Here is a 115,343-nt window from a genome sequence, read left to right as displayed (position 1 = left end):
GTGTGCCGCAAATTTTTGATTGCCTAATAAATATAACAGCATTAACCTGCTGATGATCCGGAGGAAATTATGAAAAACGGCCAAATTATTTTTTTGGATTACCCGGTAAAACCACAACCGCGATATGGTTACGGCAAGCCGCCCCATCCTGAGCTGACAACCGTCATCAGCCGGTCTGAGCCGGTCTACCGGCAGTATTTAAAGAGTTTTTTGCCCTATCAGGAGGCTTTCAGCCGCATTCCTCAAATCCCGCCCGGACCCGGCAATCCAGAACCGGCCTGGATCAACGGCTGGCTGCCCGGGTTGGATGCGTTGGCGCTTTACGGCATGTTAGCCCTGCATAACCCCCGCCGTTATATTGAAATAGGTTCAGGTAATTCCACTAAATTTGCCCGCCGGGCCATTAAAGACCAGGGGCTGCGAACCAGCATTACTTCAGTGGACCCGCAGCCCAGGGCAGAAATTGATGCTATCTGCGATCAGGTGGTCCGGCAACCGGTGGAGGATACAGATTTAACCCTTTTTCAGGACCTGGCGGCAGGCGATGTATTGTTTGTGGATCATTCTCACCGGGCGTTCACCAACACCGATGCCACAGTGGTTTTCTTAGAAATTTTACCCCGGCTGAAGCCCGGAGTTTTGGTGGAATTTCATGATATTTTGCTGCCCTTTGACTATCCGCCGGTATGGGGCCAGCGGTTTTACAACGAGCAATATCTGCTGGCCTGCTATTTATTGGCGGAGGGCGGCAAGTTTGAAATCATCCTGCCCAATTATTATATTTCTTGTCAACCGGAACTAAATGATATTTTAGCTCCCATATGGCAAGATACTGCCATGAACGGTGTGGAAACCCACGGCAGCTCCTTCTGGATCAAGATAAAATAGGGGCCAAAAGTTTTCCCTGTTTTGCAACCAAAGCAAGCATCCCGTCCCACTTAGCCAGTGAAACGGGATGTTTTTTTTTCGGTATAGGAAGACCCTTTAAGACAGCCAAAACTAGGCCAGATGAAATTTCGTCCAGCTCCGGTCAATGAAGGCTGTCCGTCTTAATCCCAACAATCCTTTTAAGTTGCTTAAGGGTTCCTCATAATCTGGTTTTAATTGTAAAGCCTTAAGAAAATGTTTCTGGGCTTCCTTAGTATTTCCGGTCAGGGCTAAACACTCGCCAAGATAGTTTAACACCACCGGATCTCCTGCATCACCCTGGCAGAGGATTTGGGCGGCTTGCAAATAGTCGCCCTTGATGATAAAACCGATGGCATCAACCAATAATTCGCCGTTCTGTTTAGCCAGCGATTGTGCCTTATTATACCAGCTCAGGCAATCCGGCAGCATGCCCCGGCGCAACAGAAATAAAGCAATAATGGCACAAGCCCGGGCCCGGTTAACGGCGTCATCCGCTGCCTGCCAATTCAACTCGGGAATTAATTCTTCCAGGGAACAACTGTTAAGAAATTTGTGTACATGAGCAAACAAAACATGATAGTCTTTCGTATTGGTAAGATTGGTTGTATGACGACGGTACAGCAACAGGGGTTCGGGAACATGGACGGCTTCCCAATGCCTGGCTACCTGCCAAATCATGTCGGTGTCTTCACTTAAAGGCAGGGAGACATCCTGCCTGATGCCCTGCAGGGCCTCCCGGCGTATCATCAGGCTGTTATTATTAAAAGGGGTGCCCACCTTTAAAAAAAACCGCAGGATGCGTTTTTTCTCAATATTGCCGGCTGCCCAATAGCCCAGCGGCCTGTTATATTCATTAATTAATAAAACATCAGAGTGGACAATGCCGACAGTGGGGGAGGTAAAATGACGCAGCAGGGTTGCAAAGCGCATGGGCAGTGAAATATCATCAGCATCCTGCATTACCGCGAAATCCCCTTTCATATTGTCCAGGCCTTTATTTCTGGCGGCTGCCGGGCCGCTGTTGGCTTGTTTAAAGTAGCGAATACGGGGGTCCTTAAAAGACAGGATAATTTCTTCGCTGCGGTCGGTGGAGCCATCGTTGATAATGATAAATTCAAAATCCGGCATGGTTTGCTGCAGTACGCTCTGTATGGTTTCTTCTAAAAAAGCCTCGCCGTTATAGACCGGCATAATCACACTGATCATTTGGCAGTCTCCTTTTCCCAGGCGCTAAAGAGTCAGGGCGGCAATGTCTTTAATGTATTCCGGATAGCCCGCACCATCCCCCAGCACCCGCAAGGTATTTTGCATGGTCTGCAACTCCGCCGCAAAGCCCCGGTGCCGGAAAAACAAAGCATATAAGTAATAAAAGTCGGCAAAGTCCGGGTAAAGCTGCATGCCCTTGTGCATCAGGCGGTGGGCATCGCTATAACGTTCTAATTTAAGCAAACACCAGGCCAGCCACCTGATAAGAACCGCGGCCTCCCGGTGGTTATTGGTTTTATCCAGGTAACTTTTAAATCTTGCCAGCGCTTGGCGATGGTTTTGCAACTGTATTTGTTCCAGGGCCAAGCTGTAAGGGTGTTCGGCCAGGGAACCGGCTTTAAATAAGCCATAAAGAAATTCGGCCCGGCCGCTGCTGCCTTTTTTTCGGTAAAAAACCGGCTGCCAGCGAACCACGGTAAATTCCGGCAATTTATAGACAAAAGGCAGATAAACCTGATCCGCTGTAGTGCCACCCAGCGCTTGGGCCACTGCTTGCTGTTCAGCGGCGGTCAATTCTGACGGCCGGAGTTCCTCCCATTCAGAAGGCTGATTTATAAGCACCGGTTGATAACCGGCAACCTTGGCATAATAAGCCTTAAGCTGGGGGATAACCTGCTGCCAACTGAACTGTTTGGCAGTTTGATAACCCCCGGCCTGTAATTTGTTATATAAGTCGGGCTGTTCCAGCAGGCGGATGATGGTGGCTGCCAATTGCCGGGTATTGCCGGTTTCATAAAACAGGCAGTTTTCGCCCTCCACGGCATAGGCTTTGACCCCGTCGTTCGGGGTGGTGATTACCGGAGTGCCGCAGGCCATGGCTTCCAGCGGCGGTAAGGGGAAGGTTTCATACTCGGAGGCACAAACATAGACCCAGGCTTGCCGGTAAACATTGCCCAGTTCTGCCTGGCTGGGATTAAGCACAATGGTGCCCACGGGTCGCACAGGCGGGTAGGGAGTGACCCATCTGAACTCAACCGGGTAACCCTGCTCCTGAACCAGCCGGCAGGCTTCCCCAATATCCGGCAGCCGCTTGAAGGGAGTGGTGTCCCGGCCCACGCCCAGGACAATGCGGTCAGCGGGCGGTTGGGATTTTGGGAAGAAAACCTCGCTGTTCAGTGCATTGTAAAAGACTGTCGCTTCCCGTCCAAATACTTCTTTAATTTTACGGGCACCGGTGACCGAACAGGTTATGATATGAGCCGGCAGCCGGTAAAAATGATGGATAATTTCCTGCAGCTCAGGGTTAACCTTTGGCCAATCCCATAAATGGAAATCTCCCTGTTCAAAATAAACCACCGGGGCAACACAGGCTTCCACACAGGCACCCAACTGATCCCAGTAAGTGGCCACCACCACATCACAGTCAAAGGGAATCCCCCGGGCCAGGTCAAGGCCAAAGGGAACCCGGCGATAATCCGCCCTTAACTCAAACCAGTCCGGCCTGGGGAAGTGGGACAGCAGCGTTACCCGCACACCGTGCTGCACCAGCCGGTTGGCATGTTCCAGGATGATTTTTACCCCGCCGCAGACACTGACATGACCCAGCAAGTAAACCACATGCAGCTTATCTGCCCTGACCGCGCCGGCTTTCTTGACCAACGTTTGCCCCGGTATGAGTTTAAGACGCTCCAACCGGCTTAGATATTCGCTGCTCCTCAGCTGATCAACCAAATACATGCTTTATCCTCCGCTCTTAGAAAGAAAGAGGAGCCGCCTAAGCAAGATCATCTTTCTTTCGTTGGGTTTATAATGTTGCTAACATAATTTCTATCATCTTATGGAACCCTTCTTCGTAAGGTGTTTTGGTTAGCTGCTCCAAGACTGTGTTGAGTGTTAAGAAGACCTGGGAGCATTCGCCCCGAGCCAAAGAGGCGGCTGCCTGGTGCAGCAATTTTTCGGTTAAATCTTTTATCACAGCCAGGGGTTTTTCCCGGCCGATGCCATGGCTGGAAAAAAGATGGCCGGGCGGCGGACCCATAGCCAGGCAGCGGTTCATACAGGCCAGAGCCGCCGGGATATTTTCCTGCGCTGCATACATGGCCCCCTTTAAAAACACCAGGTCGGTGTAATCGGGATAAACCTGCAAAAAGTGATCTATCAAATCAATACCCGCCTGGTATTGTTTAAGGCTTAACAAGCAAAAGGCCATGCCCCGGACCAGGGCGGGCGCATAGGATTCTGTCAGGGGAGTTCTGGGCAGGGAAATTTGATAGTAGGCCAACGCCTTTTGGTAATCCCCCAGTTTTTGGTACTCAACCCCCAGGTAAAAGGGTAAAAATCCTGTCTGGCCGTAATCCCGCATGGCTTTGTGCAAAATTCTTAAATTGCGCTGAATTTTATTGCGGTGGGCTTCTTGATCATTTTCATAGCCGTAATGATAAATGGTGATGTCGGACTGGCCGATTTTTTCCGGCGATGAATTGCGAATCACTGCCGGCAGTATTTGCTCGTGAATGGGTATTTCAAAACGGTGCCGGGGGCTGTTGCGAAACAACCGAAAACCGATAAAGCTGGTGCTGGGCCGGTTATCGTAAAAGTTTACAATTTTTACCCAGTACCCCTGATAATAGTCATCCTGAATAACTTGCCGCAGTAACGGCGCAGTTGCGGGAGCCAGCTCTTCATCACAGTCCAGAAAAATTATCCAGTCACCGGTGGCGTATGACAGGGACTGGTTGCGGGCCAGGGCAAAGTCATCCTGCCAGATATGGTGGTATACTTCCGCTCCCAGGCTTTCAGCTATTTCGGCTGTGTGATCAGTGGAACCGGTATCAACCACCACAATTTGATCTACAAAGGGTTTGGCGCTGTTAATGCAACGGGCAATATGTTTTTCTTCGTTTTTGGCAATTAGACACAGGCTGACGGTTTTGGCCATTTAATGCACCCCCTTTAATCCGGCATCCAAATTTAAAAATTCATGCAGCTCAATTAACCGGCGGGTGAACTGCGGGTTAGCAGGGTAATGCCGGAGAGCGGTTTGTACCATTTGCAGGGTTTGCCGGCCGTAGATAAATATTAACAGTTGCTGGTAGCGGCCGTTGCGGGGGTGCAGCCGCAGGGCCTGCTGTAAAGCGGCCTGGGCGGTAGCCAGCCGGTTGTTGTGATAAAAATATTTGCCCCAGGCAAACAGCCAGTCCGGCTGCACGGAACCCATTTTAACAGCGGCCAGGGCCAGGCGGGCGGCCATTTCCACCCGGCAGGGATTGCTGTCATCTTGCATTAAATAGTTGATTTTATCTGCTGCAGCGGTCAAACCGCCCTGGTTTAAAATTTTATCCACGGCGCTAAAGGCTTTTTGGGCCAGCAGTTGATTTACAATCTGGTTGACGTAGTAGTTATGCAGGTTGATTTCTGAGGCGGCCGGCCGGTCTAACAACAGGTGGTTTATATTCAGTATAATGCTGCGGTGTTCCGGGGCTGGCCACGCCTCATGTTCCAGGTAAGGCAGCACATCCTCCGGGGGAGCGGCGGTCCAGCAGGCCGGCAACAATTCTGCCAGCACACTTTCATATAAATGAGACTGCCGGATGTAAGCCATGCTTTGCCGGGCGGCTGCCCGGCGGCCGCTCTTAATGCAGGTTAATGCTTTATAATAAGCGGTTTCCTGCCGGTCGTCCGGCAGTTCGTTGAATAATTCAAGGGCCTGTTCATATTCGCCAATTTCGTAAAAAATACGGGCCAGCAGCAGTCGCCGGGCAACCTGATCCTTATGTTTGATATTTTCCTTTAATATTTCATAAAGCTGCTGCCTGCTGCTTGCCGCTTGCTGCAGCAAGCGGGCCAGTGCAATATACTGGTTGATGTCGGCGGGCTGATACTTTAAACCGGCAATTTGATAGGCCAGGGCTTCTTTTAGACGGCCTTCCTGTTGATAAATCTCCGCCAGCTTAAAACAGGGGAGGAAGCTGCCCACCCCGGTACGGGAAGTATATTTGCCCGCCAGTTGTTCTCCCAACTGCAGGCATTTTTCATAGCAGGCCACAGCCCGTTGAAGATGGCCTAGGCGGTGGTAAAACTCTCCTTCAACAAAATGAATATCCACATAGTCAGGGTAGTGTGTTTTGCCCTGTTCTATATACTCTGCCGCCTCCACCAGCCGGCCGGTTTTGGACAGGCAGGAAATAAGGGAAATAAAAATGCTGGGGGCATACATGGCCCGCAGGTTGACGTGCTGCAGGGCTTTGCGGTAATGGGTGATGGCGCCGGTCAGGTCGTTCAAATTTACACAAGAGCCGCCCAGACTGTACAGATAAAAGGGGTTATCAGGTTCCTCCTCCACCAGGCGCTGGTTGATGCGGTGATTGCGCACCGCTTTGTTTTTGATCAAAAATTCCCTGGCCAGGTAGCCGTAGTGGATAATGCAAAGGCCGGAGTTAACCACCGGCGGCCGGCCGCTGCGGGGGGGGATGGCGCTGATAATTTGTTCGTGCAGTTTTCCGGTGAAGCGGTACCGGGGCTTATTGCGAAACATCCGCACATTAATATGTTTTAAAGGAGCATTATTATCTGTAAGGTTAATGATTTGGAAAAAATATGCTTCATAAAGGGGGTCAGCGGCCAGGGCCCGCAGGCGCTCACAGCTATTAGGTTCCAGTTCTTCATCAGCGTCCAGATAAAGAATCCACTCCCCGCCGGCCTGTTCCAGGCTGTAATTGCGGGCGGCGGCAAAGTCTTCATCCCACTGATAATGATAAATTTTGGCGCCATACTGCCGGGCAATTGTCAGGGTGCCGTCGGTTGAACCGGTATCCACGATAATTATTTCATCAACACAGTTTTTAACACTGTTGAGACACCTGGCCAGGTTGTGTTCCTCATTTTTGACAATCATGCATAAAGAAATCATGGCTTTCCTCCGTGTTTTTTCTAAGCCAGTATATGCTGCCGGGAGAAAAGCTGTGCAATAAAAGGTCGGCAGCCGCAGCTGCCGACCCGGGTTTAGGAACAGAAAGTGGCTACAGGCACCCATTCCGCATGCTTAAATTCATTTACTTTGCTCCCTGCGCTGAAGGGCATGCCGGTTTTGGTGGCCAGGTAGACCAGCACACCGTCGGCCGAGCTGCGGCTGGCCCTGACCTCAATGTTTCTTTGGCCGCTGCCGGGGATGGCTACTTCAGTATCTTCGCTGCAGCAGGCGGGTACCGCCAGCCCCACCTCACTTACCGCCACCGTCGGGCAGTTGGTCAGGTTGCGTATCACAAAAGTAACGCTCTGGGGTGTAGCGGTGTTGTTTAAAGCCTTCAGCAGCATGGTCAGTTCGTTGCAGTCTACGGTAAAAGGACCGGTGGTGAGCAGGGGGCTTTCACTCTGGTTGGCCAGGATCTGGCTGACTTCGGCTTTAATTTCCGGCAGGCCGTAGGTTGGGCTGAAGACCGCTGCTTCAATGGCGGAAACTTCTGATTTAATGTCAGATAAGAGAGTGACGGGGAAGTCCAGGTTAAGGTTGCTGACAATGGCCAGAATATCAGATACTTCCGCCTTAATTTCCGGCAGCCCGAAAGTGGGATTATCCAGCATATCCATAATGCCGCCCACAATGGTTTGCACGGTGGAAACTTCGGCTTTAATTTCCGGCAGGCCGAAGGTGGGGCTGAAAACGCCCCGTTCAATATTGCGCACTTCCCGTTTGATTTCTTTCAGGCCAAACTTGGGGTTGCATAAAATTTCTTCGCACTTGGCAATTTCCCGCTTTAGTATGCACAGGGCTTTAATAATTTTGTGCAGCAGCAGGGCCGTTTGGTCAAAATCGCATGTATCTTCGCTGTCAAAGCCATCTTCGCCGGGCTCCTCGCCACAGCCGGGGTCATAACATTTTTTGCCCCATTTGCCCCAAGGGTTGTCGTCGTCCCAGTTATGCACAGGCAAGACCTCCTCTAAAAGATTTCTTTTACATAATATGACAAAGTTTGATAAATGTTACTTGGTTGCCAGCGGTAATTAGTGTGCCGGCAACCACGGTTGCCGGCACAAAGACTGCTTAAACGCAGAAGGTACCCAGGGGCAGAAAGTCTGAGGAATGGAATTGGCTGACCTTGCCGCCGCCGCCCGTTATGGATACGGCATACAGGAAGAGGCCGAAAGTAGAGCTGGTTTGGGCTTTCAATATGATGCTGCGCAGGGGTCCGGCGATATTGAGAGAAGCCCGGGCGCCGCAGCAGGGGGTGATGTTGGTGAAGGCCACCGAGTCAAGCAGGGAAGCCGGGCAGGTTTCTAAGGAAAACACCTGGAAGGTAACGCTCTGGAAGGTGCCGGTGGCGTTAAAGGCTTCTACTTCCATATTGTATTCCTGGGTTGTGGCCAGGAAGGGGCCGGTGGTTAAATTGGCGGCAGGGCCTTTGCACAGCATAAGCTGGTCAAATTCAGCCAGTATAGCTGAAACTTCAGATTTTATTTCCTGCAGGCCGAAGGTTTCACTGAAGACGGCGGTTTCAATAGCCGACACCTCAGCCTTGATTTCGCTCAGGCCGAAGGTTTCACTGAAGACGGCCGCTTCGATGGCGGACACTTCGGACTTAATATCAGAGAACAGGGCAAAGTCCAGATTGGATACGATAGCCAGGATATCGGATACCTCCGCCTTGATTTCACTGAGTCCGAAGGTTTCGCTAAAGAGAGCGGATTCAATGGCTGAGACTTCGGTTTTTATCTCAGGCAGGCTAAAGTCAGAATCCAACAGGAGAACTAAGATAGATATAAGTAAGGCGGTAATGCCGTCTACATCATTTTGAATGGCTGACACTTCAGCCTTGATTTCACTCAAGCCGAAGGTTTCGCTGAAGACGGCGGCTTCAATAGCCGACACCTCGGCTTTGATTTCACTCAAGCCGAAGGTTTGGCTGAAGACTGCGGCTTCAATGGCGGACACTTCGGACTTAATATCAGAGAACAGGGCAAAGTCCAGATTGGATACAATGGCCAGGATGTCGGACACTTCAGCCTTGATTTCACTCAAGCCGAAGGTTTCGCTGAAGACGGCGGCTTCAATAGCCGACACTTCGGACTTAATATCAGAGAACAGGGCAAAGTCCAGATTGGATACAATGGCCAGGATGTCGGACACTTCAGCCTTGATTTCGCTCAAGCCGAAGGTTTCGCTGAAGACGGCGGCTTCAATAGCCGACACCTCAGCTTTGATTTCACTAAGACCAAAGGTCTGGCTGCTAATCTCATCCATGATACCTGCCACTGCAGATTCCAGTGCCGACACCTCGGCCTTAATTTCGCTAATGCCAAATACAGGGTTGAGAACAATATCTGTCACAATGGCCAGGATATCGGACACCTCGGCTTTGATTTCGCTGAGGCCGAAGGTTTGGCTGAAGACCGCCGACTCAATAGCGGACACTTCGGACTTAATATCCGACAACAGGGCTAAATCCAGGTTGCTGACCAAAGCCAGGATATCGGACACCTCGGCTTTGATTTCGCTGAGGCCGAAGGTTTGGCTGAAGACCGCCGACTCAATAGCGGACACTTCGGACTTAATATCCGACAACAGGGCTAAATCCAGGTTGCTGACCAAAGCCAGGATATCGGACACCTCGGCTTTGATTTCGCTGAGGCCGAAGGTTTGGCTGAAGACGGCCGACTCAATAGCGGACACTTCGGACTTAATATCCGACAACAGGGCTAAATCCAGGTTGCTGACCAAAGCCAGGATATCGGACACCTCGGCTTTGATTTCGCTGAGGCCGAAGGTTTGGCTGAAGACGGCCGACTCAATAGCGGACACTTCGGACTTAATATCCGACAACAGGGCTAAATCCAGGTTGCTGACCAAAGCCAGGATATCGGACACCTCAGCCTTGATTTCGCTGAGGCCGAAGGTTTGGCTGAAGACCGCCGACTCAATGGCGGACACTTCAGACTTAATATCCGACAACAGGGCTAAATCCAGGTTGCTGACCAAAGCCAGGATATCGGACACCTCAGCCTTGATTTCGCTCAGGCCGAAGGTTTCACTGAAGACAGCGGCTTCAATAGCCGACACCTCGGCTTTGATTTCCGGCAAACCGAAGGTAGGGTTAAAGATGCCGCATTCCAGACGGCGAATTTCTTTTTTAATTTCCTTTAATCCAAAGGTAGGGCTAAAGACAGCATTTTCAATGAGCTTAATTTCCCGCTTTATTTCCTGTAACCCGAACCGGGGGTTTTTAAGCAGACAGAGAATCAGTTTTAGTTTAAGACAGGTTAAGATAAAGCATTTCAACCACTTGTCATCCGAGCAGTGCTTTTTAAACGGCGGCTTGAATTTTGGTTTTGACGGGGGGCATGGGTTATCCCAGGCAGATTCATCGCAAAAATCACAGCTGTCATCACTGCTGCAGTAACCGCCACTTTCTTTAAAACCTGCCCAGTCAAGCAGCTCGCTCCACTGGTATATGTTATCCCAGTCGCCGTCATCGGCAAAACCGCCACTTGCTTGCAGCTTGGTGTATAGTTCTTCGATCAGTTCATCAGGGATGTCATCAGGGTATTCCTGAAAAATACCGGCCAGATCTTCTTCCGAAGCGTCGTAATCCGGTATTTTCTCCAGCATGGAATCAACCATTGCCTGGATATACTGTTTAAATTCCTTCTTATTCATAGGCAACCTCCTTGCATATATTTAATGTTAATTTATTCCTGTGCAGGCAATTCGGTTACTTTAACCATAAAAAAACACTCGAAAGGGTTTCGAGTGTTTTTGGCTGCATTTTAACCGGGACCCAAGGGGGGGATGGCCACTTGTTGATTTTGCAGAATTTTAAGGGTAAGATAAAGCACCATTTTTTCTTCCACTTGCCTGAATTCTTTTTCCTCAAAGGGCAAAGCACAGGTCTTAGGACGCCGGCGGTTGAGATATTCGTCAAACTCAACAATACGGGCACTGATTAACTCACAGAAAGGCAGCTCGTTGAAAAATTCCTGGCTTACCTGGTTAAACTCGGAAAGATCGCCTGACAGCAAGCGGTCTTTTTCGGCGAAACCATGGCCTTTGAGTGGTTGACTGCGGAAAAACTCAAATTCTTCGGTTGTATTTACCAGAATGGAAGCGGGTGTGGCGCCGTTAAAGACAACCTGCGTCATGCAGCTAAAGGGTACGTCAACCGTACAGTGCCGGATATCGCCGCAAACCCCTTCTAAATTGGCGCAAAGGCGAGTGGCATAATCAATGTTCTTGCGTACAAAGCCTTTAATCGAAAGGGTAGCGGGCCCGCCGGGGGCTGCCGGGTCTTGCAGCAGCAAGCATTGAGTTACCTTAACGCGTTTTTTAATGTCCTTAATTTCCAAAGCCGGTTCCGGCAGGGTTACAATTGAATTGATATTTACCTGGATCGTCAATTCAGCCAGCACTACCGGTATTTTAACTGTGGCGCCGCTTGACAGTCCGGTAATGGGAACCGTAACACTGGCACATTCGGGCTGCACGCCGCCGGTGACCACTTTGCCACAGGGTTTGTGGGGTGGGAAGCATCCAGACATGGTGGCAATCCTCCTTTAATTATTTTACTGCATGTTATTCAGGGAAAATATTTTATGTTACTTTTTATGGAAAAAAAACCAGATAGAAGAATTGCCGGCGGTGGTTTTATGAACCGTCCCCACTGTAGATAAAGGATGTGGAAAACCAGAGTTGGTGCACTTCGGCCAAAGAATTGGCAAACACTGATAGTTGGGTGAGCAAAGAAGGATTTAGCTAATTCTATAAAAACAAAAAATGCGTGGCACAGTAGCAAAAAGAAAAAGACTGCATACATTGAAAGTAAAATAATGGAAACAAAGGAAATGGCATGATAATGGGGTTGCTATAAGAAGGTAAGAAGGGAAGCAACCTGGCAGCGGCTTGCTGTGGTTACTTCCCACAAATAACTTAAGTGCTTTGTGAAGGCACTATTACCTGTTGGTTTTGTAAGATCTTCAGGGTAATAAAAAGCACCATTTTTTCTTCAATTTGTTTGAACTCTTTTTCTTCAAAGGGCAGTTTGGTATGGGCGGGCCGTATACGGTTGATTAGCTCATCATACTCCACAATGCGGGCGCTGATTAGTTCACAGAAGGGCAGTTCATTGAAATATTCCTGGCTGATCTGGTTAAACTCTGACATGTCACCGGACAGCAAGAAGTCTTTTTCAGCAAACTCCCGGTCTGACAGATCCTGGGTACGGAAAAATTCAAACTCTTCCCGTGTATTTAAATTAAGTGTGGCCGGTGTAGCCCCGTTAAAAGTGACAGGTGTTGAGCAACTGAAGGGTACGTCAACAGTGCAGTGACGGATGTCACCGCAAACGCCTTCGGCGTTTGCACAGCTGCGGGTAGCATATTCAATGTTTTTACGAACAAAACCCTTGAGGAACAGTACATTGGTATCCTGCAGCAGCAAACACTGGGTTACCTTTAAACGTTTTTTAATTCTTTTAATTTCCAGGGCAGGTTCAGGCAGGGTAATCATAGAATTCAAGTTCACTTGTACCGTTAGTTCAGCCAGTACAACGGGTATTTTTACAGTTACCGGACCTCTGATATAAGTTATGGGAGCGGTGGTGCTTACACATTCCGGTTGGGTCCCGCCGGATACATTGACGCAAGCGGCTGTGGCGTAACTCTTGCTTTTTCCCCGGTCATCCTGGGGCAGATCGAGCAAGTCATTTTTGGACATTCATGAAATCCCCCTTTATAGTTTTATAGTGCATGATATTCAGGTGTCTCGAAGCGGGTTACATTTTTTAAACTGTACCGCCAAAATATGTCGGTATTACTTGGTTTTTCCGTCAACTTGATTTTATGTGGCAGTCGCAGGTTTGTCTTGATCGCCGGTTGCCGGTTCGGAAGTTTCCGATTCATCCACGGGCGGCAGACCACTGTCCAGGTCGCTGTTCGGAGAGGGTGCCGGTGCGCTAGGGGTAGGGGGAATGTAAACCTGTTGTTTTTGTAAAATTTTAATGGTTAACAGCAGCACCATTTTTTGCTCTAAAGCAAAAAACTCCTGCTCGCCCGGGGGCAGCTGGGCGGCTTTGGCGTCGCCCTTGATAAATTCGTCATATTCTACAATACGGGCGCTGACTAATTCACCATAAGGCAGTTCATTATAGAATTCCTGGGTAACCTGATTAAACTCGGATAAATCTCCTGACAATAATTCATCCTTTTCAGAGAACCGGCTGTTAGGTAAATCTTCCCGCCGAAAATACTGAAACTCTGATACCGTATTGACCAGTGGGACAACCGGCGGGGTGCCGTTAAATACTACCGGCGTGGTACAGCTAAAAGGCACATCCACAGTGCAGTGGCGTATATCGCCGCAGGTACCGGCCTGGTGGGAACAATCCTTTGCAGCATAATTAATGTTCTTGCGGATAAATCCCTTAAGAAAGAGCAGGGGTGGGATGGTTTCTTCCGGATCTTGTAATACCAGGCATTGGGTAAGTTTAACAGATTTGTTGATTTCTTTGATTTCCAGTGCCTGTTCCGGCAGGTCAACCTTGGCATCCACATTGACCCGGATACTTAGTTCCGCCAGCACCACGGGCAGTTTAGCAACAACATCCCCCGGCAGGCCCGTAACAGGCACCGGTGTATTATCGCAACTGAGCAAATTGGCTCCGGCGGTATCGATACATCCCGGGTGATAAAAAACTCTGGTTTCTGTTACGGTGGACTCGGGCGGTTCAGTTAATGCATCAGGCAATTCCGGCCATGCTGTTAATTCCTGGTAGACGGCATCAACCGCATCCCTTGCCGGATTCGCTTGTTCTGCCGCTTCACTTTGTGCCGACAGCGGCAACTCAGCTGATTCAGGCAGTTCCGCTATTGTCGTTGCTTGCATGTCGCTTTCTTGGTTTGTTTCTATGATCTGTCCAACTTTAGGTTGACTGAAAAAATCAGTCTTAAAATTGAACACGACTTATCCCTCCTTCAAAAAAATGTTTATTACATGCTATTCAACTACAGCCAATCCGGTTATTAATTATCTCTATAAAATGAAAAATGCTGTTTTCTCAGGGAAAACAGCACCGCTATAAACAAACATCATAAAAAACAAACTTAATTATCTGACCCTGCCGACTTGGCAACGGCAGCATAATGCTGCTGTACATAACTTTGGGAGACGCCGCTGCCGTGGGGGCGGCTGTTATGCAGGTAAAGATCAAAATGCCCCTCAACACCGTTGTCCGGTGTGGTATCGATGCTGTGTGGCATACCGGAAAGAGAACCGGCAATGCGGCGGCCGTTAATTTGGATCACCACCGGACGGGGTGACCAGGTCCACTGGCCAAACAGCCTCAGCATGGCATTTGTATCTGCCTGTGATGCCGGTTCAATATCGCAATGATTACCGGCACTCAAAACCTTTAATTGAAGTTGGGCACCGGTGGCGCAGTCAGCCACCGAAAAAATTACGCCGCTTTGCAATAACTTTTTTCCTTCAGTAAACCAGTCAACCAGTTCGACAGTTGGCTGTTGATCCTGGGACACTTGGCTTGCCTGGTCGGCGGCAGGCACAGCGGAGGTAACTGCCAACCAGTCAGGTAACGGCGATTTTGCTGGGCCACGGGAAGTTAAAACCGGATAAGAAATAAGCAACCGCTGGCCAATGGATAAATTATCGCCGGTTAAGCGGTTGGCTCTTTTTAGTTCTTCCACTGTAGTGCCGTATGCTTGAGAAATACTCCAAAGGCTATCGCCTTTTTTTACGGTATAAAAGTTACCGGCAAAGGCTGTATTGTTAAAAAACAAAAGCCCCGCCAGGATGAAACTGCAGACAATTTTTTTATTAAATATCATAACTGTCTCCTTTTTTTACATAATGTGTCATAAAAAACCGTTATTTTTATTGTATCTCAAGCAGGACAAGCATATCAATGAGAAAAAAGCAACAGACAAATTAGAAATATTTACCAATATATTATGTAAAATTTTACAAATTGCTACATGTTGAACAAATTAAGAGTTGCTGTTATCATCTGGCAGGATGTTTTATTTTCTTTTATAATGGTGAGTAAAAAACTACGGGTGAGGATAATGGGGAAAATCAAAATAAGAAAAAACCTTAGTGATGAAGAAATGCTGGCTAACTACAAAGAAGAAATCACTTTTGAGAATGCTTGGCAGGATACAGAGGTGAGCCGGCCGGCAGCTAAGCCGCAATCCAAAGGGCCGGCCAGGGAAGGCATTCATTCATTTTTTACCCCTGAGTTACAGGAGCAGGTGGGAAAAGCGCTGCTGGAGCTAAAGGTTCAGTTGTATAAAGAAGGAATAATCGATTATCGGATCGAAGTTAGCAGAGAGGGGCGACAGGTTATTTTAACTGCGGTCAATGCAGTGGGCAAGAAAAAAACTGCCGCCAAAACGGCGGGGAAAAAATAAGACAGGTCTAATATGCCCGGCAAGTCATACCGGCTGTCTCATAACGGGAGGTATGAACATGAATTCAATGATTGGCGGCGCGTTATATCTATCGCTGGCCGCTGCGATCTGGGGGGGTATGTATGTAGTAAGCAAGTTTGCCCTGGCTACCGTTCCCCCTTTTACTTTATTGTTTTTGCGCTACCTGGTTGCTGCCCTGCTGCTGGTCGGGATCTTATGGCGGAAACAAGAAAAACTGCTGCCTGACACAGCCAGAGGGTTAATCTTGCAAGTGGGTTTGGTAGGTTATTTTTTTTCAATTGCTGCCCAGTTTATCGGTACCAAGCTGTCTTCCGCCCATATGGGTGCGGTGATAACCACCCTGTCACCGGTGTTTTTGTCCGCCTTTGCGGTTGTTATTTTAAAGGAGAGGCTGACTGTTAAGCAGGCGGTTGCTATGGCGGTGGCTCTGGCCGGTGTGCTGGTGGTGGTAGGGGTACCGGGGCGGCAGGGAGAACCATCAGCCCTGGCAGGCAACTTGTTTTTGTTGGGCGCTGCCCTTTGCTGGGGTTATTACTCGGTTATCTCGCGCAAGGTATCAACTGTTTACTCACCGCTGCAAATAACCACCTGGGGTATTTTGATAGCCACCTTGTTTACTTTTCCCTGCCTTTATTTTGAGTACGGGCAATGGTCACCGGCGGATTTGCTTCAACTGCCGATTGTCTTGAGTGTACTTTACATAGGTATTATTTCAACCGCCCTGGCTTTTTTTAGCTGGAATAAGGGTTTAGCTCTGGTGCCTTCCCACCAGGCGGGGTTATTTTTTTTCCTGCAGCCGGTGGTAGGGACGCTGCTGGGCTGGTTTTTCCTGGACGAACATCTTAGCGGTTCGTTTTTCATTGGCAGCCTGTTAATTATGGCCGGTGTTTACTATAACATGAAACAAACTGCCGGCAGTGAGTAACCCGTATATTTGAAGCGACTCGGATTACGAGTGGACGAATCATAGCGCTGTCGGTGCGAAAGACCGGAGCTAAAGGAGATCATAAACCACCGGCAAGGTTTGTCAACACTCCGGCCCCGGCCTGTTGCCGGGGTTTTTTAGTTGGCTGGAAAGGGTTTGTTTTTGTGAGGCGAAATGTTATTCAGTTGCGGTAAGGAGGGAATGCGGTGAGCCTTCGTTTTATTATTGGCAGGGCAGGCAGCGGCAAAAGCCATGTTTGTCTGGAGGAAATACGCAGCCGGCTGCGGCAAAGCCAGGATGGCCCGCCTATTATTTTGCTGGTGCCGGAACAGGCCACTTTTCAATACGAATACTTGCTGGTATCCACACCGGGGTTGCGGGGAATTGTGCGGGCTCAGGTTTTAAGCTTTCGCCGCCTGGCCTGGCGGGTGCTGCAGGAAGCAGGGGGAGCAGCCAGGGCTCATCTGGGGGAACTGGGCAAGCGCATGTTGCTGCGGCATATTCTGGAACAAAAAAAATCCGAGCTCAAGGTTTTTCACCGGGCAGCCCGGCAGCCCGGCTTTGCTGACAGCCTGGCCGGCGCCCTCACGGAATTGAAAATGTACCGGGTTAAACCGGATGACCTGGTTGAGGGTATCCGGCGCCTGGAGAAGCAAGGCAGCAGCCCCATGCTGGATAAGCTGCAGGATTTAAGTTTGCTATATGCCCAAATGGAACAGCTGCTGGCCGGCAGGTTTACCGATCCGGACGATTACCTCAACCTGCTGGCGGAACGGTTGGGCAGCGCTCCTTTGCTGCATAATGCCGACCTTTATTTAGACGGCTTTACGGGTTTTACACCCCAGGAATTCGGGGTTATAGAACAATTGTTATTAACTGCTAACCGGGTTAATGTCACCCTGTGTTTTGATCCGGTTTACATAAATAAAAAATGCCATACAGCGGAGTTTTTTTATCCTACCGTAGAAACCTATCATACCCTGTGCGAAACGGCAGCCAAATTAAAGGTAATGGTGGAACCGCCGGTTTTGCTGCAGGCGGCAACGCCGCCCCGTTTTCAACACAGTGAAGGTATTGCCTACCTGGAAAAAAATTTTTTTCGCTACACTGCCCTTCCCGGCCGGCAGGCTACGGGAGTAAGTTTGACGGCCTGTGCCAACCGCCGGGCGGAAGTGGAGGCGGCTGCCCGGGAAATCATCAGGCTGTGCCGGGATGAAGGCTTGCGCTGGCGTGATATAGTGGTTGTTTTACGGGATTTGGATAATTACAGTCATTTAATCAACACCGTTTTTACAGATCATAGAATACCGCATTTTATTGACCAGAAAAGAAATGTCCTGCACCATCCGCTGGTAGAGCTGTTGCGCAGTGTCCTGGAAGTGGTCATCCAGCAATGGGCTTATGGGCCGGTATTTCGCTGTTTAAAGACCGATCTGATGCCGGTGGCGCGGGATGAGGTGGATAAGCTGGAAAACTATGTGTTGGCACACGGTATCCGGGGATCCCGCTGGACGGACGGGCGGGATTGGACTTACCGCCGGCGCTACACCCTGGATGAAGAAGCCGCCTGCAGTGAGTGGGAAGCAGAGGAATTAGCCTTAATCAACCGGGTGCGCTACCAGGCTGTTGGCTGGCTTTTAAACTTCAGCCAACAGGTGCAGCAAGCTGCCAACGTACGGGAAATTACCGCTGCTTTGTTTGAACTGCTGGAATCGTTAAGAGTGGCGGAACAGTTGGAAAACTGGGCTAAAACGGCCGAGCAGCAGGGCCGCCTGGTGGAGGCCAGGGAACACGCCCAGCTCTGGCAAAACGTTATTCAGTTGTTGGATGAAATTGTCGGAGCCATGGGTGATGAGCAGCTTACTTTGGAAGAATACGCCCAGGTGCTGGAAGCCGGACTGGCCGGATTAAAACTGGGTTTAATTCCGCCCGGGTTGGACCAGATGGTGGTGGGAACCCTGGAGCGTTCTCGCAACCCTGATGTAAAAGCGGCCCTGGTACTGGGAATTAATGACGGTGTATTGCCGGCCCGTCCGCCTGAAGACGGCTTGTTCAGCGATACGGAACGCCAGGTCTTAAGGAATGCCGGTATTGCCCTGGCACCCGATTCCCGGCGACAGGTTCTGGATGAACAGTATCTGGTCTATGTGGCTCTTACCAGAGCCAGCCAGACCTTGTGGTTAAGTTATCCCCAGGCGGATGATGAAGGAAAGCCCTTGGTTGCTTCTCAGGTTGTCACCCGGGTGAAGGAGCTGCTGCCGGGCCTTGAGGAAAGGCTGGCCCCGGTGGAACCGCCCTGTCCCACCGGCGACCTGGCATTTATAGCTGCACCGGAACGCGCTTTATCTTATTTGGCGGCCATGTTGCGGGAAGTTAAAGCAGGGCGCCGGGTGGCACCGGTTTGGCAGGATGTTTATGCCTGGTTTGCAGAGCAGCCGTCCTACCGGGAAACCTGCCGGCGGGTACTGGCGGGGCTGTTTCATGTTAACCGGGAACCCCGCTTATCTTCCGGACTGGGGCGGCGGCTGTACGGCAGCTGCCTGAAAGCCAGCGTATCAAGACTGGAACGCTTTGCAGCCTGTCCCTTTGCTCATTTTTTGTGGCATGGTTTGAAGCTTAAGGAGCGGCGTCAATTTAAACTGGCGGCGCCGGATCTGGGGCAGTTTTATCACGCCGCCCTGAAAGAATTTGCGTTGCGTCTTAAGGAGCAGGCTGCCGACTGGGGCCGGCTAACCAGACAGCAGGCAGCAGAACTGGTGGGTGAGGTTGTTGATGAGCTGGCACCCCGGCTGCAAAACGAGATTCTTCTCAGTACCGCCCGTTACCGGTATCTTACCGGAAAATTAAAGAAAACCTTAGAAAGGGCAGTGCTGACTTTAAGGGAGCATGCCCGGCGCGGTACTTTCCGCCCGGTGGCGGTGGAAATAGGTTTTGGCGAGAATGCAGAGTTGCCGCCGGTTAGTTTCGATCTGGACAACCGGTGCAGCATGGAAATGAACGGCCGCATCGACCGCATTGACTGTGCCGCTGCAGGCGGCCGGCTGTATTTAACGGTGATTGATTATAAGTCAGGCCAAGCTGTGCTTGATCTGGCAGGTATTGTACACGGCTTGCAACTACAGCTGCTTACCTATTTGCATGTGGCCCTGCTGCATGCCGAACGCCTGGTGCAGCAGTCCGCCTTACCGGCAGGCATGCTGTACTTCAGTATCCGGAACCCCTTTGTTTCCAGTAACGGCCCGCTGTCTGAAGAGGAAGCGGCCAAAAGCTTATTGAAGCAGTTAAAAATGAAGGGGTTACTGTTGGCGGATCCGCTGGTGATCGCTCACATGGACAGTCAATTAAACGGGCAGTCGGATTTGCTGCCGGTGGGGCTGAAAAAAAACGGTGAGTTCTTCAGCAAGTCCAAAGTAATTGACCCGGAGCAGTTCAACCTGCTGCGCAGCTACCTGGAACAAACTTTACAATCCGCCGGCCGCCGGATAATGCAAGGGGAAATTGCTGTCAGTCCCTACCGGCGGGGCCGGGAAACAGCCTGTGCCTTCTGTATCTTTAAAGCCGTCTGCCAGTTCGACCCTTTGCTGGAGGATAATACATATCGGCTGTTATTTGATGAGGAAGAACCGCAGCTGTGGTTGTTGATTAAAGAAAGTGTGGGTGATAACCATGCGTGACGCAAAATGGACGGATGAACAATGGTCTGCCATTACTACCCGGGATAAAGCGCTGTTGGTGGCGGCAGCAGCCGGAGCCGGCAAAACAGCGGTGCTGGTGGAGCGGATTATCCGGCTGATTACTGACCGGGAGCGACCGGTGGAGGTGGATAGCCTGCTGGTTGTTACCTTCACCAACGCTGCTGCGGCAGAGATGCGGGAACGCATTGCCGCTGCGCTGCACCAAGCTCTTAAAGAAAATCCCCATGACAGGCGGCTGGCCAAGCAGCTGGCCATGCTTAACCGGGCTGCCGTCACCACCCTGCATTCCTTTTGCCTTGACCTGCTGCGGCGTTACTATTACCTGCTGGATTTAGACCCGGGTTTCCGGGTGGCAGATGAAACAGAAGCGGAATTGCTGCGGTTGGAGGTGCTGGAAGAAGTATTTGAAGAACGCTATGCCCGGCAGGACAATGCAGCCTTTATACGCCTGGTGGATGCTTACGGCGGCCTGCGGGACGACAGCCGGCTGCAGGATTTAGTGCTGACTTTGTATCGTTTTGCCGGCAGTCACCCCTGGCCCGGCCACTGGCTGACGGCAGCGGCAGACAGTTTTGCCCTGGCTGAGGATGCTTCCCTGGATCAACTGCCATGGCTGGAACAAGTTAAAAAAGAAATTAGTAATCATATACGGGCAGCACTGCGCTTGTTAAAACAAGCCGCCTGGTGGGCCGGGCAGCCCGGCGGCCCGTTGCCCTACTGCCGGCAGCTGGCGGAGGATATCCGGCAGTTGGAGCCGCTGGTTTGCTGTAACGACATGAGTTGGGATAAATTATACCGTTCTTTTACCAACCTGCACTGGGGCAGGTTGGCGGCCTGTCGAGGCGAGGTGGATGAAGCTCTCAAGACCAAGGTTCAGGACCTGAGAAACAAGGCCAAAGACATGGTTAAGGAAGTTACCGCTGTTTATTTTGCTGCCCCTCCCGAGGAACTGTTGCAGGACCTGCGCTTACTGCACCCCCTGATGAAGGAACTGGCCCACCTGACAGAGGAGTTTAGGCAGTGTTATCAAAGAAAAAAACAAACAAAAGGGCTGGTGGATTTTAACGACCTGGAGCATTACTGTTTGGCTGTCCTGCTGGATCAGTCCGGCGGTCCCGGTCAGGTAATTCCTTCCCCGGTGGCCCGGGAACTGCAGGAACAGTTTGCTGAGGTGCTGGTGGATGAGTACCAGGATATAAATGAGGTTCAGGAAACCATCCTGCAGTTAGTGGCCCGGGATAACAACCGTTTTATGGTGGGGGATGTAAAGCAGAGTATTTACCGTTTTCGCCTGGCGGAACCCGGTCTTTTTTTAGACAAATACCGGCAGTACGGTGAACCGGGCAATGCTGCCGGCTGTCGTATAGACCTGCGTAAAAATTTTCGCAGCCGGTTGAGTGTGATTAATGCTGTAAACTTTATTTTCCGGCAAATTATGACCGGCGCTGCTGCCGAAGTGGACTACGATGAGGCTTCTGAACTCCGTTATGGGGCCGATTTCCCAGACAGTGAGGGGGTGCTGACAGCTGAGGGGCCGGTGGAACTGCATTTAATAGACCGCCGGGAATTGCCCCCTGACAACGGCGATCAGGCGGCCGCAGGCCAGGAAGACTTGCCGGATTGGCAGCCCGACGGGGCGGCGGAAACGGCAGAACTTGACATTGACCAGGCCGAGGCCAGGCTGGTGGGGCGACGTATCCTGGAGATGGTTAAGGGTGTCGGAGAGTCTCCGGAATCCCGGTTTATGGTATGGGATAAAGGAATGGGACAGTACCGGCCGGTAACCTACCGCGATATTGTTATTTTATTGCGGGCCACGGCCGGCCGGGCCAATACTTTTCTGGAAGAACTGCGGGCCATGGGGATTCCTGTGTCGGCGGAGCTGGGCAGTGGTTATTTTGCAGCGGTGGAGGTGGAAACCTTTATATCACTGCTGAAGATTATCGACAACCCAAGGCAGGATGTACCGCTGGCTGGTGTCTTGCGGTCTCCCATGGTGGGTTTGCGGGGGGAGGACCTGGCGCAAATCAGGCTGTGCTGCCGGGAGGGCGATTTTTACGATGCCGTGCTGGCCGCCGCCCGGGCTGATCTAGGGGAAGTATCCAGCCGATTGGCGGCTTTTCTGGCCAAGCTGGAGCAGTGGCGGTGGCAGGCCCGGCAGGGATCCCTGGCTGATTTAATCTGGCTGTTGCTGCGGGAAACCGGCTATTATGACTATGTGGGCGGCATGACAGGCGGCGCCCAACGGCAGGCCAACCTGCGGGTTCTTTATCACCGGGCTAAGCAATTTGAAGCAACCTCTTTCCGTGGTCTGTTTAGTTTTCTGCGTTTTGTGGAGCGCATGCAAGATGCCGGAGGCGATCTTGGCTCTGCCAGGACCTTGGGTGAACAGGAAAACGTGGTGCGCATCATGAGTATTCATAAAAGCAAGGGCCTGGAATTTCCGGTGGTCTTTGTGGCTAACCTGGGCAAAAAATTTAACCTGCTGGACTTAAACAAAAACCTATTGATGCACAAAAAGCTCGGTTGGGGGCCCCAAATAATCAATCTGACTACCCGGGTTGCCTATGCCAGCTTGCCTAAGCTGCTAATAAAGCAGCAGATCAGACGGGAAGCGGTGGCAGAAGAAATGAGGATTCTTTATGTGGCCCTGACCAGAGCCAGGGAGAAGTTAATTCTGGTGGGTTCGGTGCGCCATTTAAGCAAGTCTTTGGAGAAATGGTGCGCCGCCATAGACCAGCCGGGCTGGCGGTTGCCGGACAGTGAGCTGACGACTGCCGGATGTTACCTGGATTGGCTTTGTCCCGCCCTGGCCCGTCACCGGGACGGGCAGGTTTTGCGCCGGCAGGCAGGGGATACAGCACTACCGCCCGCCGAGGTGGCAGCGGATGTATCAAGCTGGAGCATTTTTGTCTATAACATGGAGCAGGTGCAAAACCAGCCGGCTGTTGATCAACCGCAAGCATCAGAGTGGCTGGCAAAAGTAAAAAAGCTGGAACCTCTGGCAGACAGCGGATACAAGCAGGAGGTTGCCCGGCGGCTCAGTTGGGTTTACCCTCTGGCGGAACTAACCACCAAACCGGCTAAGGTGTCGGTAACAGAAATCAAAGGACGGTTGACTGACTACGAGGAAGCCTTTATGCCTCACCGCCCGCCGGTCACCGGGCGCCCCGGATTTTTGCAGCAAGCCGGGGGACTGACAGCGGCGGAAAGGGGTTCGGCCGTCCACCTGGTGATGCAGCACATCAGCCTGCAAAGTTTTCCCACCGAGCAAGATGTTAAAATTTTGTTGGACCGCCTGGTGGAGCGGGAAATCCTGCGGCCGGAACAAGCGGCGGTAATTCAGCCGGCACAAATTAGCCGTTTTTTTGCCGGCCCGCTGGGGCAGCGGGTGCTCCGGGCGGTGCGGGTACAGCGGGAATTGCCGTTCACGCTGGCTTTACCGGCTGACGAGATTTATCCTGAATTATCAACTGCGGCCGGAGAGATTGTTCTGGTGCAGGGGGTGATTGACTGCCTGGCAGATGAGGGGGACGGGTTGCTGCTGATTGACTATAAAACCGATACGGTGACGCCGGGTCAAAGTGTTCCGGCAGAGCGTTACCGGGGGCAAATAAATCTATATACCCGGGCGGTACTGGATATCTTTAACAGGCCGGTTAAAGAAAGAGCCGTTTATCTGCTGCAAAGCGGGGAAACTATTTATTTTGGGCCTGGCCAATAAAAATTAAACAGGACGGTATTATGGATAAAAAGTTGTTATTAAAAGCCGCCTTGCTTTCCCAAACCGTGATTTTATCTGTGGGCCTGGCGCTGCTGTGGTTGTTTAATGTACGTCATGGGGTCGGTTGGGCTGATATATTCAGGCTTGGCGAGGCATCCTTGGTTTTTGGCTGGGGCAGCCTGCTGGCCGCCGGGTTGGTACTGTTGCAAATACTGCTGTTTTTTATGGTACCTCATAATCTGCTGCTGGATGACGGTACGAATAAAACCTTTTATTCTTTTTCTTACTTTACGCTGGTATTGCTGATGGGTTTGGGTGCCATATCCGAAGAACTGTTATTCCGGGCAGCCCTGCAGCCTGTTTTAGGTATTGTCATGACCAGCGCCCTGTTTGCTGTCATCCATGTTCGCTATTTGAAAAAATGGGTGCTCTTGTTAGGAACCTTTGCCATGAGTGTGGCCCTGGGCTGGCTGTATCAGATGACCCAGGTCATCTGGGCACCTGTTTGGGCGCATTTTCTGGTAAACTTCGTGATGATTTGCTGCGGCAAAAACGGTCTGTTTGTACCGGAGGAACCATCCGGGTTACCGCCGGCAGAAAATTCATAAAAGTGTCGCAGCGGCGACAGGAATTTAAATCACTTTGCCGAATATATAATTTCAGAACTTTTCCGGTGTTGCCGGCCCCGCGTTATGTGTCTTAAACAGGGGCTGGCCTTTTTTTGCTTTGGCAGGAGAACTAGGTCTGTCTGTCAGCACAGACGGCTGCCGCAATGGCAGCGCCGATGCCGGAACCGTTGCCGGTAAGAACCGGCAAAATACTTTGGGCTTTATCGTTGAATACTTCCCGCAGCACTGCCCGTACTTTTGACAGGTAGCCGGGCATTTTCTCAAACAGTGAACCGTCCAGCCCGATCACATGACGGCGCTGCAGGCCCGGGTCTATTTGCTGTAAGATGCCGATGTAAGTGGCGCCGACCAACCGGGCAGAACGCGAAATAACCGTTAAAGCAATCTTTTTTAATACTTGCCGGTCAGTCAAGGTGGTGGGATGTATGTTTTGCCTGGCGGCCAGCCAGCGGTCAATATGAAGCAGTGAGGGGGAATTATCCGCTGCCAGGAGAGCCAGCTCAGAAGTGTCAATGGTTTGCTGCTGCCTGACTAAAGCCGGTATGCTGCCACGAAAAAGCAGGCCCTGTTCAACCATATCCAGCAGGATGAGGCGGCAAATTTCTCCCAAATAACGGCCCGCAACAGCCTTTTCCAGCAGTTGGGTACCCGGCCGGCGGCTGTTGCTGTCCAGCAGCCGGTCGTATGCTGTAAGGGCAAATTGCTTAAAGTTGCCGGCTTCCATGTTAATAATCATGGCCGGTTCTTTTGTTTTAAAATAACAAGTATTGTGTCCGGTGCCGCAAATGGAGCCGATATCGGCGTGGGGGTTGCTGTAGGCGGCTGTAAGCAAGGTGCCGGTGGTGTCATTTATGAGGGCAGCCGGCTGCAGATGGGCTAAACCCCTGTCAGCCAGTGCTCCGGCCAAAAGCCCCATGATTTCCCGGCCTACCACTGCCGAGGTTTGAAACTCTTTCGTCCAATGCAGCAACACGGCTTTGTTGGCTGCCAGCTGACGGCAGGGGAAAGAAAAGGTAAGGCCCAGTGAAGTGGCGAAAGTACCCTCCATAAAAGAGGCAATCTGGCCGGCCAGAAAGTCAAACAGAGCTTCGCCGGTGGTTTCCCGGGCGGTGAAATCATACCGGCCGGAGGGGTCTTTCAACCGGAAGGAATGTTGTTTTTTAATGGCATACTGCCCCCGGCCCAGCAATTCCACCAACTGTAAACGAACGTTAGTGCCGCCGAAATCAACCGCCAGAAAAGTGCCGGTTTCGCTGCCGGCAGGCAGCTGCATAAATGTGGGCAGCATTTGTAATGAGCCTTGGCCGGGCAAACCTGTCATTTCTGTTTGCAGCTTCTTTGCTAATTCTCTGACCTGGACGGATGACAGGTAAAATGCATTTTCAATCTGTTCCAGTTTTTGGATTAATAATTTAGTCATACCAATGTTTCTCCAAAGGAGTTTTAATTAAATTATTACTGATAATTATACTGAGCAAGCTGTGGTCAGCACAATTAAAAAGACGCCGCCTTTTGTTTAGGCATGACGTCTTTCTGTCTTAGATCGGTCATATTTTACCACCGTGTTGATGAACAATGGCAAAGGCTTGCTGCAGCTTGTCCGCAGGCGGTTGTATAAAAGGAACGGCATAATTATAGTCCAGGTCAGACAGGGTACCCCCGCTGAGATCCGGGTGGATCGACTGGTTAAAAACATCAGTGGGGTAATTGGCCGCCAGGGAGTTAATATAGGGAAGCCGGAAGCCTGCTTCGGTTAAATCTTGGGCTGCCCGGGCTGCTGCATTTACCGAGGCAAAATAACTCATCAGGAATTTTTCGTCAGGGGGTAAGGACATGGATAAACACCTCTGGTTTTTGTTATATTATACCCCTTCGGAAAAAAGTATATGAAAAACCAAACCCGGCAGCTGTCTGCCGGGTTGCTAAATTATTCCGGCCAGGCAGCCTGGGGGGATTTGCTGAATTTAACATCCCATAACACATGCATGCGCAAACTGTCGTCCTGCTCAATATCGCCGGCTATTTTTTTATTGGAGATCATAATATCAAAGGGATTTTTAACATATTCGTCAAACAGCAGTTTGCCGGCTGCCTCCTTATGAAAGGCAATGGGCAGGCGGACGCCGTTTTGCCATTTCACCAACAGTAAGTACATGTCTGATTCAGGGTCATAGGCCCAACTGGGCGGCGAGTATTCCCCGGCAGCCATTTCCAGGGGTTCGGTCCAGGCAGGGTGAACCAAAACCATGGTGGTACGGGAAAATTCCCGGCCGTTTTCTTCATAATTGAGATCTGCCCAGGCGCCGAAATCCGGGCTATAGGCAGTGCTGCCGTACTCCTGGATAACATCAAACTTTGCTTCTTGGGTCATGATAAAATTCCTCCTAAATGTAACTTGGCTTATATTAGTCCCTTTGGACATTATTCCCTGTTGTAAAAATAATTTGCATCTTGTCCGACCCGTCCAGGTTAAAATTAAAACAGCTCAACCTGTTCCTGCTTGTTCTTAATCCTTTGGTCCAACAGGCTTTTCAGATTCGGACAACCTTCCTCAACCCACATCTGATAACCCTGGGACTGCAGTACGGTTTCCGGGCGTTTGCCTGCCGTCATACCCACATAAGTGCCGTCCAACTGCCAGATGTAAAGATATACTTTATCTGCGACGGGGCTCATTTGCACCTTGGCGATGCACCACCGGCCTTTATATTTCCAATAAATATACTTCTGATGAAGAAAATGGTCAGTCACCTTAGGAACCCCCGTTAACCCGTTACTTTAACTAAGTTCGCCGTTGGCATGGAAAATCCTGTTTTATTGGAAATTCTCCTGTATTTCTTGCATTTTTCTAACAATAGAGGGTATGTAAGAAAACTTGTAGAAGTATGATATATCACACAAACATGGGGGTTGTATTATGACAGAGCAATGGGGAAAAAATGTGGAAAGTTTGCCTGATTTTTGGGTTGATCCTGAAAAATTGTCTGTAATACAGGATTTAATGTTTTCCGGCATTAATGTTATGCTTACCGGCGATCCCGGTACGGGTAAAACAGAACTTACCAAGCGGCTGGCCCGGGCGCATAACCTGCCTTTTCACCGGGTTAATGTGGGTGCCGTCCGGACGCCCAGGGATTGGTTCGGGCATTGGGAATTTATTGGCGGGCAAACGGTTTTTGTTCAGTCCCAGTTTGTTGCAGCCATTCAGCAGCCGGGTATCGTGGCACTGGATGAATTTAACCGGGTAACTCCCGATATTCATAACTCTATTTACACCATTTTAGACCACAACCGGGAAGTTTATATTGAAGAAACCAAACAATACATTACGGTGCATCCCCGTTGTATTTTTATTGCTACCGAAAACCGGGGCCGCAGCCATACCGGTACCTTTATGGAAGATACGGCGGTGGAAGACCGATTTGAAACAATTCAGCTTACCCTGCCACCGGTGGAAGTGATGGCTGATCTGCTGGACAAGGTCTATGGTGCCACGCCGCAGCATGCCTTGCTGCTGGCCAGGATTACTCATAAACTTAACAGCCTGTACCATGAAGAAAGCCTTAGCCGTCCCACCGGATTCCGTCCCGCCATTGCTGCTTCGGCATTGATAAGCAGGGGACAACCGCTGCAGACTGCCCTCAAATACACCTTTGTTAACCGTTTCTCGCCGGAAGGCGGTGTGGATAGCGAACAAACTACAGTGTTGCAGGTAATCCAGGCCTATTTAAAATAAGCCGGTTGGCAACAGCCTGAGAAGCTGGGAGGGAAAAGAGTGAGCACAGCAGATCAGTCTGCGATAACTGCTTGGCAAAACAAAAGCTTGTCTGATTTTTGGTTAAGCGGCCGGGGGTTGGACCATAATTCAAAGACCCAAGGGCAGCCCTACGCTCTGTTCAGCCATAAACTACTGGCCTCGGAAGATACGGATGCCCAGGCCATGGCCCTGACTGCAATATTAGGGGCGGTGGCCCGGGTGGTGGATATTGTACATGGACGAAACAAATTTACAGTTAATTTCAGTTCCCAGGAAACCCGCACCGACTTTGCCGCTAAACAAATTGCTCTCAGCGCGGAACCTTTGTTTAATCCGCCCAGGGGTTATTTATTGCCGGATATTGTAGATGTGTTAACCGGTATGGCCCTGCACGAAGCTGCCCATGCCCAGTTCAGCTCGCCGGAGTATTATACTGAAATGCCCGGCAATCCGTTTATGGCCGTAATCCGTAATGTGGTGGAAGACACCTATGTGGAACACTTGACCGGTTTGTATTATCCAGGTTATGCCGGTTATTTTTGGAAGTACCGCCGCTATGAATTTGACCTGCAACCTGAAAAATGGGCCCATCAACCAAAACAAAATTTGATGGAAAATGAACTGAATTTGCGTGCTACAGAATTTTTGCTGGTTATGAGGTCTACCAAAAACTATGTTGCGAAGGTAGGACGGGTAAACCAGGTGGCGGCCATGCTGCAAAAAATGATATTTATTGATAATCCGGAGCGACTAAGAAAACTTAATACCCGGTCAGTGGCCAGGAAAATATATGAGGAGCTTTTTGGCAATCTGATCCAGCACGATATTGCTTATTCACTGCCCAGTTCTTTGCTTGATTACAATAAACGGGGAAAGCACCAGGGGGAGCCTGGCACTGCAAATAACAATAATAAGACCAATATTCCCAGCCAGCTGCAAAACTTGATTCAAAACATGCGGCAGGAACAATTGCAGGTTGCTAATCTCAGCGAACTAATGGAGGCGGGCCTGGACCCGGATTACCCGCCGCCCCCGCCGCCAATGGTGGTTTTTCGCCGCCCGTTAACAGATGAAGCAGCCGCTGCCAGGTATGAGCAAGCGCGCAGCGTGGTTAAGCCTTTTGTTATCAGGTTAAGAAACCGTTTAAGCTGGGCCAATACCCGCCAGGTGATCAACCGGTACCACCTCCCCAGCGGCGAACTGGACCAGGATGCTCTTTACCAGGCCAGGTTCTCCAATAAAATATTTCACCGCACAGAAATTATTGATACCCGTACCCGCAAACTGGATATCGGCCTGCTGGTGGATACCAGCGCTTCCATGGTATATCCCGCCGGGGAAGGTCTGTCCAGGATGCAGTTGGCCCGCAACCTGGCGGCGCTGTTTGTGGAGGCCCTGGAGCCGCTTGATTCGGTACAAACCTGGGTATTTGGTTTTAATTTGAAGGGGGCGGTGAACATGTATGAGTTATATACCCCTGCTTCCACCAACAAGTCCCGCATCGGCATGACCGGCGCAGAGGGCACCACGCCGGAAGGAACTGCTTTAAAATATGCTGCTTTGCGTCTGATGGCGGAAGGCAGGCCTTTGGTGCAAAAAGTGTTAATTGTCATCGCGGACGGCAACCCTAATCCCGGCCCGGAAACCAGGATGGTGAAGGAACAAGTGAAACGATTAAAAAACCTGGGTTGCCAAACCATTAATATATTATTGGGCGACCGTCCCCGGGTATACGGTTATGATCACGTAATCCCCTGGACGGACTATTATACTGTTACCACGGATTTTGGCAGGTTACTGAAGAAACTGGTGGAGGATAACAGATAAAAGTATGGCCAAAACAAGCAAACCTGCTGTCGGAGAGCCTCACGACGGCAGGTTTGCTTTATGTTAGATAAAAATAAAAAATTATGTCAAGACCCAAGGGCTTATTTGGCAAATTAACATTGCATTAATAAAGAACAACAATTTATTGCCAGAAAAACAATTTCTCCAATATATTTTTTACAATAAAAAGTATTCCTTTTTATTGTAAAATCAGTAATGACAACAAAATAATGTCACTGCTTGCATAACAAGACTTTTTAAGGTTTTAGTAATGATAAAACCTTACCAACAAAAAATATTTTTTATTTTGGAGTAAAAAATCTCTTGCAATAAAAAAAACCTTTTGGTAGCATAACCGCAAACGGTAAATGACAAAGCTATTATGTTAATTAATTGAAAACATATTTATTGTCATAAAAGAATGTTTTTTCTGTTAAGGTTTAATAGTTAATCAATTGCCAATTCTTTGGTCTGGGGGGTGAAGGTTGTGTTTTTTCGCAAGATAACCACCAAGAAAAACGGCAAAGAATATGTATATGTAAAATTAATTGAGAACTACCGCCAGGACGGTAAAGTTAAACAGCGGGTTATTGCTAATTTCGGCAGCGTGGATAACTTGTCCGCTGAAAGGATTAAATATTTAATTGCCAGCTTGAGAAAATTACACAATGAAATTGAGACCCAGGCAAAAGAACCCGGGCTGTCTCTTTCTCTCAACATAACTTCTCAGATCCATGAAGTTAAAAAACAAATCAATAATTCACCCCTCAAAGAAGCGCTGTTCCGGCTTTTTGGCGAGGCAAACTACGGGTTGGCGGAAGCGCTGATTGTAAAAGCCATTACAGCGGCAGAAATTGACAAACCGGTTCAAGAGGTTTGCCAAAATTTGGGCCTGACTGCTGCGACCAGCCTGCAATTTTATAACGCGATGAAACTTTTGGGTCAAGACAGGACTAAAGGAGTCTTGTTGTCAACCAGGCTTTTTGATGCCGGTGGTAATGATAACATTCACAAAGTAGGAGTCATCCACTTATTTAAAGCTGTTTTTGAAGGCAACTCCTTTGAAGTTGATATGACCGGAAATATTTTTATGCCCCAGAATTACCGCAAGGAAATATTTGCGCTGATAGCCTGTGATTGCTGCGGCGTGCCGGTTGATTTTGAATACGCTGATGAGTGGCGTGATGTTCCGGCGCAACTGCAAACATTGGTGAAAAGGCTGCGCAATAAAACGGCTGCTCGGTTTATTGTTTTGGATGAAACAAATATGCTTGCTGACACTTCCTTACCGGTAGCAAAAGTTGCGGCGGAAGTGCCGGGGGAAATACAAAACGCCTTAAAAAAGGGAAGTGTAAAACACGGTAACCGCCTGTTTTTTCAAGTTACCCGCTTCAGCCAGTTGAGCGAAGGGAAAATTAAAGAATTACAGGCCAAACTGGCAAGAGTGTCGGCCGGTTTAGAAACTATTAAGGCTGATGTCTTGCTGGGTAAATTAACCAGAGAAACACAAATTCGCAAAAAAGCAGATAATGTTATTAAATCCAACCAGTGTGAGGATTTGGTTACTTACAGCTACAATGACAATGATCAGGTTTTTAATTACTACATTAATGAGGAAAACCTCAAGCAAAAGAAACAGACAAAACATACCACCGCTTGGGTAATTGACAGATGGCCGGAACCAGGTTTGGATTACGGGCTGACTGTCAATACCGATCGTTTTCGCAACTTAACTGACCAGCTTAAAATACCGCCAATTAATTTATATGTAGATTACCATTACTCGCCGGAAATAATCTCAGGCCATTTACAGCTTGAGATGATTAAAACACAAATTCTCAACGCAATGAACACACCGTATCAAGGGGGTGAGATGTAAAAAAGTAATTTTGTCAACACAATTTACCTGCTTTTCATTTTGATCTTAGCACTTTTAAAATCAACATTCAATACATTCAGGCAAATAATTTAGAAAATTTTTGTCATTACCGCAGAGAAAAAATTTTAAAAAAAATGCTTTACAGACTTGTTTAAAGGGGGTTGCCCAGATGCGCGGATTGTATGAAGCCTTAATGTCCGCCTCCAGGGCCCATGCCAAATGGGAACTGGAAATGTCCAATAATATTATCAGAAACAGGAAACATTTATTAATTTTAGCAATTATGATGCTTCCTTTGATTATTCCTGCCATTGGTCAGGCGGCCAACTTACCTGCTTTTATCGGCGGTAAGAGTGCCTTCGGGCCTTCCCACTATAACCCCACCATGTTTTACGGATCAATGGCGGTTGGTGTTTGTGCCGGCCTGATTACCGGATGTATCGGGGCCGGCGGCGGCTTTGTGATTACCCCTGCTTTGATGAGCCTGGGTGTTAAGGGTATTTTGGCGGTAGGTACCGACCAGTTCCATATTTTTGCCAAGGCTATCATGGGTACGGTTATTCACAAGAAACTGGGTAACGTTAACGTTCCTCTGGCCATTGCCTTCCTGGTGGGTTCCGGTTTAGGTGTGACCGCCGGCGGGACTTTAAACCGGGCGCTGTTTAATGCCAACCCGGTGTTGAGTGATTTTGTCATCAGTCTGGTTTATGTAGTGATGCTAGGTTTTCTGGGTTTCTACTCTCTTTACGATTTCATTAAAACCAGGCATCAAAAGGGCGGCGATGCCCACGGCGGACCGGTGGGCATGACCAAGCTGGCTGTCAAACTGCAAAGTATTAATCTGGCTCCCATGGTTAAGTTTGATGAAGACATCACTCCTGGCGGCCGTAAAATTTCCGGCTGGTTCGTGGCTGTTTGCGGTGCCATTGTTGGTTTTGCGGCAGCCATTATGGGCGTGGGCGGCGGCTTCCTGACCTTCCCCATGTTTGTATACGGTCTTGGAGTATCTTCTTTCACTACCGTTGGTACTGATATTCTGCAGATCATCTTCACTGCCGGGTACAGCTCCATTGCTCAGTATGCCATCTATGGCTACATTTTCTACACTCTGGCTATGGGTATGCTGGTGGGTTCACTGCTGGGCATTCAAATCGGTGCCGCCACCACCAAAGTGGTTTCCGGCATCTACATCCGTGCTTTTTACGCTATAGCCATTCTGGCCGGTTTTGTCAACAGGGCCTTTGCTTTGCCGGAAAAATTGGTGCAGATGGGATATATCCAGATGGACGCAGCCACAGGCAAATTGCTGGCTGATATCGGCGCCTGGATCTTCTTCGGCTTGGTAATTTTGTTTGCCGGTTGGATTACTCTGAGCTTTATTAAGGGTATTCCCACCCTGCGGGCCGAGACTGCAAAGGGTGCCATGGCTTCCGGCGGGAAAGGAGTGAGCCATTAATGATAAGAGACAGTAAAGCCTTTTTTATCGGGCTGCTGATGATGCTTTCCTTCCTGGGAATATACGCATATATGATGAGCCCTTCATTTGGTAATGGCAGAAACGGTTTGGAGTTTGCCGATGACATGTTTAACTCAATCTCTAAGGGTTCCGTTAATGATGTAATCCAAGGAGAAGTTAAAAAAATTGACAAGTGGCACGGAACGGAAATTGATGTTACTTTGCCGTGCAAAGATGAAGCACAGGCTGACAGATGGTCGGCCGCCCTGCAAAAGGTAGACGGTGCACAGGTGAGTGTTGACGGCATCAAGGTGAAAGTGAAAACCGACCTGGGCAACTTATTAGCCAATATTGCTGAAGACTGTGCCAATATGTTTGATAATAACGGTGAGGCCGTGCAACAGAAATACGGCACTGACCCCAGGGATGCCACCAACCGCTGGTACAGCATTACAAAAGCGGTTATTAAAGACTTAGAAAAACAGGAGCGGTTTAAAGAGTCGGTTGCGATTACCCAATTCCAGAAAAAAGTCATTGAGCCTTCCTATAATTACTATGGTGTGGAAGCTAAACAAGTAAGAGATAACACCGGCGTCATGACTTTTATGATGGTATTCTATCTCATCTACACCTTGTGGTACGGTTTTGCCATTTACTACCTGTGTCAAGGACTGGGTATTACCATGAGCAAAGCAGCTAAAAAGCAAGAAGCATAATCGAAAAACACCCCTGCGGGGGTGTTTTTGTTTTGAACTGCTGCGATATAAGTGCCGGACCGGCCCTTTGGTTCATAAATCAAAATGACAAAGAGTAAATGTCAAAAGTGAAATTTTGCTGATTAATAAACATTCTTTAGTGAGAAACTTGCACGATCAAAAATTTTTGCTTTTGTGCAAAAAAGCACTTGCATAAATAAAACCACTTTGCTAATATTTGCACAAAATATAGAAGGCAAAATAAAGGCAACTTAAAGTTTGATTACCGGAAAACATTAATGCAAATGTTTAAGTTAGCTAAATAAATGACCAGGTTTTTGTTTTAAAAAGTCAGTCAAGTAGTCAGCATTTAAAAAAGAAAGAGTTTATACCCATTAATATACCTGTGTACTTTCATTATACAGGGGCAATAATGTTCATGGGGAATTAATCTTCGGGCAGTTATGCCAGGGGTTATAAAAACAAATAGCCGTGGCAGCCCATATACCACAGCAAGGGGGTGATACCCAAAAATAAAGTAATTTTGTCAACACAAATTTATTTGCACAAACTTATTTTATCATCGTATTAAGAACTAATCAATAGTTTTAGAACAGAAAAAACATTGTTTTGTCATTACTGAGAGTTATTTAAAAGCACCTTTTTTAACTAAAACAGATTGAAGGGGGTTGCCCGCATGAGAGGATTGTATGAAGCACTGATGAGTGCCTCCCGTGCTCACGCCAGGTGGGAAATAGAAATGTGCAACAATATTGTCAGAAGCAGAAAACACCTGCTGATTTTGTTTATCATGCTGCTGCCTTTGCTTATTCCGGCCATCGGCCATGCTGCTGACCTGCCGTCTTTCCTGGGCGGTAAAAGCAGTTTTGGTCCCTCCCACTATACACCGTTTATGTTTTACGGATCAATGGCAGTCGGTGTTTGTGCCGGCTTAATAACCGGTTGTATCGGGGCCGGCGGCGGCTTTGTGATTACCCCTGCCCTGATGAGCCTGGGCGTTAAGGGTATTTTGGCTGTGGGTACCGACCAGTTTCATATTTTTGCCAAGGCTATTATGGGAACCGTTATTCATAAAAAGCTGGGTAACGTTAACGTATCTCTGGCCATTGCTTTCTTAATTGGCTCCGGTATCGGTGTAACCGGCGGCGGTTCATTAAACCGTGCGTTGTTCAACGCTAACCCGGTCTTAAGCGACTTTGTGATCAGTACCGTTTATGTGGTGATTTTAGGCTTCCTGGGCTTCTACTCTCTGTACGACTTTATCACTACCCGGGGCAAGGCGGCCAAGGCAGCTAAAGGAGATGCCCACGGCGGTCCGGTAGGCATGACCAAGTTGGCGGTTAAGCTGCAGAGCATTAACCTGGCTCCTATGATTAAGTTTGACGAAGATATTACACCCGGCGGGCGTAAGATTTCTGCCTGGTTTGTGGCTGTCTGCGGTTGTGTTACCGGTTTCCTGGCGGCCATCATGGGTGTGGGCGGCGGTTTTGTAACCTTCCCGATGTTTGTTTACGGCTTGGGTGTTTCTTCCTTTACCACTGTGGGTACCGATATCCTGCAGATTATCTTTACTGCCGGTTATAGTTCCATAGCCCAGTACGCCATCTATGGCTATATTTTCTACACCCTGGCCATGGGTATGCTGGTAGGCTCGCTGTTGGGCATCCAGATAGGTGCAGCTACCACTAAAGTGGTACCGGGCATTTATATCCGAGCCTTTTATGCCATCGCCATCCTGGCTGGTTTTGTCAACCGGGCGTTTGCTTTGCCGGAAAAAATGGGTCAAATGGGATATATTAAGATGACTCCCAACACCGGTAAATTACTGGCCGACATCGGCGCCTGGATCTTCTTTGGTCTGGTAATTATCTTCGCCGGTTGGATCATTATCAGCTTTATCCGCGGTATTCCTACCCTGCGGGCGGAAACCGCCGGCAAGGCTGTAACAGAAGGGAAAGGAGTGAGCCATTAATGATCAGAGATAGCAAAGCCTTTTGGATTGGCATCTTGATGTTGTTGTCCTTCTGCGGTATCTACATTTATATGATGAGTCCTTCCTTTGGTAACGGCAGAAACGGCCTGGAGTTTGCCGATGATATGTTTAACTCCATCTCCAAAGGTTCAGCCCAGGCGGTTGTATTTAGTGAAATAAACAAGGCAGAGAAATGGCGCGGCACAACTGTTGAAGTTAACCTGACATGCAAGGATGAAGCCCAGGCCGGCCGATGGGCGGCTGCCCTGCAAAAAGCAGAGGGAGCGGAAGTTAAGGTTGATAAAGCTAAAATTGCTCTTAAAAGCGACCTGGGTAAGTTACTGGCCAACATTTCGGAGGATTGCAAAGCTATGTACGAGAACAAGGGGGATATTGTGCAGGCCAAGTACAATACAGACCCCAGGGATGCTACCAACCGCTGGTACAGCATAACCAAAGCCATTGCCAAAGATTTAGAAAAGAAGCAGCAATTTAAGGAATCCATCTACCTGCAAACCTATCAAAAGAAGGTTATTGAACCGGCTTATAATTACTACGGCGTGGAAACCAAGTTTGTTAAAGACAACAAAGGCATTATGACCTTCATGCTGGTATTCTACTTGTTCTATACACTTTGGTACGGTTTCGCCATTTACTACATCTGTATAGGTTTGGGTATTACCATGACCAAAGCAGCAAAAAAATCAGAGGCATAAAAACTACTCAACACCCCTCTGCCGGGGTGTTTTTTTGTGAACTGATATGGCAGCTCTGGTTTACTGTTTGCGAGGCAATTGAGACCATAACGTCTGGATGCGATGGGACAGCTTGTAATAAGAGGCCATAAATATCACCTGCACCAGGGGCATAATGGCTACCACTACCACCGTAAGAGGTGAAAAGAACAGCACCGCAATGGCCAGCGAAATGGCCAGGTTTTTGCCGGCAATGCTAAAAGAAACAGCTGCCATATCCTGATAATCCAGGCTGAGCAGACGAGACAGTCCTGCTGAGAGGGTAAAAAGCAACGGGTAAAAAAATAGTGCCGGTATAACTAACTTCAAAAGATAATCCGGGTGCTTAATTAGTTGCTGTGCCTGAGCGGATAACGAGATGAAAAATAAAACGTACATGCCAAGGGAAGCCAGGGCCGGGAAATTTGGTTTAATTTGCCTAAATAAATCCCAACCGTATTTTTTAAGAAGAAAAAACCTGGTTATTGTTCCCAACACCATGGGAAGAACAATGATGGTAATCACTGTTTGCATCATTTGCAGCGGGTCAATGGGCACATATTTTCCTGCCAGCAGTGTCATCCACAAAGGAATTAAAAAAATTCCTATCAACTATCTAAATGTGGTAACTAATAAGGCCACCGGAATACTGCCCCGGGACATGCCGGTCCAGGTGATAACCATGCCGGCACAGGGAACCGTGCCAATTAAAATAAGCCCTACGGCAAAATCGGGGTAAGCATTTAAAAAGGTCTTGGCCAGAAAATATGCCAGCAGGGGTGAGATGGTAAAATTAACACCGATGGCCAGGGTAATTACCTTTAATTTTGCTAAAGCCTGTCTCAGCTCCCCAAATTCTAAGCCAATCATCATAGGATAAAGCATGACAAACAAACAGGCCGGCGAGAAGGGCTGCAGCCTTTGCCCGACCCCTGGATAATAATACCCAAACCAGGCAGAAAAACAGATTACCCCAACCAGCAGTTTAATCACATGGCGGTTAATAAAACCTGTACAAGTAAAAAAAACATTCAACATTTTTAACACCGGCTTTATTTAGTATCCTAAATTATATTTTACGTTACCCAATGGTACTTGTATAGGGTATATCCTGGCTGCGTCTGTGTAACAAAGGAAGCAGCAATAAAATTTACAGCTTTAGCATTATTTGATAAGATATATCTTAATTTTGTTAAGAATTATATTAGTTTTTGAGGTGAGGGACGTGGACTTATTCAGTTCATCCGGCATTAACCGGCAGGTGGCGCCCCTGGCAGAGAGGATGCGGCCACGGACCCTGGATGAATTTATCGGCCAGGAACATATCGTGGGCAGAGGCAAGCTGTTGCGGCGGGCCATTGAAGCAGACAAGTTGGGATCGGTTATACTTTATGGCCCGCCGGGAACCGGGCAAAACAACTCTGGCAACCGTTATTTCAGAAATGACGGCAGCCAATTTTGTTAAAGTAAATGCTGTGGCAGCCGGGGTGGCAGAGATCAGAACAGAAATTCAGAGGGCCAGGGATAATCTGAACTACTATGGCAAAAAAACTATGTTTTTTATAGATGAGATACATGCCTTAAAACGAGGGGCCCAGCAGGATTGCTTGCTGGAAGCGGTGGAGAAAGGTGAAGTTATCCTGGTCGGTGCCACCACAGAAAACCCTTATTTTGCGCTAAACGGCGCTCTGTTGAGTCGTTCCCGCATTTTTCAGCTGCAAGAGCTGACGGAGGATGATTTGCGCCGGTTGTTGCAGCGCGCGCTGACTGATGAAATAAAGGGGCTGGGGATGTACAAAGTAAAACTGGCTGAGGAAGCTGCCCGGCACTTTATTAATATGTCCGGGGGCGATGCCCGCAACCTTTTGAATGCCCTGGAGCTGGCAGTTTTATCAACGGCGCCGGCTGAAGACGGCTTCCGCCATATTACCCTGGAGGTGGCAGAGGACTCTGCCCAGCAAAGATACATCCGTTATGATAAAACAGGCGATAACCACTACGATGTTATATCCGCTTTTATCAAAAGTATCCGTGGCTCAGACCCGGATGCGGCACTGCATTATTATGCCCGCATGACTGTGGCGGGTGAGGATCAGCGTTTTATCGTGCGCCGCTTAATGGTGCATGCGGCGGAAGATATCGGTATGGCTGACCCACAAGCTATGCTTATAGCCCAGGCGGCCTGGCACGCCCTGGAAACCGTGGGCATGCCGGAAGCCCGTATCCCCATTGCCCAGTGCATTATCTACCTGGCCACGGCGCCCAAAAGCAACAGTGTTCTCTGTGCCGTTGACAGTGCCCTGGCGGATGTAAAAAACAAGAAAATCGGCAGGGTACCGCCTCATCTGAGAGATACCCACTATCAGGGTGCTAAATCATTAGGGCATACAGGGTACCGATATCCCCATGACTTTCCGGGCCATTATGTGGCACAGCAGTATATGCCCGATGAGCTGCAGGGAACCGTATACTACCGGCCCGGTGACCAGGGAAAAGAGAGGCTGATAAAAAACAGTCCGGATAAATTTTTAAAGGAATAACAGGTAAAACGGAGAATTATTGCCATAATATTAATTACAACCTGAAGGGGGATGCGGGTTGAACCAATTGACCAACCAAGCTGTCAAGCTGGCAAAACGGCAGGCTCAACTGGCCTATCTGGATATCACCGAACGGGAAGAACAAATTATGGCTGCTCATAAGGATTTGTTCACCAGAGAAGCAGACCGGACAGTAGATAATTTTTACCGGCATGTGCTAAAGTTTCCTTATTTAAAGGAACTGATTGCCAAATACAGTACGGTAGAGCGGTTAAAGGAGACCCAGAAGCAATATTTTATTTCTTTGTGTGATCCGGTTGATGAAAATTACATTAACAGAAGACTGGCCATCGGCAAGAAGCATCAGCAAATAGGTTTATACCCCAAATGGTATTTAGGGTCATATCAAATTTATAACGCTGAAATCCAGCGCATCCTGACTGATCATCACGGCAGTTGCACAGAAGCTTATGCCGAGGCGTTGACGGCCTTTTTAAAAAGGCTTAACTTGGATATGCAGCTGGCCATTGAAAACTACATTTTAGACCAACTGCAGCAGTTAATTGCTTTCCAGCAAGACATTGGTTCGGTGGCTGAGATTATAGATGATATTGCTGAGCAAACCAACATGCTGTCCCTTAATGCCTCTATTGAAGCGGCCAGGGCGGGAGATCACGGCCGCACCTTTGCGGTGGTAGCCCAGGAAGTAAGAAAACTGGCTGAACGGTCCTCCCAATCGGCCAAAGACATTGCCAAGATGGTTATTTCTAACCAGCAGGCCATAGAAAAAATGAAAAAATCGGCCGAAGAATAAGGGACAGGTTTTCCTGTCCCTCAGACTGTAGACAAAGGGGATCATAAACCACCGATAATGTTTGGCGACACTCTAGGGACAGGTTTTCCTGTCCCTTCAGACTGCCGATATACCTTGGCTGCCAGGCAGACCAACAGAAAAGGGATGTGAAATTGATGGGTCATGTTTTTGATACCAGGAAAATGGCAAAATTAGATAATCCACGCCGTAAAGAGCTGATACCTCCCGATCAAGTATTGCAGCTGTTACAGGTGAGGGAAGGGGAAGTGATGCTGGATGTGGGCTGTGGCATTGGTTACCTGACTTTGCCGGCAGCCCGGCGAGTAGGTCCCGGAGGCTTTGTTTACGGGTTGGATATTCAGGAGACCATGCTGGTAGAGGCATTAGCGCGCAGTAAACAACTTGCTCTGAAGAATATTGCCTGGGTTTTAACTGCCCCGGATTATATCAGTTTGCCGGATGCCAGTGTGGATTGTGTAACTATGGTGATGGTGGCCCACGAAGTACCCGATCTGGCGGCAATGCTCAAGGAATGCCGGCGGGTTATGCGGCCGGGGGCCCGGATCGGCATAGTGGAATGGAACAACACCTTTACAGAAATGGGGCCGCCCCTGGAAGAAAGGTTAAAGGCGGATGATTTGTTGTCCGCCATGCAGCAGCAGGGATTCAGTTGCCGGCAAAGGGTGGAACTAAGCCCGGCAGCCTGTTTATATATGGCAGTTTGGCAGCCGAAATAAACCAAAACCAGGGCCGGTCCGATAAGTGCCATGGCCCTGGTTTTATTAGAAGGAAAGATGCAGGCGGTTATTTTTTATCTTTTATTAAGTATTCTTGCTGAGGGCAAGCGCCTTTACATTTCCGGTAAAAGTTGTAACAGGTAAAGAACAACCACCCAACTTGTTTTTGACCTGTTTCATAGTCCATCTTAGGTTCGATAGTAATTTCCTCATTGATTTTCTCGCAGAATTTTTGCATAGACGGCACCTCCTTTTATTAACTAACTATATATGAATTATATTCCAAAAATACCTACAATTCAACACAGCCAATTAACAATTAAAAATATTTATATTAAACATTATTTTTGAAATAACTAACCTAAATAATTAATTGCAACCAATATTAAATATGTATTTGGTGCAGATAAACCGGCCGCCATCAGAAAAAGTATGCTATGTCTGTTGGTATAGGAATTATTGCTTTAATATTCGTGTAAAATTACAGATAGATACAACAGGAAAGGAAATGGCGCATGATAAGAGTTTCCGGCATTAAATTAACCTTGGATCAGGACGAAACAGAAATCCGGAAAAGTTTACTTAATAAATTAAAAATAAAGGAAAAGGAATTAATTAAATACACTATTTTCAAAAGATCGGTGGATGCCAGAAAAAAGGACAGGATTTTTTTTGTATATACGGTAGATGCTGAAGTGGTCGGTGAGGATAAAGTTTTAAGCAGGTTGGCCGGTGATAAAGATGTGTTGCGCACGCCTAATTTAAAATATGAATATGTCAAACCAGGTACATTGCCCCTGCAAAACCGGCCTGTCATTATTGGCACCGGCCCGGCGGGTTTGTTTGCCGGTCTGATTTTGGCTGCTATGGGTTACCGCCCTCTGCTGCTGGAACGGGGAGCTGACGTGGATCGGCGCACCGAGGCGGTAAAAAACTTTTGGTCCGGCGGCAAACTGGACACCGAGTGCAATGTGCAGTTTGGGGAAGGTGGTGCCGGTACTTTTTCGGATGGTAAACTAACCACCCTGATCAGGGATTTGCGCTGCCGCAAAGTGCTGGAGGAAATGGTGGCGGCCGGTGCACCGCCTGAAATCATGTATTCCCACAAGCCCCATGTGGGAACAGATATTTTGCGAGTGGTAGTTAAAAACATCCGGCAGCGCATCATCAGTCTGGGTGGTGAGGTGCGTTTTCAAGCCAAGGTAACTGATTTATTGGTGCAACAGGGGACGGTTACCGGGGTGGTGGTTAATGAGCGGGAAGTAATTGACTCGCAAGCAGTAATTTTAGCCATCGGACACAGCGCCCGGGATACCTTTGCCATGCTTTATAATAAGGGAGTTAAGATATCTCCCAAAGCCTTTTCTATTGGCGTAAGAATTGAGCATCCCCAGGAGTTGATTGACCGGGCCCAGTATAAGCAGTTTGCCCGCCATCCCAGGCTGGGGCCGGCGGAATATAAATTAGCCTATCATTCGTCCAACGGGCGTTCGGCTTACACCTTTTGCATGTGTCCGGGCGGCCTGGTGGTAGCAGCTGCTTCGGAAGAAGGCGGCGTGGTTACCAATGGCATGAGTGAACATGCCAGAAATGCTCCCAATGCCAACAGTGCCCTGCTGGTGGGGGTGACACCGGAGGATTTTGGCAGTGATCACCCGCTGGCCGGTGTGGAGTTTCAACGGCGTTGGGAAAGACAAGCATTTGTACTGGCAGGCAGCAACTATAACGCACCGGCCCAGCTGGTAGGTGACTTTCTGCATGACAGGCCATCCCGCACTATCGGTCAAGTGGTGCCCTCTTATCGTCAAGCTGTTACCCTGGCCGAGTTAAAGCATTGCCTGCCCCATTATGTGGTGGAAACCCTAAAAGAAGCCATTGTGGAGTTTGATAAAAAGTTAAAGGGTTTTGCTTTACCGGACGCGATACTCACCGGGGTTGAAACCAGGAGTTCTTCACCGGTTCGCATTGAGAGAAATGAACACCGGCAAGCCAATATTGCCGGCTTGTATCCGGCGGGCGAAGGGGCCGGCTATGCCGGCGGAATTGTTTCAGCGGCAGTGGATGGCATTCGGGTGGCTGAGGCTGTGGCAGCTAAATATAAACCTCTGGGAGACGGCAATCATGAACAATAAAACTACCCTGCAAATTATTATTGTGGGCGGTGGAGCAGCCGGTCTGCTGGCGGCTGTTGCAGCCGCCCGGCATGGCGGCAAGGTAACCGTTTTAGAAAAGAACAACCGGGTGGGCAAAAAGATTTTGGCTACCGGTAACGGCAGATGCAATTTCACCAATATGGATATGCATATATCCCATTTTCATGGCAGTTACCCTAAATTTGCTTTGGCTGCTTTGCGGCAGTTTAATAATTTACAAACCATTGCATTTTTTGAACAGTTAGGCATATATCATAAGGTTGAAGAAAAAGGTAAGGTGTTTCCCTTTTCCAACCAAGCTTCCAGTATTTTAGATGTGTTGCGGTACGAACTGGCAGAGCTGGGGGTAAACACGGCGGTTGAGTCAGAAGTTCAGGCAATCAATAAATCAGACAAGGGTTTTGAAGTGGTGGTAAAAGGGGGACAACGTTATTTTGGACACAGGGTTATTCTAGCCACCGGAGGAAAAGCTGCCCCCCAGCTGGGTTCCACGGGCAGTGCTTACCAACTGGCTGTAAGACTGGGGCATCGCCTGGTGGAACCGCTGCCCTCTTTGGTCCAGTTAAAGCTGGCTGAGCCCTGGCTTAAGCAAATTAAAGGAATTAAAATTAACGGTGAAGCCGAGGTAATTGTTCAAGACAAAACTATGGCCAGGGCTGAAGGAGAGATTCTGTTTACCGAATATGGCATATCCGGCCCGCCTATCTTTGATCTCAGCCGTACGGCAGCCCGGTGGCTGCAAAAAGGGCACCGGGTACACCTTAAAGTATGTATGCTTAATCATTTGTCAAGGGAGCAGCTGGCAGAGTTTCTTAGCCGGCGGTTTCAGGCAAACCCCGGTAAACCCCTGGCTTTTAGTTTTGTAGGCTTTATCAACAAACAACTGGCTCCGGTTATGTTAAAACAGGCCGGTATTCAAGATGTCCAAAAAAAAGTGTCAGAAGTAACTGCCGCTGAACGGGAAAAAATCTTAAATATTTTACAGGATTGGCGCTTTGCAGTGACAGGTACTAACACCTGGACGGCCGCTCAGGTTACAGCCGGCGGTATTGACGTGAGGGATATTAACCCGCGTACCATGGAGTCGCATATCATGCCGGGACTGTTTTTTGCAGGTGAAATTATGGATATTGACGGTGATTGCGGCGGTTATAATCTGCAGTGGGCCTGGTCATCGGGTTATGTAGCAGGTGTAAGTGCAGCCACCATAGCCATGTCCTGGTAAACAATTTTGATCAAAGGGGATGCTGATGGGTAGGTTAAAAAAGTTGAGATTGAAGATGCCCTTCGGAGCCAGAATGATTAAGACAGCCATAGCTGTATCGCTGTCTTTCTTTTTGGCTCATCAATGGAACCTGAATGCGGTAGTGGCTGCGGTAACTGCCATTGTTAATGTACAGCCCTCTCTCCGCAGGTCGTTTAGAAATGCCATAGAACAAATAGCAGTGCACATTCTCGGGCTGGCCGTGGGACTGGTGTTGGGTTATTTGTGGGCACCGGGGCCCTTGGCCATGGGAATGGCTACGCCGCTGGTAATTTGGCTGACCTTAAAACTGGGCTTTAGTGATGTAGTAATGGCCTTGATCCCGATGGTTATTATCTTAAGTTCGCCGGAGGAAGCTTTTATCAGCGAAGCCCTCTACCGCAGTCTGGTAATTTTTATCGGCCTGGGCGTAGGTATGGTGGTTAACGGTTTAGTGGCACCGCCCCACTACCGGGATCGGTTGCTTTGCAGCTTGCAAAGACTTAATGAAGTTACGGCAGACTTTTTCTGCACACTGGCAGAAGGGTTTATCCAAATAAAGTTAATGCCCGAGGCAGAGTACATGCAGAGACGGCAGGAAGTAAAAAGCCTGCTCAGTGAAAGCCGTTTATACCTGGAATTATGGAAAGAGCAATTAGGTCAGGATAAAACCCCCTATCCCTGGCAAGATCAACTGATTGAAAAATATATTGATTTTAATGCTAACCTTTACCATAAAAGCAAGGATATTTATAACACCACCATCGATCGTATTAACTGGCGGCAGCAAATGGGTAACCCGGACATCAGCCCGGAGTTTGCAGCAATTTTAGCCATGCTGCAACATGGCAACAAAGATTTTGCCAGGTTAAACAGAGAGCTGCGCCAGGCCTTGTTTGAAGGCAAGCCGGCTCGCCATTATCCGGTGGACGATGCCTTTTGGCAGGAATTAAGCGACTTTGTAGATAAATGGCACGAAAAACTTACCGGGGCTTACTACATGCATGCATTATTGTTCCTTGCCGTGGTGGCCAACAACCTCAAATTTGCCAACCGGACAGCCAAGGAGTTCCTTAACCTGATTCACGAAAACCAGGATTTATCCGGCTGTGAAGTGAGGGGGAAATTGGATACAGGTTTGGGTAATCCTTAGAAGATATATCCAGTAGGCCGATTGTGTGCTATAATGGTAAAAAACTCGAAGTTGGAGTGAGCTTTTAAGATGAATGAGCTGGCCAGGGACATCAGAAACAAACGTTTAACTTTTACCATAATATTTATTGTGCTTACATTGTTGTTTGGCCTGGTGCAGTGGCAGTGGGAACAAGGCAACTTGGCAGAAGATCAACTGAAATGGATGCTCCTGGCCTGGCGGTTGGCTATCGGCGTTTTATGCCTGTGGTTTGGCTATGCCATAGGTTTGCCCAGTCAAACCACCTGGTTTATGACCATGTTGGCGGTGCTGCATCAGGTAACTTCCTGGATGGCTTTGCTGTATTTTCTATACAGAAGCGGTGTTATGCTGATAAATGCCAAAAAAGGTTTGCTTGAGCAACCACCCAAGCAAGCCAAACCTGTACCGGAAAAAGCAGCAGGCAGCAGAGCAAAACCAAGCAGCCGTAAGGCTAAAAAATAATTCAAGTGGGGGACGGCAGCAAACTTAAATAAGGATCATTAAACCACCTTGACTTTCCTTTGTCTACAGTCTGGCTATGACATACCAGTCATAGTCTTTTTGGTTTGCGGGGAAAATAGAAAAAAATATAAATTCAGGAGGCTGCAGTGACAAAGTTAACATATGATCAAATTTTCAAAGACCTGGTAAAATCTGCTTATGACGGTAAGTTAGATGAGGGCATTGCCAAACTGAAAAAGCAGGGGGATGGGGATGTAGAAAAGTACATCCAATATGCAGTCGGTGGCGGTGACCCGGACAGGGTTGTTTATAAGGTAAGAGATTGCAGCTGCGGCTGCGAAGACGAAGGCTGCCAGGTATCTTGCCTGATGGGGGCCATTGAACGGGATGAGCAGGGGCATGTGGTGATCCGGGGCAGCCATTGTACAGATTGCGGTCAGTGTGTGGAGGTTTGCCAACACGATTGCCTGGTGGACAGAAAAGAATTCATACCACTGGTCGAAATCCTTAAAAACCGCAAAGTGCCTGTGTATGCCATCATAGCACCGGCTTTTATCGGGCAGTTTGGGGAGGAAGTTTCTCCCGGTCAGCTGCGAGCTGCTCTTAAAAGACTGGGCTTTTACGGTATGGTCGAAGTGGCTTTGTTTGCTGACATTCTGACTTTCCGGGAAGCCCTGGAATTTGATGCCCATGTACAAAAATCCGGAGATTTTGTGCTAACCAGCATGTGTTGTCCCATGTGGGTATCGATGGTAAAAAAAGTATATACCCGTTTGTCATCCCACATTACACCGTCGGTTTCCCCGATGGTGGCCTGCGGCCGGTCGGTTAAGAAGCTGCACCCGGATGCCAAGGTGGTTTTTATCGGGCCTTGCATTGCCAAAAAAGCTGAGGCCAAGGAACCGGATGTGCGGGATGCTGTGGATGTGGTAATCACTTTTAAAGAATTGCAGCAAATATTTGAAGCGGTTGGCATCGACCCGGCAGCAATGGTGGCAGATGAAAAAGAACATTCCTCCACCGGTGGTCGCATTTATGCCCGAACCGGCGGTGTTAGTAAAGCGGTGGCGGATACTTTGAAACGCATCAGGCCGGACAAACAGATTCAAATTAAAGCTGTCCAAGCACACGGAGTGAAAGAATGCAAACAACTGCTGCAGGATGCCCTGGACGGTAAAATTATAGCTAATTTTTATGAAGGTATGGGCTGTGTCGGAGGATGTGTGGGTGGTCCCCATGTATTAATTGACCCTGCCCGGGGTACCGAATTGGTAAACCGTTATGGTGAACAGGCTAACAGCCTAACACCGGCAGACAACAAGTATGTATTGGCATTATTAAAAAAGTTAGGCTTTGAAGAAATTGATGATTTATTCGACGAGGAAAAAGCCAGGATGTTCAGCCGCAGCTTTTTATAAAAAACACCCCCGGGAGGTGAAGACAGATTTATCCTCCCGGGGGGTTGCTTTTTCAGTAAAGGAAGGTTTGCACGTCAATTTGCAACCGGTTCACCTATTAATGCTTTTGATCTCTCAGGTAAGTTAAAATTCTGCCGAACTGCATACTGATTAATTCATTAACCGGGACTCCTGTCTCTTGGGAACGCTTTTCAATAACATGAATTTGATTGCGCAAGAATTCATAAATAATGTATTCAGCCACATCTTCCGGTGTGGTGCCCTTTTCAGCAGCGTATTCCTCCAGTTGTTGCAAGGTTTCCTCGGATAAGTTTAACTCAAATTCTTTATTTTCTTCCATTTAGTACACCCTTTCTGATGACAAGTTATTACTTTATATAATTCTATGTTACTTGTAATCTCCCTTCACAAACATAAAAATATCCCGCGGAAACCATTGATTTAGCCCAAATTATATTTTACTGTTTAAGATTTGGCAATCATTTTTCTCTGCGCCATAACGGGACAGCCGGTTGCTGTAATGGTTTTAAACAGCCTTTTCGGGGCGGCCATAAACAGCCAGGAACAACAACTTAAGAGCACCATTAACAAACATGAAACAGCAATAGGAAGCCAAGCCGGGCCGGCAGCAGCTTTGCACAATTGTATTTTCCATTTTTTCACGGTGTCACCACCCCCTTGCTATTTGTGACAATGTTCACTATCCTTTACTTACTATACCATAAATTTATTTTTTGAACAGCCTTGGCAATTAATACAAATAAGAAAAAACAGCAAAATTATTTTTAATATTGCCTTAATTTAATCGAGATGCAGGTATTATTAAGCCGTCTGCCGGGTGCTGTGGTGTTGCAGTTACTTTGTTAAAGCAGCTTAATTTAATTTTTTAATTATATTTGCCAACTTGGTGGCAAGAACTGACTTAGGGTGATTTATTAAAGTAACTTAATTTTACTTTATCACTAAAGGGTTGCCGGTTTTTTGACAGATTTAATAAATCTTTCACAAGGTATTGCTGCTGTGGCGTTGAATTATATTGATCAGGTAAAAATTCGAGCGTAGTTTATAAACTATTTTGCGAGAAGGGAGTTTTTCTATGTCCTATCATTATAAGCAGGATCTCTTGAAAAGGTTGGATGACGGCAGTTTGCCGGCCTTGTCCCTTGATCACAGGTTTTCCTTTGCGTGTAAGGCAGACTGTATGGGCCGCTGCTGTCAAAATATTACCATCCTGTTAGATCCTTGGGATATCGAAATAATGGCTCGCTATCTGGCAATTTCCGGCCGGCAGTTTATCTCACAATACTGCAAGGTTGACTTCAGCCATGAATTAAAGTGGCCCTATGTAAGATTAAGACATGCTGAAGATGGCCCCTGTATTTTTATGCTGCAGGACGGACGGTGCAAAATTTACCCCGTACGTTCCCGCAACTGCCGCACCTACCCCATTGGCCGGGCGGTGCGTTTTGCACCGGACGGTACCAAGCAAGAACGAATTTTTATGGTGGATAAAATGGATTTTTGCCTGGGACATAAAAGCGAAAAGTCCTGGACGGTGGCGGAATGGCTGCACGATGCAGAAAGCGAAAAGTTTTACCGGTTGTCTGATTTGTATCTGGAATTGATAAATTACGCTACCACTGTCTTAAACAGCCGGACCTGGATGAACCCCCATATTTCGCAAATTTTAATGCCCTTGCTGTATGGCCCGGATTCGTTGAGAAGTAAATTGGAGATTTCGGAACAGGCGGTTAATCATGAGGAGTTTTACTGCCGCCGCATGCGGGCTTTAAAGGCGGTTTTAACAGAATTGGCGGCCGGTTTTGGCCATGGCCCCCTGGCTCAAACTTTTGTTAACAGTAACGGCCAGGCAAGTATGATGGAACGAGTGAAGAAGATTCTCCTTACAGGGCAAGATTAGAAGATTATCTCATTTTTCCTTTGCTCATGTGTGCTGTGGTTGGTGTTTTAACAAAATCGCAGGTAACTAATTAAGCAGTCCGTGGGAACTGCCAGAGTGTCGACAAACGTAATAGTGGTTTATGATCCCCTTTAGCTCCGGTCTACGCACCGACAGCACTATGATTCGCTACAGTCGCCCTTGGGGTCGCCTCAAACGGGCCATCCTGACCCGGTTCGGCTGGCGCCCACGTCCTGTGGGCGCCAGCCCAATGGCTCCTTTCGCTCATCAAGTGCTGTGACCGGTGCTTCGACAAGTCGCCGGCAGGGGATCATTAAACCACCTTGACTTTTTTGTCTACAGCCTGAGCAGTCCGGGTGGACTGCTTAATTTTACGGTTATTTAGTTTAAGGTTTAGGCATGGTGTTCGTCATGGCCAAGAATGCTAAAGTTTTCTACGATAAAGCAGTAGGCCAGTACACCAATGGAAACCAGGCCGATACTGACTGACCATTCCCAGACGGAAGGGAAGTAAGAAGCGTTGGCATGCCCGGACATGCCGGTAAAGACAACGTTCATGCGGTTAAGAATTACACCGCCGCTTACCAGCAGTCCGTAAATGAACAGACCGGAGCGGGAAGCGCTTAATCCGCTGAACACAATAATAATCGGTACAATGACGCAGAGGATTATTTCTACCAGGAACAGGTTGCCTTCCAAATTGCCGGCAAACACCAGGTTCCAGACGTTGCGGTTGGACAGGTCAAAAATTTTCAGAGCCAGGTAAAGGATCATAAACCAGCCGCCAATTCTGGCCAGACCCCGCAGAACTTCCACCGGCACTTTGTGGTTGTAAGCGTTGCCGGCTAAGGTAGATTCCACGCAAATCATGGCAGGACCGACAAAGAAGGAAGAAATCAGGAAGAAATAAGGTATTAAGGTAGACCACCAAAGGGGATACAGTTTATCTACCGCCACCAGGTACAGCCCGCCCAGGGATGACTGGTGCAGGGTCGGGAAGATAATCCCGATAATCAACAGGAAGGGCATGGCTGTTTTAAAAGCGTTGTGCCATTTTTTGCCCACTTTTTCCGTTAAGATTTCGCCAAACTCCAGCACTTGCACAGTGGTGTAACAGGATACGCACCAGAAGACTTCAAACAGCACTGAGGTATGACCCCAGGAAACAAAGGGGCGCCAAAAATTAAACCATTGACCGATATCCAGGAACAGGCCGGCCATTACCAGCAGGTAACCCAGCAGAGAGGTTAACATAGCCGCCCGAGCAATGGGCAGGTATTTTTCTCGGTGCAGCACATGGACAATAATGGCGGTAAAATAACCGCCGCCCCGCTAACGCCACACCGGTCAGCACATCAAAACCAATCCACAGGCCCCAGGGCCAATCGTCATTTAAATTTGTGACCGTGCCCAGCCCGGTTGCTAAACGGAATATGCTAACACCAAGGCAAAGGGCGGCCAGGAGAATTAACAATTTGCGAATGGGAGTCATGCGAAAACTCCAACCTTGAGCCGTCATGTGTTTCCCCCCTAATCAAGATTTTAAATTAATAATTTATGATGCCAATAAACACATTACATTTTAACGTTCTTACCGGAGCCTTTGGAAATTTCGTTGCGCCGCTTGGTGTAATGATAAAGACCGGTTAAAATGATGCCCCAGCTGATGGCTACTGCCGGAGTGTATTTCAGGAAGTTGTGTGAGTAGGTAGATACAGGAACACTGCTGATCTTGGTATTAAAGCCCAGTTGTTCAAAGGGTACGTCAGAAATGTACAGCCACGAGGTGCCGCCGGCTTGTTTTTCGCCGTAAACTTCTTTTATATACTTACTGTCCTGCGCAATGACAGACTTGGCTTCTCTCAACAGCTCATCCCGCTCACCGAATTTAAACACACCGGCAGGGCAAACGGAAACACAAGCCGGAGCCTCGCCTTTAGCCACTTTGGTAGAACACATCTGGCACTTGGATACCAGCGGGAATGTCTTATCCCATTCATATTTCGGCACATCAAAGGGGCAGGCAATCATACAGTAGCGGCAACCGACGCATAAATGAGGGTAATAAATAACCGGGCCGTCTTTGGTTTTTTGCAATGCCTTGGCAAAGCAGGCAGAAGCACAGGCAGCATCCTGGCAGTGCAGGCACTGGCTTTTAACGAACCGCCAGACGGTTTCGTTGTCTTTCTTAACCTCATTAAAGCGAACAACTGTCCAGTTATTAGCCGAAAGTTTAGCTTGCGGCCCCATGGTGGGCTCTTGCTCGGTAAACTTCATATCATTCCAAAGTTTGCAGGCCACCGTGCAGCTGCCGCAGCCCACACATTTGGTAATATCCACTAATACACCTTTTGCCATTTTTTTCACCTCCTACCTTGACTTAAGCCTTTTGCTTGGGCGTAAAGGTTTTGCTGCGATCAACATATTCGGTATGCAGCAGTTCTTCGGCCAAATGGCTGTTGGGCTTTTCCAGGAATTTTTGGTACAGCATGGCTACTTCCTGGTTTTCGTGACTCAGGCGCTTTTTATAAATTTTGGCGTCAATTTGGTAAATGCTGTTAAGACGTGCCTGGCGCACCTGATCAGAGGGGGGCAGGGAGGTCCTGGGCTGGCCGCCGCCGCTGATGCATCCGCCCGGGCAGCTCATAAATTCGATAAAGTGGTAACGAGGCGGTTTGCCTTGCTTTTTATCTTCCCGCAATTGATCCAAAACCTTACGGGCATTGCTTAAGCCGTGACAAATGGCCACATTAACCTGGCCCACGCCGGGGATTTCCAGAGAGGCTTCTTTAACACCCTGCAAACCGCGCACCGGTGTTAAGTTCAACAGCGCCTCCGGCGGGTTCTCCTTTGTAATTAAGAAGTAAGCGGAACGGACAGCCGCCTCCATAACGCCGCCGGTGGCACCGAAAATTACCGCTGCCCCGGTGCCTTCGCCCATCAGCGGGTCGTACTGGGCATCTTCCAAATTATTTATGTCAATACCTTTCATTTTTATTAAGCGGGCCAGTTCACGGGTGGTAAGCACTACGTCAACATCCCGCAGTTTTTCATTGCCCACATGTTTGCCGGCGTCATTCATTTCCGGACGGTTGCACTCGTATTTTTTAGCAGTGCAGGGCATGATGGAAACCGAGAATATTTTTGCAGGATCAATACCCTTTTCTTTGGCATAATAGGTTTTTACCAGCGCCCCCAGCATTTGTTGGGGAGATTTGCAGGAAGACATATGCTCCAGCAGGTCGGGATAGAAGTATTCACAGAATTTTACCCAGCCGGGGCTGCAGGAGGTAAACTGGGGCAGCGGTTTAACGCCTTTCAAGTCACCGGCCACCCGGCGAACCAGTTCGGTACCTTCTTCCATAATGGTAAGGTCTGCAGTAAAGTTGGTGTCAAAGACAGCGTCAAACCCCAGTTTTTTCAGGGCGGCTACCTGCTTGCCTTCAACAATGCTGCCCGGCGGCATACCAAATTCCTCACCCAGGGCAACCCGGGTGGCCGGGGCGGTTTGAACAACCACATGGATGTTCTTGTCTTCCAGGGCCTTGACTACTTTGTCAATCTCATCCCTTTCCGTGATGGCTGCGGTGGGGCACCACAGGGTACACTGGCCGCAGTTGACGCAGGTAATGTCGTTTTTAATGGGGGTTTCGTAGTACCCATAGACTGTTTGCACCCTTTGGCAGGCTTCAATGCACTGGCCGCACAAGATGCACTTTTTGTCATCTCGCACGATGGAGGGATTGGTGGGGTCAATGGGAATACGCCCCTTCACTTGTACCGGCCAGGCGCTGGCAACCTGGTATTGCTGGGGCAGCCAGCCCTTGCCGCCGGCGGGATCCTGGCTGCAGCCGGCAATGGAAGCAGCTACGCCGGTGAGGCTTACGCCGCCCAGCATTTTAAGGAAGCCCCGCCTTGATACTGTTTTTGGTTTTGCAGTGCGGTTTTCCATATACTCTCCTCCCTTAGGTTTATATGGGAAAGGTTAAATAAAAAACTTAAAAACTTTTTTATCTATTTTTATTAACAAAACCAATAAAATAGGCCAAGCAATTGCGGTAAAACGATGCCTGGCCTAAGACGATGATGCCGCAAAACAGCGGTCTGTTGATGTACTTGAGAAAAAGCGTACATGGACAATCAGCAAAACTGTTAACAATGACTTTACCACTAATTATTCTTCTAAATATTAATAATTCCTGCAATTAAAAGAACATTTAGAAAAATTTTTCAAAACAAAAAACAGGCCTTTTTGTTGTCGGCCTGTTCATAAATTAATTTTTAAATAATTTCATTACTTCCTCGGACGTTATAAATGACAGAAAAGTTTCACAAACCGGTGTCAGCGGTTTATCTTTATTCATAATAAGAGAGAAAAACCGCACAATATTTACATTTGCTATCTTGCAGGTTTTTACTGTCTTTAACTGAATTTCCTTGGTTACGGCCAGGGCGGATAATATGGTTGCTCCCAGGCCGGCCTCCACTGCACCGATGACCGCTTGGGTATTGCCCAACTCCATAACGGTATTTAACTCAGCGGGGTCTAAACCAGCTTTGCGCAGAGCGGTTTCCATAACCACCCGGGTGCCGGAGCCATGTTCTCTCAATACAAAGGGTAGACTGGCCAGCTCCTTGAGAGTCAAATTTTTCTTAATGGCCAGCGGGTGATTATAAGGCAGTACCACCAGCAGTTCGTCTTCCATAAACGGCTTGGCAACAATTTTTTCATGTGTCACCGGTCCTTCAATAAGACCCAAATCAAGTTTGTTTTCTAATATATGATCAACTATATGTTGCGTGTTGGTAACTTCCAGGTGAATATTTACCTCGGGGTAATCATGGTTAAACATGCCCATAATTTTAGGCAAAACATTTTCAGCAATGGTATGACTGGCCCCCAGGTATAAATCACCGCTTAATTCGCCCATAAGACTTTCGATATGTTTTTCGGATTGTTCCAATAAATTAAGAATTTCTGCAACATACTTTTGTAAGACCTGGCCAAACCTGGTCAATTTTATTTTTTTATTTGACCGATCGAACAATTTAGCTCCGTAATGTTGTTCTAACAGGTAAATATTATGATTAATGGTAGGTTGAGATAATTCTAACAACTTGCTGGTTTTTGTCACACTGCCTGTTTCAGCCAGGGTAAGAAAAACTTTAAGATGAGAAAAATTCACAGGCATCACCCTTAAAAATTTTTATGATCATTGTATTTTACAATTATTAATGTTGTCTTTCTGCCTTGGAGCTGACAAGTGAGAAATATTTAAATCATAATAAAACAAAATGCCCTAATTTATCTGTTTTTAGTATATAATAAATGTGTTTATTTTCATGTATACAATTTGGGAGGCAGCGGTGAGCAATATCATTCAACCGGAAGTTCAACGGTATATCAGGGGTCTTTTACCGCCGCGGGATAACATTTTTTTAGAAATGGAACAGGAAGCCAGGGCCAAGGTTATTCCCATAGTAGAGCCCGAAGTGGGGCACCTGTTGTATTGGTTGGCGCTGACCCAAAAAAGCACCAGGGTCCTGGAGATCGGTACAGCCATCGGGTATTCTACCTTATGGATTGCCAAAGCGGTATTACCCCAGGGGGGAGAGATTACCACGCTGGAAATCAACCCGCCCCGGGCGGCAGCCGCCGCCGGCTATTTTAAAAAAGCCGGGGTAGCCCATAAAATCAAGCTGATACAGGGAGATGCCAGGGAAATATTATTTCAACTCAGCGGTTCCTACGACTTTATTTTTCTTGATGCAGCCAAAGGTAAATATCTGGAGTTTTTAAATAAGTGTCTGGAATTGTTGCAGCCCGGGGGTATTCTGGTGGCTGAGGATGTACTGATGCGGGGTATGGTTGTTTCAGGGGAGGCAGACAAAAGACGCAACAAAACAGCGGTAGCCAGGTTGCAGTCTTACCTTGCTACAGTGACTAAACTACCTGAGTTGGAAACAATTATTTTGCCCGTAGGTGACGGGGTTGCCGTCAGCACAAAGAAAGACAATAAAATAACTTAGGACTGTTCGTAATATATATTTTTTAATACCTCAAAGAATGTTCGTATGGAAAATTTAACAACAACCATGCTATAATAACAGTTATGGGCTGTAAGTTGTTTGGTCGGTTGATGCCAGGAGTCATTATATGCCAATCAATCAGTCTATTTAATTATTGATTAGTTTGTTGTTATTGCCGTATAATTACCTTGACTAATTGTCGAATTTTATAGATTTGCACAACTATTTTTTTTAATTAATACATACAGAAAGGAGTGAGTAAATATTGTCGGGTGTTGCCGTCAGGTGGACAAGCCCGGCAAACCAACAAAAAACTTGCGGTTAGGGTTTATGTATCTTTTCCTTTGGGAGTTACCGATCAGGACTTTTTGTCCGCCACGGAGAGATACCCCTAAAATACTTTAATCAAGGAGGTAGGTTTACTTGCTGCTGACACTGTTTGTTTATATTTCTATCCTTGCTTTTATCGGTCTTTCTCTTTACAAGGCTTACCAATACGCCAAAATGCCCATGCACGGTCGCTGGGAGCTGTATCCGGTGCCTAAAGAGCCAGGCGGCAAAGGACATTACGGTGGTTCATATTATGAAGATTTGGAATGGTGGAATAAACCCAGAGAAGTTTCTCATGCCGGCGAAATCATAGATATGTTAAAAGAGATGCTGTTCATCAAAAACCTGTTTATCAACCAAAAACGCCAGTGGTGGCTTTCTTATGCGCTGCATTTAGGAATTTATTTATTGGGATTATGGACAGTTTTACTGGCTGTCGGTGCTGTTACCGAGTTATCCGGTCTGCCTTTAACCACTCCTGAAGGCGTTAACAATCAGGCCTGGGCTTCGCTGTTGTATTACGCTACGGTTCTTGCCGGCGGCGCAGGGGCCCTGCTGCTCGGCTTCGGATCCCTCAGCCTGTTTTTAAAGAGATGCTTAAATAATACCTTTGCTAAATACACCACGCCTCAGGAATATTTTAACTTGTTTTTCCTGTTTGCGGTGGTGGCTTCCGGTTTGGTTGTTTGGAGCGGTGACCCCGGTTTTAATTATGGCCGGGAAATTATGAAAGCGCTGTTTACTTTCTCTCCTATCCAAGCGGATATGGCATTAACTATTCACATTTTGTTACTGGGTGCGGTTATGATTTATATTCCCCAAACCAAGATGAGCCACTATGTAGGCAAGTATTTTGCCTTCCACAAGGTATTATGGGACAACGAACCTAACTTGAGAAATTCCAAAATGGAAAGCATTATTAAAGAGGCCATCAGCTATAAACCCAAAGCCTCCTGGTCCGCCCCGCACATCAATCCTGCGGCAACACAGGAAAATAAGTAAGCCAACGATAAATAAGAAAAGGAGGTACTTTTTATGGGCGATATCAGACCGCAAGATATAAGCAAGCCGGCTGAACAGCTAGTAAAGGTAGAAAACTTGATGCCGTTACCGGCACCTTACGATAAACCCGGCATGGAGCCTGACTTTAAAGAGATTAAAGATTCCTGGAAAGAGGAATACTGCACCTCTTTGGACGGTTTTGTAGGCAATGAAACTCTGGTCAGGCCGAAAACCAAAGAAGAAGAAGAAGCTTTGGTTAAAGGATTCCTGCGTGGTCTGGAAAAACTTTTTTCTGATGAGACCAACAGAAACTACCTGCAACCTTTCTTGTTGAGTTTTGAGTATTGCGCCAAGTGCAATACCTGTTCTGATGCCTGCCATGTTTTCAAAGCCAGCGGTGAACAGGAAATCTACAGACCCATCTTCCGTTCGGAAGTGCTGCGGAAAATTGCCAAGAAACATTTTAAGGGCGATGGTTTTTGGAGCAGATTTACCGGCGGCGACATTGATATTAACGCAGAAACCATTCTGCGCCTGGGCGAATTAGCATATCGCTGCAATTTGTGCCGCCGTTGTGCCCAAACCTGTCCCCTGGGCTTGGATAACGGCCTGTTGGCCAGGGAAATCAGAAAACTGTTTAGTATGGAACTGGGTATAGCACCCAAGCCGTTACACGAAAAAGGCACCATGTTGCAGTTAAAAACCGGTTCCAGTACAGGCATTACCAAGGATGCCTTCCTGGATATGATTGAATTTCTGGAAGAAGACATTTATGAACGCACCGGTAAAAAGTACAAAATTCCGGTGGATAAAAAAGGTGCAGACATTTTGTTAACCCATAACGCCGGTGAATATATGGCCTGGCCTGAAAACCCGGCAGCCTTTGTTATTTTGTTTGAAGAAGCCGGTCTGGACTGGACCCTGAGCAGTGACATGATTGGTTATGATAACGTTAACTACGGGCTTTTTTACGATGATGCACAGGCCAGGAAGATCGGGTTGGCTCAATTAAAGGCAGCCAAGGACCTAGGTGTCAGAAGAATTGTTGTCGGTGAGTGCGGTCACGCCCATAAAGCTGCCATGGTATCAATCGACAGGGCTATGGTTGGGGATGACAATATCCCCCGTGAGAGCTTCCTGCCCCTGCTGGCCGATTTAATTAAAAAAGGTGTTTACAAACTGGATCCCAGCAGGAACGATTTTCCGGTTACCATGCACGACCCTTGCAACGTGGCCAGAATGATGGGTGTTATTCAGCCCCAGCGTGAGATTATCAAAGCAGTGGCTCCCCAGTTCAGGGAAATGTACCCGCATGGCGCGAAAAACTTCTGCTGCGGCGGCGGCAGCGGCTTTGCCATTATGAAATCATTTAACTTCCCGGAATTCAGGAATAAAATATCCAGCCGCATGAAGTTCAAACAAATCCTGGAGGCTTTCCAGGGCGTAATGGAAGATGATATTCCTAAATATGTGGCGGCGCCCTGCTCTAACTGTAAAGGAGCCATCAGGGACATCCTTGAATATTACCAGGCAACTGCCAAGTTTAATGTGCATTACGGCGGTTTGGTTGAGTTGGTGGTTAACGCCATGGTGCAGTTTGACCGACCCTTCCTGGAATTCCTGGATGAAGAAGAATTTGCGGCCAAGCATGTTAAGAAATAAAAATACCCGTTGTTTACTCCCGGCCTTGCGGCCGGGCTTTTTATTGAACGGCCCGTTCCGGCATTTCAACCAGAGAAGCCATTTCATGGGCTGTGATAAGCATGGATTGAGCGTATTCCATCAAAGGAGCGGCTGTTTCCTGACTAAAGGTTCGCATGATGTGCGGCGCAGCAAATAAATAGGTGTCGGCCAACCGAATGGCCAGTAAGCTGGCGGCAATTATTTCCCCCTCATCAATGGCTAGGGTAATAATGTCTGCCAGTTCTTTAACAGCAGAAAAATACCTGCTGTAATCTTCGGGATGAGTTAAATGCAGTATAGAACGATTGCCCATACTGTCGAAGGCCTTTTTAAAGTGAAGCAGGAAATCATAGAAAAGCATTTCGCCCTGGGCGGTGTAGCGTACGCCGGCGGAAGCCCGGTCACCAAATACCTCCAGGGCCTGGCTGATACAGTAATAGGCCTGGCGGTTTTCTTTTGCATCCAGCAGTTTCATGTTTTGCGCTTTTTCTAAACCGGCTTGTATTTGGCTATCGGAATGCAGGGTAAATGCCTGAAAGTCATCTGTATTTTGACAACTGCAGGAATGAGCGGAGCCGGACGCACAACTGTTTTGACCGGTGGCGGAACGACGGTTGGATTCTACCTGCAAAGCCAGCTCTAACTCGTTTTTTGAGGCAAAGAAACGTTTGGTACGGCTGTTAAATAATTCATAGTAACGATGAAAATGGCTCATGTATATAAACTCTAAGGCCCCGTATACAGACTGCTGCAACTGTCGCGGCGAAGCAAGGAGCTGCCGGACCGGTATATGCAAGGTAACATTTTTTTGGCTGCGCCAGTTGGCTGATTGATTAGTCGGCAGGCAAGAAATATAATCCTGAACTAAAAGCCAACAAGCCGATTCTTGGACATTATCTACGGCAACCACTATTACCGGTTTGTTAAATTGATCTGTAATATATTTTAATTTTTCACATTCCATAGTTAGCACAATAACATCTTGACCTTTAACCAGGGAAGCCGGACAAACGATATGTACTCCGAATTTAACCGGCCTGGGGGTACTGTGATCAGGAATTGCCACCTCATAGTGGATAACAGGGTGGTTGGTGGGCAACACAGACCAAGTTTCAGGCAACACGTCAAGAAAAACTTGGTGTCCTTTAAGAGCAGCCGGCTTGACAGTATGGGAGGAGCAATGAAATTTTTGATTCGGTTTGCAATCTAACGAGTCAATAGAATCGATCATGCAAATAACCTCCTTATCATACACCTGCCGAAAAGCAGCTACCGCCTTAAAGGTTAAAATCAGAGAACGCAAAACAGTATAAATTTTTGGAATTTAATTTTAATTCTAATTAGTCGATTTGATAATAATACAAGAAAAAAATGCAGATGACAGGTATTTGTAAAATCTATGTAACCTTTTCGCTATAATTAATGATATGGTAGCATGTCCCAAATAAAATTTCAATAACATTATGAAAATAATTAAGCCATAAATTTAGGTGGCATAATTTTAGCCGCCCAGAGTAATATCTTGATTTTCGTACCATTTAAGAGCTGAGAAGAAGTGATCCGGCATAAAATCAGGCCAGTAATCATCTACCACATAAAAGTCCGCATAAATTGACTGCACCGGTAAAAAGCCGCTTAGCCTGCGCCGGCCGCCCCAGCGGATAATTAAGTCCAAGCGAGAAATATCCCGGGAGGCAATTCTTTCATGCAGCTGGCTGTCGGGCAAATCATGGCTGTTCAGGGCAAAACTTAAATCCCACTTCCAGCCGTAGTTAACCAAAAAATTTATTTTAATCAGACCCCGGCCAAAGGTTTGTCTTTTGGTGTAAGGCAGCAGTTCTTTGGGAAAAAGCGGGGATTCATGATTGCCTATAACCAGCAGGGCAGCGTCTCGCTTGGCCAGCGTTTGCACAGCATCTACACAGGCTTGTTGAAAGGCTTGTTTCTGGGCAGCCGGGCGTTTCGTATTGTCCTGGGTAAAGCCGTAAAACGTTACCTCAGGAATCCCCAACTCCAAGCATAACTCGTAAAGGGCAAAGCCCGGCGCAATGCCATGCCGGTAACCGTCTTCTTTTGCTAAACCGTGCTGCTGCGCCCAACGCCTGTTGCCATCCGGGATAATGCCGATATGTTTAGGAAGACGCTTAAACTTTGCGCTCATCATAACACCTCAAAAGTATTTTCAGTAGGTAATATTTGCATAAATTATAATTTATATGCGTTGCAGGGAAAAATTATCGCCTTAAAAGGGCAGGGCAGGGGTTGCCGCGGAGAGTTGGCAACCCCCTGCCGGTAGTTTATAATCCTTAGTTTTGCACGGACACGTCAAAGCCGGGGTTGTACTTTTTGTGACCTATTGCCTGAAATTATTTGTCATAAAGTATGGCAAAGCATCATAAAAAATATTTGGAACCTGTTAAAAAGTAAAGTCAAACCGTTCCTGCTTTGCTTTGAGGCTTGACTTCGTCTTAAAAAAGGTATATTAATTAGTTAAAGACAGAATGTTTTAAAAATTTTGTCAAAAAAGGAGGGGTGCCGTCAGCAAAAACCTTAACCGGGTTGTCGTAAACTAGAGTTAAGGAGGTAGCGTATGATTCATCAAGACACAAACGCATCTGTCAGCGGTAAAGTGCCAATGTTGAAAAACGAAGACTGGTGGGCTGTGTGGCTTGGCTTGTTTATCTTTTTGCTGGGCCTGGGGCCTGTCTTTGGCTCCGATCTGCTGGGCTGGGTGGTTAAAGTGAACACCTGGACAGACATATCCAAATCTTTCGGGCCGCTTTCCAAAACATTTAAAGATATGTCTGCTTTTACTTCCTTGTTTTTAACTTACCTGTTCCTGCTGGTGCTCACCGCCGTCGGCGCCAAAGCAATGGGCGCCAATCTTAAAAGATTTGTCATTGGATTTACAGTAATTTTTGCCATTACAATACTTTGCTTGATAGTCGGAGACAATGCTTATATTGCTGCCAGCCCGGACAAACAGGCCAAGCTGGGTATCAGCTGGTCTCTGGGCTTGGGCGAAATGGGTTTCATTATTGCCATGATTGTGGGACTAATTATTGGTAACTTTTTCCCGGGTATAGCTCAATACCTTGAAGAAGCAGCTAAGCCTGAGTGGTTTATCAAGACCGGTATTGTTATATTAGGTGCTGCTGTTGGTATAAAAACCCTGGGGGCGGTGGGATTAGCCACCACCGTTATTGTGCGGGGGCTGTGCGCTGTGGTGGAAGCCTATTTAATTTACTGGCCGGTTGTATACTTTGTTGCCCGCAAATATTTTAAGTTTACCCCTGAGTGGGCCGCTCCCCTGGCTTCCGGTATTTCCATCTGCGGTGTTTCAGCAGCTATTGCCACCGGCGGCGCCATCCGTTCACGTCCCATTGTACCGGTAATTCTTTCAGCTGTTATTATTGTTTTTGTAGCGGTGGAAATGTTGATCCTTCCTTGGTTTGCTACCTCTGTGCTGCATGAAGAACCGATGGTGGCAGGGGCCTGGATGGGCCTGGCAGTTAAAAGTGACGGCGGTGCGGTGGCCAGCGGTGCCATTACCGATTCCATGATCAGGGCCAAGGTTCTTAAAGAAACCGGAGTACAATACGAAGAAGGCTGGATGCTGATGACAGCCACCACCACGAAAGTATTCATTGATATTTTCATTGGTGTGTGGGCCTTTATCCTGGCAATCATATGGTGCATGTTCAACCTGAATAAGAAAGGCGGCGGGCCGGTTGAAGACCGGGCGGTTTCCGCCGGCGAGATATGGGATAGGTTCCCGAAATTTGTTATTGGCTTTGCTTTAACCTTCCTGGTTCTGCTGCTGTGGGGCTTGAGTGATGCCAGTGTTATTAAAACCGCCAAGGTAGGCATAGATGAGGCTAACGGTTTTAGAACCATCCTGTTTGCCCTTTGTTTCTTCTCCATTGGCTTGATTACCAATGTGCGCAAGCTCTGGGATGCCGGTATGGGACGCATTGTGGCGGTTTATGCGGTGTGCCTGTTTGGATTTATCCTCTGGGTAGGTTTGTTAATTTCTTGGATCTTCTATCACGGTATCCTGCCGCCCATTGTCAGCAGTTAAAAAATAGTAATAAGGGGGTTTTAAGCCATGGCAGAAGTGAAAATTCGGGATGCTGAGCAAACCCTGGCCAGGGCCAGGCAGGAAGCAAGTTATCAGGATGAATGGTTTGAGTTACAGCCTATTGAAAAAAAGTTGATAACTTATTCGCTGGCATTAGGAATTGGTTTATTAATCGTGTTTATTTTAATCTTTAAGCCATTTTAATATCTGTTTAAATATTTGTAACCGCTGTTCATTAAAGGACAGCGGTTTTTTTCTGCCTAATTTAAGGTGAAATGTTGCATTTATTGCGTAATAATGTTACTTAAAAGGTAAAATTTTAAATTTTTGTCAATTTGTTTGTAAATGTTTTGTGTGGTAAATAAAGGAAATTAATTTAATGAAGCGTATATAACATATATACAAAAATTGGAAAAAACAGGACAGTGGTGATGTAATGAACGGCGAGCTAACTGATTATGACATGTACTTGTTTCATCAAGGAACCCATCATCGAAGTTATCAAATGATGGGGGCTCATCTTATGACCCGCAACGGAGTTCCCGGGGTCAGGTTTGCCCTATGGGCGCCCCATGCCCGGGAGGTCCGGGTGGTGGGTGATTTTAACAACTGGCAAGGCCACCGGCATGTGATGCAGCGGGTAAATAGTTGTGGCCTGTGGTGCTTGTTTATTCCTGGAGTAAAACCACTGGATTTATACAAATATGAAATTCATACCGCACAGGGAGATGTGCTGTTAAAAGCAGATCCCTATGCCTTTTACTCAGAAATGCGGCCCGGTACGGCCTCTAAAGTTTGTTCATTAGAAGGTTATAATTGGCAGGATCAAGCCTATCTGGAGCAAAAATCAACCCTCCCTGTGTATGAAAGGCCGGTGTTAATTTATGAAGTGCACCTGGGCTCCTGGAAAAGGGGGTGCAACGGCGAATTTCTTAACTATTGCGAGCTGGCTGAACAGCTGGCTGATTATGCCGCCGATATGGGTTTCACCCACATAGAATTGCTGCCGATCATGGAGTATCCTTATGACCCATCCTGGGGTTACCAGGTTACAGGTTATTATGCCGTTAACAGCCGTTACGGCTCGCCTCAGGATTTTATGTATTTTGTGGATTACTGCCACCGGCGGGGCATAGGGGTAATTCTCGATTGGGTGCCGGCTCATTTTTGTCAAGACGGCCACGGCCTGAGCCGGTTTGACGGCACTCCTCTTTACGAACCGGCCAATCCTTTAAGGGCGGTAAACAGGCAGTGGGGCACCCTGCATTTTAATTTTGCCAGGCAAGAGGTAATTAGCTTTCTCATATCCAACGCTCTTTTTTGGTTTGATGTCTACCATGTGGACGGCCTGCGGGTGGATGCCGTAGCCAGCATGCTTTATTTGGATTACGGCCGGGCAGAGGGGCAGTGGCTGCCTAACCAATACGGCGGCAAAGAAAACCTGGAAGCGGTAGCTTTTATGCAAAAACTAAATGAAGCGGTTTTTCGCTTTTTTCCTGACGCGTTGATGATTGCCGAAGAATCCACGGCTTGGCCTGCTGTTACCAAACCAACCTATTTAGGGGGATTAGGCTATAACTATAAATGGAACATGGGTTGGATGAATGATTTGCTTCGCTATATGCAGCTGGATCCGGTACACAGGAAATGGCATCATAACCTCCTGACTTTTTCGTTTCTTTACACGTTTTCAGAAAATTATATTTTACCTCTTTCCCATGATGAAGTGGTGCATGGCAAAAAATCGCTGCTTGATAAAATGCCCGGCGACTATTGGCAAAAGTTTGCTAATTTGCGTGTTTTATATGGTTTTATGATTGCCCATCCGGGCAAAAAGCTCCTGTTTATGGGCGGTGAGTTTGGCCAGTTTATCGAATGGAATGAAAACCAAAGCCTGGACTGGCATCTGCTGGATTACGAGATGCACCGCCGGCTGCACCGGTATGTCAAAGAACTAAACCATTTTTATAAGTCGGAAAAAAGTTTATGGCAGTTGGATCATCAACCGGCCGGCTTTCAGTGGATTGACCCTCATGATTACAACCAGAGCATTATTACTTTTTTGCGGCGTGCCAGAGATCCCCTGGAGTATTTAATAATTGTCTGCAACTTTACACCGGTGGTAAGGGAAGGGTACCGCATAGGAGTACCCCGGGCGGGAGACTACCTGGAGGTTTTTAACAGCGACGGGCTGTGCTACGGCGGCTCCGGTCAGCTTAACAGACGGGTGGCGGCTGAACACCTGCCCTGGCATAATCAACCATATTCGGCGGTAATTAAGGTACCGCCCCTGGCAGTGGTTTTCTTTAAGCCAGTAAAGTAAAGCTGCTTAATAATTGCTGTATGAGGGGGGGTTATATGCAAGCCAAGGAATGTATTGCCATGTTGTTGGCCGGCGGGCAGGGCAGCCGGTTAGGAGTATTAACCAAAAAACTGGCTAAACCGGCGGTTCCCTTTGGCGGGAAATACCGGATTATTGACTTTACTCTCAGCAACTGTACTAACTCGGGCATTGATACGGTGGGTGTATTGACCCAGTATCAACCACTGGCTTTAAATACTTACATCGGCATTGGCAGCCATTGGGATTTAGACCGTCAAAGCGGCGGTGTTACTGTGCTGCCGCCCTTTGTCAAAGAAATGGGGGGAGAATGGTACAAGGGTACGGCCAATGCCATTTATCAAAATATAGAGTTTGTCGATCAGTATCGTCCCAAATACCTGTTGGTACTGTCGGGCGACCATGTATATAAAATGGATTATTCTTTAATGTTGGATTTTCATAAAGAAAAACAGGCGGATGTCACCATAGCAGTCATTGAAGTTCCCTGGGAAGAAGCGAGCAGTTTCGGCATCATGAACACCGCCCGGGATGCCCGCATTATTGATTTTGAGGAAAAACCTGCGGTTCCCAAAAGCAACCTGGCTTCCATGGGGGTGTATATTTTCAACTGGTTATTATTAAAAAAATATTTGGAGGAAGATGAACAAAATCCCCGTTCCAGTCATGACTTTGGCAAGAATATTATCCCCTTGATGCTGCGGGCCGGCCTTAAATTGTACGCTTACCCTTTTAAGGGATACTGGCGGGATGTGGGAACAATTAAAAGCCTTTGGCAAGCTAATATGGATTTACTGGCTGATAAGCCCGGCTTAAATCTAAACGATCCTAACTGGACCGTTTACTCGGTAAATCCCAATCACCCGCCGCAGTATATTGCCCCAACCGCCCGGGTAACCGGTTCCCTGGTAAATGAAGGGTGTCTGGTTTACGGTGAGGTGAATCATTCAATCCTCTTTCCCGGTGTTTATATCGGGGCAGGTGCCAAAATTAAAGATGCAGTGATTATGCCAAATGCCAAAATAGGGGCCCACACTGTCATTGAGCGGGCTATTGTTGGTGTGGAGGCGGTTATTGAAGACCGGTGTCAGGTTGGTTGTCCGGCGGAGGAGAGAAGACAGTGCAGCGATCCCTGCTCCGGCATAACCGTAGTGGAGGGCAATATAGTGCTAACCTGCGGTACGGTGTTTAAAAAATGCAAACTGCCCAGTAATTTTATTGCCTGCAGTGTCTAAAATAAAGAGGTGAGGCCATGAAAAATGTGATGGGTATTATCAATCTGCAGGAGGACGTTGATTTTTTAAAAGAAATCTGCCATCACCGGCCGGCGGCCGCTATACCCTTCGGCGGCCGTTACCGGATGATTGATTTTGTCTTATCCAGTATGGTTAATTCAGGTATTCGTAACGTGGGTATTCTGGTGCAGCATAAATATCGTGCCTTGATGGATCATCTGGGCAACGGCAGAGAGTGGGATCTGGGCCGCAAGAGAGACGGCCTGTTTTACCTGCCGCCGGTACAGGGGTGTCAACAGGGTAACTATAAGTGGGATCTGCGGCATTTTTACAATCACCTGGATTACCTGCAATACAGCCGGCAAAAATATGTCCTGGTGGCCGGCAGTAATATGATTTGCAATATTGACTACCGGGCCGCCTTTCAATTTCATCAGGCCATGAGTGCGGATATAACTGTTTTATATAAAGACATGGAAGACACTGCCGTTAATTTAGCCGGCTGCCATTTTATTCAAACAGCTGAAGACGGACGTCTGATTGATTTGGAAATCAACCCCAACCATAAGACGGGTAACCAAATGTCTATGGAAATGTTTATTTTAGAGAAATCTTTATTAATTGATTTAATACTCCGCTGTCACGCCCGGGGCGAATGTGATTTGGTGAGGGACGGTTTAATTCGCAATTTAAGTCGTTTAAGGATATACGGCTATCCCTACCGGGGCTATCTGGCCCGTATTGATTCAGTGCAAAGTTATTACAACCACAGTATGGAGCTGTTGCAGCCAAACCTTTGGCAGTTGTTGTTTTTTAATGAAGGGCGCATCATTACAAAAGTAAAAGACGGTGCCCCAACCAAATACAGCAGGTATGCCCGGGTGCAGAATTCTTTGATTGCCAACGGCGGCATCATTGAAGGGACGGTTGAAAACAGTATTCTGTTCCGTGGTGTATATGTGGGGCCGGGCGCCTTAATTAAAGACAGTATTATTATGCAAAAATGCAAGATAGAAGAAGGGGCTGTGGTGGATAAAGTTATTGCAGATAAAGAAGTTGTTATTACCAAGGGTAAACATTTAAAGGGCGAGAGCAATTATCCCCTGGTTGTCATGAAAAAATCAGTTATTTAATGCAGAGAAGGTGATGAAATGCAAGTGTTATTTGTGGCCTCCGAAGGGGTGCCTTTCGTAAAGACCGGGGGATTGGCAGATGTGGTTGGCTCCCTGCCGCGGGCTTTAATTAAGCAGGGGATAGATGTAAGGCTTATTTTACCCAAATATAGTGAGATTCCGGCAACTTTTCGGGACTGTATGGTAAGACAAAAAAACTTTAATGTGCCCCTGGGTTGGCGAAATAATTATTGTGGTTTAGAGCAACTGCAGCATGAAGGAGTTAACTGTTACTTTATCGATAACGAATATTATTTTAATCGACCGGGCCTTTACGGTTTTAGTGATGATGCCGAACGCTATGCTTTTTTCTGCCGGGCGGTGCTGGAGGCTTTGCCTCACCTGGACTTTGTTCCCAGGATATTGCACTGCCACGATTGGCATACCGGTATGGTCAGTGTTTTCTGGCATGCCTTTTACAGCAACCGTCCTTTATACAAAGATTTAGGTCTGGTTTTCACTGTTCACAACTTGCACTACCAGGGAGTATTTCCCGGCACAATTTTAGATGATCTTTTGGGTTTGGGGAGAGAATATTTCACCCTTGACGGAGTGGAATTTTACGGCGGGGTCAGTTTTATTAAGGGTGGGTTAAACTACTCCCACCTGCTTACCACCGTCAGTGAAACATACGCCCGGGAAATCCGGACGCCATACTTTGGTGAGCGGTTGGACGGTTTGCTCAGGCAGCGGCAGAACCGCTTGCACGGTATAATTAACGGCATTGATACAGATTACTATAATCCAGCCACCGATCCTTATATTTTTGAACATTATTCATGGCAAAAACCCCGGCCAAAGCGAAATAATAAGGAACAGCTGCAGGAATTACTGGGACTGCCGGTACAGCCAAACGTACCGTTGTTAGCTATCGTTTCCCGGCTGGTTAACCAGAAGGGACTGGACCTGATTGCCGGTGTGCTGGAGGAAATCCTCGCAATGGATGTACAACTGGTGGTGCTGGGAACCGGTGAAAAAAAATACGAGACCATGTTTGAACAAGCCGCTGTAAAATACCCGCACAAAGTATCTGCCAATATCATGTTTGGTCATGCCCTGGCCCACCGCATATATGCCGGTGCAGACATTTTATTAATGCCTTCGCTGTTTGAACCGTGCGGCATCGGGCAGTTAATAGCCTTACGATATGGTTGCATACCGGTAGTAAGAGAAACCGGCGGCTTAAAAGATACGGTACAACCTTACAATGAATTTACCGGCGAGGGCAACGGCTTTAGTTTTACCCCTTACAATGCCCATGATTTCCTGTACACGCTGCAACGAGCAATTAGCTTTTATAACCGGCCCCAGTTGTGGACAAAAATCATAACCAATGCCATGCAGGCCGATTTCAGCTGGCATAAATCCGCTCAAAAATATCATGATTTGTATCAAGCCCTGTTAAGTAGGACAGGCAACTCTTTAAACAGGTAGATGATGGATATGACTACGTGGATATTACACGATTCTCACCGGGCAGAGTTTCGCAGCCCCTTTGGCGCTGTGCCCTGCGCAACCCCGATCAGTCTGGCGGTGGCCGTCGACAGCCGTCAACCGGTGGACAGTGTTATTTTGCGCTTATGGAAATACGGCCGTGAAGAAGAGAAAATCACCATGCAACCGGCGGCAGAGAAAGAGGGAAGAAAATTTTACCGGGCGGCAATTACCGCCCCTGCCATACAGGGTTGGTTGTGGTATTTTTTCATTATTGTCCAGGGTGACAGGGTTTTTTATTATGGCAATAATCCGCAAAACCTGGGCGGCGAGGGCTGCCTTTATGACCATGAGCCGCCTTCATATCAAATTACAGTATACAAACAAGATAATGCCACGCCCCACTGGTTTAAAGAAGCCGTGATGTACCAGATTTTTGTTGACCGCTTTTGCAACGGCCATGCCGAAGGTAAAATATTAAACCCCAAACAGCACTGTGTCATTTACCCTGACTGGGATGCCGTACCGCAATACGGCAGGGACCCGCAAACCGGCAAAACAGTATGTTTTGACATCTTTGGGGGCAACTTATTGGGTGTGTTGAAAAAACTGCCCTATTTAAAAGACTTGGGCATCAATGTTATTTACTTAAATCCAATTTTTGAGGCGGCCAGCAACCATAAATATGATACCGGCGACTATAAAAAAGTTGATCCCATGTACGGCGACAACCGGTTGTTTCAAGAACTTTGTGCCAAGGCTGCGGAACTGGGGATTTCCGTTATTTTAGACGGTGTTTTCAGCCATACCGGCAGTGACAGTATATATTTTAACCGGGAAGGCCGGTATCCTTCATTGGGAGCTTATCAGTCCAAAGATTCTCCTTATTATTCATGGTACCGCTTCATTGAATACCCGCACCGCTATGAATGCTGGTGGGGGGTTGAAACCCTGCCCAATGTCAATGAAACGGACCCGTCTTATCAGGATTTTATCGTCACCGGGGAAGACAGTGTGATTAAATATTGGATGAAACTGGGCGCTAAAGGCTGGCGCTTGGATGTGGTGGATGAGTTGCCGGATGAATTTATCAAAAAGATTCGCACCACCATGAAACAATTGGACCCCCAGTCGGTGTTGATCGGTGAAGTGTGGGAAGACGCTTCCAACAAGGTAAGTTACGGGGCAATGCGTCAGTATCTGTTGGGTGAAGAATTGGATTCGGTTATGAATTACCCCTTCCGCCGGGCCTGGCTGGACTTTATGACCGGACAAAGTGATGCCCGGGAGCTGCACCGGCGTTTAATGAGTTTGTACGAAAATTATCCTCTGGAGCAGTTTTACGCTGCCATGAATTTGCTTGGCAGCCATGATGTGGAGCGGGTTCTTACCCTGTTGTGCGGGGCACCGCCTGCCGACCTGCTGAGCCGGGAGGAACAGGCCAGGTTCAAGCCAAGCCGGGAACAAGAGCGGTTGGGCTTGGCCCGCCTGAAATTGCTTGTGCTGGTACAGATGACATTTCCCGGCGTGCCCTGTATTTATTACGGGGATGAAGCAGGCCTGCACGGTTACAAAGATCCTCTAAACCGGGCCACTTATCCCTGGGGCAAAGAAAACAGGGAACTGCTGGCTTGGTATAAAAAAGTGATCGGATTAAGAAACCGCTATGATGTGCTGAAAACAGGCCACTGGCAGCCGGTTTATCATGAGGGCCAGGTTTATGGTTACCTGAGAAAGATCAGCCAGGGTAAGGACGTATTTGGCCGCCCCAAGCAAGATAACCTTGCCCTGGTGCTGGTCAACGCCGGCACAGACAGGGAAGCCCGCCTGACGATTCATTTAGGCTGTAGCTACAACGGCAGCCTGTCTGATTTGCTGCCGGGAGCAGGGCATTACCGTGTGCAAGACGGAGTGCTGCAGCTTACCCTGGCGCCGCTGACCGGAAAACTGTTAATGGATGAGGGATGGCAATGAAGTTCCCCAGGCAAAGCGGCATTTTGCTCCACCTAACTTCTTTACCGTCTCCCTACGGGATAGGTGATTTAGGCCGGCCGGCCCGCCGGTTTGTGGACTTTCTCAGCCGCAGCAGGCAGCGCTTGTGGCAGGTACTTCCCCTGCATCCGCCGGGATACGGTGAATCGCCTTTTCAGTGCTTTTCTGCCTTTGCCGGAAACCCCTTATTAATCAGTTTAGATATGCTGAGAGACGAAGGTCTGCTGGCGGCACAGGATGGGTTACCGCCTCCTGACTTGGCTGATGGCCGGGTAGAATTTAACCGGGTAAGGCAATATAAGGAACCCTTGCTGCGACAAGCCTTTGCCGTTTTTCAACACGGTCGTAAACCATGCCAATATCACCAATTTATGGCAGAGGCCCATTGGTTGCCGGATTATGCCTTATTTATGGCTCTTAAACATTACTACGGCGGTCTGCCCTGGAACCGTTGGGAACAGCCGGTGGCCCGGCGCCAAAGAAAAGCATTGCAGCATTACCGCCAAATGTTGCGGGAGGAGATAAATTACCAGTGTTTTTTACAGTATATTTTTTTTACCCAGTGGCGTCAGTTAAAAAAATATGCCAATGATCGGGGCATTAAAATTATCGGAGATTTGCCCATCTTTATATCTTGCGACAGCAGCGATGCCTGGGCTAACCCGCAATTGTTTGAATTGGATAAAGATGGCAATCCCACCAGGGTAGCCGGTGTACCGCCGGATTATTTCAGTGCTACCGGACAATTATGGGGTAATCCACATTACCGGTGGGCCGCCATGGCCCGGGATGATTACCTGTGGTGGCGGCAAAGGTTTAAGCTGCTGTTAGATACAGTGGATATAATACGGATTGATCATTTTCGAGGGTTTGAAGCGTACTGGGAAATACCTGCCGGCGAAACCACTGCTGTCAACGGCAGATGGGTTAAGGGGCCGGGAAAAAAATTTTTTGCCACCGTTATCCGGCATCTGGGCAATATTCCGGTAATTGCGGAAGACCTGGGGGTTATTACACCTGAGGTGGTAAGGTTAAAAGAATGTTTTAACTTTCCGGGTATGAAGATTCTGCAATTTAACCTGCATAGCCATGAAAAAGAAGAATTTCTGCCCCATCATTATGAAGCCAACTCGGTGGTTTACACAGGTACCCACGATAACGATACTACTGTCGGCTGGTATAGCAAGCTGCTGCCGGGCGACTTGGCTTTTCTCCGGCGTTACCTGGGCCTGCGGGGCAATGAGACAGCCGAAGAAATATGCTGGCAGCTGATTGCCACCGCCCTTGGCTGCCGGTCTAACCTGGCTGTCATTCCCCTGCAGGACATCCTTTGTTTAAACAGCGAAGCTCGCATGAATTATCCCGGGACAGTGGGCGGCAGCAATTGGCAGTGGCGCTTTCAACATGGCCAGCTAACCCCGGACATAACAGAAAAACTGGCCGCCCTGACAACAGCTACCGGCCGGTAGAAGCAAGGCAGCATCAACCCGGCAGTTGGCTAACCGTTGTCTACACGCTCAGCAATTTATGTTTTAACTGCCGGTACCGCCGGGTATAATAAACGCCGTTCTGGGCTTCCCGGTGATCAAAGCCGAAGGCGCGCCGGCTGACTGCCAGAATAGGCGGCGCCTGGATTCGTTTGGCGACACCCAGGCCGTTAAACAGGTTCCACCAGCGTTCCAGGTCGTCAATAAATTGCCGGGGTGTCGGGAACAGTTGTTGTACCAGCCCCGGCCGGCAGCCCAGTTTTGCTTCCAAAATACCCTGCTCATACCATTGCAGGATGTCTTCCGGGGTGGCTTTATCCCACCGCTGGACAAAGGAACGAAACAGGTAATCATGGTACGGGTAGGCAATAGGATCACCCTTGCCCGCCTCAACGTCCTGGTCAGAACTGAGTTCAGCGCTGGGAACAATATCCATAATACCCTTGGGTATAACTTCTCGCCCGTATACATGCCGGTTGAGATAGCGGGCCAAATCATAAACCTGGTGTTTCCAGAGATCCCCAATGGCAGCTAAAAATCCTGCCTGGTCGCCGTACAGGGTGGAATAACCCACCGTCGTTTCCGCTTTGTTGGCGTTGCAGGTGAATCCTCCGCCAAAGGCGGCTGCCACTGCGGCCAGCACCCTGGCTGAGCGATCCCTGGCCTGTATGTTTTCGGACATAAAAGAGGTTATTTGAAGGGCAAATTTTTCACCGGTAGCCGGGTTAATAACCGGTGTGCTTTCAATTTGTTTAACGGTGTAGTCCACCGATTCCTGAATAGGTAAAACTGTATAACAACAACCTAAATTTTCAGCCAGCTGCCGGGCTAATTGGCGGGTGGTTGGTGAGTTATAGCGGCTGGGCATGTTGACCAGCAAAAGATTCGACGGTCCGATGGCTTTGGCATATAGGGCGGCAGAGACGGCCGAGTCAATGCCGCCGGAAATGCCGATGACCACTTTGCGCATGCCAATGGCGGCAGTGAACTTTTGAATGCCGTAATGCAAGGCCTGGTAGATGAAGCTGACGTTATCGTCCGCCGGAACGTCCAGGGCCGGTAAATTTGTGCCGCCGTTTGCCAGGTCTAGCTCCACTAAATCAAGGTTTGGCTTAAAGGACGGCCGGCTGCAGTAAATTACCTCACCGTTTTTATTATATACCGTACTGGAGCCGTCAAAGGTATAAATTGTCTTGCCGTTATTTTGGATGCCCACGTTATTAACATAAATTAACGGCACGCCGGCAGCTCGTGCCTGCTCAGCAAAAACCCGGTTCCGCTTGTTGTTTTTGCCCAGCGTAAAAGGAGAACTGGAAATGTTGATAAGCAGGTTAACGCTGCCTTTATTCATTATGGCAGGAATAGGTTTGGTGCTGTAATCTGCTGCCCAGCCGTCTTCGCACAGCAGGCAACCAAGGCCCAGCCGGCCGTTGGGCAGTGGCAGGTAAACCGGGGTTAAAAGTTCTTCCGGTGTTTTGCCCAACTCCAGGGCCAGTTTGCGCAGGCTGTAAAAATGACGGTCGTCGTCAAATTGCCGGTAATTGGGCTGTAAGGTTTTGATACGGAAAGGGTAGGGGAAGTTGTCGCCGCCCCAAAATTTGCCGTCCCGGGCCACGAAAAAAGCATTATATTTGCGCACCCGGCCGTCTTCGCCGGTTTTTTGCCAGTCCACCCCTACATTGCCAAACAACACGGTAATCCGGTCTGATGCCTTGCTGATTTCCAAACCGTATTCTTCACAGTCCCTGAGAAAGGATGGCTGTTCCCAGGTGTCGCCCAGCAGGTAACCGGGAATACACATTTCCGGGAAAATAATCACTTCGGCTCCGTCACGCCGGGCTTGATTAATCATTTCCAGCATAGTTTGGGTGTTAATGTCCGGACGGCCTGGCCGGACTTCCATTTGACCTAATGCAATTTTAAACTGCAAAACCATCGCCTCTTTTAAAAAAATTGTAGTTGTAGCTTGCCCAGGAACGGCCGTTATTTAACAAAAACGCCCGTTCCTTACGGTACGGGCATTTTGCTCGGGCGGCGGGCTAAGCCACATCAATCCCCACCAAATATATGGGCAACTGCAAATGGGTTTTGAAGTGCCGCAGGTAGCGGTCTGCCTTTTCAAAATTCATGGCACCTGTCCAATTGTGCCTGTAATGATGATAGATTTGTTTTTGAAACTTTTTTGTTGTAACAATAAAAATGCCCACATCAATTTTATCCCAATGATGGGAAGAAGACAATTGAAACTTAAGCAGGTTATGCCCCAGCAGGGAAATATGACGAAAACCAATTTCCAGGCCAATGTGCTGTTTGGTTAATTCGATGGCTGCCATGGGGTTGACCGGCTCGTGAAAGGGTGAGGGAATATGCTGCCAGCCGTGATTTTTAAAGAGTTCCCCCAGTGTTTGGTTGAATTGAGAACGGGACAGGGCAGAAAAATCAAAATGCTGTCCTAATAAAATCTCTTCAACTTCCCTTAAAAGGGGATTATTTGATAAAATTTGACCAGCCGACCGGTAGGAATTTGTTTGCAGTTGTAATTGCATAATCCTCACCCGACCTTTCCTATTTATTTTTATTAACTAATTTCCATATAATTATGAATTATCCTTCTATTATAGCGAAAAAAATAAATAGTTTAATAAAAATTTTCGGGGAGGCGACAGCCTCCCTTAACCCTGCATGGCTTGATTAATTTTTTCCAACCGGGGCAGCAGATCGGCAGCCGGCCTGTCCGGAGAAGCTTTAATTTGCTTTTCAATGGCCTGCAGTTGCGAAAATAATTTTTTGTCTGATGTTACATGGACTTCATATTGTTGATCAAGGCCGGCAATCTTACGGTGCACTTCTTGTTCGATAGATTGCAGCTTTAAACGGTTAAAGCCGGTAACCTTTATGGCAGCAGAAATGTTTTTATTCACCGCCACTACCACGGCATCTTCTACTCCCTTAACTGACAGGGCGGCTTGCTTAGCCTGCTCAGCCAGCTCCGGGTTACATTCTGCCGCCTGGCAGCCTGTATTAACCTCGGGTTTTTTACCGGGTGTGGTTTGGCAGCCGGTCAGGGACAGGCACAATAAAAATAATAAGAATATTTTTAATACGGTTTTCATGATCTCACCTTTATTTACCGGGATTTGTTAACCTCTGGGGCGAACCAGCAGAGCAGCCAGGAATCCAAAAATAATAGCGGCCGAAATGCCGGCGCTGGTTACTTCAAAAATGCCGGTCAGGATGCCCACCAGGCCGGTTCTTTCTGCTTCTGCCAGTGCGCCGTGCACCAGGGAATTGCCAAAACTGGTAATAGGAACAGTGGCACCGGCACCGGCAAAATCAATCAGGGGTTCGTACAGCCCCAGGCCCCCTAATACAGCTCCTGTTACCACCAGCAAACTCATGGTGTGGGCCGGGGTGAGCTTGCCCACATCCATTAACAGCTGGCCCAGCACACAAATGAGTCCGCCCACCACAAAGGCCCAGAAATAAGTTTCCAAGAGCGATCCCCCCTAGTAATACTCCATGGCCACAGCGTGTGCGATGCAGGGTATACTTTCTTTTTGCTGATAAGATAAAGGAGACAGCAGAGCACCGGTGGCCACTATCAGGACCCGGTTAAGTTCGCCTTGTTTCATTTTGTTTATGATATGGCCAAAAGTTACGGCGGCTGCACAGCCGCAACCACTGCCCCCGGCCATAACCGGTTGTTCCGGCCCGTAAATTAAAATCCCGCAATCGGTAAAAATTTCTTCAGGAATTTCCAGGCCGTGTTTTATTAACAGATCTCTGGCAATTTGATGTCCCACGCGGGCCAGGTCGCCGGTGGCGATCAAGTCATAATGGGAAGGCGAGATGCCAAGATCCCTGAAATGAGTTGTCAGTGTGTCCACTGCTGCCGGAGCCATGGCAGCCCCCATATTGAAGGGATCCTGCAACCCCATGTCCACCACCCTGCCGATTGTGGCCGAAGTAATCCTGGGGCCGTCACCGCCGGGGCCCACCAGGGCAACCCCGGCTGCGGTGGCCGTCCACTGGGCGGTAGGGGGTTTCTGGGCGCCGTATTCAGTGGGGTACCTGAATTGTTTCTCTACGGCCGGATTATGGCTGGCCGTACCGCATAACACATACCGGGCAGCTTTACTGTCCACCAGCAGGGCTCCCAGTGCCAGGCTTTGCATGGAGGTGGAACAGGCGCCGAACAGCCCCAGGTAAGGTACAGCCAGGCTGCGGGCGGCAAAACTGCTGGAAATAATTTGGTTTAATAAGTCACCGCCCAGGAAAAAATGAATGTCCTGCTTTTGCAAGCCTGCTTTACGAATGGCAATTTCTATAGCTTCTTCCAACATTTTTTGCTCGGCTTTTTCGTAGCTGTCCTGGCCCAGCCATAAATCACCGTGGATGATATCATAATCATTTGCCAGGGGCCCCTTGCCTTCAAAGGGGCCTACTACGGTACCGGTGGACAACAGGGTAGGTTGATTGGGGAAAATCCATGTTTGGTGTCCCTGCAGCATGCTAGGATCCCCCTGACATAGTAAATAATGTTCTGACCAAGGATACCACAAAGGCCGCAAAGACGCCAAAGGCAATGACGGAACCGGCCAGCTTGAACATATTGCCGCCTACCCCCAGGACATAGCCTTCGCTGCGGTGTTCAATGGCAGCAGAAGCAATACTGTTGGCAAAACCGGTCACCGGCACGGCTGTACCGGCACCGGCCCACTGGGCCAGATGATCGTACACCCCCAGGGCGGTTAAGACTACCGAAATAAAAATAAGAACTGCCACAGTAGGATTGCCTGCAGTTTTTTCTGTAAAGTCAAAGTTCCAGATGAAAAAATCGGCGACCCCCTGCCCCAGTGCACAAATAAAGCCGCCCGCCACAAAAGCCTTTACTGTATTGGCCAGTACCGGGCGTTGAGGTTCCCGGGTTTTTGCAAAGGCCTGGTACTCTTGTTGGGTAATGGTAAGCTTTTTCTTTTGCTTGTTTGACATCTGTTGTCACCCCTTACCTTTTAAGCAAAGGTTTTAATTCTGAAATTACCGCATCCAGTTGTTCAGCGCACCGGCTGTATATTGCTTTAGCCTTAGGCAGCCGGGTGCCCAGGGCATACATCTCACAATCAGCCTGGCATTTTTTTAGGGTGGCATAAGCCAAATCCTTTGTTTTAGGCTGTGGCACATGTATGGCATCGTCAAATAAATCCAAATAAAGCTGTCCTGCCGCATCCACCTGGGCAATAAAAACGTTTTCGGGTGCCACACCGGCCTTCTCCAATTCAGCCTGCAGCCAGTTGCGGTTCAGCCCCAAGGCTGTCAAATGCTCGTCTATAATAACACCGTCCAACATGACGGTTTGGGGGACGCTTTCTTGGTTTACTTGCCAACCCAGGGCTGCCGCGGTAACCGGCCGGTGTTGTTTTTTCAACATGACACTGACTTCACCGTTGGGCTCCAACACAGCAAATTCCACATCTGCCACTTTAAAGGCATTTTTTTGACGCAATTTGCTTAACAAGTCCTCCGGCGTAAAACGGGCTTCCATTAACTTATCCTCTAAAACTTTACCGTGGTTAATGAGAATTGTTTCTTTGCCCATGATCAGGTCCCGGAGAGACTTATATTTTATCGCCAGCAGGTAAAGAATGGCAGGCAGCAGAGTCCAAACGGCCAGTACGGCCAGCCCGTCAACGGGATTAGCAATCATATGCAGAGATAGGGCAGCGGCAGTTACGCCAATCACAATAACTGTGACTAGGTCAAACAGGGTAAGCTGGGAGATTTGTCTTTTTCCCGTCAATCTTAGCAGCAGCCAAACCAAGGCCAGAAAACCCAGGGAACGCCCTATAACTGCAAGCCATTCGGGCATTTAAAACGCCTCCTCTTAAAAAAACTAAAGGCCTTTGTATTGCGGTTCTTCATACTCCAGCACCCTGACCCTGTTTTCCAGCGCCTCAATTACCTGGCCCAGCCGTTGACAATTTTTATCCAATAACTGCTTGTTGGCCGGATTAGTTTCAAAAGCACAGAATGTCTCCAGGGTGGCCTGGGTCCCTTTTAAACCGGCAATAGTTTGCTTAACCTGGGCTGCCACTGTCAAGCCAATCACCTCTTAAGGCTTATTTTGTGCAAGAACCGGGTGTTGTAAGACCCGGTTCTTGCGGTTAGAAACCTTTATATTGGGGTTCTTCCTGTTCAATTTGCTGCATACGGGGCTCCAGGCTGTCAATAATGGCTTGGGTTTGCTGGGCGGCCTGGGTATACAAATCTTTGGCCTGCTGGTTTTGGGTTTGCAAAGCAAAGGATTCCAGACTGGCCTGGGCGGTTTTCAGTCCGGCCAGGGCCTGTTTAACTTGGGATGCTACAGTCATTTTATTACCTCCTTGACTTATCAATAAAACTCCTTTGTTAGCATGCCCGGAGCTTTAGTTTTTAACACAAAATTAAGTAATGTGAATTAAATGAGCTATTAGGAAATTTGTGCATATACAGGTGGGTGATGGAAATAATGTATATATCTTGTTAGTGTGAGGGTGATTTTGATGATTATTACTTTAATCAGGACGCTGATATTATTTGCCTTGGTGGTGGTTGCCCTGCGGTTAATGGGTAAGCGGCAAATCGGCAAGCTGCAGCCCTATGAACTGGTAATAATTGTTATGATTGCCGATTTGGCAGCAGTTCCCATGGAAGACATCGGCATACCGCTGCTCAGTGGTATTATTCCCATACTTACCTTACTCTTTGTGGAGGTGGCTATTTCTTTTGGGGCTTTAAAAAGTGAGCGGTTAAGAGGTGTCGTTTGCGGCACCCCCAGCATCCTGGTGGCAAACGGCAAAATAGTGGAGGCGGAGCTTAGAAGGCTGCGCTATAATATTAACGATTTGCTGGAGCAGCTGCGGACAAAAAACTTCCCTAATATTGCGGACGTGGAATATGCCATCCTGGAAACCAGCGGCGAGATCAGCGTGGTGCCAAAGTCGCAAAAAAGGCCGGTGATACCCGCCGATCTTAACATCCCTACCAAATATGAAGGCATTCCGATGACCCTGATTATTGACGGCTATGTATTCGAGCAAAATCTGAAAAAAATTAACCTGAGCCGGGAATGGCTGCAAACGGAGCTGCAGAAATTCGGCATCGGGGACTTGAAACAGGTGTTGCTGGCCAGCCTGGATACCGAGGGCAATCTTTTTTACCAGGTAAAAACCAGGACAGCTTGAAAAAATCCGGAAAGGGGAATTGTGATGAGATTGCTGGCCGCTTTATCAATAATGATTGTTTTGTTGGTGGTCATGGGGCTGTGGATAAATCATTCAATAACCGAGGCAGCCCAGGAGTTATCCGGTCATGTACAGTTAATCAGCCGGGAGGTAAAACAGTCTGACTGGCTGCAGGCCAACAAGCAGATTGCCGAACTGGAGCAGAAGTGGCGGCAAATCGGCAGCTGGTGGCCGGCGGTACTGGATCATCAGGAGATAGATAATATTGAATTTTCGCTGGCGAAGGCAAAGGAGTATCTGGCAGCCGGGGATCGGGTACATTCACTGGCGCAGCTGTCTGAATTAAACTTAATGATCCTGCACCTGCCCGAGAAAGAGTCTTTGCAGCTGAAAAATATTCTTTAACCTTGCATCAAAAAGAGCCGGGACAACCCGGCTCAGCGTGTAGACAAACACTATTGGTGGTTTATGATCCCCTTTGGCTCCGGTCTACGCACCGACAGCACTATGATTCGCTCCGGTCGCCCTTGGGGTCGCCTCAAACGGGCCATCCTGGCCCGGTTCGGCTGGCGCCCACGTCCTGTGGGCGCCACCCCAATGGCTCCTTTCGCTCATCAAGTGCTGTTGCCGGTGCTTCGACAAGTCGCCGACAGGGGATCATAAAGCCACCTCACTTTGTTTTACAACCTTTGTCAACAGTTTGAGCCGGGAAAACCCGGCTCTTGGTAACGTTAGCGCAAGTAGAACAGCAGCAGGTAAACGGTGCTTATTGCGATGGAAAGAATCATCAAGGGAAAAGCAATTTTCATAAAGCCCAGGAAGCTTAAGGGGGTACCTCTCTTTTCGGCCATGCCGGCCACAATCACGTTGGCGGCAGCCCCCACCAGCGACCCGTTGCCACCCAGGCAAGCACCCAGGGCCAGCGACCACCAGAGCGGATCCAGATTGGCAATGCCACCCATCTGGCCCATTTGCTGCAGCAACGGAATCATGGTAGCCACAAAGGGAATATTATCGACAAAGGCGGAGGCCAGGGCAGACAACCATAAAATCAACAGACCGGTGGAAAGAATTTCACCACCTGTAATATGCAGCGCCGATTCGGCAATCCAGTGAATTACGCCGGATTCTTCCAAACCGCCGACCACAATAAACAAACCGACAAAGAAGAAAATAGTGGGCCACTCCACAGTTTCCAGCACATGCTCGGGCTCCTCCCTGGTCATGAGCAGCAGCAAGACAGCACCGCCCAGGGCTATGGTGGCGGTAGGCATGTGAATAATGCTGTGCAGGGCAAAACCGCCGATCGTTAAAGACAGGGCAATCAAGGATTTTTTCAGCAACTTGGCATCTTTTATTTCATCTAACGGGTTAAGTGCGGTAATGGCAGCCATCCGCTGGGGGTCTGCCTGCAGGTCTTTGCGGTAAATTAACCGTAAAATAGCGATGGTAACAAGGAAAACCACCGCAGCCACCGGTGCCAAATTATAAATAAAATCCATAAAGGATAAGCCGGCAGGGCCGCTGATCATAATATTGGGCGGGTCGCCGATCAATGTGGCGGTCCCTCCGATATTACTGGCCATAATTTCGGTAACCAGGAAGGGAACGACATTTACTTGCAGCTGGCGGCAAATAGAAAAGGTTACCGGCACAATGAGCAAAACAGTTGTGACATTATCCAGCAAGGCAGAGGCCACTGCTGTAATGGTTGCCAGTAAAACCAGCAGTTTTAAAGGGTCACCCTTGGCGGCCACGGCCGACTTTACAGCCAGGTACTCAAAAACGCCGGTTCGCCGGGTAATGGATACAATGATCATCATACCCACCAGCAGCCCAATGGTGTTCCAGTCAATATAGTGAATGGCTTTATCCTGGGTGACAATGCCGGTGAACAGCACCAGCATGGCCCCGGCCAGAGCCACCACCGTACGGGGCAGTTTTTCGGAAACAATAAAGGCATAGGTGATAACAAAAATTACAGAGGCCAAAATAAATTGCTTATCCACACTTATACACTCCTTTCAAAAAATATAATTAATTATTGTCAATTGAAACTTACAAACTTATTCACCTCCTGTTAACAGGCAAAAAGAAAGAGGGGTAGCCTTAAAAAAAGCTACCCCCCCCGTTAGCTTAAAATCCTTGTACCAAAATTTGGTACAACACGTTGAGGACTATATCTGATTCCGTATTGATTATAACAAAAGGCACCCCGGTTGTCTATAAAAAAGTATGGCATAATTGGCATATTATGCGCTTGCTGCATAAACATTTGTCACTTATGGAAAGATAATTTGAGGCAGGTGGGAAAATGTCATTAAAAAATGTTTTTGGTAAATGGAAGAAACCCAAAAAAACCCAACAGGCTAAAATTATTAACCGGGCTGACCGGGGCGATACCCTAAGCGGCCGCTTGGCCGAAGATGAAGATACGGTTTTTCAGGGACTGGGCGGCAGTGTTGATATTGTCCGGCGTAAAGTTTTAGTTGCCGGCACACCGGCGGTATTGATTTATATTGAGGGTATTGTTGATACAGATGTCATTCAAAAGGAAGTTTTAGCCAAGCTGCAGCAAGCAACAGAAATACCCCGGCCGGGCACAGCCGCTTTGCAGTATATTGCCGAGAAAGTTTTATCAGCCCAGACAGCCGCTGTTGCTTGCGCAATATCTGATATCCTGGCGGAAGTGCTGCTGGGTAAAAGTGTTTTGCTGCTGGCGGATTGCCGGTGTGCTTTGCTTATTGGCACCAAAGGCGGCACCCGAAGGGCCATCCAGGAACCGCCCACCGAACGGACCGTGCGGGGTTCCCGGGAAGGATTTATTGAAGACATTGCGGTGAATATGGCCATTATCCGGCGTAAACTTAAATCTCCGAATTTAATTATGGAAGCTGCCCTGCTGGGCCGGCGCAGCCGCACCAAGGTGGTAATTACCTATTTATCAGATGTTGCGGATCCGAAGCTGGTGCAGGAAGTCCGCCGCCGCATCTCGCAAATTGACATAGATGCGGTGCTGGGTTCGGGGTACCTGGAAAAACATTTTGAAGACCGTCCTTATAGTTTGTTTCCGCAAACCTATGGCACCGAACGGCCGGATAAAGTGGTGGCCAATATGCTGGAGGGACGGGTGGCTATCCTGGTGGACGGCACACCTTACACCCTGGTGGTGCCGGCGGTGTTTATCCAGTTTATGCAGGGTGCGGAAGATTATTATGAACGCACCATTGTAGGTTCGGTGGCGAGGCTGGTCAGGTACCTGGCCTTTGTCATTACCACCACTCTGACGGCAATTTATATTGCCTTGATTACCTATAACCATTCACTGCTGCCCAGTGACTTGCTGCTGGCGGTGGCCAAAGAAAGGGAAGAGTTGCCCTTTACGCCGCTGGTGGAAGCCATGTTTATGGAAATGGTGATAGAAATTCTGCGTGAGGCTGCCCTGCGCCTGCCCTCCACCGTAGGCCAGTCCCTCGGCGTGGTGGGCGGTATTGTAATCGGTCAGGCGGTAATCTCCGCCAAATTGGTGAGCCCCTTAATTGTTGTCATGGTATCCCTGGCCACCATCAGTTCCTTTGTTTTTCCCAGTTACAGCATGGCCCTGGCAATCCGCCTGATTAAATTTCCCCTGATATTTTTGGCGGCTGTTTTTGGCGCCCTGGGTATCGCTGTGGGCTGGCTGGTCTTAATTATTCACCTGGTTTCCCTGGAAAGTTTCGGGGTGCCTTACCTGGCCCCGCTGGCTCCCACCCGGTATGCAGACCTGGGCGATACTCTGGTGGTTTCCCGGATTTGGCAGCATAAAAAGCGCCCGGTAACCTTTAATACGGCAGATAAGCAAAGGATAAGCGACAGCCCGCAGGAGCATAGGCATGAGCAATGAAAACAACCTGATTACCAGTAAGCAGTTGATTTTTACCATAATCAGCGCCTTGATCGGGGTGGGTATTCTCACCCTTACTTCCACTGTGGCCCGGGAAGCCAGGCAGGACGCCTGGATTTCGCTTATTATCGGCGCTTTGGTACCCTTGCTGGGGTTGTTCACTATTAATTTAATCGGCAGCAGATTTCCCCGGTTAACCTTTGCCGAATATGCAGAAAAAATCATTGGCAAATGGCCGGGCAAACTGCTGGCTTTGATATTTGTCCTTTATACCCTTGTTTTTGCCGGTATTGTTATCAGGATATTTGTGGACATCCTGAAAATTTATTTTTTTCCGCTTACGCCGGTGTGGGCGTTGGGCGGGCTGATAATTTTTGTGGCAGCATATCTGGCCTCCCAGAGCGCCCAGGTGGTGGTACGGGTTAATGAGTTAATGTTCTACGAATCTTTACTTTTGATAGCCTTTGCAGTGGGGGCTATGCCGCAAATTGACATCACTTTTTTCCAGCCTGTAGGTGAGGCGGGTTGGGAGCAAATTTTAAAGGGTGCTTATAAGACGATGTTCGCCTTTTTAGGACTGGAAATACTGCTGGTGTATTACCCATTGGTACAGCGCAAAAATGAAATAATTAAGGCCGGTATCACAGCTTTAGGCATTGTTTTTGTGATTTATTTAATGATTGTAGTTACAGTGATGGGAGTTTTTGGGCCGGATGTCAGCAACTTAATCAGGTTTGGTTTTATGGTTTTGATTAAAACCTACCAAACTCCGGTGGTGGAACGGGGAGAATTCTTTTTTATTATTTTCTGGGTGTTTGTTTCCTTTCGGCCGGCTGCCAATTTACTGTTTACCGGTCGTTATTCCCTGGAAAAAATCCTGGGTGTAAAGGCGCCGGCTGTTACCACGCTAATTATGTATCCGTTCATATTATTTGCTTGCTTGCTGCCCAGGAACTTTGAGCAAGTGCTGGATTACAGCACCTATGTGAGTTTTGTGGGCATGGCCTACATGCTGGGGGTGCCCCTGTTGCTGCTGATAATTGCCCGTTGGCGCGGCCTGGACGGTGATAAAAACTATGCCAATACCTAGACCTGTCAGGGTGCTGCTTTTATTAATCATCAGCCTGGTTATAGGCGGCTGCTGGGATGCCGCTGATGTAAAGGACCTTTATATTCCCTTTACGGCCGGTTATGATTATATAGAAAAGCAGGGTGAGGGGAAATTAGTTGCATCCGTAAACTATCCGGTCTTTGCCCGCATGGCCAAGGAACATTCAGATATACTGGTCATGGAAGGGGATACCGTTGGTGAAACCCGTATTGACAAGGGTAATAAATTGGCCCGCCGGCTGGCCATCGGCGACCTGAACACCCTGTTAATCGGCAGGGATTTAGCCGTTCGGGGTACCAGGGAAGTGTTTGACTACATGTTTCGCAACCCGCAGTTTAGCGAACTGATGAAACTGGCGGTGGTTGACGGCCTGGCCAGGGATGTTTTGCAGATTAAACCGGTGCATTACCAAACCGTCGGTCAGAATATTATAGAACTTCTGAAAAATGCCGACCGGAGCAATTTTATTCCGGATATGGCTTTGCATGACTTTCGCATATGTGTCATTACCCCCGGCTTTAACCCGGTGCTGCCGGTGCTGCGGATACATGGGCAAAATAAAATAGAAGTGGCGGGAGCGGCCATTTTTAAGGGGTATCGGATGGTGGCCATGGTTAATAAGGATGAGATGCGGGCTGTAACCTGGCTGCGGGGAGAAAAATCCACCGGGGATATAACCTTTGAATTGGTAGACCAGGCAGGAAACCAGAAAAAATTGACCTTTGAAGGCACTAACAGCCGCTCGGTAAAAGCCAAGTTGGTTGACGGCGTACCTTACTTTGAGATCGAAGTAAAACTGGCGGGAGAAATAATTGAAAGTCTGGTCGGTTTTCAGTTTGCCGGCAAAGAAGAAAACATTAAGCTGGCGGAGGCGGCCCTGGCCCGTTATATTGAGGGAAAATGCCGGAGCATGCTGGAGGATTTACAGTGTAAGTACCGGGTGGATGCCATATTATTAGGCAAATATGCCCGAGCCAAGTGGCCGGACCTGGTTCGGCAGGATTGGGACGAACACTTCTGTAACAGCATTATTAAGGTAAAGGTAAAGGTGATTATCCGGGGCAGCGGGGAGGTGGCCTGACAGGGATGGGCAGCCATTCCTTTACAATTTCCTAAATAAAAGTGGGCTATGCAGCCGGTCTGGTTGACAAGCGGCATAGCCCCTTCTATATTATTAAATGGGAATATTTCACATCAGGCAGGAGGTATGCAAATGACAGGGCCAGCCAATCACGAAAAATATGAATTTCAAGCCGAAGTAAAACAACTGTTGGATATTGTCATTAATTCTCTTTATACTGATCGGGAAATTTTCCTGCGGGAGCTTATTTCCAATGCTGCCGATGCACTGGAAAAAATCCGCTATCAAAAGTTAACCAGCCAGGAGATTGCGGATGCAGACCTGCCTCTGGAGATAGCCATTCAGTTGGATGAAAATAATCATACCTTAACAATTTCAGATACCGGCATCGGCATGACCAGGGAAGAACTGATAACAAACCTGGGCACCATTGCTCACTCCGGTTCCAGAAACTTTCTTAAATATGTGGCGGCAGGCGAGGGGCGTGATGTGAATTTAATCGGCCGCTTTGGGGTAGGGTTTTACGCTGCCTTCATGGTGGCCGAACAGGTGACGGTGGCCACCCGTTCATACCTGCCCCAGGCTGCCGGCTGGCAGTGGTCTTCGGACGGCGCCGGCAGTTATACCATTGCTGAAGCAACGGGTTTGCGCCGGGGAACCAGCATAACCCTGCATTTAAAAGAAGATGCCCGGGAGTTTGCCCGGGAAGCGGTGGTAAAAAGAATTATTAAGCAATATTCCGGCTTTGTGCCTTTTCCCGTTTTATTGAACGGCACCAGGGTAAATACGGTGCAAGCCATCTGGACCAAAAACAAAAATGAAATTACAGACGAAGAATACACTGAGTTTTATAAATATCTGGCCAACGCCTATGACGAGCCGCTGCTGCGTCTGCATTTCAGCGCCGATGCGCCCTTAAACATTAACGCTTTGCTGTTTGTGCCCAAAGATAATTTTGAACGTTTTGGTTTCGGCCGGCTGGAGCCCGGGGTTAACCTGTATTGCCGCAAGGTGCTAATCCAGCAGCAAGCCAAAGACATCCTGCCCGAATGGCTGCGGTTTGTTAAGGGTGTGGTAGACAGTGAAGAACTGCCGCTGAACATTTCCCGGGAAACCATGCAGGACAGCTCACTGCTGGCCAAGCTGCGCAAGGTGATTACTTCTCGCTTCCTTAAATTTTTGCAGGAACAAGCTAAAAGCGAGCCGGCAAAATACAAGGAATTTTGGAACAACTTTGGTATGTTTATCAAAGAAGGAGCAGCCACCGATTATACTTACCGCAAAGAGTTGGTAGGGTTGTTGAGGTTTGCTTCTTCGCGGGCGGCGGACGGAGAACAGGTCTCCCTGCAGGATTATGCAGCAAGAATGAAAGAGGGGCAAAAGGAAATCTACTTTATTAACGGGCCCAGCCGGGAAGTTATTGAAGCCAGTCCCTATCTGGAAGTATTCCGGGATCAGGATATTGAAGTGCTGTTTACTCACGAACCGGTGGAGGATTATATTCTCAGCCAACTGGGTGAGTATGAGGGGAAAAAACTGGTTTCCATTGACCAGGCCGGCCTGGCCTTACCGGCTACCCCAAAACCTGAGGGAGATGTTTTGAATCCTGAGCAGGTGAAGGAGTTAATAGAGTGGCTTAAAGAAGTGTTAGGGGAAAAAGTGACGGAGGTAAGAGAATCAACCCGTCTTACCGGTAGTCCGGCCATTATTTTAAACCCTGATCACCTGACCGGCAGCCTGCAGAGAATGATGCAGGTAATGAACCGCGATATTAATGCCATTGGTCCGAAAGTGCTGGAGATTAATACCGCTCATCCGGTGATTAAGGGCTTAAGCCGGCTGGCAGGTCAGAAGGATTCCTTCGCCCGGTTGGCGGCAGAACAATTGTTTGACAACGCCTTGATTGCCGCCGGTTTAATTGTTGACCCCAGGGCCATGGTGCAGCGCATGAACCAGATTTTAGAAAAAGCATTGCAATAGGATAAACATTCACCTTAGGTTGTTAACCGGCTGCCCCTGGCTGTGCCAGGGGCATTTGTTATAATGTGGGAAAATATTAACATTTTTTATAAAACTTACAAAGGAAAGAGAAGGGTTAGTTAAAAAAATGAAGAAGTACCATTAATTAATCAAGTGTTGAATGGGCGAGTGGCTTTGTCCGGTGGATTAATGCAGGTGCAAGGAGCGGGTGACGATTAAATATAAAAAGTTTCGGGAGGGGTTAATTAAGTTGAAAAAGACATTGTCCGGCATTACCGTGGACTGTGTGAAAGGCAATATTGCCGCCCAGAAGGGATATGATGCGGTGGTAAATGCAGCCAATGCCTGGTTAAGGCCGGGCGGCGGGGTAGCCGGTTGCATTCATATGGCGGCCGGTCCGGGTCTGGTGGAAGAATGCCGTCCCCTGGCTCCCATTAAGCCCGGACAGGCGGTAATAACCGGCGCTCACAACCTTCCCAACCGCTATGTCATCCATTGCCTGGGACCGGTATATGGCAGGGATGAACCGGCAGACCGCCTGCTGGCCGAATGTTACCGCAACGCCTTGAGATTGGCTGAGCAGTACCAGGTGGCTTCTGTTGCCTGTCCGGTGATCTCTACCGGCGCTTTTGGCTATCCCTTTCGTGAAGCTGTTCAAGTAATCTTATCTGCGCTGAAGGAAATGATACCGCAATTAAATACTGTTAAAAGAATCACCTTTGTGGTAAGAAGTGATGAAAAATATAAGATACTTAAACAGGCACTGGATAATTTTTATTAATATGATTTTTTAATACCCTCTGATGACAGCAGGGCGGGGTTAATTTACTATGGACCGCCCTGACTGCCGCCTTGTTGAGATGATTGGTTTTCCTGTTTGCCACCGCTGTCCGATTGTTCAATTTTTTGAATTTCTCCTTTAACCTCTACTTCCATAACTTTTCCATCCTGGGTGACTATTTTTAATTTGGTTTTCTTTTCTTGTTGACCCTCCTGGCCGGAGCTGCCTGACGACTGACCTGAGGATGACTGTTGGCCGCCCGGGCTTGCTTGTTGGCTGTCTTGCTGTCCTTGCTGCTGTTGCTGCTTTTTTAATTTACCCCAGCGGGCTTCTAATAAGTGAACCTGATTTTTATCAATTAAGCGTACCGGAACAATTTTAGCAGGTATATCAAAATTGCCGTTTTGCACCCGGCTGTCATTATTCCAGGCGCCTTTTTCAGCCAGGTCCAGAGCAGCCGCCAAGGCGAAATTGGCCAGCATTTCCGGCATGATATCTATTTCCGCATCATGCTGACCGGCTGCCAGTGCTTGGGAATTTTGGCGGTCTGCCCCAACCCCCACCGTAATTACTTTATTGTCTAATCCTTCACTTCTAAGTACCGACACGGCAGCCTGTGCCATTGGTCCGTTGGTGGCTAAAATGGCGTCCGGCGTACCGCTTTTCAGTGCGTTGAGCACCGTCATTTGGGCCATGGCTGCGTCCCCTTGCGGATGTTCGACCACTTTAATTTCAGCCACTTGCTTACTTTGCTGCAGCACTTGTTGGGCAGCCGTGGCAATTAATTGAGACGGCTTATCACTGGGATCCCCCTGCAGGATTAAAACTCTGGCCTTGTTTTTGGCTGGGGCGGCCGACTGCTGATTGGATTCGCTTTGGCTGTTCTGTTGCCCGCCCGAACCGCTTTGGCCCTGGCCGCCTTGCTGCTGCCCGCCGCTTTGGTTCTGAGTATTGAGCTGGTTTAGAACAAACTGTCCTGCCATTTCGCCGGCCCTCACATGATCACTGGCCACATAGCCGTCCAGCGGAGCATTAAAGGGCAGGGTTTCTAAGCCCACCACCTTGATGTTGGCTTGCATAATTTTGTCAGCCAGTTGGGCTCCTGCCAGCGGGTCGGCGGTTTGCAGGATAATTGCCTTAACCTTTTGTTTAATTAATTTATCCACATCCTTTTCCTGTTGAGCCGGGTCGTTTTTAGCATCAGTGAACACCAGTTGCACTTTCTCTTTTTTACTTCGTTCTTGCATAAAGGTTTTTATGCTCCGGTTGCCGTCAAATTCCATAGAAACCAAACTGACGCCGATGCTGATATTTTGCCCGGCTTCCGGTTTTGGCTGGGCTTCCGGGCCGGGACAACCGGTTAACAACGTACAAGACAGTAATACAAAGGTTATCAATATACCCATTCCAAACGGCTGTTTCATTCTTGTCACCTCGTAAAAGGTTCTTACATCTATTATTGCTGAAAAGAACAGAAATATTAGGTTTTGACCTTGATACAGACAAAAAAAGACCGGGTGGATCAGCCTGCCGCCACCCGGTCTTTGTGTTAACTTTGTTTTTTGGCAAGAAAAGCGGCCCAATCACCGTCCGGTATAATAACGCCGTTTTCCTGCAGCCACTGAGCCCTGCTCCGAGGCCACAGGTACATATGCGCTTTGACAACTTGGCCGCCGTCAAGCAACTCCACGTCCCTGATTTCACGCATCAGGTAACTTTGGCTGTCGATGCCGGTAAATTTATGTATTTCATCAATCTGGGGCAGAATGATGGGCATTTCACGGCTTACAAACATAACTCCCTTGATTTCTTGCTCCCCGTCCAGCACCACCGGATAACCGTCTTGGGGCAAGTAATACATCACCCCTTTGGTACGGGCGGGAAAAACCTGGGGGTTATAGGGTTCCAGAAAACGCTTATAGTTAGCCAAACCCGGCAGCAAAGTGCCAAATACAAATAAGTTGTTTAAATACATACAAAACACCCTTTCGCTGGTGACATATTATTATTGTTTTCTCGTTAATTAATGTTATTCCTTTCCCTGACCGGGTTTTCTAATAAAAAAGTTTTTCTGCGAGCATATTTTATATCAGTGTATGCAGCATGATTGTGGCCATGAAGAATAATTAAAAAAACTACTGGATATTTTTATGTAATTCTGATAATATTGCTTAAAAAGCATAACGTTAAACTGTACGGTTTTTCGGGAATAATGGGGAAGAATAGAGGGGGTGATTAGCTTGGGGAGGCAAAAAAATATAAAATAGGTGAGATAGCAGAACTGGCCGGGGTAAGCAGAAGAACCATTGATTATTATACCAATCTGGGCCTCTTAAAGCCGTTGCGTTCCGAGAGCCACTACCGTTATTATACCAAGGATACTCTCTGGCGTTTAAAAATAATTGAAGGCATGAAAAAACAAAGATATACGCTGGAGGAAATTAAGCAGACACTGGACAATTGGGATAACGGAAAACTGCTGCCGGAGTCAAGGTATCAAACGGCTGTTAATATAAATTTTCTCAAAGAACAGTTTAGCATGCTGGAAGGTCAGCTGGCGCAGCTGCAGCCGCTGGTTAACAGCAAAGATGTTAACCAAGCTGCTCTTATTACAAAGCAAGTGGTAATGCAAAGTATGGCAGTTATTCAATCGTTGATTATTTACTTTAATGAAACTGTACCTTTTGTTTAAAATATGTAAATTAAGGGGTGTTAGAAAGCCCATGTTTAAAAAACTGATGGCCAGCCTGGGAGTGGGAGCCGCCAGGGTTAACCTGGTGCTGGATTATGAGCAATGCCGGATTGGTGAACAACTTACAGGTAAGGTTATGGTTGAAGGAGGAAGTGTTGACCAGGCGGTTCATACTTTAGACGTTGACATTATTATGAAGTTTACCTTTAAAGGTAAGGAAGTCAGCCGGCGGGTGGATACTATTCAGGTAGCCCGGGATTTTTGCATTAAAGCCAGGGAGTCCAGGGCAATCCCCTTCGGGCATACCATACCGTTTAATTACCCGGTAACCAAAGGTTCTGTATCATATTCACTGGTTACCAGGATGGACATTGCCCAAGCGGTGGATGCCGAAGACGCAGATAAACTGGTGGTACTGCCAAGCCGGGAAATGTCTTTGGTATTAAACAGCCTGGAAGCCATGGGATTTAAGGATAAAGTCGGTTCAGGCAAAATTGATAAATTGGGGCAACAGTTTGCATTTTACCCCTCAACCCTGTTCAGCGAACAACTGCAGGAGTTGCAACTGTATTTTTACGTGGAAAATAACGGTTTAAAAATATATTGGCAGTTTAAGTTAAGCGGCGGTTATATGAGAAGCGGTCTGGAGCATTACGCTGAATTAACTTTGCCGGCGGAACTGCTTGCCGGCAGTCTGCAGCAGGAAATGGTTGATCATCTGAAAAAATTCCTGGAACATGAATTGCACCGGATATCCGTTCAAGGTCCGCGCATTGCTCCCAGTTATCAGAATGTACCACAGCACCTGCTGGGCGCCGGCCGGAGCGGCTTTATGGGAGGCTTGCTGGCAGGTATGTTGGGCGGTGCTTTGCTGGGTAACCTGCTGGATGATGAGGAAGCGGAAGCGATGGGTGAAGCAGAAGCGGCTGACGGGTTTGCTTTTGATTTAGACGGTTTTCTGGATTTCGGCGATGATGAGTTTTAATTAATATAATTAATTTTAGGGGGGATAAATTTATGAACACATTAAAAGTTTGGCTTTTAATGGGAACACTATCTGTTTTGCTGGTATTAATGGGCAATGCCATTGGCGGCCAAAGCGGCGCTATGCTGTTTTTTCTGATGGCCATGGCCATGAACTTTTTCGGCTATTTCTACAGCGATACCCTGGCCATTAAAATGACCGGTTCTTACCCGGTATCCGAGGCGGAAGCACCGCAGCTTTATGCCATGGTGCGGCGCTTGTCCCAGCGGGCCGGGTTGCCCATGCCCAGAATTTACATCCAGCCTTCGCCGCAACCCAATGCTTTTGCCACCGGCCGTAATCCTTCACATGCTGCAGTGGCGGTTACCGAGGGGCTTTTGCGGTTATTAGATCACGACGAACTGGAAGGTGTGTTGGCCCACGAGTTAGCTCACATTAAAAACCGCGACGTGCTGGTGGGAACCATTGCCGCTGCCTTGGCCGGAGCCATCAGCATGATTGCCAACCTTTTGCAGTGGGGAGCCATTTTGGGAATGGGTCGCAACAGTGATGAAGAAGAAGGCGGCAGCATGCTGGGCGGCCTGATCATGGCTATGGTGGCCCCCATTATCGCTATGATTGTTCAACTGGCCATCTCCCGTTCGCGGGAATATATGGCAGATGCCACCGGTGCCCAAATTGCCGGTTCGCCACAGGGTTTAGCCAACGCCCTGTTAAAATTAGAATCGGCGGCTCACCGTATTCCCATGCAGGTTAGCCCGGCCACTTCCCACCTCTTTATCGTTAATCCTTTATCCGGTGCGGCTGTGGCCAGGCTGTTCAGCACTCACCCGCCCATTCAGGACAGGGTGGAAAAACTTAGCAGGTTAAAAGTGTAAAATATGTACACCCCTGACTGCTGAAAGTCAGGGGTTTTCTTTTTGCCCATGCTGCACAATAGTTTGGACACCTGCTTCTTCAGGAGTTAAAATAATGTTGTATAGCGGCAGTGTGCTTAGCAGGACAGGTGATGAAAGGTGGGCAGAATGATGCTGAAAAAATCCTGCTGGTTTATTTTGTTCTTGTTTATCGCAGTTGCTGTAGCCGGTTGCGGCTCCCGGACAAGGTATATTGATTTTACCCAGAGGGAGGCGCATGAACAGCCGGACCAGGCGGCATTAAACTCGTCCAGGCCGTTGCGTATAGCGCTGGCTTCGGTAATTTCACCCAAAGATACCATTGTTTATTACCGTCAGTTAGCCAATTATTTAAGTGCAAAGTTAAACAGGCCGGTGGCGTTAATTCAAAGAAGGACTTACGAAGAAGTTAATATGCTGTTGTCCAACGGCGAGGTGGACATTGCCTTTGCTTCTACCGGCTCTTACTGCTCTTACCGGGGCATCACCGAAATTGAAATACTGGCCATGGTAGAGTTTCAAGGCAACAGTGAGTATAAAGCACTGGTTATTGTGCCCGCCGACAGCCAGGCAACCAGGATTGAAGATTTAGCAGGAAAAACATTTGCTTTTACCGACCCATTGAGCAACTCAGGCCGCATGATTATTCTCAAGTACTTATTGGACAATCGTAAAGATCCCGCCGCCTTTTTTAAACGTTACGTTTACACCTATAACCATGACAAGTCTTTGTGGGCAGTGGCCAATAAACTGGTGGACGGGGCTTCAATAGACAGTATGATTTATGAGTATGCCCGCATGAAAAATCCCCAGGAGGTTGAAAGAGTCAAAATAATTGCCAGCTTTGGGTCGTTTCCCACCGGACCGGTGGTTATCCGCAAAAACCTTGACCCGCTGCTTAAGACCCGGATCAGGCAAGTATTTTTTGAGCTGCACCATGAGCGTGCTTTGCAGCCAACTCTTAACGGCTTGCTGATAAACCGTTTTGTCAATCCCCAACCGGAGTTATATGAGCCGTTAATTAAAATTTATAACCGGGCAGGTTAGCGCCGATGAAACTTATAAAACAAATAAGCCTTTATTATAAAGTAAACGGAATTATTATAGGTATTCTTTTGCTCTTAAGCCTGGCGGGCTGGATGATCATTAAACAGGCTGTGGTGGGACTGCTTGGACAGCAGCTGGAGCAGCGGGGCCAGGAGGTTGGCAACTATATAGCCGCTTTAAGCGCTAATGATATTTTGCTGGAGAATTACTATAATCTTTACGAGCTGATAAATAAAACCAGGGAAAACGCCCGGGATTTAAAATACATTTTAATTACCGATTACAACGGCCAAGTTATTGCTCATTCCTTTGCCGGCGGATTACCCGTAGGTCTGAAAAATTTGCGCAACTTGCATGATAAACAGGCAATCAGATATGAAAGTAATGAAGGATTTATCCGGGAAGTGCTGGTGCCTGTGGAAGAAGGACAAGTGGGTTATGTCAGGATAGGCATGTCCGAACTGGGGATGCAGCAATTGCTGCAAAGCATTACTCAAAAAATCATGCTGGGTATCATAGCTGTTTGCTGTTTGGCGGGACTGCTGGCCACCAGGCTTACCAGCCGGTTGATCCACCCAATTTACAAGCTGGCTCAGGCAGTGCGCAAGATTGAACAGGGCAACTACCGGGTTAAGGTGGAAAGCGAAACCAAGGACGAGATTGGCTGCTTGACCGCTGCTTTTAACAAAATGGCGTCCGTTTTGGAGCAAAAGGAGAGAGAAAACACGCACCTGGTAAGTGAGCTGAAGCAAAAGGAGGCCATGCGTGACTATTTAATTAAGCGACTGATTACCGTTCAGGAGGATGAAAGACGGCGCATTTCCCGGGAACTGCATGATGAGGCAAGTCAGTCCATCACCTCGCTGTTAGCATACATGAAGGTACTGCAAATTCAAATTACCCAAAAAGAATTGGGAGAGATAATTAGCAAAGCCAGGTCTATTGTGCTGGGCCTGTTGGCGGACGTTAAGCGAATTGCCGTTGAGCTGCGGCCGCCCATACTTGATGATCACGGCATTGTGCCGGCCATGGAAAGATATATAAATAACTTTTCACAGCAATACAGCCTGCCGGTAAGTTTTGAGACAACGGTGGCAAATGTTGTTTTTAACAGTCAATCGGCCTTGGCCCTCTACAGAATTTTGCAAGAGGGTTTAACCAATGTTGCCAAACATGCCGCAGCCAGTGAGGTACAGGTGGTTTTATCAGCCAGGCAGCAAGGCACAGTACTGGTTATTTATGATAACGGCGGCGGGGCCGGCGGGACAAACCTGGCCACCCTGCGGCAACGCCATCACCTGGGATTGTACGGCATGAAAGAACGAACCGAATTGTTAGGAGGGAAATTTTCCTTTTGTTCAGTACCCGGAGAAACCATACTGGCAGTTTATTTGCCGCACCAGGGGGGATACGATGAGCGAGAAGATACGGGTAATGCTGGCTGATGACCATCCGGTTCTGCGAGCCGGGGTTAAGTTTTTACTGCACACCGACCCGCAATTTAAGGTAGTGGCGGAGGCCGGGGACGGTGAAGAAACCATCCGTCTTTTGGAACAAGTGCCGGTAGATGTTTTAATTATTGATTTGGCCATGCCCAGGATGGGTGGTTTGCAGTGCATTAAAGAAATTAAAGCCAGGGGTATCCCGGTGCGCATTGTGGTTTTTTCCATGTACGGTGACGAACACTACATTAAAGAAGTTATGCAGGCGGGTGCCCTGGCCTATGTGGAAAAAGAGGCTGTGGATACCGAACTGCTGGCGGCTGTGAAAACAGCTTTCCAGGGGCAGCTATATCTTAACCGTAATAAAGTGCAGCCCTTGCTTCGCTTTTTGCTGTCTGGTCAGCAGCAGCAGCAACAGGACCCCTTTCAGTTATTAAGTAACCGGGAGAGGGAGGTACTGAGATTAATTGTCAAAGGCTATTCCCTGACTGAGATCGGCCAACTGCTGTCCCTCAGCGTTAAGACGGTGGAAACATATAAAGCCAGGTTAATGCAGAAGCTTGGTTTTAGCCGGAAAAACCAGCTGATTGAGTATGCCTTTAACCACGGCTTGCTGGATAAAACTGACCTGTAAGAAAAAATCCTACAGCAGAATCATGGATTTCCCCGATACCCCTATGGTTAGATTTTTGTGATAATTTTGTTAACAGCAGCGCGCTCTGTTAACAACAAAATAGGAGGTATCGGCGGCATGAGTCTGCTGGATATTTTAAAACCGGCTCCCCATATTGAAAGATTGCCGGCGGATAACTTCGTAGTAGCATACATTATACGAAGTTATACGAATATGCCAGATTGCGCCGGCAAGTATTTATTGGTATTTTTGTTGGATACGCCGGTTATTACCTGGTCAGAAAGAACTTTTCCCTGGCCGTGCCTTACCTGGTTCAAGAAGGGTTTACCAAAGCCGAGTTGGGTTGGGTTATGTCTGCTCTGGCCATTTCTTACGGTTTAAGTAAGTTTGTTATGGGCGTTTTTTCAGACCGCTCAAACCCCCGTTACTTTATGGCGGCAGGTTTGATGTTCTCTGCCTTGATCAGCATTATGTATGGTGCAGTGCCCTGGGCCACTTCAACCGTGGCTGTAATGTACGCCTTGATGTTTGCCAACGGTTGGGTACAGGGGATGGGTTGGCCGCCTTGCGGTCGTACCATGACTCACTGGTATTCGGTGTCGGAACGTGGCACCAAGGTGGCAGTTTGGAATGTGGCACACAACGTGGGGGGCGGCATTATTGGGCCTTTGGCCAGCCTGGGCATTTTGCTGTTTGTTGACTGGCACAGTGTGTTTTATTTTCCTGCCATAATTGCTTTAGCAGTGGCTGTGTTTATTATTTTGACAGTACGCGACACACCCCAATCCTGCGGTTTGCCGCCTATTGAAGAATATAAAAATGAGTATCCCGCTGAGCATGCCGGCAGTGATTTGGAACGGGAGCTGTCAGCCAAAGAGATATTATTTAAGTATGTCTTAAATAACAAGTTCTTATGGTACATTGCACTGGCTAACGTTTTTGTTTACCTGGTAAGGTACGGCGTATTAGATTGGGCGCCCACTTACCTGACGGAAGTTAAAGACTTCAGCCACAACAGTTCACGCTGGGCCTATTTCCTTTATGAGTACGCCGGTATTCCCGGTACCATTCTCTGTGGCTGGTTAAGCGATAAAGTTTTCCGGGGCCGCCGTGCGCCGGCAGGCATTGTGTTTATGATCGGGGTAGCCGTTGCCGTACTGGTATATTGGTTTAACCCGCCCGGCAACCCGTTAGTGGATAACTTGGCCTTAATTGCCATTGGCTTTTTGATTTATGGTCCGGTTATGCTAATTGGTTTGCATGCCCTGGATCTGGTGCCCAAAAAGGCTGCCGGTACGGCAGCCGGCTTTACCGGTTTGTTTGGTTACATGGGCGGTACGGTAATGGCCAACGCCGCCATTGGCAAAACGGTGGATGTGTTTGGCTGGGACGGTGGTTTTGTTATGCTGGTGGGCGCCTGTGTATTGGCCATCTTCTTTATGGCCTTAACCTGGAATCACGGCGCCAAAGTAAAAACCAACAACGGCTAAGGTACTGCCATAGCAGTTTGACAAGTTAAAAAACAATCTGGGCTCGCCGGTTTTTCCGGCGAACTCAGAGTGTCAACAAACATTAGCGGTGGTTTATGATCCCCTTTGGCTCCGGTCTACGCACCGACAGCACTATGATTCGCTCCGGTGGCCCTTGGGGTCGCCTCAAACGGGCCCTCCTGGCCCGGTTCGGCTGGCGCCCACGTCCTGTGGGCGCCACCCCAAGTGCTCCTTTCGCTCATCAAGTGCTGTTACCGGTGCTTCGACAAGTCGCCGACAGGGGATCATAAAACCACCTCACTTTGTTTCACAACCTTTGTCTACAGTCTGGGCTCGCCGGTTTTTCCGGCGAGCTTTTTGCATTGGCTGCAATGCTTAATGCTAAAAAATGTTATAAAATGTTATTTGAGGTAGGAAAAAGTTTAAAGTTGTAGAAATTTATTGAAAGTACCTGTTATTATTTTGGCGGGGGGCAGCTTATGTTGGCAAAAGCGGTTTATTTTAAACCCACTGATTTTTATGACTGGTTTGCTTTTTTTAATAATTTGCAGGGAGAGGGAACCTGCGGCATTTTTTTAATGGTGGCTGAGCATACGCCCTTTGATTACGAAATGCTGCGTCCCTTGTTTAATGAGGCCGGGGTTCCGGTGTTTGGCGGCATTTTTCCCGGGGTCATTTACGAAGATAACTGGTATACCGAAGGTGTGGTCGGCTGCAGCATAGAGCAGCCCATTTTCTTAGATGTGGTTAGCGCGCTGCCTGATTTTAAGGGATTTGCTTGCCAGGCAGCGGCAGCGGCGGGTTCGCTGCTTGTTTTGCTGGATGGGCGGGCCGACGGAATTACAGATTTTTTAGATCATATTTTTGAAACAGCCGGCAGCCGGTGGGGGATCATGGGGGGAGGTGCCGGGAGCTTGGCCAAGCGGCACCGGCATGTACTGTTCACCCAGGAAGCAAATATAAGCGGCGGGGCTATTATGGTCAGGACAAACAGTTTAATGGGAGTAGGCGTAGCCCACGGCTGGCAGCCGATGTTTGGCCCCCTGGTTGCCAATTGCGCCATTGGCAAAGAAGTAAAGGAACTTAATTGGCAAAAGGCTTTTTCCGGTTACCGTCAATTTATTTGGGAAGCGGCAGGCGTTCATATAGATAAAGAAAATTTTTTCCAGGTTGCTAAAAACTATCCTTTAGGTATGGTGAAGCTGGATGGCAGAGTTATTGTCCGGGATGCCATCGGGGTAACGGAAGATGATGCACTGGTTATGGTGGGGGAAATTCCTGCCAATTCCATTGTCGTACTATTGCACGGCGAGCCGGGTCGGTTGATTGAGGCTGCGGCGGAGGCTGCCCAACTGGCTTGTACAAGGTATCAGCAACTGGCGCCAAATAATGGCCGGCATGTCCTGTTGATGGATTGTATTTCCAGGGCGCTTTTTTTGGGTGATGACTTTAAGCGAGAGATAGTGTCAATTAAACAAAATTTACCTAGCGGCATGCCGCTGATCGGAGTTTTGAGTTTGGGCGAAATAGCTTCCAACGGTGTCAGTTACCTTGATTTTTATAACAAATCAACAGTGGTGGGAGTTCTGTCATAATGAACAAACAAATTATCAGCATGACCAAGAAACTGTCTTTGTCCTATGAGATAGCTTTGTCACTTGGCGGCAGTTTAGAACTGCAGGATATGTTGAAAAATTTTTTGGCCGCAGTGGTCAGAAAAGGGGAAGTATACCGGGGTGTCGTCTGGTTGTGGCAGGAAAATGAACCGGTGATGGTAAGTGCGGTTGGTTCCTATGCCCGCTGCCTGGATGACAAGGTATTGGCAGGCCAATTAAAGGATTGTTTACACGAAGTTTTGCAAGCAGGCAGTTTTTTGTTAAAAACAGAAGCTGATCAAGATTTCCGGCGCTACTGTGTACCATTTTCCGGCAATGAAAAAGAAGTCCTGCTGGTACCCGTCGGCAACAGGACAGTTATACAATTGTTTTTTGCTGTTCAGGGGGCTGCTGAGCAAGGGTTGGTCGATATTCTGGAAGGGTTGCTGCCCCAGCTGGCCAATGCCATTGCTGCTTGCCAGAATCATAAAAAATTACTGGCTTTAGAGAAGTTGGAAAAACACAGCTTGCAGACCAAGTATTTTGACTTAATGAACAATCTTGATGTGGGCATTTTTATTTGTGATGAGTCGGGCTGTTTTTTAGATGCTAACCCGGCTTTTCTCAGATTATTGGAGCTACCGTCAGTGGCTGAGCTGCAAAATAAATCCGTGGCCCATTTTTGTAAAATTTGCGCCGATCCGCTAAAATCTCTGATGCAACAAGGGGGTTGTCTTAAAAACCGGGAAGTGCTTGTTACAACGGCCGCCGGGAATACTTTTTGGGCCAATTTAACCGCCGTTATCCGCCCCCTGCAGGACGGTCAATATATTTTGGGTATCCTGGATAATATTGATGAGCGCAAAAAAGCAGAGGAAAGACTGCATTTTCTTGCCACCCACGATGTTCTGACTCAGGTACCAAACCGATATTCTTTGGAGGAAACTGTCCGGCTGGCGGTGGCAAAAGCTCAAGCCGGCGCAAGCTATGCATTGCTGTTGATTGATATTGATAATTTTAAACTGGTTAACGATACCATGGGGCATACTGCCGGGGATGAATTATTAATTAAATTTACAAGTTTGTTAAGGAGTAATATTCGTCAAGAAGATTTTTTGGCCCGCTTTGGCGGTGATGAATTTGTTATTCTTATCGAAGGAGTAACCCAAAATGAAGTAATGGATATGGCTGAGAGAATCAGAAATGCGGTTTACCAGACTGAAGTGGAAGTCGGCTCAGTCAAGCTAAACCTGTCTGTCAGCATCGGCGTTGTTTTAATTGACGGCACATTAGAGTACCAGAAAATCCTGTCACAAGCAGATATAGCTCTTTATAAGGCAAAGGAAGAGGGGCGCAACAGGATAGCTTATATAAATTGCCATCAGGATGCTTCCCGGGAGTTTCTTAAGATTAATCATAATATTAATACCATTAAACAAGCCCTGCGGAGTGACCGCTTGGTTTTATACTATCAGCCTGTTGTATCCCTTAATATGGGCGAAATTATTCATTATGAAGCGCTGGTGCGGTTGCTGGATGAAAACAACGAAGTTATACCGCCCGGCCGGTTTATACCGGTAGCGGAACGTTTTGGCATGATGGCAGAGATTGACCGCCGGGTTGTGCAAGCCGCTTTAAAAAAATTAGCCCAGGTTCCTCAAATTAAGATTTTTGTTAATTTATCTGCTGTCAGTCTGTTCCATAAAGACCTGCTGCACAGCATTGAGGCGGACATCCTAAGCAGCGGCATTGAACCAGGCAGGCTGGGCTTCGAGATAACTGAAACCTCTGCCATGAAGGACCTGGCTGTAACTGAGAGATGGCTCAGCAAATTTAAAAAGATTGGATGCTCTTTTGCTTTGGATGATTTTGGCACAGGATTTTCTTCCTTTTCTTACTTGTTAAATTTTTCGGTGGATTACATCAAGATTGACGGTTCCTTTGTAAAAAACATGGATCATAATGCTGCTCATTTCACTCTTGTTGATGCTATGAATAAAGTTGCCCATGCCTTTGGTAAAAAAACCATTGCCGAGTGTGTGGAAAATGAGCGGATTGCCAATATCCTGCGGGATATCAATGTTGACGGCGGCCAGGGTTATTACTTCGGCAAGCCCGAGGCAAACCTGTGATGACGGTAACTTTATCAACGGCCGGAATTTTATAATTGACGGTGGAATGACGAAAAAACGATTTATGCCGGCAAAAATGGGGTGGCGCACAGGTCTGTGCATGCCACCCCGAATTTTTTTCCTTCGCTTTTTTAAACCAGTTTTTGAATAATATCTCTGGCGATGCGAACACCGCAGGCCCCGGCCTGGGCCAGGCCGCGGGTAATGCCGGCGCCGTCGCCGCCGCAGTATAAGCCGGTTATTTGGGTTTCTAACCGGTCGTTTAACAGGGGGCGGGAAGAGTAAAACTTTGCCTCTACCCCGTAAAGCAAAGTATGCTCTGAAGCAATGCCGGGTGTTACACTGTCAAGGGCTTGAATCATCTCAATAATGCTTTTCATGGTGTTGTAGGGCAGAACCAACCCAAGGTTGCCCGGTACGGCTTCTTTTAAAGTAGGTTCCACAAATCCCTCTTTAATTCTCTTTTCCGTAGAGCGGCGGCCTCTTAGAATATCGCCGAATCGCTGGATCAACACACTGCCGTTAGACAGGTCATTAGCCAGCCGGGAGATAGCTTTGGCATACTCAATAGGCTTGTCAAAGGGATAAGAAAACTTGTGTGAAACCAGTAAGGCAAAGTTAGTATTATTGCTGCCCAGGTTTTTATCTTTATATGCGTGGCCGTTGGCCAGCATTACCCCGCTGTGATTTTCAATTACCACATGGCCGGAAGGGTTGCTGCAAAAGGTTCGCACAGTGGTGCCGGTGGAAGAACGGTAAATAAATTTTCCTTCATAAAGGTTTTCATTAATTTCTTCCATAATGGTATCCAGTGTTTCCACCCGCACCCCGATATCCACCTGATTGTTGATTGTCTCTAAATTATGTTTCTTTAAAAGGCTGGTTAACCACTCAGAGCCGTCACGCCCGGGAACTATGACAATCTTATTGGCATAAAATTCCTCTTTTGTTTTGGTCACAATGCCTTTAATATATATACTATCATCTTTATTTTCCACAATAATATCTTCCACTTCGGTTTCAAACATCATATCAATGTGTTTTTTGAGAAACTCGAAGATGCTCTTTAGTATCTCTAAATTTTGCTCGGTTCCCAGGTGCCTTACCTCGGCCCGCAGTAATTTTAAGCCGGCTCCCAGCCCTCGTTTTTCAATACTCTTGACCGCCGGTGTAGTGGGGTCGGAAATAACGGTAGTGGCACCATGTTGTAAGTTGATTTGATCTACATACTTAATTAATTCTAATACTTCAGAGGGCGGCAAGTAATCTGTCAGCCAACCGCCAAATTCTGTGGTGATGTTAAATTTGCCATCAGAATAGGCACCTGCACCGCCAAACCCGTTAGTAACCGAGCAGGCCGGCATGCAGCCGGCGGTCTCTTTTTTGACTGTGGGGGGCGGGCACTTGGTCAGTTTTTTTTGCAGAATGGGACATTGACGTTGATAAATATCGCGTCCTTTATCTATTAATAATACTTTTAAATGAGGAGCTTTTAAAGCCAGTTCGTAACAAGCAAAAATACCAGCAGGGCCGGCACCAACCACAACAACATCATAATTTTTCAATGGTCTCACTCCCTACTTTTAAGGAAATTCATTTAAGCAAACATATTCATTGTGAACCATTTTACTTAAGATTGCAATATCTAATGCTGCCCAAAATTACAAAATACAGGCAAAAAAATTGCCTGTATTTTGCAACATAGAACAGACCGCCCTTGCTAAGCAACATTAATCTCTCCTGATAATAGCTGAAAATATTTATAAAAATTCTTGCCTAGGCAATCCAGGCATGCTATAATAACACTTGCGATTGTCGCATGTCGGAGTGGCGGAATCGGCAGACGCGCACGTTTGAGGGGCGTGTGGGAAACCGTGCGGGTTCAAGTCCCGCCTCCGACACCAAAATATGTGTTGCAGCAGGCTTTACGGGATCACTGTAAAGTCTGCTTTTTTTTAGTATAATGGGTTTGAGACGACAGCAACTAAAAGTCATTTAGTGAATGGTTTGCTGAATATTTTGTGTATAATTAGAGAACCGGAATTTAGGGGGAATGACAGTGGGTTTTTTGTTTTTAATGCTTGCAATTGTCTGTGAGCTTATAGGCACTTCTCTTCTTAAAGCCTCTGCCGGTTTTTCCAAATTATTACCCACTCTGGGACTGCTGGTAAGTTTTACATTAGCATTTTTCTTTTTATCATTAGCCCTTAAAACAATACCGTTAAATTTAGCTTATGCCATTTGGTCCGGGTTAGGAACGGTAGCAACTGTAGTTATTTCTATACTTGTTTGGCATGAACGAGTAAATTTTGCCAGTATTGCAGGGATTGCCTTAATCATTATCGGGGTTATAATATTAAATTTATATGCCCCGGGACACCACGATGCTGCTGATAAAAACATCCCTGTCAAAAAAGACAGCCGTAGTTCTTATCAGGCTAACCTGTGATGACAGGGAATTAAAACTATTCTAGGCTTATTATATTTTTAAAGTTGACATCGGATTTGTTATTGCTTTAAAGTCACCGCTGGTTGACTGTTTTGTTTTAAAAATATTCTTCTGTAATATTTTTCCCCTGTTCCCGCAGCGTTTTGATCATGTCTTTAATCACATGATGCTTGTAAGCATAAATAGCCGGCACATCGTGGCAGTCCAGCGCTTCGTTTTTCGCCTGGCCAACCATGAAGTGAATGCGGTCGGCTTTTTTTAGCAGGGCCGCCAAGCGGCCGGCCCCGTCCGGGGCGTCTTTTAACTGTTTGAGATCGGTATTTAACTTGAGATGTTCCAGGGTCTGCACCAGCGTAACAGCTCCCTCGGTGACCAGATCGATGCCCGGCAGCATGCCCACCGGGGGAACCCCTTCCACCACCGAAGATAAGTCGATAAAAACCTTGCGCCCCAGGATCCGGCTCACGATTTCACCGGTGGTGCCGCCGCAAACCACCTTGGCGCCGGGTGCTTCCATAAGTTTTCGCACCACCGGCCGGTCGTCTTCTTTTCTTTGGGGCGGGCCGATCAGTATCGTGAGATACAAGGGATGGCGCACTTTGACCACTGCCACAGTGACATCATCTCCAGGTTTCCCGCCATACAAGGTATTGCACAGCCCGGCGATTTCTGCCGCCCAATCCCGGGCGCTTTTATCCTCTGCGTAAGAATCTTCAATGAAGCTGCCGATTCTTTCCCAGTTCCAGTTTACATTCATGCGGCCGTTCAGGCCGGCATTGATTACGCCGTCTGAGGTTAAAACCAGCCAGTCCTGATCGTCTACGTCAAAGGAATATTCATATATTTTTTTGCCGGCGATCAGGCGTTCTTCCCGCCGTGGTGTAAACATTTTATTCCTGTTGCCGATGAAAACAGCAGGGTTATCGTATTCAACCAGGTAAAGTTGACCGTTTTTCTCAATTTGCAATATGGAAAAAGTGCTGTAGGCAGCATTGATGGTCTTATCAATGGGCAGGGTGCGTGCCACCGTGTCGATAACTTCGCCTATTTCCGCACCTTGGCGCAGCATGGTGGCAGCGGTTTTTGTGGTGAGTCGGGACAGAATGTTGGCTTTGACACCGCTGCCCAAACCATCCGATACCACCACCAGATCAGCCTGTTGGGATCGCACAATTTCTACACTGTCACCGCACAATTCTTCCCCGTATTTTTTAAGTTGAGCCACGCCAATATCTAAGCAAATTTTCACAGGCGGCACTCCTCTCTACAGGTTATCTTGCCGCATTAACTTTATCAATTTACCCAGTTGCACCTTGGTTTCAGCGGTGGCCTCACCCAGCAGGCCCGCTATTTCCTGAGCCACTGTCATTTGTTTTTCAATAACTTCCTGTGCCTGCCGGATGGTCTGGCTCTTAATCAGTTCAAACTGTTCCTTGCGGCGATTTTCTGAGGTGATATCAACGAATATGCCTACCACCGCATCCGTGCCTTTAACCGGAAAGATAATCTCCTGGGTAATAATGCCCAGTTCAGGGTAGTTGCCGGTGGCATTGATCATCTCGCCGTTTTCAATTACTTTTAGAAAGTTGGTGGCGGGCATCAGGGCAAAAATTCTCTGGCCAACCACCTGGGAGGCGGTAGTTTGGAACAATTTCTCAGCGGCCGGGTTAATTTCCAAAATGTCAAGATTTTTGCCAACCACCACGACGGCGTTGGGCATGGCAGAAATAATCAGGTTAGACATGGATTCTGCCCGTTTTCTCATGTAGGGTATGCACATTTCCACCGCCGCCTTACCCTGGTAAACCGCCACTGCCTTAGCGCGACAGGAGTCGTAACCGCAATTGCCGCAATTAAATTCCTGGGCCGGCGTGTGTTTGCCGGTACGCGCCAAAATAGCCTTGATTTCTGCCTCGGAGGGAAGCGGCAAATTGATCTTGCGATTTTTAAAACTGCGCCCCAGATCGATTTCCGGTAATTTATAGTTATCAATTGCAAAGTCACACTCACCGGAGGAATTATAATATTCCAGCAGCTTGCGCTGGCGCATGAACAAGCTTTCTTCCAAGCAGAGAGAGAGAGGGCCGTTGATGCAGCCGCCCTTGCAGGCCCACAGCTCCATTAATTTAGGAGGATTAACGATAGTTTGTCGGGATAAGTGCTTAAGAAATTCAATACAGTTGTCCAGGCCCGACATGGTGATAAAGTTTTCGCCGGCTTCCCTAAGTTCGTCTGCCACTGTCCAGATCATGCCGCCTTCCACCGGGTAGATGCGGTTGTGACAGGGAGAAAAACTTTGAAAACTGCCTGGCGATAGTTTTTCAACAGCGATACCTGCGGTTTGCGCCCACGCCCAGAGCTCATTAAATCCCAGGAAATAATCAACGGTATCATTAAGCCCCAGCAGCTGAGCTTCGTCTCGCTTGGCTGCACAGGGACCTATGTAGACCACACTGGCATCAGGATTTAGGGATTTAATAATTCGGCCTTGAGCCACCATGGGTGAAACAACAGGTGCCAGCATGGGGATCAGTTCGGGATAATGCCGTTCAATGAGATTGACTACCACCGGGCAGTAACTGACAATCAACGGCTGGGCAAAACCAAGTTCTAAATATTTTTTGGTGACCAGCCCGGCACCAACCGAAGTTTCCTGGACTTCCGCAAAACCCAGCTCCCGCAGCAGGGTAGGCAGTACATCCGGGTTGGGCAAGGGCAGTGCACTGACAAAAGAGGCTGCCACAACGGCCACCACCGGGGTGCCTTGAGAAATCAACTGCTGCACTTGTTTTAAATCAGACACCGGCTTTTTGGCTTGCTGGGGACAGGCTAAAATACACTGGCCGCAGTGGACGCAGAGTTCATCAATTACCTGTGCGTGCAGCCGGCCTTGAGCGCCGTTGGAATTCATCCGGATAGCTTTTAATTGACACGTTTTAATACAACGATAACAGTCGCGGCACCTGGCACCGGTATATATTAAGCCCATGGTCACACCTCGCTTCCTCGGTATGTTTTCATTATCAAGCATTCATTCTATTTTGGAAAGCGTATTTCCTTTTGAAAACTGAGGATTTAAACAATTAAAGCTCTTGCTGAGGCTCACCTTGAATGATATCATTAAACAAAATAAACTAATTTAGTACTAATAGTTTACCTAAAAAATTACAGTCACTGCCCAAAAATCTGCTACGGGGGGAAAGTACGATGAAGAAAAAGGCTTTGGTGATTGTCCTGGCTGTTTTGCTGACCGCAGGTTCTTACTGGGGTTATCACCGTTACGGTACACAAGAGGAAAAGGTATTAACGGCCACCGGTACCATTGAGGCCACCCGGGTGGAACTGAGCGCCAAAGTATTTGGAACCCTTGGCTCTCTTGCCATAAATTCCGGGGACCCGGTTAAAAAGGGTCAATTGGTCGGTCAAGTGGTTAGGAATGATCTGGTGGCCCAGAAGGAGCGGGATGCCCTGGGGGTGCTGAAAGCGGAAGCCCAGTTAAGGGACTTAACTTCAGGGGCCAGGTCTCAGGAGATAACAGATGCCGCGGCGGCTGTAAACATCGCCCAAGTTGGCTATGAGAAGGCCAGGGCGGACTTGCAAAGGGGTGAACAGTTATTCAAGGAAGGCGCCATCTCCGAAGATCAATGGGAAAAACTGTCTTTGGATCTCAAAATAAAACAGAACCAGTTGGAGTCTGCCAGGGCCAAGCTGAGCCTGTTGGCATCCGGCAGCCGCCCGGATGCCATTACGGCAGCTAAAATGGAACTGGAACGGTCCCGGGCTGTCCTAAAAGCATCGGAAGCGCTCCTGGAAGACACCAAAATTATTTCTCCCATTAATGGTACCGTTTTATCAAAAAACCGTGAACCGGGCGAATTTGTCCAGGCGGGTGCTTCCGTTGCCACGGTGGCGGATTTGAACGATATGTGGATCAAAGTTTACGTTCCTACGGACGATTTACCAAAGATTAAATTAAATCAAAAGGTGCGCTTTACCGTCAGCGGCAGTGGGCAAGAATACCAGGGCGTCATTGAAGAAATTGCCTCCCAGGGTGAATATACGCCAAAGACCATCCAAACCAAAAAGGAACGCACCAACATTGTCTATGGAGTAAAGATCAGGATAAACAATCAAGACGGAACGCTAAAGCCCGGCATGCCGGCTGACGTGGTCTTTGAATAGAGGGATCACCATGATCAAAACCGAGAGCTTGTGCAAAAGATTTGGGGCGTTAACGGCGGTTGACAGGGTCTCCCTGCATGTTGAGGCCGGGGATATCTTTGGACTGGTTGGTCCCGACGGGGCCGGTAAAACAACATTGATCAGGATGATCTGCGGTTTGATTACCCCCGACAGCGGCAGTATAGATTTGAGGATTCCCCGGCAGCTGGCTTCCGATAAAGGTTTCTTTGGCTATATGCCCCAAAAATTTAGCCTGTACGGAGACTTGACCGTTATGGAAAACATCAGTTTTTTTGGCTCAATGTACGGCTTAAGCCGGGAAGTCATCCGGCAAAGGGCAGACCAAATTTTACAAATTACCAACCTGATCAACTTTAAACAAAGTTATGCCGACAACCTCTCCGGGGGTATGAAACAAAAACTGGCACTGACCTGCGCATTGATTTCCCGACCCGCACTGCTGGTGCTGGATGAACCGACTTTCGGGGTAGACCCGGAGTCCCGCAAGGAGTTTTGGAAAATTCTTTACCGGTTGAACAGAGAGGGAATGACCATTCTGGTGTCAACTCCTTACATGGATGAGGCAGAGCTTTGTAAAAAAGTTGGTTTTATGAACAACGGAAAACTGGCAGCCGTTGAGACTCCCAAACAATTAAAAGCGAACTATCCCTATAGAATATTGGAAGTCAAGGCAACCACCCGGGAGCCGGAAATATTCAACCATTTGGAGGAGGTTATTGATACCAACTTCTATGGGGATAAGTATCACGTTGTTGTAACGGATAGGACCAGGGCAGAGGAAGCAATACTTGCAACTTTGAGCCGGCAGGGGATTCAATTGCTTTCTTTGCAAGAAATTCCCCCCTCCATGGAGGATGTCTTTGTGGCGCTGGCGGAACTTGAGGTGATGTAAATGGATTATGTAGTGACAACCAGTAAACTGACCAAAACATTTGGCTTTTTTACTGCTGTCAATCAATTGTCCATCAATATACGTCCGGGAGAAATTTATGGCTTTTTAGGACCCAACGGTTCCGGGAAATCTACCACTATCAGGATGCTGTGCGGTATTTTGGAACCCACTTCCGGTTCAGGCAAAGTACTGGGGTTTGACCTGGCCACCGAGGCGGAAAAGATAAAACCCCATATCGGCTACATGTCACAAAAATTCAGTCTTTATGACGATTTAACGGTTTATGAAAACCTTAATTTTTATGCCGGGCTGTACAGTGTGCCCTGGCGGGAGCGGCAACATAGAATTCAGGAAATGGTGGAGATGGCCAACCTCACAGGACGGGAAAAAGAATTGGCGGCCAATTTAAGTGTAGGCTGGAAGCAGCGCTTGGCCCTGGGCTGTGCCATTATTTCCAAACCTGCGATCCTGTTTTTGGACGAACCAACCAGCGGCATCAGTCCCACCAGCCGCAAAATGTTTTTTAATATCATTCAAAGGCTTGCCAATGAAGGGACCACTGTGATGGTAACCACCCATTTTATGGATGAGGCCGAGCGCTGCAGCAGCATTGCCTTTATTTCTGAAGGAAGCTTGATTGCCAATGATACCCCGGATAATCTGAAAAACAAGGTGATTGAAGGGGTGCTGGCAGAGCTGGAGATCGAAGACCCCATGGGAAAACTTCAGGAAATTGAGCAACTGCCTTACGTGAAGGAATGCTCGGTTCACGGTGCCCTGCTGCACGTTTTGCTGGAAAAGGAACAGAACCTGGTGGATTTGCAAACCTATACAAAGGCCCGGGTCAATAAAATTACCCCGTCGCTGGAGGATGTTTTCATCGCTCTCTCCAGAAAGAAAAGGAGGGTGAAGGCCGGTGAGCAGGATATTATCTGTGCTCCATAAAGAGTTCCTGCAAATGAAAAGAGACAGGCTGACCATCGGACTGGTCTTTATGCTGCCTCTGGTGCAACTGCTGCTGTTTGGTTTTGCCATCCAAACAGAGGTTAAGCATATTCCCACGGTGGTGTTTGATCAATCCCTGTCTGCTGAAAGCCGCGAACTGCTGGAGTCTTTTACGGCATCGGGCTACTTTGATATTACCGAAGTGGCAGGAAGTTATGATGATGTAACCCGTATGATTGATAAAGGTGCCGTTAAAGTAGGGATTATTTTCCCGCCTGATTTTGCCGTAAGCGTCAGGAAGGGGGAGACAGCGCCGGTGCAAGTCCTGGTTGATGCCACCGACAGCATGGTTTCCAATTCCGCCGTCGCCACCGCCAATGCCATAGGACTTTTAAAGGCACAAAAGGTTATCGTCCAGAAGACCGGCGCTATCACCCCGCCTTATGATATACGGGTGCGTCCTTGGTATAATCCGGACGGCATTACCGCCTATTACATGGTTCCGGCCATTTTGGGGATTATTGTCACCATGACCATGGTGATGATGACTTCCATGGGGATCGTCAGGGAGAGGGAGCGGGGAACACTGGAACAGTTAATCGTAACTCCCATTAAATCATATGAACTAATGATCGGTAAGATCATCCCCTACATTGCTCTGGGTTATGTGCAGATTACGGTGGCCCTGCTGGTGGGGACCATCGTGTTCGGGGTACCTATCCGCGGCAGCCTGCTGCAGCTGTACCTGTTGACCTTATTCTTTATAACCGCTTCACTGGGCCTGGGGGTCTTGATTTCCAACCTGGCCAAAACGCAGATGCAGGCCATGCAGATGTCCTTTTTCATCCTGCTGCCCAGCATTTTGTTGTCCGGTTTTATGTTCCCCAGGGATGCCATGCCGCCGGTTGTACAGTACTTGAGCAATTTGATCCCCTTAACCTTCTATCTCACTATCATCCGGGGCATCGTATTGAAGGGCATCGGCTTTTCTTATCTCCTGCCGCAGGTGACGGCCTTGCTGGTGTTTACGGTGGTACTGATGGTGCTCAGTATTGCCAAGTTTAAGAAAAAGATTGCTTAGTCTTATACAGGTGGTGATAAAGTGGCTACCCGGGAGAGAATTGTTTTGTGTTTTAAGAAGTTGTCCGAAGAAAGGGGCTTTTACGGAGCCACTGTAGACGAACTGGCCGCCCGTAATAATATGAGTAAACGAACCATCTACCGGTATTTTAAGAGCAAAGAGGAGATCATCGAGGCCGTTTTACAGATGACCATGCTGGAGATCGAAAGGGGAGTTCTGGAGATTCTGGGCAGTTCGGAGAACCCCATTGAAAAGATTACCGGATTTGTTAAATTTTTATCGGAAAAATTACGCTCATTTAACCCCAGGATTATGGGCGATTTGCAAAGACATTACCCGGAGATGTGGGAAAGGGTGGAAAAGTTCAGGGGGGAGAAAATCAAATATCTGGCTCAAATTATGGTGGAAGGCAGCAAAGAGGGTTATTTTAAAGAAATGAACCCCACCATTGTTACCGCCTCCCTGCTGGCCGCCGTTCGGGCTGTGGTGAACCCGACCTTCATTTTGGAAAACAACCTGACCCCCGAAGAAGCCTTTAAAACAATTATGCATACCTTTTTGTACGGCATCGTTGCCAAAGATAGCCTGGGATAGCCTGGCACCTAGGTTATTAAGTTATTGCAAAGGCAAAACCAATCCCCGTCCGGTGAGACGGGGATTGTGTGTTATACAACGGTTTGTTACCGCCGCCGTATAAATAGTTATAAACCTTGTAATTCCAAAGCACCCGTCGGATGTACTGCCTGGTTTCCCAAAAGGGAATCTGGTCTATGGTTTTGTGTTCACCTGTCCAGTGCTGTTCGTTCAGCCAGCTTCTCACATTGCCCCGGCCGGCGTTATAGGCAGCGGTGGCCAGTACCAGGTCACCGTTAAATTCATCCAGTAAGTCTGCCAGATACCAGGTACCTAAACTGATATTAATTTCAGGATTATATAATTTGTCCGGGGCTACCGGACCGCCCCCAATTTGCTGGGAAATCCAATTGGCAGTGTCCGGCATAATTTGCATTAGCCCCCTGGCTCCTTTGGGTGAGGTGGCTCGGGCGTTAAAATTACTTTCGGTTTTAATAACTGCTGCTACCAGGAGGGGATCTAACTTATTAGCTGCCGCATAGTGGTAAATCACTTCCTGATGCTGCAGCGGATACCACCGGCGACCTATATCCCGGTGATTGAACCAAAGCAACAGCAAAGCCAGCAGCAGCAGGAGATTTATTTTAACATTTCGCTTGGGTTTGTGGTGAAACGACAAGGGTACCACTCCTGCTTCTTAAAGTTTTACCAACATTCAATAACCGGCGGGCAGAGAGTGCCAGATGGCTTGTACTTGCCTTTGCAGGTCTGACGGTGAACCGGCATTGTTGATAATTACATGAGCAAACTTCTTTTTTTCTTCCTGGGGCATCTGGCTGGCCATTCTTTGCCGGGCTTGCTCCGGTGTAAGCTTGTCCCTTAAGATTAAGCGCTGCAGCTGTAACTGAGGATCTACCGTAACCAGCCACACCTGATCTACAGATTTGTGCCAGCCGGCTTCAATCAATAAAGGCGCTTCCAGCACCAGTATGCCACCGGGATGAGATTTTTTAAAAGAACTTATTTGGCGGTTAATTGCATCTGCAATGCGCGGATGCAGAATGTTTTCCAGCTTTTCTTTGGCTGCCGCATCTTGGAAAATAACAGATGCCAGTTTAGCACGGTTTAGGGTTCCGTCTTCATGCAAAATACCCGGTCCAAAGGAGTTAACGATCTCCTTTAGGGCCGGGCTGTGAGGTAAAACCACCTGCCGGGCCACCTGGTCGGCATCAATCACCTGAGCGCCCAGTTCTTTTAAGTATTTTGCCACAGTACTTTTGCCGCTGGCAATATTTCCTGTTAAGCCGATCAGCATAAGGCCAACTCCTTGTTTTACTGCGTCGTTAACGTATTTTAAAAATCCCCATGGCAATCAATATACAGCCTGGCAGCAGGGCAATCCGCTGTCCTAAACCGGTACAGGCAAATGAGCGGCCCAGCAGCAGACCTGCATAGGTAAGAATAATATGCCCGATACCCACTACAGCAGCGGTTAGCAGCGGGCTAAAACCAAACATTGAAACAGCAAAACCGGCGCCAAAGGCGTCCATGGCCAGGGCAGCACCCAGCAGCAGGGCCTCCCGGGCAGAAATGATACCCGACCGGTCCAGGTCGGCCCTGACAGGTTCGCGCAGCACTTGAATAACCAGCCCCAGGGATTTAATTCTGATTTGCATAACGGTTTGTTCAGCCAAGGTTTCTTCCGGCCGGGTCTCTCGCAAGGATTGTACAAAAATCCAAATACCCACCAGCAGTAAAAGAATGCCTCCCAGCCGGTGGGCAAAGGCCGGTGAAATTAATTGTGCTACCAGACGGCCGGCAGTCATGGAAAACAGTATAGTTAAGACTGACATGCCGCTAATGATTAACAGGGATGGCAGCGGGATGCGAATTTGGCGCAGCCCGTAAGCCACGCCGGTACCCAGAGCATCCATGTTTAAGGCCAGGGCAAAGGCAATTAACGTCAATAATTCCATGTCTTTCCCTCCCATAGACATTTTTCATCTATAGTCTATGAGGGAAGCGACACGGAGGTGCTTTCCACTATTTTGGTTTTTGACAGGCGGGACAATAGTAGGAACTGCGGCCGGCCACCTTGATGCGCTCAATGGGTTTGCCGCAACGAGAACAGGGCAGCCCGGCCCGGTTATAAACCTTAAGATGGTGCTGATAACTGCCGGCTTGGCCTTCGCCGTCCACATAATCACGGAAAGAAGTTCCCCGGTGTTCAATGCCGGATGCAATCACTTCCACTATGGCCCTGTGCAGGTTCGCAACTTCCCGGCTGCTTAATTCAGGCGCCAGGCGTTCCGGGTGAATTTTGGCACGGAACAGGGCTTCGTCGGCATAAATATTGCCCAGGCCGGCCATGAAGCATTGATCCAGCAGCAAGGGTTTGATGCGGCTGCGCCGCCGCCGCAATTCTTTTTTAAAAAATTCCCTGGTAAATTCCTGATCCAATGGTTCCGGGCCTAAATCACGTATGCCGGGCAGCCCGTAAACTTCCTCGGTGCTTGTCAACAGCAGGCGTCCGAAGCGGCGGGTATCTGCAAACCTTAAATGCTTACCGTTGGAAAGTCGGAAAATTACATGGGTATGTTTAATCAGCGGCTGATCTGCTTCGCAATAAACCAGCCGGCCGGTCATCCGCAGGTGTACCACCAGAGTAAGATGGTCGCTCAAATGGAGCAATAGGTACTTGCCGCGGCGGCCCAGCTTTTTTTGAAATTGTTTGCCGGTAATTTGCTCGATAAATTGATCAGGTTTAGGAAACCGTATTACTTCTGGTTTAAACAACTCTACATCTGTTATTACAAGGCCGCAAAGTTTTTCTTCCAAAGTACGAACTACGGTTTCCACCTCAGGCAGTTCGGGCAACCGGTGCACACCTCCGTAGGACAGTGATTAAATGGGTTTTGTATCATACCAGTTGGTTCCTAATTTAATGTCTACCATTAAGGGAACGTCTAAGGGCAAGGCATTTTCCATACAATCCCGTACCAGCACAATAAGTGGTTCAATTTCCGCGGCCGGGGCGTCAAAAATAAGTTCGTCATGTACCTGCAGTACCATTTGAGCAGTGAAGTTACCTTTTTTAAGCGCTTGGTTTATTTTGACCATGGCCAGCTTAATGATATCAGCTGCGCTGCCTTGAATCGGGGTATTTACAGCTGCCCGTTCGCCAAAGTTGCGAATGTTAAAGTTTTTACTGAACAACTCCGGCAGGTAACGACGGCGGTTGAGAAGGGTGGTAACATAGCCCCGCTCTCTGGCTTCTTTGATGACCCGGTCAATATACCGCCGAACGCCGGGGCAGCGGGCAAAATAACTTTCTATATACTGTTTTGCTTCCTGACGGCTGACTTTGAGGTCCCGGGCCAGGCCAAAATCGCTGATGCCGTAAACAATACCAAAATTAACTGCCTTGGCGCGGCTGCGCATGTCCGGCGTAACCTGATCCAGTGATACACCAAAGACTTCGGCGGCGGTGCGGGTATGAATATCCTGCCCTTGTTGAAAAGCTTCCAGAAAATTCTTGTCCTGGGACATATGAGCAAGAATCCGCAGCTCAATTTGTGAGTAATCTGCCGTTAAAATCAGGTTGCCTTGCTGCCGGGGAATAAAAACTTTACGAATACGCCGGCCGGAGGCTAATCGGATGGGAATGTTTTGTAAATTTGGTTCAGCGCTGGATAACCGGCCGGTGGCGGTAACTGTTTGGTGAAAGGTGGAGTGCAAACACCCGGTTTGCCGGTTCACCAGTGCTGCCAGCCCGTCCGCATAAGTGGACTTTAATTTGGCCAGCTGGCGGTACTGTAACAACAGGTCAACCATCTCATGTTCGGCGGCCAGTTTTTCCAGCACTTCCGCATCTGTAGAGTAACCGGTACGAGTTTTTTTGTATACCGGCAGTTTTAACTTTTCGAACAAAATGTGCCCCAATTGTTTGGGGGAGTTAATATTAAAGTGTTCGCCAGCCAGTTCATAAATTTTAGCGGCCAGGTTTTCTATATTGTGGTGCAGTTCGTCCGACAGCTCCTTAAGCCCCTGCTTATCTACCGCCACCCCGGCTATTTCCATTTCCGCCAGAATACTGACCAGGGGCAACTCCACTTCGGCAAA

General features: G+C 48.1%; 97 protein-coding genes, 1 tRNA gene and 6 pseudogenes (1 of these 104 cut by a window edge). 60 read left to right on the top strand and 44 right to left on the bottom strand.

Going from position 1 to position 115,343, the window contains the following annotated elements:
• The first annotated feature begins 69 nt into the window (after positions 1-69).
• The gene (locus DESHY_RS02690; RefSeq protein WP_008410229.1) at positions 70-888 is read left to right on the top strand and encodes a class I SAM-dependent methyltransferase; all 819 of its coding nucleotides are present in this window, start codon (positions 70-72) and stop codon (positions 886-888) included.
• A 111-nt stretch (positions 889-999) separates the two neighbouring features.
• On the opposite strand, the gene DESHY_RS02685 is transcribed toward DESHY_RS02690, so the two are convergent.
• From DESHY_RS02685 to DESHY_RS02640, 10 genes are all read right to left on the bottom strand, one after another.
• Positions 1,000-2,115: a glycosyltransferase gene (locus DESHY_RS02685; RefSeq protein WP_008410228.1), complete on the bottom strand. Its 1,116-nt coding sequence runs from the start codon at positions 2,113-2,115 to the stop codon at positions 1,000-1,002.
• Between the two features lie 24 nt (positions 2,116-2,139).
• On the bottom strand, positions 2,140-3,852 hold the full coding sequence (locus DESHY_RS02680; protein ID WP_008410227.1) for a glycosyltransferase: 1,713 nt from the start codon (positions 3,850-3,852) through the stop codon (positions 2,140-2,142).
• 67 nt (positions 3,853-3,919) lie between these two features.
• Positions 3,920-5,053 carry a glycosyltransferase family 2 protein gene (locus tag DESHY_RS02675; protein ID WP_008410226.1) on the bottom strand — a complete coding sequence of 378 codons (1,134 nt, stop codon included), beginning with the start codon at positions 5,051-5,053 and terminating at the stop codon, positions 3,920-3,922.
• Positions 5,054-7,024, bottom strand: a complete 1,971-nt coding sequence (locus tag DESHY_RS02670; protein WP_008410225.1) for a tetratricopeptide repeat-containing glycosyltransferase family 2 protein — start codon at positions 7,022-7,024, stop codon at positions 5,054-5,056.
• A gap of 92 nt (positions 7,025-7,116) precedes the next feature.
• Entirely contained in the window at positions 7,117-8,037 is a 921-nt protein-coding gene (locus DESHY_RS02665) for a hypothetical protein (RefSeq protein WP_008410224.1), read from the bottom strand.
• A 118-nt stretch (positions 8,038-8,155) separates the two neighbouring features.
• Positions 8,156-10,765, bottom strand: coding sequence for a GumC domain-containing protein (locus DESHY_RS14360; protein WP_008410223.1), 2,610 nt, complete (start codon positions 10,763-10,765; stop codon positions 8,156-8,158).
• A gap of 110 nt (positions 10,766-10,875) precedes the next feature.
• A complete protein-coding gene (locus DESHY_RS02655) occupies positions 10,876-11,643 on the bottom strand; it encodes a CsxC family protein (protein WP_008410222.1) in 768 nt (255 codons plus the stop codon).
• Between the two features lie 388 nt (positions 11,644-12,031).
• On the bottom strand, positions 12,032-12,817 hold the full coding sequence (locus DESHY_RS02650) for a CsxC family protein (protein ID WP_008410221.1): 786 nt from the start codon (positions 12,815-12,817) through the stop codon (positions 12,032-12,034).
• Between the two features lie 123 nt (positions 12,818-12,940).
• On the bottom strand, positions 12,941-14,059 hold the full coding sequence (locus DESHY_RS02645; protein ID WP_008410220.1) for a CsxC family protein: 1,119 nt from the start codon (positions 14,057-14,059) through the stop codon (positions 12,941-12,943).
• Positions 14,060-14,202: 143 nt separating this feature from the next.
• A complete protein-coding gene (locus DESHY_RS02640; RefSeq protein WP_008410218.1) occupies positions 14,203-14,943 on the bottom strand; it encodes a LysM peptidoglycan-binding domain-containing protein in 741 nt (246 codons plus the stop codon).
• Positions 14,944-15,180: 237 nt separating this feature from the next.
• Between DESHY_RS02640 and DESHY_RS02635 the strand changes: the two genes are divergently transcribed.
• The 5 genes from DESHY_RS02635 to DESHY_RS02615 all read left to right on the top strand — a co-directional run bounded on the left by DESHY_RS02635 (position 15,181) and on the right by DESHY_RS02615 (position 24,498).
• Entirely contained in the window at positions 15,181-15,525 is a 345-nt protein-coding gene (locus tag DESHY_RS02635; protein ID WP_072866160.1) for a hypothetical protein, read from the top strand.
• A gap of 58 nt (positions 15,526-15,583) precedes the next feature.
• Positions 15,584-16,471 carry a DMT family transporter gene (locus DESHY_RS02630; RefSeq protein ID WP_008410216.1) on the top strand — a complete coding sequence of 296 codons (888 nt, stop codon included), beginning with the start codon at positions 15,584-15,586 and terminating at the stop codon, positions 16,469-16,471.
• A gap of 206 nt (positions 16,472-16,677) precedes the next feature.
• Entirely contained in the window at positions 16,678-20,145 is a 3,468-nt protein-coding gene (gene addB, locus DESHY_RS02625) for a helicase-exonuclease AddAB subunit AddB (RefSeq protein WP_008410215.1), read from the top strand.
• The gene (addA, locus tag DESHY_RS02620; RefSeq protein WP_008410214.1) at positions 20,138-23,890 is read left to right on the top strand and encodes a helicase-exonuclease AddAB subunit AddA; all 3,753 of its coding nucleotides are present in this window, start codon (positions 20,138-20,140) and stop codon (positions 23,888-23,890) included. Before addB ends, addA begins: the two co-directional genes overlap by 8 nt.
• 20 nt (positions 23,891-23,910) lie before the next feature.
• The gene (locus DESHY_RS02615) at positions 23,911-24,498 is read left to right on the top strand and encodes a CPBP family intramembrane glutamic endopeptidase (RefSeq protein ID WP_008410213.1); all 588 of its coding nucleotides are present in this window, start codon (positions 23,911-23,913) and stop codon (positions 24,496-24,498) included.
• A 130-nt stretch (positions 24,499-24,628) separates the two neighbouring features.
• On the opposite strand, the gene DESHY_RS02610 is transcribed toward DESHY_RS02615, so the two are convergent.
• From DESHY_RS02610 to DESHY_RS02595, 4 genes are all read right to left on the bottom strand, one after another.
• Positions 24,629-25,939 (bottom strand): hexokinase family protein, encoded by a 1,311-nt coding sequence (locus tag DESHY_RS02610; RefSeq protein WP_008410212.1) that lies wholly within the window; start codon positions 25,937-25,939, stop codon positions 24,629-24,631.
• 127 nt (positions 25,940-26,066) lie between these two features.
• Positions 26,067-26,354 carry a hypothetical protein gene (locus tag DESHY_RS02605; RefSeq protein WP_008410211.1) on the bottom strand — a complete coding sequence of 96 codons (288 nt, stop codon included), beginning with the start codon at positions 26,352-26,354 and terminating at the stop codon, positions 26,067-26,069.
• 92 nt (positions 26,355-26,446) lie between these two features.
• Positions 26,447-26,890: a hypothetical protein gene (locus tag DESHY_RS02600; RefSeq protein ID WP_008410210.1), complete on the bottom strand. Its 444-nt coding sequence runs from the start codon at positions 26,888-26,890 to the stop codon at positions 26,447-26,449.
• A 104-nt stretch (positions 26,891-26,994) separates the two neighbouring features.
• Positions 26,995-27,270, bottom strand: a complete 276-nt coding sequence (locus DESHY_RS02595) for a hypothetical protein (protein WP_008410209.1) — start codon at positions 27,268-27,270, stop codon at positions 26,995-26,997.
• A 166-nt stretch (positions 27,271-27,436) separates the two neighbouring features.
• On the opposite strand from DESHY_RS02595, the gene DESHY_RS02590 reads away from it, so the two are divergent.
• The 7 genes from DESHY_RS02590 (at position 27,437) to DESHY_RS02560 (ending at position 36,842) form a co-directional block, all read left to right on the top strand.
• A complete protein-coding gene (locus DESHY_RS02590; RefSeq protein WP_008410208.1) occupies positions 27,437-28,255 on the top strand; it encodes an AAA family ATPase in 819 nt (272 codons plus the stop codon).
• Between the two features lie 39 nt (positions 28,256-28,294).
• The gene (locus DESHY_RS02585; protein ID WP_008410206.1) at positions 28,295-30,103 is read left to right on the top strand and encodes a vWA domain-containing protein; all 1,809 of its coding nucleotides are present in this window, start codon (positions 28,295-28,297) and stop codon (positions 30,101-30,103) included.
• A 487-nt stretch (positions 30,104-30,590) separates the two neighbouring features.
• A complete protein-coding gene (locus tag DESHY_RS02580; protein ID WP_008410205.1) occupies positions 30,591-31,982 on the top strand; it encodes a hypothetical protein in 1,392 nt (463 codons plus the stop codon).
• 169 nt (positions 31,983-32,151) lie between these two features.
• Positions 32,152-33,438: a sulfite exporter TauE/SafE family protein gene (locus DESHY_RS02575; RefSeq protein WP_008410204.1), complete on the top strand. Its 1,287-nt coding sequence runs from the start codon at positions 32,152-32,154 to the stop codon at positions 33,436-33,438.
• Positions 33,438-34,154 carry a hypothetical protein gene (locus tag DESHY_RS02570; RefSeq protein WP_008410202.1) on the top strand — a complete coding sequence of 239 codons (717 nt, stop codon included), beginning with the start codon at positions 33,438-33,440 and terminating at the stop codon, positions 34,152-34,154. The genes DESHY_RS02575 and DESHY_RS02570 overlap by 1 nt, the downstream gene beginning before the upstream one ends.
• 676 nt (positions 34,155-34,830) lie before the next feature.
• Positions 34,831-36,126 (top strand): sulfite exporter TauE/SafE family protein, encoded by a 1,296-nt coding sequence (locus DESHY_RS02565; protein WP_008410201.1) that lies wholly within the window; start codon positions 34,831-34,833, stop codon positions 36,124-36,126.
• Positions 36,126-36,842 carry a hypothetical protein gene (locus tag DESHY_RS02560; RefSeq protein WP_008410200.1) on the top strand — a complete coding sequence of 239 codons (717 nt, stop codon included), beginning with the start codon at positions 36,126-36,128 and terminating at the stop codon, positions 36,840-36,842. Before DESHY_RS02565 ends, DESHY_RS02560 begins: the two co-directional genes overlap by 1 nt.
• Before the next feature lie 60 nt (positions 36,843-36,902).
• Here the strand turns inward: DESHY_RS02560 and DESHY_RS02555 are convergent.
• Positions 36,903-37,745: pseudogene (locus tag DESHY_RS02555) on the bottom strand (arsenic resistance protein).
• Positions 37,746-38,085: 340 nt separating this feature from the next.
• Between DESHY_RS02555 and DESHY_RS02545 the strand changes: the two are divergent.
• The 3 genes and pseudogenes from DESHY_RS02545 (at position 38,086) to DESHY_RS02535 (ending at position 40,951) form a co-directional block, all read left to right on the top strand.
• Positions 38,086-39,400, top strand: a pseudogene (locus DESHY_RS02545) (replication-associated recombination protein A).
• Between the two features lie 58 nt (positions 39,401-39,458).
• Positions 39,459-40,214, top strand: a complete 756-nt coding sequence (locus tag DESHY_RS14670; protein WP_008410195.1) for a globin-coupled sensor protein — start codon at positions 39,459-39,461, stop codon at positions 40,212-40,214.
• A gap of 155 nt (positions 40,215-40,369) precedes the next feature.
• Entirely contained in the window at positions 40,370-40,951 is a 582-nt protein-coding gene (locus tag DESHY_RS02535) for a class I SAM-dependent methyltransferase (protein WP_008410194.1), read from the top strand.
• A 67-nt stretch (positions 40,952-41,018) separates the two neighbouring features.
• On the opposite strand, the gene DESHY_RS14210 is transcribed toward DESHY_RS02535, so the two are convergent.
• Positions 41,019-41,189 carry a hypothetical protein gene (locus DESHY_RS14210; RefSeq protein WP_008410193.1) on the bottom strand — a complete coding sequence of 57 codons (171 nt, stop codon included), beginning with the start codon at positions 41,187-41,189 and terminating at the stop codon, positions 41,019-41,021.
• A gap of 277 nt (positions 41,190-41,466) precedes the next feature.
• Between DESHY_RS14210 and DESHY_RS02530 the strand changes: the two genes are divergently transcribed.
• The 5 genes from DESHY_RS02530 to DESHY_RS02510 all read left to right on the top strand — a co-directional run bounded on the left by DESHY_RS02530 (position 41,467) and on the right by DESHY_RS02510 (position 47,401).
• Positions 41,467-43,083: an NAD(P)/FAD-dependent oxidoreductase gene (locus tag DESHY_RS02530; protein WP_008410191.1), complete on the top strand. Its 1,617-nt coding sequence runs from the start codon at positions 41,467-41,469 to the stop codon at positions 43,081-43,083.
• Entirely contained in the window at positions 43,073-44,329 is a 1,257-nt protein-coding gene (locus DESHY_RS02525; protein ID WP_008410189.1) for a BaiN/RdsA family NAD(P)/FAD-dependent oxidoreductase, read from the top strand. Before DESHY_RS02530 ends, DESHY_RS02525 begins: the two co-directional genes overlap by 11 nt.
• Positions 44,330-44,354: 25 nt before the next feature.
• Positions 44,355-45,500 (top strand): FUSC family protein, encoded by a 1,146-nt coding sequence (locus DESHY_RS02520; protein WP_008410188.1) that lies wholly within the window; start codon positions 44,355-44,357, stop codon positions 45,498-45,500.
• A 69-nt stretch (positions 45,501-45,569) separates the two neighbouring features.
• Entirely contained in the window at positions 45,570-45,983 is a 414-nt protein-coding gene (locus DESHY_RS02515; RefSeq protein ID WP_008410186.1) for a hypothetical protein, read from the top strand.
• Positions 45,984-46,129: 146 nt separating this feature from the next.
• Complete coding sequence (locus DESHY_RS02510; RefSeq protein WP_008410184.1) at positions 46,130-47,401, top strand: [Fe-Fe] hydrogenase large subunit C-terminal domain-containing protein; 1,272 nt, start codon at positions 46,130-46,132, stop codon at positions 47,399-47,401.
• A gap of 97 nt (positions 47,402-47,498) precedes the next feature.
• On the opposite strand, the gene DESHY_RS02505 is transcribed toward DESHY_RS02510, so the two are convergent.
• Both DESHY_RS02505 and DESHY_RS02500 read right to left on the bottom strand, forming a co-directional pair.
• A complete protein-coding gene (locus DESHY_RS02505; RefSeq protein WP_008410182.1) occupies positions 47,499-47,741 on the bottom strand; it encodes a hypothetical protein in 243 nt (80 codons plus the stop codon).
• Between the two features lie 125 nt (positions 47,742-47,866).
• Positions 47,867-48,064 (bottom strand): hypothetical protein, encoded by a 198-nt coding sequence (locus tag DESHY_RS02500; protein WP_048817811.1) that lies wholly within the window; start codon positions 48,062-48,064, stop codon positions 47,867-47,869.
• A gap of 433 nt (positions 48,065-48,497) precedes the next feature.
• On the opposite strand from DESHY_RS02500, the gene DESHY_RS02495 reads away from it, so the two are divergent.
• A complete protein-coding gene (locus DESHY_RS02495) occupies positions 48,498-49,322 on the top strand; it encodes a YkgJ family cysteine cluster protein (RefSeq protein WP_008410181.1) in 825 nt (274 codons plus the stop codon).
• Between the two features lie 121 nt (positions 49,323-49,443).
• Positions 49,444-49,602, top strand: coding sequence for a hypothetical protein (locus DESHY_RS14205; RefSeq protein ID WP_162829792.1), 159 nt, complete (start codon positions 49,444-49,446; stop codon positions 49,600-49,602).
• Positions 49,603-49,715: 113 nt separating this feature from the next.
• Here DESHY_RS14205 and nrfD read toward each other — a convergent pair.
• From nrfD to DESHY_RS02475, 4 genes and pseudogenes are all read right to left on the bottom strand, one after another.
• A pseudogene (gene nrfD / locus DESHY_RS02490) lies at positions 49,716-50,841 on the bottom strand (NrfD/PsrC family molybdoenzyme membrane anchor subunit).
• 56 nt (positions 50,842-50,897) lie between these two features.
• The gene (locus tag DESHY_RS02485) at positions 50,898-51,680 is read right to left on the bottom strand and encodes a 4Fe-4S dicluster domain-containing protein (protein WP_008410176.1); all 783 of its coding nucleotides are present in this window, start codon (positions 51,678-51,680) and stop codon (positions 50,898-50,900) included.
• A gap of 22 nt (positions 51,681-51,702) precedes the next feature.
• Positions 51,703-53,274, bottom strand: a complete 1,572-nt coding sequence (locus DESHY_RS02480) for a [FeFe] hydrogenase, group A (protein WP_008410175.1) — start codon at positions 53,272-53,274, stop codon at positions 51,703-51,705.
• A 322-nt stretch (positions 53,275-53,596) separates the two neighbouring features.
• A complete protein-coding gene (locus DESHY_RS02475) occupies positions 53,597-54,514 on the bottom strand; it encodes a LysR substrate-binding domain-containing protein (protein ID WP_420795106.1) in 918 nt (305 codons plus the stop codon).
• A gap of 175 nt (positions 54,515-54,689) precedes the next feature.
• On the opposite strand from DESHY_RS02475, the gene DESHY_RS02470 reads away from it, so the two are divergent.
• The 3 genes from DESHY_RS02470 to DESHY_RS02460 all read left to right on the top strand — a co-directional run bounded on the left by DESHY_RS02470 (position 54,690) and on the right by DESHY_RS02460 (position 58,346).
• Complete coding sequence (locus DESHY_RS02470; protein WP_048817810.1) at positions 54,690-55,352, top strand: O-methyltransferase; 663 nt, start codon at positions 54,690-54,692, stop codon at positions 55,350-55,352.
• Positions 55,353-55,775: 423 nt separating this feature from the next.
• Positions 55,776-56,684, top strand: coding sequence for a respiratory nitrate reductase subunit gamma (locus DESHY_RS02465; protein ID WP_008410172.1), 909 nt, complete (start codon positions 55,776-55,778; stop codon positions 56,682-56,684).
• Positions 56,685-56,717: 33 nt separating this feature from the next.
• Complete coding sequence (locus DESHY_RS02460; RefSeq protein WP_008410171.1) at positions 56,718-58,346, top strand: (Fe-S)-binding protein; 1,629 nt, start codon at positions 56,718-56,720, stop codon at positions 58,344-58,346.
• A 40-nt stretch (positions 58,347-58,386) separates the two neighbouring features.
• On the opposite strand, the gene DESHY_RS02455 is transcribed toward DESHY_RS02460, so the two are convergent.
• A complete protein-coding gene (locus DESHY_RS02455; RefSeq protein ID WP_008410170.1) occupies positions 58,387-59,598 on the bottom strand; it encodes a DUF4365 domain-containing protein in 1,212 nt (403 codons plus the stop codon).
• A gap of 270 nt (positions 59,599-59,868) precedes the next feature.
• Positions 59,869-60,528 carry an undecaprenyl diphosphate synthase family protein gene (locus DESHY_RS02450; RefSeq protein WP_008410169.1) on the bottom strand — a complete coding sequence of 220 codons (660 nt, stop codon included), beginning with the start codon at positions 60,526-60,528 and terminating at the stop codon, positions 59,869-59,871.
• 429 nt (positions 60,529-60,957) lie between these two features.
• Here DESHY_RS02450 and DESHY_RS02445 point away from each other — a divergent pair, with 429 nt between their 5' ends.
• The 8 genes from DESHY_RS02445 to malQ all read left to right on the top strand — a co-directional run bounded on the left by DESHY_RS02445 (position 60,958) and on the right by malQ (position 72,091).
• Positions 60,958-62,448, top strand: coding sequence for a putative sulfate exporter family transporter (locus tag DESHY_RS02445; RefSeq protein WP_008410168.1), 1,491 nt, complete (start codon positions 60,958-60,960; stop codon positions 62,446-62,448).
• A gap of 27 nt (positions 62,449-62,475) precedes the next feature.
• Positions 62,476-62,652, top strand: a complete 177-nt coding sequence (locus DESHY_RS14200; protein WP_008410167.1) for a hypothetical protein — start codon at positions 62,476-62,478, stop codon at positions 62,650-62,652.
• 232 nt (positions 62,653-62,884) lie between these two features.
• The gene (gene glgB, locus DESHY_RS02440) at positions 62,885-64,771 is read left to right on the top strand and encodes a 1,4-alpha-glucan branching protein GlgB (protein ID WP_008410165.1); all 1,887 of its coding nucleotides are present in this window, start codon (positions 62,885-62,887) and stop codon (positions 64,769-64,771) included.
• Between the two features lie 35 nt (positions 64,772-64,806).
• Positions 64,807-66,024, top strand: coding sequence for a glucose-1-phosphate adenylyltransferase (locus DESHY_RS02435; protein WP_008410163.1), 1,218 nt, complete (start codon positions 64,807-64,809; stop codon positions 66,022-66,024).
• A gap of 17 nt (positions 66,025-66,041) precedes the next feature.
• Positions 66,042-67,157 carry a glucose-1-phosphate adenylyltransferase subunit GlgD gene (gene glgD, locus DESHY_RS02430; protein ID WP_008410162.1) on the top strand — a complete coding sequence of 372 codons (1,116 nt, stop codon included), beginning with the start codon at positions 66,042-66,044 and terminating at the stop codon, positions 67,155-67,157.
• A gap of 18 nt (positions 67,158-67,175) precedes the next feature.
• A complete protein-coding gene (glgA, locus tag DESHY_RS02425) occupies positions 67,176-68,630 on the top strand; it encodes a glycogen synthase GlgA (protein ID WP_008410160.1) in 1,455 nt (484 codons plus the stop codon).
• Between the two features lie 9 nt (positions 68,631-68,639).
• Positions 68,640-70,604: a glycoside hydrolase family 13 protein gene (locus tag DESHY_RS02420; protein WP_143147780.1), complete on the top strand. Its 1,965-nt coding sequence runs from the start codon at positions 68,640-68,642 to the stop codon at positions 70,602-70,604.
• On the top strand, positions 70,601-72,091 hold the full coding sequence (malQ, locus tag DESHY_RS02415) for a 4-alpha-glucanotransferase (RefSeq protein ID WP_048817808.1): 1,491 nt from the start codon (positions 70,601-70,603) through the stop codon (positions 72,089-72,091). Before DESHY_RS02420 ends, malQ begins: the two co-directional genes overlap by 4 nt.
• A 40-nt stretch (positions 72,092-72,131) precedes the next feature.
• Here the strand turns inward: malQ and nadE are convergent, their stop codons facing one another.
• The 9 genes from nadE to DESHY_RS02370 all read right to left on the bottom strand — a co-directional run bounded on the left by nadE (position 72,132) and on the right by DESHY_RS02370 (position 78,477).
• Positions 72,132-74,045 carry an NAD(+) synthase gene (gene nadE, locus DESHY_RS02410; protein ID WP_048817807.1) on the bottom strand — a complete coding sequence of 638 codons (1,914 nt, stop codon included), beginning with the start codon at positions 74,043-74,045 and terminating at the stop codon, positions 72,132-72,134.
• 103 nt (positions 74,046-74,148) lie between these two features.
• The gene (locus DESHY_RS02405) at positions 74,149-74,655 is read right to left on the bottom strand and encodes a BglII/BstYI family type II restriction endonuclease (protein ID WP_048817806.1); all 507 of its coding nucleotides are present in this window, start codon (positions 74,653-74,655) and stop codon (positions 74,149-74,151) included.
• Between the two features lie 126 nt (positions 74,656-74,781).
• Positions 74,782-75,222: a YhcN/YlaJ family sporulation lipoprotein gene (locus tag DESHY_RS02400; protein ID WP_008410150.1), complete on the bottom strand. Its 441-nt coding sequence runs from the start codon at positions 75,220-75,222 to the stop codon at positions 74,782-74,784.
• A 27-nt stretch (positions 75,223-75,249) separates the two neighbouring features.
• A complete protein-coding gene (spoVAE, locus tag DESHY_RS02395; RefSeq protein ID WP_008410148.1) occupies positions 75,250-75,603 on the bottom strand; it encodes a stage V sporulation protein AE in 354 nt (117 codons plus the stop codon).
• Between the two features lie 12 nt (positions 75,604-75,615).
• Positions 75,616-76,620, bottom strand: coding sequence for a stage V sporulation protein AD (spoVAD, locus tag DESHY_RS02390; RefSeq protein WP_008410146.1), 1,005 nt, complete (start codon positions 76,618-76,620; stop codon positions 75,616-75,618).
• Position 76,621: 1 nt separating this feature from the next.
• Positions 76,622-77,101 carry a stage V sporulation protein AC gene (gene spoVAC / locus DESHY_RS02385; RefSeq protein ID WP_008410144.1) on the bottom strand — a complete coding sequence of 160 codons (480 nt, stop codon included), beginning with the start codon at positions 77,099-77,101 and terminating at the stop codon, positions 76,622-76,624.
• 13 nt (positions 77,102-77,114) lie between these two features.
• Positions 77,115-77,975, bottom strand: a complete 861-nt coding sequence (locus tag DESHY_RS02380) for a DUF421 domain-containing protein (protein WP_008410142.1) — start codon at positions 77,973-77,975, stop codon at positions 77,115-77,117.
• A 24-nt stretch (positions 77,976-77,999) separates the two neighbouring features.
• A complete protein-coding gene (locus DESHY_RS02375; RefSeq protein ID WP_008410140.1) occupies positions 78,000-78,206 on the bottom strand; it encodes a DUF1657 domain-containing protein in 207 nt (68 codons plus the stop codon).
• Between the two features lie 64 nt (positions 78,207-78,270).
• A complete protein-coding gene (locus DESHY_RS02370; protein WP_008410138.1) occupies positions 78,271-78,477 on the bottom strand; it encodes a DUF1657 domain-containing protein in 207 nt (68 codons plus the stop codon).
• Positions 78,478-78,648: 171 nt separating this feature from the next.
• On the opposite strand from DESHY_RS02370, the gene DESHY_RS02365 reads away from it, so the two are divergent.
• The 3 genes from DESHY_RS02365 (at position 78,649) to DESHY_RS13445 (ending at position 79,992) form a co-directional block, all read left to right on the top strand.
• Entirely contained in the window at positions 78,649-79,329 is a 681-nt protein-coding gene (locus tag DESHY_RS02365; protein ID WP_008410137.1) for a YetF domain-containing protein, read from the top strand.
• 24 nt (positions 79,330-79,353) lie between these two features.
• On the top strand, positions 79,354-79,734 hold the full coding sequence (locus DESHY_RS02360; RefSeq protein WP_008410136.1) for a DUF4363 family protein: 381 nt from the start codon (positions 79,354-79,356) through the stop codon (positions 79,732-79,734).
• A 63-nt stretch (positions 79,735-79,797) separates the two neighbouring features.
• Positions 79,798-79,992: a hypothetical protein gene (locus DESHY_RS13445; RefSeq protein WP_008410135.1), complete on the top strand. Its 195-nt coding sequence runs from the start codon at positions 79,798-79,800 to the stop codon at positions 79,990-79,992.
• 68 nt (positions 79,993-80,060) lie between these two features.
• Here the strand turns inward: DESHY_RS13445 and DESHY_RS02355 are convergent, their stop codons facing one another.
• Entirely contained in the window at positions 80,061-81,344 is a 1,284-nt protein-coding gene (locus tag DESHY_RS02355) for an ArsB/NhaD family transporter (RefSeq protein ID WP_143147779.1), read from the bottom strand.
• 299 nt (positions 81,345-81,643) lie between these two features.
• Between DESHY_RS02355 and DESHY_RS02350 the strand changes: the two genes are divergently transcribed.
• The 5 genes from DESHY_RS02350 to DESHY_RS02330 all read left to right on the top strand — a co-directional run bounded on the left by DESHY_RS02350 (position 81,644) and on the right by DESHY_RS02330 (position 88,165).
• The gene (locus DESHY_RS02350) at positions 81,644-83,212 is read left to right on the top strand and encodes a spore germination protein (RefSeq protein WP_008410133.1); all 1,569 of its coding nucleotides are present in this window, start codon (positions 81,644-81,646) and stop codon (positions 83,210-83,212) included.
• Positions 83,202-84,302 (top strand): GerAB/ArcD/ProY family transporter, encoded by a 1,101-nt coding sequence (locus tag DESHY_RS02345; protein WP_008410132.1) that lies wholly within the window; start codon positions 83,202-83,204, stop codon positions 84,300-84,302. Before DESHY_RS02350 ends, DESHY_RS02345 begins: the two co-directional genes overlap by 11 nt.
• Positions 84,289-85,404: a Ger(x)C family spore germination protein gene (locus tag DESHY_RS02340; protein ID WP_008410131.1), complete on the top strand. Its 1,116-nt coding sequence runs from the start codon at positions 84,289-84,291 to the stop codon at positions 85,402-85,404. The genes DESHY_RS02345 and DESHY_RS02340 overlap by 14 nt, the downstream gene beginning before the upstream one ends.
• Before the next feature lie 132 nt (positions 85,405-85,536).
• Positions 85,537-87,384, top strand: a complete 1,848-nt coding sequence (gene htpG, locus DESHY_RS02335; RefSeq protein WP_008410130.1) for a molecular chaperone HtpG — start codon at positions 85,537-85,539, stop codon at positions 87,382-87,384.
• A gap of 250 nt (positions 87,385-87,634) precedes the next feature.
• On the top strand, positions 87,635-88,165 hold the full coding sequence (locus tag DESHY_RS02330) for a macro domain-containing protein (protein WP_008410129.1): 531 nt from the start codon (positions 87,635-87,637) through the stop codon (positions 88,163-88,165).
• A 47-nt stretch (positions 88,166-88,212) separates the two neighbouring features.
• On the opposite strand, the gene DESHY_RS02325 is transcribed toward DESHY_RS02330, so the two are convergent.
• Entirely contained in the window at positions 88,213-89,589 is a 1,377-nt protein-coding gene (locus DESHY_RS02325; protein ID WP_008410128.1) for a sugar ABC transporter substrate-binding protein, read from the bottom strand.
• A gap of 125 nt (positions 89,590-89,714) precedes the next feature.
• A complete protein-coding gene (locus tag DESHY_RS02320; RefSeq protein WP_008410127.1) occupies positions 89,715-90,140 on the bottom strand; it encodes a gamma-glutamylcyclotransferase family protein in 426 nt (141 codons plus the stop codon).
• 288 nt (positions 90,141-90,428) lie between these two features.
• On the opposite strand from DESHY_RS02320, the pseudogene DESHY_RS14835 reads away from it, so the two are divergent.
• From DESHY_RS14835 to DESHY_RS13305, 11 genes and pseudogenes are all read left to right on the top strand, one after another.
• A pseudogene (locus DESHY_RS14835) lies at positions 90,429-90,566 on the top strand (MerR family DNA-binding transcriptional regulator); the annotation flags it as partial.
• A gap of 9 nt (positions 90,567-90,575) precedes the next feature.
• A complete protein-coding gene (locus tag DESHY_RS02315; protein ID WP_235695501.1) occupies positions 90,576-90,857 on the top strand; it encodes a MerR family transcriptional regulator in 282 nt (93 codons plus the stop codon).
• A 31-nt stretch (positions 90,858-90,888) separates the two neighbouring features.
• A complete protein-coding gene (locus DESHY_RS02310; protein WP_008410125.1) occupies positions 90,889-91,842 on the top strand; it encodes a sporulation protein in 954 nt (317 codons plus the stop codon).
• Positions 91,843-91,874: 32 nt separating this feature from the next.
• Positions 91,875-92,720, top strand: coding sequence for a zinc metalloprotease HtpX (locus tag DESHY_RS02305; RefSeq protein ID WP_008410124.1), 846 nt, complete (start codon positions 91,875-91,877; stop codon positions 92,718-92,720).
• A gap of 150 nt (positions 92,721-92,870) precedes the next feature.
• Positions 92,871-93,785 carry a substrate-binding domain-containing protein gene (locus tag DESHY_RS02300; RefSeq protein ID WP_048817804.1) on the top strand — a complete coding sequence of 305 codons (915 nt, stop codon included), beginning with the start codon at positions 92,871-92,873 and terminating at the stop codon, positions 93,783-93,785.
• A 5-nt stretch (positions 93,786-93,790) separates the two neighbouring features.
• Positions 93,791-95,230: a histidine kinase gene (locus tag DESHY_RS02295; RefSeq protein WP_008410122.1), complete on the top strand. Its 1,440-nt coding sequence runs from the start codon at positions 93,791-93,793 to the stop codon at positions 95,228-95,230.
• On the top strand, positions 95,199-95,861 hold the full coding sequence (locus DESHY_RS02290; RefSeq protein ID WP_008410121.1) for a response regulator: 663 nt from the start codon (positions 95,199-95,201) through the stop codon (positions 95,859-95,861). The genes DESHY_RS02295 and DESHY_RS02290 overlap by 32 nt, the downstream gene beginning before the upstream one ends.
• 117 nt (positions 95,862-95,978) lie before the next feature.
• A pseudogene (gene glpT / locus DESHY_RS02285) lies at positions 95,979-97,351 on the top strand (glycerol-3-phosphate transporter).
• A gap of 95 nt (positions 97,352-97,446) precedes the next feature.
• Positions 97,447-97,641, top strand: coding sequence for a hypothetical protein (locus DESHY_RS13440; protein ID WP_072866155.1), 195 nt, complete (start codon positions 97,447-97,449; stop codon positions 97,639-97,641).
• Between the two features lie 189 nt (positions 97,642-97,830).
• Entirely contained in the window at positions 97,831-98,946 is a 1,116-nt protein-coding gene (locus DESHY_RS02280; RefSeq protein WP_008410119.1) for an FIST C-terminal domain-containing protein, read from the top strand.
• Positions 98,946-101,078, top strand: a complete 2,133-nt coding sequence (locus DESHY_RS13305; protein WP_008410118.1) for a sensor domain-containing protein — start codon at positions 98,946-98,948, stop codon at positions 101,076-101,078. Before DESHY_RS02280 ends, DESHY_RS13305 begins: the two co-directional genes overlap by 1 nt.
• Before the next feature lie 131 nt (positions 101,079-101,209).
• Here the strand turns inward: DESHY_RS13305 and DESHY_RS02270 are convergent, their stop codons facing one another.
• Positions 101,210-102,643, bottom strand: coding sequence for an NAD(P)/FAD-dependent oxidoreductase (locus DESHY_RS02270; RefSeq protein ID WP_008410117.1), 1,434 nt, complete (start codon positions 102,641-102,643; stop codon positions 101,210-101,212).
• Between the two features lie 256 nt (positions 102,644-102,899).
• On the opposite strand from DESHY_RS02270, the gene DESHY_RS02265 reads away from it, so the two are divergent.
• Positions 102,900-102,982, top strand: a tRNA-Leu gene (locus tag DESHY_RS02265).
• 149 nt (positions 102,983-103,131) lie between these two features.
• Positions 103,132-103,458 (top strand): annotated as a pseudogene (locus DESHY_RS02260) (DMT family transporter); the annotation flags it as partial.
• Positions 103,459-103,624: 166 nt separating this feature from the next.
• Here DESHY_RS02260 and DESHY_RS02255 read toward each other — a convergent pair.
• Entirely contained in the window at positions 103,625-104,776 is a 1,152-nt protein-coding gene (locus DESHY_RS02255) for a SpoIIE family protein phosphatase (RefSeq protein ID WP_048817803.1), read from the bottom strand.
• A 15-nt stretch (positions 104,777-104,791) separates the two neighbouring features.
• Entirely contained in the window at positions 104,792-106,516 is a 1,725-nt protein-coding gene (locus DESHY_RS02250) for a [Fe-Fe] hydrogenase large subunit C-terminal domain-containing protein (RefSeq protein ID WP_008410113.1), read from the bottom strand.
• Between the two features lie 218 nt (positions 106,517-106,734).
• On the opposite strand from DESHY_RS02250, the gene DESHY_RS02245 reads away from it, so the two are divergent.
• From DESHY_RS02245 to DESHY_RS02225, 5 genes are read left to right on the top strand one after another with little or no spacing between them, the layout of a single operon-like run.
• Positions 106,735-107,709 (top strand): HlyD family secretion protein, encoded by a 975-nt coding sequence (locus DESHY_RS02245; RefSeq protein WP_008410112.1) that lies wholly within the window; start codon positions 106,735-106,737, stop codon positions 107,707-107,709.
• Between the two features lie 10 nt (positions 107,710-107,719).
• Complete coding sequence (locus DESHY_RS02240) at positions 107,720-108,622, top strand: ABC transporter ATP-binding protein (protein WP_008410111.1); 903 nt, start codon at positions 107,720-107,722, stop codon at positions 108,620-108,622.
• On the top strand, positions 108,623-109,567 hold the full coding sequence (locus DESHY_RS02235) for an ABC transporter ATP-binding protein (RefSeq protein WP_008410110.1): 945 nt from the start codon (positions 108,623-108,625) through the stop codon (positions 109,565-109,567).
• The gene (locus DESHY_RS02230) at positions 109,539-110,648 is read left to right on the top strand and encodes an ABC transporter permease (protein ID WP_008410109.1); all 1,110 of its coding nucleotides are present in this window, start codon (positions 109,539-109,541) and stop codon (positions 110,646-110,648) included. Before DESHY_RS02235 ends, DESHY_RS02230 begins: the two co-directional genes overlap by 29 nt.
• Positions 110,649-110,669: 21 nt before the next feature.
• Positions 110,670-111,242, top strand: a complete 573-nt coding sequence (locus tag DESHY_RS02225; RefSeq protein ID WP_008410108.1) for a TetR/AcrR family transcriptional regulator — start codon at positions 110,670-110,672, stop codon at positions 111,240-111,242.
• A gap of 16 nt (positions 111,243-111,258) precedes the next feature.
• Here the strand turns inward: DESHY_RS02225 and DESHY_RS02220 are convergent, their stop codons facing one another.
• From DESHY_RS02220 to polA, 5 genes are all read right to left on the bottom strand, one after another.
• Positions 111,259-111,900, bottom strand: coding sequence for a lytic transglycosylase domain-containing protein (locus tag DESHY_RS02220; RefSeq protein ID WP_008410107.1), 642 nt, complete (start codon positions 111,898-111,900; stop codon positions 111,259-111,261).
• Between the two features lie 36 nt (positions 111,901-111,936).
• Positions 111,937-112,536 (bottom strand): dephospho-CoA kinase, encoded by a 600-nt coding sequence (gene coaE, locus DESHY_RS02215; protein ID WP_008410106.1) that lies wholly within the window; start codon positions 112,534-112,536, stop codon positions 111,937-111,939.
• A gap of 28 nt (positions 112,537-112,564) precedes the next feature.
• On the bottom strand, positions 112,565-113,197 hold the full coding sequence (gene ytaF / locus DESHY_RS02210) for a sporulation membrane protein YtaF (RefSeq protein ID WP_008410105.1): 633 nt from the start codon (positions 113,195-113,197) through the stop codon (positions 112,565-112,567).
• Between the two features lie 67 nt (positions 113,198-113,264).
• Entirely contained in the window at positions 113,265-114,098 is an 834-nt protein-coding gene (gene mutM / locus DESHY_RS02205; RefSeq protein WP_008410104.1) for a bifunctional DNA-formamidopyrimidine glycosylase/DNA-(apurinic or apyrimidinic site) lyase, read from the bottom strand.
• A 27-nt stretch (positions 114,099-114,125) separates the two neighbouring features.
• On the bottom strand, positions 114,126-115,343 hold the final stretch of the coding sequence (gene polA / locus DESHY_RS02200) for a DNA polymerase I (RefSeq protein WP_008410103.1). It continues 1,437 nt past the right edge of the window; only the last 1,218 of its 2,655 coding nucleotides appear in the window; its start codon lies off the right edge, out of view — the gene reads right to left on this strand; the stop codon is at positions 114,126-114,128.

Origin of the sequence: Desulforamulus hydrothermalis Lam5 = DSM 18033, assembly GCF_000315365.1 — a bacterium.
GTDB classification, from domain to species: Bacteria; Bacillota; Desulfotomaculia; order Desulfotomaculales; family Desulfotomaculaceae; genus Desulfotomaculum; species Desulfotomaculum hydrothermale.
This window is presented reverse-complemented; position numbering and strand designations above follow the sequence as displayed.

What these genes read in the sequence shown, in the direction of transcription:
- DESHY_RS02630 (WP_008410216.1), top strand. Translation starts at nt 15,584, where the DNA reads ATGAATTCAATGATTGGCGGCGCGTTATATCTATCGCTGGCCGCTGCG.
- DESHY_RS02505 (WP_008410182.1), bottom strand. Translation starts at nt 47,741, where the DNA reads ATGGAAGAAAATAAAGAATTTGAGTTAAACTTATCCGAGGAAACCTTG.
- DESHY_RS02280 (WP_008410119.1), top strand. Translation starts at nt 97,831, where the DNA reads ATGTTGGCAAAAGCGGTTTATTTTAAACCCACTGATTTTTATGACTGG.
- DESHY_RS02530 (WP_008410191.1), top strand. Translation starts at nt 41,467, where the DNA reads ATGATAAGAGTTTCCGGCATTAAATTAACCTTGGATCAGGACGAAACA.
- DESHY_RS02640 (WP_008410218.1), bottom strand. Translation starts at nt 14,943, where the DNA reads ATGATATTTAATAAAAAAATTGTCTGCAGTTTCATCCTGGCGGGGCTT.
- DESHY_RS02670 (WP_008410225.1), bottom strand. Translation starts at nt 7,024, where the DNA reads ATGATTTCTTTATGCATGATTGTCAAAAATGAGGAACACAACCTGGCC.
- DESHY_RS02350 (WP_008410133.1), top strand. Translation starts at nt 81,644, where the DNA reads ATGTCATTAAAAAATGTTTTTGGTAAATGGAAGAAACCCAAAAAAACC.
- DESHY_RS02680 (WP_008410227.1), bottom strand. Translation starts at nt 3,852, where the DNA reads ATGTATTTGGTTGATCAGCTGAGGAGCAGCGAATATCTAAGCCGGTTG.
- ytaF (WP_008410105.1), bottom strand. Translation starts at nt 113,197, where the DNA reads ATGGAATTATTGACGTTAATTGCCTTTGCCCTGGCCTTAAACATGGAT.
- malQ (WP_048817808.1), top strand. Translation starts at nt 70,601, where the DNA reads ATGAAGTTCCCCAGGCAAAGCGGCATTTTGCTCCACCTAACTTCTTTA.
- DESHY_RS02655 (WP_008410222.1), bottom strand. Translation starts at nt 11,643, where the DNA reads ATGTCTGGATGCTTCCCACCCCACAAACCCTGTGGCAAAGTGGTCACC.
- DESHY_RS02435 (WP_008410163.1), top strand. Translation starts at nt 64,807, where the DNA reads ATGCAAGCCAAGGAATGTATTGCCATGTTGTTGGCCGGCGGGCAGGGC.
- DESHY_RS02485 (WP_008410176.1), bottom strand. Translation starts at nt 51,680, where the DNA reads ATGGCAAAAGGTGTATTAGTGGATATTACCAAATGTGTGGGCTGCGGC.
- DESHY_RS02245 (WP_008410112.1), top strand. Translation starts at nt 106,735, where the DNA reads ATGAAGAAAAAGGCTTTGGTGATTGTCCTGGCTGTTTTGCTGACCGCA.
- DESHY_RS02560 (WP_008410200.1), top strand. Translation starts at nt 36,126, where the DNA reads ATGATCAGAGATAGCAAAGCCTTTTGGATTGGCATCTTGATGTTGTTG.
- addA (WP_008410214.1), top strand. Translation starts at nt 20,138, where the DNA reads ATGCGTGACGCAAAATGGACGGATGAACAATGGTCTGCCATTACTACC.
- coaE (WP_008410106.1), bottom strand. Translation starts at nt 112,536, where the DNA reads ATGCTGATCGGCTTAACAGGAAATATTGCCAGCGGCAAAAGTACTGTG.
- DESHY_RS02445 (WP_008410168.1), top strand. Translation starts at nt 60,958, where the DNA reads ATGATTCATCAAGACACAAACGCATCTGTCAGCGGTAAAGTGCCAATG.
- DESHY_RS02570 (WP_008410202.1), top strand. Translation starts at nt 33,438, where the DNA reads ATGATAAGAGACAGTAAAGCCTTTTTTATCGGGCTGCTGATGATGCTT.
- DESHY_RS02565 (WP_008410201.1), top strand. Translation starts at nt 34,831, where the DNA reads ATGAGAGGATTGTATGAAGCACTGATGAGTGCCTCCCGTGCTCACGCC.
- DESHY_RS02310 (WP_008410125.1), top strand. Translation starts at nt 90,889, where the DNA reads ATGTTTAAAAAACTGATGGCCAGCCTGGGAGTGGGAGCCGCCAGGGTT.
- DESHY_RS02360 (WP_008410136.1), top strand. Translation starts at nt 79,354, where the DNA reads ATGAGATTGCTGGCCGCTTTATCAATAATGATTGTTTTGTTGGTGGTC.
- DESHY_RS02635 (WP_072866160.1), top strand. Translation starts at nt 15,181, where the DNA reads ATGGGGAAAATCAAAATAAGAAAAAACCTTAGTGATGAAGAAATGCTG.
- DESHY_RS02615 (WP_008410213.1), top strand. Translation starts at nt 23,911, where the DNA reads ATGGATAAAAAGTTGTTATTAAAAGCCGCCTTGCTTTCCCAAACCGTG.
- DESHY_RS02240 (WP_008410111.1), top strand. Translation starts at nt 107,720, where the DNA reads ATGATCAAAACCGAGAGCTTGTGCAAAAGATTTGGGGCGTTAACGGCG.
- DESHY_RS02450 (WP_008410169.1), bottom strand. Translation starts at nt 60,528, where the DNA reads ATGAGCGCAAAGTTTAAGCGTCTTCCTAAACATATCGGCATTATCCCG.
- DESHY_RS02650 (WP_008410221.1), bottom strand. Translation starts at nt 12,817, where the DNA reads ATGTCCAAAAATGACTTGCTCGATCTGCCCCAGGATGACCGGGGAAAA.
- DESHY_RS13445 (WP_008410135.1), top strand. Translation starts at nt 79,798, where the DNA reads ATGATCCCCTTTGGCTCCGGTCTACGCACCGACAGCACTATGATTCGC.
- DESHY_RS02365 (WP_008410137.1), top strand. Translation starts at nt 78,649, where the DNA reads ATGATTATTACTTTAATCAGGACGCTGATATTATTTGCCTTGGTGGTG.
- DESHY_RS02675 (WP_008410226.1), bottom strand. Translation starts at nt 5,053, where the DNA reads ATGGCCAAAACCGTCAGCCTGTGTCTAATTGCCAAAAACGAAGAAAAA.
- DESHY_RS13440 (WP_072866155.1), top strand. Translation starts at nt 97,447, where the DNA reads ATGATCCCCTTTGGCTCCGGTCTACGCACCGACAGCACTATGATTCGC.
- DESHY_RS02515 (WP_008410186.1), top strand. Translation starts at nt 45,570, where the DNA reads ATGAATGAGCTGGCCAGGGACATCAGAAACAAACGTTTAACTTTTACC.
- DESHY_RS02315 (WP_235695501.1), top strand. Translation starts at nt 90,576, where the DNA reads ATGAAAAAACAAAGATATACGCTGGAGGAAATTAAGCAGACACTGGAC.
- DESHY_RS02295 (WP_008410122.1), top strand. Translation starts at nt 93,791, where the DNA reads ATGAAACTTATAAAACAAATAAGCCTTTATTATAAAGTAAACGGAATT.
- DESHY_RS02535 (WP_008410194.1), top strand. Translation starts at nt 40,370, where the DNA reads ATGGGTCATGTTTTTGATACCAGGAAAATGGCAAAATTAGATAATCCA.
- DESHY_RS02405 (WP_048817806.1), bottom strand. Translation starts at nt 74,655, where the DNA reads ATGCAATTACAACTGCAAACAAATTCCTACCGGTCGGCTGGTCAAATT.
- DESHY_RS02340 (WP_008410131.1), top strand. Translation starts at nt 84,289, where the DNA reads ATGCCAATACCTAGACCTGTCAGGGTGCTGCTTTTATTAATCATCAGC.
- DESHY_RS02525 (WP_008410189.1), top strand. Translation starts at nt 43,073, where the DNA reads ATGAACAATAAAACTACCCTGCAAATTATTATTGTGGGCGGTGGAGCA.
- nadE (WP_048817807.1), bottom strand. Translation starts at nt 74,045, where the DNA reads ATGGTTTTGCAGTTTAAAATTGCATTAGGTCAAATGGAAGTCCGGCCA.
- DESHY_RS02305 (WP_008410124.1), top strand. Translation starts at nt 91,875, where the DNA reads ATGAACACATTAAAAGTTTGGCTTTTAATGGGAACACTATCTGTTTTG.
- DESHY_RS02290 (WP_008410121.1), top strand. Translation starts at nt 95,199, where the DNA reads ATGAGCGAGAAGATACGGGTAATGCTGGCTGATGACCATCCGGTTCTG.
- DESHY_RS02690 (WP_008410229.1), top strand. Translation starts at nt 70, where the DNA reads ATGAAAAACGGCCAAATTATTTTTTTGGATTACCCGGTAAAACCACAA.
- DESHY_RS02610 (WP_008410212.1), bottom strand. Translation starts at nt 25,939, where the DNA reads ATGACTAAATTATTAATCCAAAAACTGGAACAGATTGAAAATGCATTT.
- DESHY_RS02685 (WP_008410228.1), bottom strand. Translation starts at nt 2,115, where the DNA reads ATGATCAGTGTGATTATGCCGGTCTATAACGGCGAGGCTTTTTTAGAA.
- spoVAC (WP_008410144.1), bottom strand. Translation starts at nt 77,101, where the DNA reads ATGTCAAACAAGCAAAAGAAAAAGCTTACCATTACCCAACAAGAGTAC.
- glgD (WP_008410162.1), top strand. Translation starts at nt 66,042, where the DNA reads ATGAAAAATGTGATGGGTATTATCAATCTGCAGGAGGACGTTGATTTT.
- DESHY_RS02600 (WP_008410210.1), bottom strand. Translation starts at nt 26,890, where the DNA reads ATGACCCAAGAAGCAAAGTTTGATGTTATCCAGGAGTACGGCAGCACT.
- DESHY_RS13305 (WP_008410118.1), top strand. Translation starts at nt 98,946, where the DNA reads ATGAACAAACAAATTATCAGCATGACCAAGAAACTGTCTTTGTCCTAT.
- DESHY_RS14210 (WP_008410193.1), bottom strand. Translation starts at nt 41,189, where the DNA reads ATGCAAAAATTCTGCGAGAAAATCAATGAGGAAATTACTATCGAACCT.
- DESHY_RS14360 (WP_008410223.1), bottom strand. Translation starts at nt 10,765, where the DNA reads ATGAATAAGAAGGAATTTAAACAGTATATCCAGGCAATGGTTGATTCC.
- DESHY_RS02455 (WP_008410170.1), bottom strand. Translation starts at nt 59,598, where the DNA reads ATGATCGATTCTATTGACTCGTTAGATTGCAAACCGAATCAAAAATTT.
- DESHY_RS14205 (WP_162829792.1), top strand. Translation starts at nt 49,444, where the DNA reads ATGATCCCCTTTAGCTCCGGTCTACGCACCGACAGCACTATGATTCGC.
- DESHY_RS02370 (WP_008410138.1), bottom strand. Translation starts at nt 78,477, where the DNA reads ATGACTGTAGCATCCCAAGTTAAACAGGCCCTGGCCGGACTGAAAACC.
- DESHY_RS02590 (WP_008410208.1), top strand. Translation starts at nt 27,437, where the DNA reads ATGACAGAGCAATGGGGAAAAAATGTGGAAAGTTTGCCTGATTTTTGG.
- spoVAD (WP_008410146.1), bottom strand. Translation starts at nt 76,620, where the DNA reads ATGCTGCAGGGACACCAAACATGGATTTTCCCCAATCAACCTACCCTG.
- DESHY_RS02520 (WP_008410188.1), top strand. Translation starts at nt 44,355, where the DNA reads ATGGGTAGGTTAAAAAAGTTGAGATTGAAGATGCCCTTCGGAGCCAGA.
- DESHY_RS02380 (WP_008410142.1), bottom strand. Translation starts at nt 77,975, where the DNA reads ATGCCCGAATGGCTTGCAGTTATAGGGCGTTCCCTGGGTTTTCTGGCC.
- DESHY_RS02475 (WP_420795106.1), bottom strand. Translation starts at nt 54,514, where the DNA reads ATGCCTGTGAATTTTTCTCATCTTAAAGTTTTTCTTACCCTGGCTGAA.
- DESHY_RS02300 (WP_048817804.1), top strand. Translation starts at nt 92,871, where the DNA reads ATGCTGAAAAAATCCTGCTGGTTTATTTTGTTCTTGTTTATCGCAGTT.
- DESHY_RS02400 (WP_008410150.1), bottom strand. Translation starts at nt 75,222, where the DNA reads ATGAAAACCGTATTAAAAATATTCTTATTATTTTTATTGTGCCTGTCC.
- DESHY_RS02250 (WP_008410113.1), bottom strand. Translation starts at nt 106,516, where the DNA reads ATGGGCTTAATATATACCGGTGCCAGGTGCCGCGACTGTTATCGTTGT.
- DESHY_RS02320 (WP_008410127.1), bottom strand. Translation starts at nt 90,140, where the DNA reads ATGTATTTAAACAACTTATTTGTATTTGGCACTTTGCTGCCGGGTTTG.
- DESHY_RS02605 (WP_008410211.1), bottom strand. Translation starts at nt 26,354, where the DNA reads ATGTCCTTACCCCCTGACGAAAAATTCCTGATGAGTTATTTTGCCTCG.
- glgB (WP_008410165.1), top strand. Translation starts at nt 62,885, where the DNA reads ATGAACGGCGAGCTAACTGATTATGACATGTACTTGTTTCATCAAGGA.
- DESHY_RS14200 (WP_008410167.1), top strand. Translation starts at nt 62,476, where the DNA reads ATGGCAGAAGTGAAAATTCGGGATGCTGAGCAAACCCTGGCCAGGGCC.
- DESHY_RS02495 (WP_008410181.1), top strand. Translation starts at nt 48,498, where the DNA reads ATGTCCTATCATTATAAGCAGGATCTCTTGAAAAGGTTGGATGACGGC.
- DESHY_RS02325 (WP_008410128.1), bottom strand. Translation starts at nt 89,589, where the DNA reads ATGAAACAGCCGTTTGGAATGGGTATATTGATAACCTTTGTATTACTG.
- DESHY_RS02235 (WP_008410110.1), top strand. Translation starts at nt 108,623, where the DNA reads ATGGATTATGTAGTGACAACCAGTAAACTGACCAAAACATTTGGCTTT.
- DESHY_RS02420 (WP_143147780.1), top strand. Translation starts at nt 68,640, where the DNA reads ATGACTACGTGGATATTACACGATTCTCACCGGGCAGAGTTTCGCAGC.
- glgA (WP_008410160.1), top strand. Translation starts at nt 67,176, where the DNA reads ATGCAAGTGTTATTTGTGGCCTCCGAAGGGGTGCCTTTCGTAAAGACC.
- DESHY_RS02345 (WP_008410132.1), top strand. Translation starts at nt 83,202, where the DNA reads ATGAGCAATGAAAACAACCTGATTACCAGTAAGCAGTTGATTTTTACC.
- DESHY_RS02460 (WP_008410171.1), top strand. Translation starts at nt 56,718, where the DNA reads ATGGGCGATATCAGACCGCAAGATATAAGCAAGCCGGCTGAACAGCTA.
- DESHY_RS02575 (WP_008410204.1), top strand. Translation starts at nt 32,152, where the DNA reads ATGCGCGGATTGTATGAAGCCTTAATGTCCGCCTCCAGGGCCCATGCC.
- htpG (WP_008410130.1), top strand. Translation starts at nt 85,537, where the DNA reads ATGACAGGGCCAGCCAATCACGAAAAATATGAATTTCAAGCCGAAGTA.
- DESHY_RS02480 (WP_008410175.1), bottom strand. Translation starts at nt 53,274, where the DNA reads ATGGAAAACCGCACTGCAAAACCAAAAACAGTATCAAGGCGGGGCTTC.